Origin of the sequence: Pantoea sp. BAV 3049 (genome assembly GCF_009765445.1) — a bacterium.
In the GTDB taxonomy this organism is placed as follows: Bacteria; Pseudomonadota; Gammaproteobacteria; order Enterobacterales; family Enterobacteriaceae; genus Erwinia.
The window spans coordinates 1,755,644-1,868,642 of record NZ_WHOY01000031.1 but is presented as its reverse complement, the minus strand read 5'-3'; the positions used below and the strand labels follow the sequence as shown (position 1 = coordinate 1,868,642).

The following is a 112,999-nucleotide window of genomic DNA, read 5'->3' as shown; positions in this document are numbered from 1 at the left end:
AGGGAAAAGCAGATTCAGAACGATCGCAGTAATACCGCCCGCGGCAATACCGGAAGAGAGCAGCGTTTTCAGCCAGTCAGGGGCGAACTGCAGTATCATAGGCTGCTGAGAAATACCCAGACCCACGGCCAGTGACAGCGCGATAATCATAATCGCACGGCGGTTTAATGGTTCGCGCGAGACAATGCGTACGCCGGAAGCGGCAATGGTGCCGAACATCACGAGCGTGGCACCGCCGAGAACCGGCTCAGGGATATGCTGGACAAATCCGCTGACCGCCGGGAACAGGCCCAGCACAATCAGCATCAGCGCCACCACGAAGCCGACATAGCGGCTGGCCACGCCAGTCAGTTGGATCACGCCGTTGTTCTGGCCGAAGCAGGAGTTAGGGAAGGTGTTGAACAGGGCTGAAACACAGGAGTTAAGCCCGTTAGCGAGCACGCCGCCTTTCAGGCGCTTCATGTACAGCGGGCCGCTGACCGGTTGTTCAGAAACGTCAGAAGTGGCGGTAATATCCCCGATGGTTTCCAGTGAGGTGACCATAAAGACCAGCATCAGCGGGATCAGCAGATTCCAGTCAATGCCCAGACCGTAGTAGAACGGCATCGGCACCGTAATCAGTGCCTGATTAGATGGCGTGGTATTTTCCGGCAGCATGCCCAGAACCCAGGCGAGCAGATAGCCCACAGCCATTGCAATTACCAGCGAGGCAACGCGCAGATAAGGGTTGCGCTGCCGGTTGAGCAGGATAATTACCAGCAGCACCGCGCCTGCCAGCAGCAGATTTTTGGGTGCGCCAAAGGTGTGATCGCTCATCGCCGCAAAACCGCCGCCAATCGAGGTCAGCCCGACCTGAATCAGTGACAGACCGATAATCATCACCACAATCCCGGAAACCAGCGGCGTGATAATGCGCCGGGCCAGATGCAACACGCGGGAAAGCAGCATTTCAGTGCAGGAGGCCAGCATCAGCGTGCCGAATAAGGCAGCCATCATGGTCGGCACATCGGCACCGCCGTTTTTCAGCGCCATGCCGCCCATGATCAGCGGCGACACAAAGTTGAAGCTGGTGCCCTGAATCGACAGCAGGCCTGAGCCAACCGGTCCCCAGGTTTTAATCTGCAGAATAGAAGCCACTCCGGAGGCAAACAGCGACATGCTGATAATGTGCTGGGTATCCTGAGCAGGAAGCTCAAGCGCCTGGCAAATCAGCAGTGCGGGGGTAATAACCGCCACAAACATCGCCAGTAAGTGCTGGCAGGCGGCAAACAGGGTTTGCGGTAAAGGCGGGCGATCTTCCAGTCGGTAAATCAGCTCACTTTTGGCTACAGGAGCAGCGCTGCGGAGGGCATCGGCTTCAGGGGTATTCACGGACATTCTCAGGATTCCCGGACGAACAAAGTGGCGATTTTAATCTTATGTCGGGCAAAAGCAAACGATTGCTGTGTGGGAAAATCACCCCCGGACACACAGCCCGGTAGGAAAAGGGCTAAGCTGAAGTTTTGGTTTAACAGGCAGAGAATATAGAGAGGGCGCAGATGCGGGTATTTTTGATTGGTGCAACGGGTGGGGTGGGACGTCGGCTTCGCAAGCGTCTGGTGAGTGCGGGCCACCAGGTCACCGGCCTGCATCGCCGGGACAGCCAGAAAGAAGAGCTGGAAGCCGATGGCGTGGATCCGCTGAATATCGACCTGATGAACACCAGTAGCGAAAGGCTGGCAGAGGCGATGAAGGGCTGCGATGTGGTGGTTTTCTCTGCCGGAGCGGCGGGAGCTGGCGTTGATTTTACCGACGGCATTGATGGCCGGGGCGCAAGATTCGCGGCGGAAGGAGCAAGACTGGCCGGGGTCAACCGTTTTCTGCTGGTCTCCGCTTTCCCGGATGCCGGAAGAGGCAAGGAGCCGTCGCCGGACTTTGAACATTATATGCAGGTGAAGAAGCAGGCAGATGTGATGCTGACTGCGACAGAGCTGGACTGGGTCATCCTGCGTCCCGGCACGCTGGCGAATGAGGCGGGAAGCGGCAAAGTGCGCGTCGGGCTGGCAATACCTTATGGCACCGTACCGCGTGAGGATGTAGCTGCAGTGCTGCACAGCCTGATTGAGCAGCCGGAAGTGAAAAGAGTGATTATCGAACTGACCACGGGTGAGCAAGTGGTGGAAGAGGCTGTCGCCGGTATGGCGGCTTTCAGCGGCAGGTAAGAATGAGCTGGTCAGGTCAGTAGCTTAGTGAAGGGAAGCCGCCATCTGCAGCTTAGTGAACAGTGAAACGGCCATCTGCCGCTGTTCAGCTACGGCTAACAGCAGAGTCCGTCAGGCGTTGGTGTAGCGTTCTGTTTCAGGGAGCCAACGTTCAATCAGTGCCTGGGCCTGATCCGGATAGTGCTGGTGGATATGCCGGGCGATGCGCTGCACTTCCGGGATCATCGCACCGTCGCGCAGCAGATCGGCCACTTTGAATTCAGCGTTTCCCGTCTGGCGGGTGCCCAGCAGCTCGCCAGGACCGCGGATTTCAAGATCGCACTGGGCAATCACAAAGCCATCATTACTGTCGCGCAGTACCTGCAGACGCTTCTGCGCGGTCTTGCTCAGCGGCGCTTTATACAGCAGCACGCAGTGAGAGGCGACAGAGCCACGACCTACGCGGCCACGCAGCTGATGGAGCTGAGCCAGGCCCAGCCGCTCCGGGTTTTCAATAATCATCAGGCTGGCATTTGGCACGTCCACTCCAACTTCAATAACGGTAGTGGCAATCAGCAGATGAATGTCGCCCTGCTTGAAGGCCTGCATCACCGCCTGCTTCTCTGCTGGTTTCATCCGGCCATGCACCAGCCCGACCTGAAGCTCCGGCAGTGCCAGCTTAAGCTCTTCCCACGTGGCTTCCGCCGCCTGCGCTTCCAGCTGCTCAGACTCTTCAATCAGGGTGCAGACCCAGTAAGCCTGGCGTCCTTCGCTGCAGGCACTGCGCACGCGGGTAATGATATCCGTTCTGCGGGTATCCGGAATGGCGACGGTGGTGACTGGTGTCCTGCCCGGCGGCAGTTCATCAATGGTTGAGGTATCAAGATCGGCATAGGCGGTCATAGCCAGCGTACGTGGAATAGGGGTTGCGGTCATGATCAGCTGGTGGGGATGGAAGCCCTGCTCCTCGCCTTTTTCCCATAATGCCAGGCGCTGATGGACGCCAAAGCGGTGCTGCTCATCAATGATCACCAGCGCCAGACCGTTGAACTGTACCTGCTCCTGGAAGATGGCATGGGTGCCAACGATCATGGAAACCTGTCCGCTGGCTATCGCTTCCTGCTGGGCCAGACGCGCTTTACCTTTTTGCTTACCGGCCAGCCAGCCCACTTCAATTCCCAGCGGCGCAAACCACTGGCGGAAGTTACTGGCATGTTGTTCTGCCAGCAGCTCGGTTGGAGCCATCAGCGCGACCTGCTTGCCCCAGGCGATGACGTTGAGGGCGGTCAGGGCGGCAACCAGCGTTTTGCCGGAACCCACATCACCCTGCACCAGACGCATCATCGGGTAGTCATGGGCCAGGTCCTGTTCAATCTCGCGAACGACCCGCTGCTGGGCACCCGTTGGGCTGAAAGGCAGGGCAGCCAGCAGTTTATCGTAAAGCTCGTGACGGGCAGGCATTGGCAGAGCATGGTAACGCTGAGCCCCGGCGCGAACGGCCAGCATACTCAGGTTATGGGCCAGCAGCTCTTCCATAATCAGGCGACGTTGCGCCGGATGCGTGCCGCTGTCCAGATCGGCCAGCGCCATATCCGGCGGCGGGCGATGCAGCGTATGAATGGCTTCAGGCAGGCTGATCATCCCCTGACTCAGCTCAGGAGGCAGCAGCTCGGCAATCGCACCGGTTTCCAGCAGTTCAAGGGCCTGATCGGTGAGATTGCGCAGCGTTGCCTGGCGGATACCTTCGGTGGTTGAGTAAACCGGGGTCAGCGTTTCCTGCAGTTCCACTACGCTGTTGTCGCCCTGCACGCGGTATTCCGGATGGATAATCTCCGCGCCACGCTGGCCGCGTTTGATTTCGCCGTAGGCGGTCACGCGGCGGCCGGGTGCCAGACTGTTTTTCATGCCCGCATTGAAATTGAAAAAGCGCAGGGTGAGGATGCCAGTACCATCGCTGATCTGACAGGTCAGCATCCGGCGGCGGCCAAAGGTGATATCACTTTGCAGCACTTCACCTTCTACCGTGGCATAAATGTTGGGTAGCAGGTCATTGATTGCGTAGAGCTGGGTGCGGTCTTCGTAACGCAGCGGCAGGTGCAGCAGCAGATCCTGCACGGTTGCCAGCCCCAGCTTCGCCAGTTTGCCTGCCTGGCTTGCGCCAACGCCGGAAAGTGCACTCAGCGGCACGGCATCCAGCAGGCGGCCTTTCATTTTCTGCGTACCGAAGCTTGCATTGTTGCCCACCACTCCGGGTCTGCGACAACCTGGCCCTCGTTATCGATGACCGGGTAGGGCAGGCCTTTATGTTTGGCAACGCGGGCCAGCACGGGATAACCGCCTTCAAACAGCAGACGCTGCTGCTCGCTGTACTCCAGCGTGCTCTCCTGACGCTGATACATTCCGGCATTCTGCCGCTGACGCTGAGCTTCATACAGGATTAGAGCAGAGGCCACGGACACATTCAGCGACTGCACCATGCCAATCATCGGAATGATGATGTCCTGGTCGGCAAGATCCAACGCCTGCTGAGTGATGCCGGTTTTTTCCTGGCCCATCAGAATACAGGTCGGGCGGGTGTAATCGATTTCACGGAAATCCACCGCTTTATCAGACAGGTGCGTGGCAAGGATCTGCATCCCCTGACCTTTAAGATGGCCAACGGCATCAGCAATAGTGCGGTGTGTTTTAACCTGGACCCAGCTGTTGCTGCCTGCGGCGGAGGAGACCATAGTGCGCATCCGGCTACCTGGCCACACCGCGTGGACTTCGTGCACACCAACCGCATCCGCCGTGCGGATCACGGCGGAAACGTTATGGGGTTTATGCACCTGTTCCATGCAGACGGTCAGATCGTGCTGACGGGCGGCCAGCATTTCAAGGATGCGGGCATAGCGTTGAGCATTCATGCGCTAATTTCTGTTACGGTGAACTTTAATCACGTCCGGCATCACGCGGATTTTACGCATAATATTCGCCAGATGGACGCGGTCACGGGCCGTCAGACGGATAAAGGCGCTGTAAACGCGACCATCTTTTTCTTCCGTATTAAGGCTCTGAATGTTGGATCCGGCAGTGTTAATGGCCGCAGTCAGGTTCGCCAGCGCGCCCTGGTGGTTAAACATGTCCACTTTTATCTCCGCCACGAACTCCTGCTCGGTGACCTTATCCCACTCCACGGCCATAAATTTCTCAGGCTCTTTCTGGTAGCCACGGATATTCCGGCATGACTCATGGTGGACCACCAGGCCTTTGCCCGGACTGACATGAGCGACAATCGGGTCGCCGGGGATCGGGCGGCAGCATTTGGCAAAGGTGATCAGCACGCCATCGGCACCTTTAATCGGCAGCTTGCTGCGCGAAGAGCTGCCTGAAGGCGGCTGTGCAACCTGTGCGGTCTGCTCACTCTGCTGCAGATTTTTCGCCACCACCACACTCATTGCGTTGCCCAGGCCAATCTCAGCCAGCAGATCGTCCAGCGTGGCCAGCTTCATGCGTTCCAGCTCGTGCTGAAGGTTTTCCGCCGGGATTTCAGCCAGCTTGCGGCTGCCACCCAGCGCATGATTGAGCAGACGACGGCCAAGGCTGACGGAGTCGTCGCGCTTGAGGTTTTTCAGCAACTGGCGGATTTTGGCCCGTGCTTTCGAGCTGACTACAAAATTGAGCCAGGCAGCATTTGGCCGTGCGCCAGGCGCCGTAATGATTTCGACCGTTTGCCCGCTGGTCAGCGATTGTGACAGTGGGTAAGGCTGGCGGTCGACCCGCGCACCCACACAGGCATGACCGATATCGGTATGCACGGCATAGGCAAAGTCGACGGGCGTCGCACCGGCAGGCAGCTCGACAATGCGACCTTCCGGGGTGAAAACGTAAATCTCATCCGGGAACAGATCGGATTTCACGCTTTCAATGAATTCGAAAGAGCTACCGGCACTCTGCTGCAGCTCCAGCAGGCTCTGCAGCCAGCGTTGGGCGCGGATTTGCGCTGTGGTACTGCTTTCGCCCTGCTCTTTATAGGCCCAGTGGGCGGCCACCCCCATCTCTGCCATCTGATCCATATCTTCCGTGCGGATCTGCACCTCGACCGGCACGCCGTGGGGGCCAATCATCGAAGTGTGGAGGGATTGATAGCCGTTGGCCTTGGGGATTGCGATATAATCTTTTACCCTGCCCGGGCGTGGCTTGTAGAGGCTGTGCATCTGCCCCAGCACCCGGTAGCAAGTATCGACATCACTGACAATGACCCGAAAAGCATAGATATCCATAATCGAATGGAAGCGCTGCTCTTTCAGGTGCATTTTGCAGTAAATCGAATAGAGGTGTTTTTCCCTTCCGCTGACGCGGCAGGGGATCCCCGCTTCCTGCAGGCGACCGTCAATTTCCGAGAGGATTTTCTGGATCATCTCTTTACGGTTGCCGCGAGCCGCCTTAACCACTTCTTTAATCACGCGGTAGCGGTTGGGGTACAACGCCTCAAAGCCCAGCTCTTCCAGCTCGGTTTTCAGGTGATGGATACCCAGTCGGTGGGCCAGAGGGCTGTAGATTTCCAGCGTTTCAAGCGCAATGCGACGCTTCTTGTCCGGACGTAAGGCGCCCAGGGTTCGCATGTTGTGCGTGCGGTCAGCCAGCTTGATCAGAATGACGCGGATATCCTGCACCATCGCCATGATCATTTTGCGGAAGTTTTCGGCCTGCGCCTCTTTCTTGTCGCGGAATTTCAGCTTATCGAGTTTGGAAACCCCTTCAACCAGCTCGGCGACGGTCTGGCCAAACAGCTGTTCCATATCCTGATAGGTGGCGGGGGTGTCTTCGATAACGTCGTGCAAAAGCGCGGCCATGAGGGTTTCATGGTCGAGCTTCATTTCAGCCAGGATGCAGGTGACAGCAACCGGATGGGTAATGTAAGGCTCACCGCTGGAGCGCGTCTGTCCCTCGTGAGCATCACGTGCGACAAGGTATGCTTGCTTGAGGCGCTTAATCTGGTCCTCAGGCAAGTATTTTTCAATCAGTTGATTGAGGCTTTCAAACAGATACAAGGGCGAGCCTTCCGGCTGATGATTAACGACGACCTTCAGCGATAGCGGTAACGGCCTGTAACTCAGCGGCTTCCTGCTCTTGCTGTTCCTGACGATCACGCACATCCAGAATCTGGTTGGTGATCAGACCTTCTTCGATTTCGCGCAGCGCGATCACGGTTGATTTGTCGTTTTCTTCCGGAACCAGCGGATCTTTACCGCCAACCTGCATCTGACGGGCGCGACGAGCGGCGACCAGAACCAGGTCAAAACGGTTACCAATTTTTTCTACTGCGTCCTGTACGGTTACGCGTGCCATAAGTGTGATACTCCACGGGTGACGAAATGACTGGGCATCATACTGAGTTGTCCTCAGTCTGCCAACAGTTTGCTGATTAAAGCATCATGACGGGACTTTTGACGGCCCATTCGCAGACGCTCGGCGCGAATGATGGTTTTCAGATCGGACAGGGCCAGATCGAAATCATCGTTCACAATAAGGTAGTCATATTCTGCATAGTGACTCATCTCGGCGACGGCCTGGGCCATGCGCTTCGCAATCACCTCTTCGCTGTCCTGACCGCGGCCGCGCAGGCGGCGATCCAGCTCATCTTTCGACGGCGGCAGAACGAAAATACTGCGTGCCTGGGGCATTTTCTGGCGAATTTGCTGCGCGCCCTGCCAGTCGATATCTAAAAAGACATCCACACCGGTGGAGAGCACCTGCTCAATCGCAGTACGGGACGTGCCGTAGTAATTGCCAAACACTTCGGCGTGCTCAAGGAAGGCATCTTCCGAGATCATGCCGCGGAATTCGTCATGGGAAACAAAATAGTAGTGTTCGCCGTGATTCTCGCCCGGACGCATTCCCCTGGTAGTATGGGAAATGGAAACCTGGGTGTCGTACAGCGGCTGAGTTTTCAGCAGCGCATGAATCAGGCTGGATTTACCTGCCCCACTGGGCGCTGAAACAATAAAAAGTGTGCCTTGAGCCATGATTATTCTTGATATGCCAGTCGAAGTCTGATTCCTGCACAGTATACACGGCTGAACCGCATCATGCAGCGTTTCAGGCGCCCCGCGGCATTATTTCTCCGGAAATAGAAAGTGTCTCGCAGTACTGATGAGACGTTTCATGTTATGCGAAAATTCTTTTCGTCCCCTCTCTGAAACTCCTCCGTTATCCTTCGCGACTCCTGGTCCTTTGCGCTGTAATCCTGCCAGCAGGAAAACAGGGAGCAGGAAGATGCGCAACATAATGATTATTTTGATCCTCTGGTGTGCCGTGGCCCAGGGGCAGTGTCCGGTCTGGACGCCGGTCCGTGCAGAGCGGGAAATGACCATTCTGGCGAAGCAACTGAGTGACTGGGATCGCGCGTATTACCAACAGGGCATCAGTAAGGTTGAAGATGACCGTTATGACGCGCTGGAGAAAAAATATCAGGCCTGGCAGCGCTGCTTCCGGCCACAAAGCGGTATGCGCCAGCCGGAATGGAGCACCAGCGGCAAAGAGCTTCATCCGGTGGCGCATGTTGGCGTCAAAAAAGTGGCGGATAAGCAGGCCCTCGCCCGTTGGATGGCGGGGAAAACCTCTCTTTGGGTTCAGCCGAAAGTGGATGGTGTTGCCATTACGCTGCATTACCGGCAGGGCAAACTGCTCAGAGCGATCAGCCGGGGAGATGGGCTGCGGGGCGAGGACTGGACGGAGAAGGTCAGGCACATCCCGGCGATCCCGCAGCAGATCCCCCTCAACTCTGGCTCAGTGGTTTTGCAGGGCGAACTGTTTCTGATGATGAACGATCATCAGCAGGCGGTGGCGGGTGGAGTCAATGCCCGGGCGGTAGTGGCCGGGACTATGAGGCGCAGGGAGGCGACGGAGATGCTGCAGAGGCTGGGCATTTTTGTCTGGGCCTGGCCTGGAGGCCCGGAACAGATGACTCAGCGTCTGGCGCAGTTGAAGAATGCCGGTTTCAGCCTGACGACGGACTGGAGCAGGCAGGTGGCCAGTGCTGATGAAGTTGCCGACTGGCGTGAGCGCTGGTTTCACCAGCCGCTACCTTTCGTAACGGATGGGGTGGTAATCCACAGCCCGACATCGGCAGGTGTTTACTGGCAGCCCGGAGACAATGCCTGGTCCGTCGCCTGGAAATATTCTCCACCAACCGTCAGCACAGAGGTGCGATCCATCGACTTCCCAACGGGGCGTACGGGGAAAATCAGTGCCGTGCTGAATCTTGTCCCCGTGCAGCTGGATGACAAGAGAGTCAGTCGGGTCAGTCTCGGCTCCTTAAGGCGCTGGCAGGCCGCGGATATCGTGCCCGGCGATCAGGTCAGCATCAGCCTGGCCGGTCAGGGGATCCCACGGATGGATGAAGTGGTGTGGCGGGTAGCCGATCGCCAACTGCCCCTGATACCCGACGCGACAGAATTCAACACGCTGAGCTGCCTGACATATACGGCTGCCTGCCGTGAACAGTTCCTCTCCCGGCTGGTCTGGCTGAGCAGTAAGGCGGTACTGAGCATGTCAGGCATCAGCCGCGCACGCTGGCAACAGCTGATGCAGAGCGGACAACTGAGCCACCTCTTCTCCTGGTTGTCCCTAACACGTGAACAGATCGGGGGAATTAAAGGGATGACTGAGGTACGGGCGGAACAGCTTTATCATCAGTTTTCCCTCAGTCAGCAGCAGCCATTCAAACGCTGGGTGAAAGCCACCGGCGTGCCCGTTCCTGAGAGTGCGCTAAACGCCATGACCGATGATAACTGGCAGACGCTGCTGGCCCGAGATAAGGCAGCCTGGCAGAAGTTGCCCGGCATTGGTCAGAAGCTGGCCGGGCAGATTATCGCTTTTCTGCATCACCCTCAGGTTCAGGCGTTGATTGCCTGGTCAGAACATTATCAGGAGAACAAACTCAATGATCGGCATGCGGGTAATTAAAGACGGGCAGGCCCAGCTTGAAGCGCAGCGCCAGCAGCCGGGCAATAAAGCCGAACAGCAGGGTAATGATGATCACCAGCTCGTGGGAGAGGGGGGTTTTCAACAGCAGGATGTAAAGCCAGCCGGAGGCGAAGGCAATGCCCGCGTACAGCTCTTTCTGGAAGACCAGAGGAATGCGATTGCAGAACATATCGCGCAGCACGCCACCAAACACGCCGGTGATCACTGCGCAAATGGCTGCAATGATCGGGGCGTGCCCCATATCCAGCGCCACTTCGGCCCCGATAATCGAGAAGACCACCAGGCCCAGTGCATCCAGTACCAGGAAAACCTTGCGCAGATGGGGCATCAGAGGGGCCAGTTGGGTGGTCAGCACAGCGGCGACGGCGACGATGATGATGTAAACCGGGTGCTGCACCCAGCCGAGCGGATAGTGGCCCAGCAACATATCCCGCACCGATCCACCGCCGATGGCGGTGACGGAGGCAATAATGATCACGCCAAACATATCCATTTTGCGGCGACCTGCAGCCAGTGCGCCGGTCATGGCCTCTGCCGTAATACCGATGATGTAGAGAACAGTTAGTAACATAGCCCGCTCCAGGGGAAACCGGCCGCAAGCCTGAAGGATCGGCAGCAGGTTGACGACTGAGAATTTCTAACAGGTGGCGATGGGATTAAATTTTCTAATCCGGTAATGCCTGTAGATTACGCGAGTTGCAGCCAGACAGCGACAAAAGGACGAGAATATGAGGACAGATGAGCTATTCCGATTAATGGCACGTGGGATCCATCCTGAATCAGAAGAGGTTGCGGATTATGCCTGATGGCTGGATGACGGGTAATTAACCGGGCCGACGTTATGTTCCGGCCCGGAGAGAGAAGTTTATTCGGTGGCTTTAGCCAGCTGACGCTGACGCAGGATGCCGGGTAGCAGATAGCTGGCAAGTGCCAGGATACCCAGCGCAATACCCAGCCAGAGGAGGCCGCCCGCACCGCTGGATGCCAGCATAATGCCACCCGTCAGCGCACCGCCGCCAATACCGATGTTAAAGGTGGAGACATAAAGTGCCGAGGCGGCTTCCGGCTGCTCCGGTGCCAGCTGAATCACCCAGCTTTGCAGCCCGACTATCAGCATGGAAACGGACATGCCCCACAGCACCATCTCCACCCATCCCAGTACCGGCTGGGCGACACCAGGCAGCATCAGGATCTGCGCCATAACAATCCCGGCACTGGCAATCACTGCCAGGAGCATTGGCCGGTGGTCAAACCAGCCAGCCAGTACCGTACCGACGGCACCGGCCAGCCCGAAGGCCAGCAGCATCATCGGATGACCGGCGTCCGGAATATGCACCTTATTGCTCAGCAGGCTGGTGATATATGTGTAGCCATTGAAGTGCGCAGTGATGATCAGCAGGGTGGTAAAAGCGGCTGCATACAGCGGCGCATTGTTTTGTGGCAGACCGGCTTTACCTTCACCGCGTTCAGTTTTTATGGAAGGCAGCCAGAAGTAGCCGCCAATAAAGGTCAGCAGGCCCAGTAAACCGAACAGGCCAAAGCCTTTCTGCCAGCCAAATGCCAGCCCGACCGCGCTGGAAAGCGGGACACCGACAATAATAGCCACCGAGATCCCGGAGAAGACCCAGGCTGTCGCCCTACCCGGTGACATCTGTGGCAGGATACGAACCGCATAGGCGGCCAGTATCGACCAGAATACCCCGTGCCCCAGTGCGGCGATCAGGCGGATCGCCACCAGCATCCAGTAATTATGAGTCACCAGTGCCAGGCTGTTGGATAAGGTGATGGTGCCCAGCAGCGCCAGAAAAAGCGTGCGGCGGTCAATGTGCCGGGTCATCAGCGTAAAGGGAAGTGCGGTCAGCGTGATGATCCAGGCATAGCCGGTCACCAGCCAGCCGGTCGCCCCCAGAGAAACATGGAGGTCGCCGGCAATCTGCGGTAGCAGTCCGATGGGCAGGTATTCCGTGGTTTGCGACACAAAAGCGCCCAACATCAAAATGAGCAGTGCTTGCATACGGTTATCCTGTTCTTTTCATTCAGCGATAAAGCGTAGACAATTTTGGCAAATGCTCAAACGGGGCTAGTTTTTCTTCACAAACTCGGACTTCAGCTTCATCGGCCCAAAGCCGTCGATTTTGCAGTCAATATTGTGATCGCCTTCCACCAGACGAATGCTTTTTACCCGGGTGCCGATTTTCAGCGGTGTTGAGCTGCCTTTAACCTTCAGATCTTTAATCACCGTCACGCTGTCGCCATCGGCCAACAGGTTGCCGTTGGCGTCTTTCACCACCAGAACGTCCTCCGCTGAAGCTTCAGCACCTTCAGACCAGACGTGCCCACACTCGGGGCAGTTAAAGAGTACGCCGTCTTGCCAGGTATATTCAGACTGACATTTCGGGCATGGAGGAAGAGTTTGCATAAAAGGCCTCGAATTAATCCATAAATAAACAGGGGGCATTTTAGCCTGGTGACGCCCGTAAGCCTAACGTTAAGCGGCCTGAGTTATCGGAGAGGGATGAATTTTCTGTAAAACAATTGACAGCAACTGACATCGTTCATTATAAGGAACAAAGCCGGGCATTATAAAGAACGCCGGGTTCACCTCAGGAGAGAACGTTGTGGAAAATCCGATGTTGCTGTCGAGTGAAATACGCCAGTCAGTGTCACTGAGCCTTGCCAGGGTTCGTAAATCACGGGGGCTTTCGCTGTCAGGGCTGGCAGAAACCAGCGGCATTGGTAAAGCAACCCTTTCCGGCATTGAGGCGGGGCGAGGCAATCCCACCATTGAAACAGTCTGGCGGCTGGCGCATGCCCTCGGCGTTCCGTTTGGCGAACTGATCTCTCAGGAGCAGGATCAGTCAGTAGAATCCAGCTCCACCGGCGTCAGCGTCCGGTTAATCAATAAACAGTCTTCTCCTTTCGTCATTGAAACCTACGTGATGGATATGGCCCCTCATACCAAACGGATCGCTGAAGCTCACATGCCAGGAGTGGAGGAGAACGTGGTGGTGTTAAAGGGCCGGGCCCTGACCGGACCCCAGTCGGAACCCGTCTTCCTGACTGCAGGCAAAAGCTGCAGCTTTGCTGGTGACACTCCTCATCTTTATCAGAGCCTGGATGAACAGACCTCGATGATGGTCAGCGTGATCTACCCGACGCTGGCAGAGGCGGCCCCTGGGGAACACGATATCTATCGCGAATGGCCTGAAAGCGAAGATGACTGGTCTGGCTTGCAACAGCAATTCCGGCGTCTGGCGCTGGAAAGCCGCCAGGGAGTCAATGCCGTGCGGCTCAGCTTCACGGACTGCGAGGATACCCAGAGTGCAGAGGAACAGCTTCAGCAGAGGCTGCTGCCGGAAGCACCAGGGATGCAGACCTTTTATGTTTACGATCAGGGACCCAGGCTGATTTGTCTCTCACGTGAGGGAAGCCATGAGCGGCTGGATGAAACGCCGGTGGATAATCCGCGGTTACAGCAGGCTCTGGAGCTGAGTAATCTGGCGATTTCACCCTGGCGTCAGCTGGATGAAGCCAGCCATTCCCGGCTGCACATGCTGGCGCAATCTGACAGCATCTGCCTGTCGAGTCTGGCGGCAGAGATCCTGACCCGCAATGGATCACCTTGTGTACCGTTGCGTGCCGCTCCACGATATGAAGTGACGCCGGTAGTCCAGCGAGAAAGCGATAATGTGCTGTTTGAAGACCGGATCGATGTGGATGGTTATGCAGCCTGGGAGCTGGTCCATCCGGCCTATGCAAAGCAGTCAGTGGCGATTGCGCAACAGTTGATTCAACACCTTTCACCCGCAGCTATACGAATTATTGATATTGGCACCGGACCCGGACTGCCGCTGAAAATGCTGCTGGAGCTGCTGCTGGAGCTGCTGCCGGAGCTGCAGGTCACTACCGTGGATCCCAGCGAGACGGCCTTTAACCACCTGAAAAAACTGTTCAGGCATTCGTCGAACGTTCATCCCTGCAAGGCCAGTATTACCGACCTGCCTGCGCCTGAAAAGCCGTTCGATGCCGCTATCTCAGTTGGCGCTTCCCATCATCTGGATACGCTGGCGTTTTTAAGTTCTACCCGTGAGCAGCTGACAAGTGGCGGCATTTTTGTTGTTTCCGATGAAATGATCGGTCCGTTCTCCACCATCAGGCAGCGCAAAATCGGTCTGATGCAGCATCATCTGCAATATATAGCAGATACCCTGGTGCCGATGTCACTGACCGGCCTCTCGCTGGATGAACATCGCCTGGTACATATGCTGCGACAGGACGTGCCGCAGGCGTTGTTTGAAGCACGAGTAGGCGATGAAGGCCGTGCCGAGTACCGCTGCCGTCGGTTACTGGAGAGCCTGCACGCGCTGACATTGCCAGAGCAGCCAGCCGATCCGCTGCAGGTCTTCTATCGCTTCCATATTCTGGAACTGGAGGCGCTGGTGGCGGGGCTGGATTATGAGGTTGAGCAGAAAACTTCGCCGGACTGCTTCAGCGATCTGGCGCGCGCGGCGGGGTTCTCCGTTCAGCATCATCGTCGTTTATATGCCACCTGTGGACGAACTGACAGGGATGCGGGAACGCATTTGTTTGTATTACAAGCGTTGTGAGTGAGATGGAAAAAACGGTTAAACAGGCGCTGCTTGCCTCGTTACCCATTGTGACCGGATACCTGCCTATCGCGTTTGCTTTTGGTATGGCTGGGGTGGTGAACGGGCTGCCGGGGTCTCTGGTAGTGGCTATGTCAGTGTTGATTTTCGCCGGAGGCAGCCAGTTCGTGCTGCTGGCCGCGATACATGCCGGGACGGCCTGGTATCTGGTTCTGGGGCTGTGCGCACTGATGGATGTTCGCCATCTTCTCTATGGTGCGGTGATGGTAAGGCAACTGCCAGCGGGATTACGCAAACAGCTGATGGCAGCTTTCACGTTGACGGATGAAGTGTTCGCCACAGCGCTGATCAGAATGCCGGAGGTGATGATGGCCTCCCGCAGTAGCTGGCTCAGCTGGCTGGGCATATTCAGCTATCTCTCATGGGTATTCGGCACCATTTTGGGGGCGATTGCCGGGGTTCAGCTCAGCAAAGCCATTCCGCTACTGGCAGAGGCGATGCCGTTTGCTCTGCCCGCGCTGTTTGTGGTGCTGGTGCAGGAGAGCTTCAGTCCACGACACCGGATGCCGGTGATTGTGTCGATAGTCGTGGCAGGCGTGCTGTATCTGCAGGGACTGACGGCGCTGGCATTGATGGCGGGAGCGCTCTGTGGATGTTGCGCGGTGTTCGTAAGGGGGAAGCTGAATGACTATGCCTTATGACCAGGCGTGGCTGACCGTGGTCGCAATGGGAGTCGTCACCTGGCTGTTACGCTCACTCCCTTTCATGCTTAATAAACAAGGCAGAACTGATGACAAGGCGGAGCAGGGATCTCCGGTGTTCTCTGCGCTGGGCCCATCGTTGCTGTCTGCCATTATGATCGTCACCCTGATCCCTGGCATTCAGCAGGCAATGGCCGTCGGTTACGGCAGGGCGCTGTGTTACGGAGCAGGGATTTTAATGACGCTGGGCGCGCTCCGCGTGACGCGAAATCCTGGTGTGGCAGTGATTGTCGGTGTGGCGATTTATGCCGCAGGCCTGTGGTTCCTTACCACCTAGCTGCGGCCGGAGCAGTTTGCTGAAAAACGTAAAAACCTGGGGAGCAGAGAGAATGAATCAAAGCCAACAGATGTCCCGTATCGAGCCTGGCGCTACCTGTTTCAGTGAGGCCAGTAATATGTTGTGTCAGGGAGACTATGACCGCATCCGACTTGACTGGGAAGTCACCACCGATGAGTTCTTTCATCTGGTCTGGAACTGTGGGGATGTTCAGACAAAGGTTGTCCGGGAAAAAGACCGCTTTTATGTTGTAACTGGCCAGTGAGCTGACGAATAAAAAAGCCCGCGTGATGCGGGCTTTTAAAGGATGCTCATTTCAGTGTTCCGTACTAAATCTCTTATTCGATATTCTGGATCTGCTCGCGCATCTGCTCAATCAGTACCTTCAGCTCGATGGCGGAAGTGGTGACTTCAGAATTAATCGATTTCGAGGCCAGGGTGTTCGACTCGCGGTTGAACTCCTGCATCATAAAGTCGAGTCGACGGCCAACGGCCTCTTTCTTCTTCAGGATGTTGTAAGTCTCTTTCACGTGCGCTTCCAGACGGTCCAGCTCTTCCGCCACGTCCACGCGCTGCGCCAGCATGATCAGCTCCTGCTCAACGCGGTTGCTGTCCAGTTGCACCTGCGCTTCTTCCAGCCTGGTGACCAGACGTTCACGCTGCCATTTAAGCACATCCGGCATTTGCGCACGCACTTTGGTGACTTCAGTGCTGACGCCTTCCAGACGCTGCTCGATCAGTGACTTCAGTGCCGCACCTTCAGTTTCCCGCGAGGTGATAAAGTCATCCAGCGCGCTATCCAATGCTCGCAGCAGTTCGGCGGAAATGGCATCCAGATCCTGCTCTTCTGCTGACATCACGCCAGGCCAACGCAGGATATCGACCGGGTTTATTTCCCCCTCGTCGCTCTGCATTTTCACCCAGTTTGCCGCCTGAACCAGCTGGATTGCCAGCTTCTCATTCAGCACCAGCGCACTCTGCGCACGCGGGTCGGCGTCAAAGCGCAGGTTGCATTCGATTTTGCCGCGCGTCAGGCGGTTACGAATTCGTTCACGGATCACCGGCTCCAGGCCACGGAATTGCTCAGGCAGACGGATGTAGGTTTCTAAATAGCGTTGGTTGACGGAACGAAGCTCCCAGGCTGCGCTGCCCCATTCGCCTTTGGTTTCGCGCCGGGCGTAGGCGGTCATACTGCGGATCATTATGCGTACCCGTTTTCAGAGAAAGATGAGGGGATTATAGCGGTGCAGGCGATGGCTTAACAGGCGTCAGGGCAAACTCTGGCAAATCGGCTGGCGTATCCGGTGTTTTAAAGCCGGATGATTAAGATGTGCAAAGCCGTTCTGGCCACTGCCAGGCGAAATGATGACAGTGAAAGCAGACTGAAAAAAAGGAAGCTGATGAAAAATACCCCACTGATTGCCGCTCTGTTTGTAGTGACACTGGTCGCTTTACTGCCCGATCTGCTTCCTTTACCTGGACTGGCCGTGGTGGTGATGGGGATCGGACTGAAAAGCTACCGTAAAACTCTGGACTGAGACTACCGGCTGACGCCGGATGCTATAAGAATCACCGCAACCGACAGGCGGTCATAGGCATCCGGCGGTGAAATCCGTATAATGCGCAGCCAATACTGTTTTTACCAGCCGGAGATAAACCATGCGTCCAGCAGGCCGTAGCGCACAACAGGTGCGTCCCGTCACACTGACCCGCCACTACACCAAACATGCTGAAGGTTCAGTCCTGGTTGAATTCGGTGATACCAAAGTGCTGTGCACCGCCACCATTGAAGAGGGCGTGCCACGTTTCCTGAAAGGTCAGGGGCAGGGTTGGGTCACCGCCGAGTACGGCATGTTGCCACGTGCTACCCATAGCCGTAACGCGCGTGAAGCCGCCAAAGGCAAGCAGGGTGGTCGTACGCTGGAGATCCAACGCCTGATCGCCCGTTCGCTGCGTGCCGCGCTGGATTTGAAAGCGCTGGGTGAGTTTACCATCACGCTCGACTGCGATGTGCTGCAAGCGGATGGCGGTACCCGAACCGCCTCCATCACCGGTGCCTGTGTGGCGCTGGCCGATGCGCTGAACCATCTGGTGTCTGTCGGCAAGCTGAAGACCAATCCAATGAAGGGCATGGTTGCCGCGATTTCCGTTGGTATCGTTAACGGCGAAGCATTGTGTGACCTGGAATATGTGGAAGACTCCGCTGCAGAAACTGACATGAACGTGGTGATGACGGAAGATGGCCGCATGATTGAAGTTCAGGGCACGGCAGAGGGTGAACCCTTCAGCCATGATGAACTGCTGAAGCTGCTGGCGCTGGCGCGGGGTGGGATTGAGTCGCTGATTCAGGCGCAGAAAGCAGCATTACAGAACTGATTGTTAAGGCGACCCGAGAGTCGCCTTTTTTTACAATTAAACGAGGAAGAAGACATGAAAGCCTGGCAGCGCCAATTTATTGAATTCGCCATCAACAAGCAGGTGCTGAAATTTGGTGAGTTCACGCTGAAATCAGGGCGCAAAAGCCCTTATTTCTTCAACGCGGGTCTGTTTAACTCCGGTCGCGATCTGGCGCTCCTCGGGCGTTTTTACGCTCAGGCGCTGGTTGATTCGGGCATTGATTTCGACCTGGTGTTTGGTCCGGCTTACAAGGGTATCCCGATTGCCACTACCACCGCAGTTGCGCTGGCCGATCATCATGACCGCGACGTGCCTTATTGCTTTAACCGTAAAGAAGCGAAAGACCACGGCGAAGGTGGTTTGCTGGTAGGCAGCCCGCTGCAGGGCCGCATCATGCTGGTGGACGATGTGATCACTGCCGGAACGGCTATCCGTGAATCAATGGAAATCATCGCTGCTAACAAGGCAACGCTGGCAGGCGTACTGATCTCTCTCGATCGTCAGGAACGCGGACGTGGTCAGGCGTCTGCAATTCAGGAAGTGGAGCGGGATTACGGCTGCAAGGTGATTTCAATTATCACCCTGAACGAGCTGATTGCTTATCTGGAAGAGAAGCCCGAACTGGCAGACCACCTGGCCTCTGTTCGTGCTTACCGCAAAGAGTACGGTATCTGATGTGCTGCGGGCCAGTTTTCACTGGCCCACTTTCATTGTGCTGTCAGACCAGCTGGGTGGCCAGTAGTGGCCAGCGGGTGTCGAAATCCACCGTTGGACGATAGCGGAAACCAGAACGAACAAAGCGGGACAGCATCCCTTCACAAAACGCCAGCAGCTGACTTGCCAGCAGCGTTTCATCTGTCCTGAAGCCCTCCCCGTCACGCATTTTCTGCTCGCGCAGCACCTGACGAAGTTGAACCTCAATGCGTTCAAACAGCTGATTAATCCGTCCCTGCAAGCGATCCTGCTCAAACATCAGCGCATGACCGGTCAGAATTCGCGTTAAACCTGGATTACGCTCACCAAAGCCCAGGATTAACTGGATGATCAGACGAAGACGCGGCAGGGTTTCTTTCTCGTCTTTCAAAATCAGATTGATGCGCGTAATCAGGCTGTCTTCAATAAACTCGATCAGGCTGTCAAACATCCGGGTTTTGCTGGGAAAGTGCCGGTAAAGTGCCGCTTCCGAGACCCCAACGTTTGCCGCCAGCTTGGCGGTGGTGATCCGCTGGCTGCCATCGCTGGATTCCAGCATCTGTGCCAGAGCCTGCAATATTTCCTCGCGACGGTTCCTTTTCGCACTCTTTTTTTCTGCCATGTCCTGAAAGACCCCTGAAATATCACCTTGAACGGGCAATTGCCCACGCAACGTCCGTGAGCGAAATACTCACGGCGGAAATAGGAATTGGTAAATCGTCCCGGAGGGAGGCCGATTGCTACTGACGGCCTGAGTGACCGAAGCCACCTTCACCGCGATCGCTGGTGTCGAAATCGTTCACCAGATTAAATTCGGCCTGCACTACCGGCACAAAAACCATCTGGGCGATGCGCTCGCCGGGTTCAATGATGAACGCAGTCTGGCCGCGGTTCCAGACGGAAACCATCAGTTGTCCCTGATAGTCGGAATCAATCAAGCCCACCAGGTTGCCCAGAACCACGCCGTGCTTATGCCCCAGACCAGAGCGGGGAAGGATCACTGCTGCCAGCTGCGGGTCGCCGATGTGGATAGCCAGACCGGTTGGCACCAGTGTGGTGACGCCCGGTGCCAGATCGATGGCTTCATCGAGGCAGGCGCGCAGGTCAAGACCCGCAGAACCTGAAGTAGCGTAGGTGGGCAGAGGAAATTCTTTGCCCACGCGCGGGTCTAAAATCTTAACGTCGATTTTTTTCATCATAACGGCTGACTATCTCGTCTGTTAACTGTTGGCCAAGGAGCGACTTATCGCTGAGCGGTAAGACCTTATCTCCCTCCTGCCAAAAAAGATGCAGGGCATTGCTGTCACTGTTGAAGCCTTGCCCGGCTTTCGAAACATCGTTGGCGCAGATCAAATCCAGATTCTTTCGCACCCTTTTTTGTTGGGCGTATTCTTCCACATTCTGGGTTTCTGCCGCAAATCCCACCACGTAGGGGCGGCTCTCCTGCATCGCTGCTACGTTGGCCACGATGTCGGGGTTTTTTACCATCCGCAGGGTAATTTCATCACCCTGTTTTTTAATTTTTTCCGCAGAAACTTCCGCAGCGCGATAATCAGCAACGGCTGCGGTACCGATAAATATGTGCTGACGATGCGCATCAGCCATCACTGCCTGCTGCATTTCTGCCGCGGTGATGACATCTATACGCTTGACCCAGGCAGGGGTTGGCAGCGCCACCGGACCGGCAATCAGCGTCACATTCGCGCCCCGTTTTGCCGCCGCCGCCGCAATGGCGAAGCCCATCTTACCTGAGCTGTGGTTGGTAATGAACCGTACCGGATCAAGCGCTTCGCGGGTTGGACCGGCGGTAATCATAATGTTGAGATGTTTCAGGTCGTTGACGGGGGAAGCCCAGCAGACCGCCTCATCCACGATCGCCAAAGGATCCAGCATCCGGCCCGGACCGACATCGCCGCAGGCCTGGCTGCCGCTGTCAGGCCCCCAGATCATCACGTTGCGCTCTGCCAGTACCTGCAGATTGTGCTGAGTGACAGACGCACGATACATCTGCTGGTTCATTGCCGGAACCACAGCAATGGGGGCCGGTGTGGCAAGGCAAACAGTGGTCACCAGATCGTTAGCCATCCCCGCAGTGACGCGGGCAATCAGGTCTGCAGTGGCCGGGGCGAGGATCACCAGATCGGCCCATTTGCCCAGCTCAATATGACCCATTGCCGCTTCAGCAGCCGGATCCAGAAGGTCATCAGACACCGGATAACCCGATACGGCCTGCAGGCTCAGAGGTGTGATAAAAGCTTTTGCGGCTTCGGTCATGACCACCCGTACTTCAGCCCCCCGGTCGCGCAGGCGTCTGACCAGCTCAGGCGCTTTATAAGCTGCAATACCGCCGCTTACGCCTAAAACAATGTGTTTACCGGTTAATCCTGTCATACTGCTATCCGCCCCGTAGAATCAGACTGACGCACATACTGGCGTCACAATTCCGCTATTTTACCACATTCCCGCCTCTCCACCTTTTAGCACAATGTTGCCTTTGCGATGCCGATCGGGAAGCGGACTAAAACAGATGGAAAACTACTGTATATAATGCCATGCTTTTCGGGGCCGGAAAAGGAGTGCAAACAAATGGAAGAACAATGGCTGACAATCCCGCCACGAGAAAAGCTGCTGCAAAAAGGGGCGAGGGTACTGACGGACGAGGAGTTGCTGGCGATATTTTTACGCACGGGAGCGAAAGGCGTGCACGTGATGACGCTGGCCGCACAGCTGATCGAGCAATTTGGTTCGTTGTATCAACTGATGACAGCGGGCGAAACCGCGTTTAAACCTATCAAAGGAATGGGGGTTGCCAAATACGCGCAGCTGAATGCAATCGCGGAGCTGGGGCGACGCTTCTTTACCTGCAACGAGGTGCTGGAGCATCAGTGTGTGGAGAGTGTTGCGGATATGCTCAGTTTTTTAAGAAGCACGCTGGCGCATCGGGAGAGGGAGATCTTTATGGTGGTTTTCCTCGATAACCAGCACCAGATGCTTCACCACTGTGAGATGTTTGCCGGAACAATCAATAGCGTGGAAGTCCACCCGCGTGAAATTGTGCGTGAAGCGTTGAAGCATAATGCCGCTGCGCTAATCCTGGCGCATAATCATCCTTCCGGGCTTTCCCGGCCCAGCAAAGCAGATAAAGAGATCACCAGACAAATTATCGCGGCCTGCCAGCTGATGAAAATCCGCGTACTCGACCATCTGGTGATCGGACATGGCGAATATGTTTCGTTTGCCGAGCGGGGATGGCTCTGAAGGCGTAATTGTCTGACCGCAAGCCGGTTTCCGCTAATACACGGGGCGTTTTACTGTTCAAATGGAGCAATTTTGCACGATCCAAAGGGATCTTTATCTGTTCGGGACTTGAGCACCAGCGGCGCAGGGCGTATACTACGCCACCTTTGAGAATCTCGGGTTTGGCGTTTGGGCCTGCTCAGCGGGTTCACATAGAACTCGCCTGGATGGGCTACGAGCCTGACGAGGCGGCCAAAACCTTATTTTTAAAGCTCGAGCTGATTTGATTTTTGGAGAATAGACATGTCACGAGTCTGCCAAGTAACTGGCAAGCGTCCGGTAACGGGTAATAACCGTTCCCACGCAATGAACGCGACGAAACGCCGTTTCCTGCCGAACCTGCACTCTCACCGTTTTTGGGTTGAGAGCGAAAAGCGCTTCGTTACACTGCGCGTCACTGCCAAAGGCATGCGCGTAATTGATAAAAAGGGTATTGAGACGGTTCTGGCCGATCTGCGTACCCGCGGTGAGAAGTACTAAGGTAAGGAACTGAAACATGGCTAAAGGTATTCGTGAGAAGATCAAGCTGGTTTCTTCTGCTGGTACAGGTCACTTCTATACCACCACGAAGAACAAACGTACTAAGCCGGAAAAACTGGAACTGAAGAAATTCGATCCAGTTGTCCGCCAGCACGTGATCTATAAAGAAGCTAAAATCAAGTAATTGATTTTGGTGGATGAAAAACCTCGCTTCGGCGGGGTTTTTTCTTTTGTGGGCAAGTAAAACAGCAGGAGGCAGCTGAGTGCCAGAATTACCAGAGGTTGAAACCAGCCGGCGTGGGATTGAACCACATCTTGTCGGGGCCACTATTCTGCATGCGATTGTCCGCAACGGCCGCCTGCGCTGGCCGGTATCCCATGAAATCCACAGCCTGAGCGACCAGCCGGTGCTCAGCGTGCAGCGTCGCGCAAAATACCTGCTGCTGGAGCTGCCCGAAGGCTGGATCATTATTCATCTGGGGATGTCCGGCAGCCTGCGGATCCTGCCGGAAGAGCTGCCTCCTGACAAACATGACCACGTTGATCTGGTGATGAGCAACGGCAAAGTACTGCGTTATACCGATCCGCGCCGCTTTGGTGCCTGGCTGTGGAGCAGCGACCTTGCCGCCAGTAACGTACTGGCCCACCTGGGGCCTGAACCGCTCAGCGAGGCGTTCAGTGCGGACTATCTGTTTGAGAAGTCGCGTGGCAAGCGCACACCGGTGAAACCCTGGCTGATGGATAACAAACTGGTGGTCGGTGTGGGTAACATTTATGCCAGCGAATCGCTCTTTGCCGCCGGGATCCATCCCGATCGTATGGCGATGACGCTGAGCCATGAAGAAGGCGCGTTGCTGGTCAACACCATCAAGGCGGTTCTGCTGCGCTCAATTGAACAGGGTGGCACTACCCTGAAAGATTTTTTGCAGACGGACGGAAAACCGGGCTATTTTGCACAGGAATTGCAGGTGTATGGCCGTGCAGGTGAACCCTGTCGGGTATGCAATACGCCGATTGAGAGTGCCAGACACGCTCAGCGCAGCACCTTCTTCTGCCCAAATTGCCAGAAGTAACTTTTCAGGTGGCCGCGTGCCACCTGGGGATGAACGTTACAGCTTTGCCTGTAGCGCAGTGAAGACCGGTGCGGGTAAAAAGTCGCTGACATCACCCTGGTGGCGCGCCACTTCCTTCACCAGCGAGGAAGAGATAAATGAATACTTTTCCGACGGCATCAGAAATACGCTCTCAAGCGTGGGGAGCAGATGCCGGTTCATGTGCGCCAGCTGCATCTCATATTCGAAGTCAGATACTGCGCGCAGGCCACGCACCAGCACGTTTGCCTGCTGGTCGCGGGCAAAATTCGCCATTAAATCACTGAATCCCACCACTTCCACATTGGGCAGATGGGTCACGACCTGGCGGGCCAGCGCCACGCGCTCATCCAGCGAGAACATCGGCTTTTTGCCGGGACTGGCGGCGATAGCCAGTACAATCTGGTCGAACATCACTGCGGCGCGGGTGACAATGTCCAGGTGACCGTTAGTCATCGGATCGAAGGTTCCGGGATAAATCGCTTTGGTGCTCATAGGCCGCCCTTGCTGGAAGCGTGAGAGGAGTGATTCAGCGCCCAGAGCGCCGTATACTTGTTAAACGTGTACTGTGCGTTCACCACCGCCAGCAGCCAGCCCTGTTTGCCATCGAGAAAACCGGCGCGCAGGATCAGCGTTTTGAAAAATGCGCCGAGCGTGTGGCTAAACACCGAGAAGAAATTGCAGCGTTTCCCCTGATGATAGCGCTGTTTTGCCCAGGCTTCCGCATAGGCAAACTGTTTCCACTGGAAAGCGGAGAAGTCACGGCAGGTCAGATGCAGCAGGTCTCCTTTCAGCGCAGTGACCCCAGAACCGTTGGTTTCAAGTGATTCATGCACCTGGTGATCGTTATAGCTGAAATGGCGGGGATAGAGACGGGTCACCCGATCGGGATACCAGCCGCTGTGGCGCATAAAGCGACCCAGAAACAGGTTGCGGCGGCCAAGGCTGTAAACTTTATCTGCAGGAGGTTGTTCCAGCACTGCTTCGATGGCGTTTCTCAGCTGCGGCGTGACGCGCTCGTCGGTATCGATCATCAAAATCATCGGGTGACTGGCGTAACTCTGTGCCAGCTGACGCTGTTTACCGTAGCCGTGCCACTCTGTGGAGTGATACACCTTTGCGCCGTGGCGGGCCGCGATTTGAGGCGTCCCATCACTGCTGCCCGAGTCCAGCAGGATAATCTCATCAGCCCAGCTGACGGACTCAAGACATTCCGGCAGCAGGTCGGCTGCGTCTCTGGCAATCAGCACCACTGACAGAGGTTGGCGTGAAGACATTTAGTGATTCCGCTGTGGCAGATAGGGTTCGAGTAACTGTAGCAGACGCTGCAGCGCGCCCTGGTTCTGGTGCAGTACATCCACGGCATGACGGCCATAGTACAGCCGGTAATCTTCGTCCGTCACCAAGGTGCCGATCTCTTTATCCAGCGAACTGGCATCGGTGACGGTAATCAGTCCGTCGGCCTGCTGCAGTTTGGCGCAGATGTCTTTGAAGTTGAAGGTATGCGGTCCCATCAGTACCGGAATGGCGTGGGCCGCCGCTTCCAGTGGGTTATGACCGCCACGCTCAACCAGGCTGCCGCCAACAAACGCCAGGTCGGCAATGCCGTACAGCAGCATCAGCTCGCCCATCGTATCGCCAATCACCACCTGGGTGCTGCCGGACGGGATCTCGCCGCTGCTGCGCAGGATAAAGCTGAATCCAGCTTTTTGCGCCATTTCACGGGCGGTAGAGAAACGCTCCGGATGACGGGGGACCAGAATCAGCAGCAGGTTCGGGAAACGCGCCAGCAGTTTGCGGTGCGCATCCAGAATAATGCTCTCTTCCCCTTCGTGGGTACTGGTGGCAATCCATACCGGGCGGCGCGGTGCCCACTGGCGTCGCAACGTTATGGCACGGGCGGCCAGTTCCGGAGTGACGGAAATATCAAATTTCAGGCTGCCGGTAACTGCCAGTTGGGGACGCTTCAGCCCCAGGCTGATGAAACGTTCACCGTCTTCAGCATTCTGCGCCGCTATCAGGGTAATCTGCTGCAGCAACCGCTGCATAAATTTACCGAGCTTTTTGTAACCTCTGGCTGACCGTTCTGACAGGCGTGCATTGGCAATCACCAGCGGAATTTTGCGCGCGTGCAGCAGAGCAATCATATTTGGCCACAGCTCGGTTTCCATAATGATCACCAGGCGGGGATTGACGTTGTCCAGGAAGCGGTTCATAGAGCCAGGCAGATCGTACGGCAGATAGACGTGATGCACATCTTTGCCAAAGGCCGAGGCGGCCCGTTCGGAACCCGTTGGCGTCATCGTGGTGACGGTGATCGGCATTGAAGGGTAGCGGTGGCGCAAAGCCCGGACCAGCGGAACCGCAGCCAGCGTCTCACCAACCGAAACAGAGTGCAGCAGGATACCGTCCGGCTTTACTTTGCCTGCGCAGTAGCCATAGCGTTCCGCCCAGCGTTTACGGTAGGCAGGGGCTTTACGGCCTCGCAGCCAGAGCCGAAGCCAGATCAGGGGCTGAATGAGGTACAGCAGGACGGTATAAAGTGTTGTCATCACAGTCTTTAAAAAAGTGCGGAGAGACTCGCGCCAGAGAATGCCGAAAAAGAGAAACAATACGGCATGTTAGCAGATAAGTCTTCCCCGCTCACACTACTTATCAGGGCTGCTGTAACACTTGTTGATACAGCGCATGGAGTTGGCCTGCCAGCTGCTGCGGCGAATACGGCAGGATGCGTTCGCGGGCGGCATTGCCCATCCGACTGTCCAGGGTTCTCAGTGGAATGGCGGTTACGGCAGCTGTCAGGGAAGCGGTGTCCAGAGCATCGCAGACGAAGCCCTGTTTGCCATCAACAATGAACTCGGCTCCTCCGCAGGTAAAGCTGGTGATCACGGGCAGGCCACAGGCCATCGCTTCAAGGATTACGTTAGGAAATGGATCATACAGCGTCGGCAGAATCAGACCGTCGGCGGCATGATAAAACGGGATGACGTTGTTTTGCACGCCGCAGAAATGCACGCGGTTTTCACATCCCAGGCGACGGGCCAGACTGGCGTACTGTGACTGCTGCTTATCCTGCCCAACCACCAACAGATGCGCATCGGTGGCGGCCAGCGCTGAAATGCTGGCTTTCAGCCCCTTGCGCTCAAAGCCGGAACCCACGTAGATAAAGACTTTGGCCTTTGCAGGCAGTTGCAGCTTTTCGCGCGACTGTTGCCGTTGTTCCGCCGTGGCTGGCGTAAAGCGCTGCGAGTCGATGGCGTTATAAATGACGGCGAACTTCTCTTCCGGAACCTGGAAGCATCGCATGATGTCGTTTTTTACCATCAGCGAGTTACAGATGATTTTTTTCAGCGCAGGCGAGCGAAACATCTGCTCTTCCGCTGCCATTACGTAGCGGTGATAGCCGCTGAAGCGGGTTAACATGCGCTGGAAAGGGGAGATCACACGTGCCCGCTGCTGCAGCCAGACGCGATGCACGCCGTCTCCGGCACGGAAAATGTCACAGCCGGCAATGCGCTCGTGGCTCTGCACGATATCGAACTTTTCACGTTCCCAGCAGTGGCGTGCAGCAACGGCAAAGCCACGCTCACGGGAGATGCGGCCCCACTTTTTGGGGTTACAGATATGCAGATGCCAGTCCGGCTTCGGTTCGCCCTGCCAGCTGCGGGTGATGATATTCAGCTGCAGGCTGTCATCATCCAGCGCCTCCAGCGCCCGAGAGATAAAGCGCTCAGCGCCGCCATCAGGCCGGTATTTCTGCCGCACAATCGCCAGGCGAACTTTACTCATCCAGATATTTCCTTGCGGCATTCACCACCTTGTCCAGCGGGATCGCCGAAAGATAGCGGGTTTCAGTTTTGGTGTCGATGCTGTCCGGAGACGGTAAAGGCGCATAATCCCCCGCCCAGATAACCTGATTATTCTCTCCCCATGGTCGCCACTGTTTCAGTTTGGTCGGGCCAAACAATGCGATACAGGGCGTATTCAGCGCGGCGGCCATATGCATCGGAGCAGAGTCCACGCCGATAAACAGGCGGGCGTGGTCAATCAGCGCGGCCAGCTGAGGCAGCGTCAACTGACCGGCCAGGGAAATCGCCTGTGGGTTATGGCTGAGTGAAAGAATATTATCGATCATTGCCTGCTCTTTCTTATCAGGCGCGGCTGTCAGGATAATATCGCAACCGTAACCGGCGAGCGCATCGATCAGCCCGGCGACCCTGTCATCCTCCCAGCATTTAAACACCCAGCGAGAGGTTGGCTGGATAACGATATAAGACTTTGGCAAAGTTTGCCGTTTTGCCAGCGCGGCCTGCGTCTGCTGCCAGTCACTGTCACTGTAATGCATTGAAGCCGGGAAGCCGCTGTCAGGAATATTCAAGGGCCTGAGAGCCGCCAGATTTTGCTCAACCGTGTGCAGTTCGCTGTGATCTCTGGTGGAAACCCGGTGAGTATGGGCATGTCGCCACAGGGCGTTCTGTCGTTTGAGAAAATCAAAGCCGATTCTGATTTTCGCTCCGGAAAGCCCGGTGAGAATTGCACTGCGCCACTGGTCAGCCAGGTTAATCACCAGGTCATAATGCTGACCGCGGATGGCGCGCAGCAGTGCCACTTCATGGCGGATATGCTGCCAGCTTCCTTCTTTTTTCCAGTTGCGATCGATAACGTGCAGATGGCGAATGGCCGGATGCGCCTGCAGCATCGGACGGGTCTCTTTATACAGGAGTACGTCGATGCTGGCCGCGGGATACTGCTCACGCAGGGCGTTAATCACCGGTGTGGTCAGCAGCATATCACCATGATGACGCAGCTTGATCAGCAGGATGTTTTGCGGCGCAAACGTGGCGGGGATCGATTGAGGAGAGGCCATGCTCATTGGATCTCAAAGTGAAGTGGACCGATTGTAAGGGAAACCCCTTTTCGGGGAAAGGCCGCTTAGCGGCATGACTTCCTTCGCCACCGCCAGATACGACTCAGCCAGAGCAACAACTGATACCACTGACGGGCACCGCGCGCGTTGCGCAGCATTCTGCCGGGGGTTTTTGTTGCAAACATATCGGCAATCATTGCCTGGCGTGCTTCCTCATACGGCTCGCGGCGGATGGAGTGGCAAACCGTTAATGCCTCTTTCGTCACCTGACGGTATAGCGCTGCGGGAATATTAACTTTATGGCGGTAGCGCTGATTGATCTCATCCAGCATTCGGGCGATTTTCAGGTAATGACGCTGATATTCTGCATTGCGCATGCCGGTGCGCTTCTGATTACTGATTGACTGGTCATGAACATAGTAGCGATAAAGTATCTCTTCGGTGTAGCGCACCCGCCGGGCATTAAGCATCAGCTCGGTGGTCCACGGAATATCCTGATGATGTAAACCTGGCTCAAACAACAGGTTGAGTTGTTCAATCAGTGCCCGGCGGTAAATTCCCAGCCAGACCACGTGCAAATAGCGGTTGCTCGACAGCGCCTTACCCAGCCATTCTGCTCCGCTCAGCACGCCCGTTGATTGCAAACGGTCGATGGGGATCAGCGGTTTGGCATCTTTTCTCCCCCAGAACACCCGTTCAGCGTTGCATTGGGCTACGTCGAGATCGTCTTTGACCGCCATGTCGATCAGCTTGCTGTACATCTCCGGTGAAAGGGTGTCATCAGCGTCAGGGAAGGTGACGTAGCGCCCGCGCGCAACGGCAAGACCAGCGTTACGCGCCCGGGAAACACCGCCATTCGGCTGATCGATAACCTGAACATGGTCATACTGCGCAGCATAGCGATGAGCCATTTCTGCCGATTCATCAGTGGAGCCGTCGTTAACGATGATGATTTCAACAGATTGCAGCGTCTGCGCCAGTGCTGACCCGATAAAGGCCTGGAAACTTTTTCCGGCGTTGTACATCGGGACAATCACGCTCAGCTGGGGGGCGGAGGCTTCAGAATGCGGCTTCATACTCAGGATAGTATCTTCTTCTCTGCAACAAATTGCGGGCTGCGCACGCAAATAAAGTGATGGATGTCATCCAGTTTGCGCTGATCAAGGGCGAACAGTTGCTCAGCCGGATGATGAAATTTATATAACGCCTGGAACACATAAGACGTCGGGGCGATATGATCCGGGCCTATCAGCAGGACATCACCCAGTGGGCGTTGTTCTTCGACGCAGCAAGGGCCGTAAATTAAAATAGTCGGCACATTCTGTGAATCAGCGATATAAACGTTCCCCGAGTCAGACGCCACATAAAAATCCATCTGGCTGATGGCGCTGGGCAGTCCTTCCAGAGACACTTTGCCAATCATGTTCACAAGGTTATCGCGTTCACCGACCACTTTATTGAGCTCAATAAGGTGAGTAAGTTCATTTGGGGAACCAAAAACATAAAATAAGCAGGGCAGATCGCTGAGCCGATCGAAAAACGTCTTCCAGATTGCCGGTGGGATCGTTTTGGCCTGATTTCCGGCTGAGATACTGAGGCCGATTTTAATCCGGTCAGTTCTGAACAGTTCTTCAGGCGAGTTTTCAGGCTGCAGCAATGGATACGTAGCGTGCTTGGGATAACTCTCTTTGGTCAGTGACCGGTCGGCCAGCCTGAGATAGTTTTCCAGCGTCAGCGTGTTTCTTTTGTGCTCAACAATACCTGTTGCCGTGAGGTAGAAAATACCCTGATATCCTCTCCTTCGGTACATCGACAGGAACTGCTTATTGTCAGCGTTACAGCAGGCTGCATAAAACAGATTAATGTTGTTAGGGTGCAGCAGATAAACATTTTCATACCGGTTCATCAGCTTAAAAGCGAGCTTAAGCTTGGTCACCAGGCTGGTTTTGTAATCTTCCACATAGAAGATCTCTTCAAGCATCGCGTCGTGCTTTGCTAACGGCGCAACGGCGCGGCTCAGCAGGGCATCGCTGTGCTTAAGGTGGGCCAGCAAAGGGGTTATATTGATGAAATCACCGATCTTTGCCGTCTGGATCACCAGATTGCGCTTCTGCTTTTTACGTCCCAGCTTCATCAGCAGCTTAACCGGCAGCAGAAGCAGGAATATCAACACATAATTCACGCTCTTTTCTCCCTGAGCGAAGTTGTCAATCCATTGCCACGATCTGAACCGGTTGGCATAGGTACTCTGCAAATAGTTGTCACTGAGCTCTGATATCCGTTCCTGTTTATGAGCGTTATCATGGGCTAAAACCTTAAATGATGAAGAAAGAAAAGTGCGCTCTGCACCCCAATCCGAAACGATGAGTGAGGCTTCCGGGCTATCTTAATCATCTTTATTGACGGAATGTGCCGGGAAAACGTTAACTTTCATTAATTAAATCAATATATTGTTGGCATATCGCCTCAATACTGTAAGCCTTGAGGTCGAGTTCCTCCACGGCAGTAGGATGTTGCCAGACATCCCGCATGGTGGCCGCCAGCGAGTCTTCATCCATGCCTGCAAGGCCGCGAGCCAGGTCGCCGGTCATAATGCTGGTTGGGCCGCCCGGACAGCGGGTACTGACGACCGGCGTATGGCAAATCAGAGCTTCAACCAGCACGTTTCCAAATCCTTCACTGTCGGAGCTGACAATCAGCTGTTTTGCATTGCGGATCCAGGGATAAGGATTGCTGGTAAAACCCTCAAAGAAAACTCTGTCGACGATCCCCAACTCCTTCGCCAGCCCTTTCAGGGTGGCGGTGGCCTCAGGGCTCCCCTGGCCTATCAGGACCAGCGGCGCGGTCAGGCCGCTTTTCGCGTAGGCGCGAAGCAGGCGATCGTGGCGTTTTGTCTGATGGAAGCGGCCGACGTGGATCAGGTAATCCTGACCGGCCATTTTACAAGGCTTCATCGACTGACTGAGGATGGCATCAACATCAAAAGGATTGAAAATGACGGCTTCCCGGGCCGGTTGAACCTGGAAGGTTTGCTTAAGATCCTCCAGCACGTACTCTGATACAGCCAACACGTTACGGTTCTGGTAGACCTTGCGGGTTTTCGTTTTCTTCAGCCACAGTGAAAAGCCCTTCCTGTGTGCCAGATAAGAAGCTGAAAAGACGCCGTGCAGGCAGTACCAGGTTTTCTCCGGTTGAAGGCAGGGACAACGGCTGACGATGCGGTCGGTTTTATGCAGATGAGAAACCACCAGATCAAAAGAGCCAGCTTCTTCTTCTGTCGTCGCTATCGCCCGATCGAGTAAAGCCGCTCGCCTGTTCAGTTCAGTCAGTTTTCGCCAGGGCGATCGGCAGCGATCCTGAATGACCTGATAATGCAAACCAGCCGGGATGGGGTATTCGCACACCGCACGCAGTGAAAACAGCGAGACCCGATGCCCACGCTCAATCAGCCCTTTCGCCAGTGTTAGCACGACTTTCTCCGCGCCACCGCCGGGCAGGCCATCAATGATCATCAAAATACGCTTGGACAATTTTTTATCCTTAAACAGAGAAAGTCTGCTGAGAGAAGATGCTCCTTCCTCTCTGCCGCATAAAGAGTGCTTACCTTTTTATTATCGATTCAGGCAATCCCTCTGCCTTCGCCCGGTACACCTGTGGTATTGAGCAGGTGCGGCTGTTGAACGCGGTCAACATAATCTATTGAGGTTATCTTAGAAAAATAAAAAAGATAGCGCTACCGCGAATCGGGCATTGTCCCTGAGTGTCAGCAAATCTTTTTGCGTCACCGGGGACAGCTGCGTAACATACCGGCAGGGTCATAACGGAGCCGCATGTGGCATGAACACACCAGCATTTTTAATCACTATTGATACCGAAGGTGATAACCTTTGGCGCAACCGTTCAGGGAATGTGACGACCGAAAACTCGGCATTTCTCTCCCGTTTCCAGCAACTTTGCGAAAAGTACGCCTTTAAACCCACCTGGCTGACCAACTATGAAATGGCTGTCGATCCGGTTTATATCGATTTTGCCCGCGACGTTATTGCCCGTAATACTGGCGAAGTGGGAATGCACCTGCATGCCTGGAACAGCCCTCCGGACTATCAACTGACCGAAAATGACTGGCAGTTCCAGCCCTATCTGATTGAGTATCCGCGTGAGGAAATACGCAAAAAAGTGGCGTATATGACTCAGCTGCTGGAAGAGACGTTTAAAACAAAAATGGTGAGCCATCGGGCCGGACGCTGGGCATTTGATGAATATTATGCACAGTTGCTGATCGAATTCGGTTATCAGGTTGACTGTTCGGTCACGCCGGGGGTGAACTGGCAATATTCTCCCGGAGCACCGCAGGGCAAAGGTGGAACAAACTACACTCGTTTCCCGCGGACTGCCTACTATCTTGATACTGAAGATATTTCCCGCCCAGGCAGCTCTGCGCTGCTGGAAGTGCCGATGAGCATTCAGTACAAACATTCAGGACTGATGAATACTCTCAAACAGGGGTACGACGCGCTTCGCGGCAAAAAGCGCAGCCCTTCCGTTCACTGGCTTCGTCCGACCGGGGGAAATGTTCAACAGATGATCAATGTGGCGGAAAAAACGCTGGCTTCCGGGGCCGACTATGTCGAATTTATGCTGCATTCATCCGAGTTTATGCCTGATGGCAGCCCGACATTTAAAAACGAAGCCGATATCGACAGGCTTTATGACGACCTCGACAGGTTATTCAGCTGGCTACATAACCGGACCCAGGGAATGACGCTGGCGGAGTATGCTGCGATGAAGTCAGAAAAGGGTGTATCTGCCGCATAATCAGCAAAAGCGCGGGGTCTTCAGAGGCCCCGTTTACGCACTGCCAACATCTTCCTTTTGTAACTCACCCTGATTTTTCCGCTAAGCAAAAAACGGCTCAGGCTGACGCGCGCGATTCGCTCTCTGACCTGTTGCCCCTGCGACGTCCCGCGTAGCGAAAGGTGATAGCGATTGGCAATATCAAGCCAGTGACAGGTGATCAGGTGCTCAAATTGTGGTGGCAGTACTTCATCCATATTCTGGGTTGCTGCAATCAGACAGGCGATCTTGTGCTCATCAATAACTGTCGACAGGCTGTGCTCGTGCTTGCGGTAGAGATAAAAACCACTCTGCGTGAACAACGTTTTCTTACTGCGTGTCAGCAGAAGCGGGAACAGCCAGGTATCTTCGTAACAGATGAACTCCGGGAAAGCATGCTGTTGCAGCAACTGTCTGGAGAAGAACTGCCCGATAAAATGAGCCTGATAGTCACGATGTATCAGGAAGCGTTCGATGGCGTCGTTGCGGGCGAGTAATTCAGGCTCAGCGGGTTGCCATTGAAGCTGCGGCGTTTCCTGCCTGACTTCGATAATCTTACTGAGCAGGATATCCGGGGTATGTTTATGCAGTGTATGCAGCCGATCGTGCAAAGCGCCAGGCAGCAGTTGGTCATCACCATCTACCATCAGAATATAGTCCCCTGTGGCCTGCTGAACGGCATGATTACGCACCTTACCTACATTGCGGTAATCGGTGCGTCCTGGGCGAAGCTGGGGGATACGTCGCGCGTAATCATCAATGATTGCCTGAGTAGTGTCCGTAGAGGCGTCGTTAATCACCACAATTTCTGCTCGTGACAGCGACTCACCCAATGAGGCGACTATGCTTTCTAAAGTTCCGGCAAGATAATCGCCGCAGTTATGTGCAGCAATCAGGATGCTCAGGCTGGGTGTTTTCATCTGCGTTTAATCAGCCACTGGCGTGATAAGGGGATGGAGCAGCTCTGCAACATTTTGTGCAGAGATATCCGCCATATTATTGCCCTGAACCGGACGCAGGACGAACTGATTTTTACCGTAGCCACCAATCAGTCCCGGATCGGTCGGGCCATACAGGGTGATATTGGGGCGATCCAGCGCGGCGGTTAAATGGCTGAGCCCGGTATCGACGGAGACCACCGCCTTTGCGCCGGCCAATGTTCTGGCGACCTGTTCCAGGCTCAACTTTGGCAACACTTCAACATAGTCAAAGCCTTCTGCCAGCCTTTGTGCCCGCTGATGTTCATGCTCCGCGCCCCAGGGCAGTTTAATCTTCAACCCGCCGGGCTGCAGCAGACCGACCAGCTCGCGCCAGTGGCTTTCAGGCCAGTGTTTCGCATCTCGCGTGGTGGCGTGCAGGAACACCAGATACTGGCCAGCATCGGCTGGTGGTTCCGCCAGGAAATGTTCTGCAATGGCATAGTCGCCTTGGGTTTCGGGCAGAGGATAGCCAAGGCTTTTGGCAAACAGTTCTCGAGTGCGCTGCACCGCATGTTGCTTCTTACTGATTTCATGACGTTTGTCATACCACCAGCTGGCAAATGGCTCACGGGCGCTACGGCTATCCTGTCCGTGTTTGATTCCTTTAGCAATGCGGGTCACCAGCGCGGCACTTTTAATCAGGCCCTGGGCATCAATCACCAGATCGTACTGACGCGACTGAACCTCACGTTTGAAAAGAAAGCGCTCTTCACGCACTTCACTGCCAAACCAGTGCTTACGCCAGCGGCGGATCGCCACCGGGATGACGCGGTCTACCGCCGGATGCCAGGCGGGGATCTGGGCAAAACCTTCTTCCACTACCCAGTCAAAACGGATCCCCGGGATCGCCTGCATGGCGTCGGTCAGGGCTGGCAAGGTATGGAGCACGTCGCCCATTGAGGAGGTTTTAACTATCAGGACGTGCATTCATTCTCCTGGCTTTCACCCAGCAGGCTGGCCAGTTCGGCACGGACACGCTCGGGTTGAATATCGATCAGACTCTGATGGTAACCTTCTTCCGCTTCGCCTTTGCGCACCTTGTGGTAGCCGGTGATCAGGCGGATAACGCGCGCTTTGTCCGACAGTGGCGGCGTAAAGTCCGGACTGCTTGGGCCGTACAGCGCCACCAGCGGACGATCCAGCGCGGCGGCGATATGCATCAGACCTGAATCGTTACTGACCACCGCACGGCAGTGAGCCAGCAGGATAACCGCCTGCTCCAGCTTCGTTTCGCCAGCCAGGTTACGGCAGTGCTGGCGGGACTCTTCCTGAAGGTTTTGCAGGATCTGTTCGCCGGTCTCTTTATCTTTCGCCGAGCCAAACAGCACAATCTGGTAGCCATCATCGATCAGCTTCTGAGCCAGAGCGGCGTAGTGATAATGCGGCCAGCGCTTGGCTGGGCCAAATTCAGCACCGGGACAGAAGCCAATCGCGGGTCTTGCTGCCGAAAGAGTAAACTCTGCCGCAGTGGCCAGCTTTTCTTCCGCGCTGACGACCAGTGCAGGCCACAACAGCGGCTGAGGCAGATCTTTCGCACTGCCGATCCGCTGTTTGTCATAAGCCAGCGCGACGTAGCGCTCAACCATCAGCGGGAAAGCCGCCTTGTCCAGCACCCGGACATCGTTCAACAGGCAATAGCGCATTTCACCGCGCCAGCCGGTACGGGTTTTGATGTCGGCAAAAAAGGGTACCAGGGCAGACTTGAAGGAGTTCGGCAGGACATAAGCGCGGTCATAACCTTTGCCGCGCAACGCTTTTCCCAGACGACGACGTTCGCCCAGCTCCAGCGCGCCGTGGCCGAGCGGCATTGCCAGCGCCTCGTTGACTTCCGGCATGCGTGACAGCAGTGGACGGCACCACGCGGGTGCCATCACGTCGATGACGGCTTCAGGATGTTCAGCCTTCAGCGTGCGATAGAGACTTTGCGACATCATCATATCGCCAACCCACGAAGGGCCGATAACCAGAATTTTCATTACCGGAAGTGCCCTGTTACACGTTGCGGTTCAGCCAGGCCATGTATTCTGTCACGCCTTCGGCCACGGTTTTGAACGGCTTATCGTAGCCCGCCGCGCGCAATTTGGTCTGATCCGCCAGAGTATAAGCCTGGTAACGACCTTTCAGTTTATCCGGGAACGGGATGTATTCGATTTCACCCTTCTGATGGTAATTCAGTGCCGCATCGGCCACTTCCTGGAAGGATTCCGCGCGGCCGGTTCCGCAGTTAAAAATGCCGGACACGCCGTTCTGCCAGAACCACAGGTTCACTGAAGCCACGTCTTCCACGTAGATGAAGTCGCGCTTGAAGTTATCGCTACCTTCGAACAGTTTTGGGTTTTCGCCATTATTCAGTTGGGTGTTCAGGTGGAATGCAACGCTGGCCATACTGCCTTTATGACCTTCACGCGGGCCATATACGTTGAAGTAGCGGAACCCGCACACCTGCGAATCAGCCTCTGGCAAAATGTCGCGCACGTAGTGGTCAAACAGCATTTTGGAGTAGCCGTAAACGTTTAACGGCTGTTCATACTGACGCTCTTCAATAAAGTTTTCATTGCGGCCGCCATAGGTAGCAGCAGAAGAGGCGTACAGGAACGGGATCCGGCGTTCCAGGCAGTAGTGCAGCAGCTCCTTGGAGTACTGATAGTTATTATCCATCATATACTTGCCATCCCACTCGGTGGTGGATGAGCAGGCGCCTTCGTGGAATACCGCTTCGATGTCACCGAGCTCTTCATCGGCCAGAATGGCGATCAGGAAATCTTCCTTATCCATATAATCGGCGATATTCAGATCCGCGAGGTTGGTAAATTTTGTGCCGTCTTTCAGGTTGTCGACCACCAGAATATCGGTGTGGCCTTGGTCATTCAGCGCTTTGATGATGTTGCTTCCGATAAATCCCGCGCCGCCAGTGACGATGATCATGAGCTTTAACCTTTAAAGAGAGTGGGTGAAACGGGAGGTTTCACACGCTAATGCCTATTATCATAACATCTCATCACGCGGCAGGCAGCCAGATGACTCCGTAAGCGAATGTAATTGTCATCCGGCACCGTGATTTATGCTGCAAAACTCACACTCTGCAACTGACAATCTCGTTTATTTAGCTTTCAATCAGTAAGATGTTCCGCTAATCAGCCCACTGGTGGAGAATGAAAATGCCGTTATCGTTTTATCAGCAAATTTCGCAGCAGCTCACTGATTTAGAACAGGAAGGACTGTTCAAGGCCGAACGCCCGCTGACTTCCGCGCAGCAGGCTGAAGTCGGGCTGGAGGGAGGAGCACGCGCTGTTAATTTCTGCGCCAATAATTACCTTGGGCTGGCGAATCATCCGGCGCTGATTGCGGCTGCCAGAGAAGGCATGGAGAGCCACGGGTTTGGCATGGCTTCAGTGCGATTTATCTGCGGCACTCAGGACACACATAAACAGCTGGAAAAACGGCTGGCAGAGTTTCTGGGCATGGAGGATTCAATCCTCTATTCCTCCTGCTTTGACGCCAATGGCGGCCTGTTCGAAACGTTACTGGATGTGGAAGATGCCGTTATTTCCGATGCGCTGAACCATGCCTCCATCATCGATGGCGTCCGCCTGTGCAAGGCTAAACGTTACCGCTATGCCAACAACGATATGGCCGAGCTGGAGCAGCGCCTGCAGGAAGCTCAGGCAGCCGGTGCCCGTCATATCATGATCGCTACCGATGGCGTGTTTTCTATGGATGGGGTGATTGCGAATTTGCAGGGGATCTGCGATCTGGCCGAACGTTATCACGCGCTGGTGATGGTGGATGACTCGCATGCAGTAGGTTTTGTGGGCGCGGGTGGGCGTGGCACGCCGGAATACTGCGAAGTGATGGGGCGCGTTGATATCATTACCGGCACGCTTGGTAAAGCGCTCGGCGGCGCTTCTGGTGGTTACACCGCTGCCAGGAAAGAGGTGGTGGAATGGTTGCGCCAGCGCTCACGTCCCTACCTTTTCTCTAACTCTCTCGCCCCGGCAATTGTCGCGGCCTCTCTGCGCGTGCTGGATATGCTCACTGAAGGTGACGGCCTGCGTCGGCGCCTTTGGGAAAACGTGAAGTTCTTCCGCGAAGAGATGTCCAGAGCCGGTTTCACTCTGGCGGGAGCGGATCACGCCATCATTCCGGTGATGCTGGGCGAAGCGAAGGTGGCGCAGGAGTTTTCCCGCCTTCTGCAGAAAGAGGGGATCTATGTCTCCGGGTTCTTCTACCCGGTAGTGCCCAAGGGCCAGGCGCGTATCCGCACGCAAATTTCTGCCGGTCACACTCATGAGCAACTGATGCATGCAGTGGAAGCTTTTACCCGTATCGGAAAGCAACTGGGCGTGATTGCCTGAGATGAGAGGAGCGGTGACGATGAAAGCATTAGCCAAACTGCGGGCAGAAGAGGGGATCTGGATGGTCAGCGATGCGCCGATCCCCGAGCCGGGTCATAATGACCTGTTGATTAAAATCCGTAAAACCGCCATCTGCGGTACGGATGTGCATATCTACAATTGGGACGAATGGTCGCAAAAGACCATTCCGGTGCCGATGATAGTCGGCCATGAATATGTCGGCGAAGTGGTGGCAATCGGCCAGGAAGTGAAGGGGTTTACCATTGGCGATCGTGTTTCGGGTGAAGGGCATATCACCTGCGGCCACTGCCGTAACTGTCGCGCAGGCCGGACCCATCTTTGCCGTAATGCAATTGGCGTGGGGGTGAACAGGCAGGGCTGCTTCGCCGAGTATCTGGTGATCCCGGCGTTTAATGCCTTCCGCATCCCGGACAATATTCCCGATGAGCTCGCCGCCATTTTCGACCCCTTTGGCAATGCCGTCCATACCGCGCTCTCTTTCGATCTGGTGGGTGAAGACGTGCTGATTTCCGGTGCCGGGCCGATAGGCATTATGGCCGCAGCGATTTGTCGCCATGTGGGGGCCCGTCATGTCGTGATCACTGATGTGAATGATTACCGGCTCGGGTTGGCGCACAGCATGGGGGTAACGCGGGCAGTGAACGTTGGCAGGGAAAAGCTGACAGAAGTGATGCACGAACTTGGGATGACGGAGGGGTTTGACGTCGGGCTGGAGATGTCCGGTGCGCCTGCCGCCTTCCGCAGTATGCTGAGCGTGATGAACCACGGCGGCCGGATTGCGCTGCTGGGTATTCCACCGTCGGAGATGTCGATTGACTGGAATCAGGTTATTTTCAAGGGGCTGTTTATCAAGGGAATCTATGGTCGGGAGATGTTTGAAACCTGGTACAAGATGGCCGCACTGATCCAGTCCGGGCTGGATCTGACGCCGGTGATCACCCACCGCTTCAGTATTGATGAGTTCCGGCAGGGATTTGACCAGATGCGCTCCGGCCAGTCAGGAAAGGTCATTCTCGACTGGCAATAAATGATCAGGGCCGGTAAAAGCGGCAAAACCCTCTTTTACCGGTCTTTCGCTCTTGTTACTGCTGTTTTTCTGCGTCAGTCAGGTAGCGCACTTTGCGCGTATAGTCCTGGCCTTTGAACGTCAGCGGTGTGGCAGGGGATTCAAGGTATTTCTGCCATTCAGACAGCGGGAAGCCGCCATGTGCGCCCACCACCTCTTGCGGAATAACGGCCGTGTTGCCGCCGATTTTCTTCGACACCGGCCAGTTCATCCAGTCGCCCAGATTGACGGATTTCAGATCCAGCAAATCCAGCAATGCCGCCAGCGGCAGCTGATCGGTTGGCGGCTGGGAATCGTCCATCAGCTCCCAGGTATCCTGGAACAGCGTCAGCCACAGCGGGCAGATCCGCTGCCAGGTCTGGCGGGTGGCGGCAAGAAATGCCCCGTTAACATGATCGACAATATACGGGCGGATACTGTTGCGATAGTAAGCCGGGCGGTTTTCTTCTGGTGCCTTCATCAGCTTGGCAATCATTTTGCCCTGGCGGAAGCTGGAGTAGATATGCCCTTCCAGCATGCTGATTTCCGGCATCTGCAGCAGGTTCAGATCGGAATCGATCATTAAAATCCCTTCAGTCCGCGCCTGTAGCGGAGCCTGCAGCTTGATCAGGCGGCTGCGGTAAATCTGTTTGTAGCGGTAGCTCTCTTCACGAAAAGGCACCTCCAGCGTGACCACTCTGGTTTTAGGGGGAAGTTCGCCAAACTGTCCTGCTGGCTGATCGGTCACAATAACAATCTCTTCCGCTGCCGGAGCGAAACGGGAGGCAAAAAGTGCGCTGAGCAGGGCCTCTTCGACAAAGTCCGCGCCGGTACAGGGGATCACAATCGAGGTGACTGTCACCGTGCCCTGCACCTCTTTTTGTTGATAAGAAAGGTTGTGACGGGCGCGAACGTGACGATACTGAGGATTCAAAAATTCAAACATGCTATGAGTTTCCGTGAGCCGCATTTTGCAAAATGGTTTCCACACCTGAGACGTACTTCTCAATGGCATAGTGTTCTTTCACGCTGGTGTTCGCCTGCAGCAATAACTGCTGGCGCTTTGCGGCATCAAGCCACAGCGTTTTCATCTGTTCATACAGGGCCTGAATATCACCGTAGTCATACAGCAACCCGGTTTTATCATGCTCGATCAGCTCGGCGGTTCCCGTCACGCGGGAACCAATCACCGCTGTTTTCAGCAGCATCGCTTCCAGCACCACGCGGGGAAGCCCTTCACTTTTCGAGGCCAGAATAAACACGTCGAAAGCGGCGAGGTATTCCAGCGCATTGCTGCGAAAACCGGTGAACTGAACGCGATCGGCAATGCCTGATTGCTGAGCCAGGCGCTGCAGAGCTTCGTGCTCCGGTCCTTCACCGAGGATCACCATTCGCCAGTCAGCTTCGGGAAAGGTGGCTGCGAATTTCGCCAGCGCCTGCAGGCTGTGCTGATTGGACTTTCTGGCAATTAACGAGCCGATGCTGCCAAAAACGAGTGTCTCCGGCTGCACGTTCAGCAGCTGGCGGCGCATCTCTTCGCGATCTGGCAGCTGCTGCCGGATATCAATGGCATTAAAGACGGTGAAACATTTTTCAGCCGCCACGCCGTGCGCCAGTAATACACCATGCACGCCTGTGGAGACAGCAATCACAGCGTCGGCACGCTTGTTCACCAGCTCTACCAGTTCAGGGGTCAGGACGGGTTCAATCCGGCAGTGCTGCACCACGATCACGGGCAGTCCCGCAGCGGCAAGGTAGCCTTCGGCGTTCGATCCCGGCTGGTTGTTCATATACAGCATGGCAAAATTCTGTTGCACCAGCAGTTGCCGGATTCTGCAGGCATTCGGGTTGATGCGCCACAGGCTATCCACCAGGCGGGTCACTTTCTGACGCAGGCCACGATGGAAAAACACCAGTGAGCGCAGCAGCTCTTTGCTGACTTTTGCCCAGCCAGGCTGGCGGCGTTGAGGCAGAAAAATGACAGGGATGTCGAGCGATTCGAGGACCTGCTTAATCGACTCGCCTTTGCCACGGGAGTAGTTGTGATAGAAGCAGCAGTGAATATCAAACCGGGTGCGGTCAATGCGCTTCAGTAGCTCAAGCATGCTATTGGTGCCGCCGCCCCATTCGTTGCCGGTATCCAGCAGCAGGATCTTCTTACGCTGTTGTTCCATCACGCCGCTTCCGTATCCATGTATCCTGCGTCCCGCGTCAGGGGGCGGGACGCAACAGTAAGATTATGGGGTCTTTTCCAGGCCAAACTTCAACCCGGAAAAGTTAGTTTTAATATAGCGAACACCCGCGCTGTCGGAAATGCTGTCTGCCACTACGCCCAATGCCCGGGTTGCTGGTACCGGTAGCGCTTTAACCGGACAGCTCTGCGCACCCCGGAACGGATTACGCGGCGTGGCCGGTTTGTTTTCCACTGGCAGCGGCTTATGGCGGGTGTTTTGTGGCTCATTCAGCAGCTGGCTTGGGCGAACCAGCGTAATGTCTGCAGGTAACGTTGGCAACATCTGCTGCAGCACTTTTACCGTGGTCGGATGGGGATGACCAATAGCAATAGCAGAGCCATCCCGCTGAGCGAGGTGAACCGCTCGCATAAACTGTTTGCGGATATCCGCTTCGTTCTGCGTATCATCGAGGAACACCCGGCGTTTGATCACTTTAACGCTGGTTCCCTGAGCAGCACGGGTGGACTGGCTGTTACCGATAGTCATGCTGTCGAGGAAGTAAAAATTATAGTGATTCAGCACCTGCATCACTTTCTGCATTCCTGACAGGCTGGAGGTCATTGCACTGCCCATATGGTTATTCAGCCCGACGGCATAAGGCACTTTGGCTACGGCTTCGCGGATAATGCGTTCCACTTCGGCGCTGGACATATCCGGCCTCAGCGTATCCTTTTCCAGCGGCTGTTTGCTGAGCGGGGCCATCGGCAGGTGGATCAGCACTTCATGACCGCTCTGATGCGCTTTAACCGCCATCTCACGGGCGTGAGTGGCGTTGGGCAGTACCGCGACGGAAACGGCCTTTGGCATCTGTAATACCTGATTTTCCTGCGCCGGGCGGTAGCCAAAATCATCGATAACAATGGAGAGTTTGCCGGCATGTGCCGAGCAGGCCATCAGCAGACCTGTCAGCACGCCGCTGATTTTACGGAGATGTGACAAAAGTTATTTTCCCAACCACGGTAGTGGATTGACGGCCTGTCCCTGGCGTCGGATTTCGAAATACAGTGAAGGCGTGCCCCGGCCGCCGCTGGTCCCCACCAGGGCGATTGGCTGTCCTGCCTTAACCTGGGTTCCCACGCTCACCAGCGCACTCTGATTATAGCCGTAAAGGCTCATATCCCCTTTGCCGTGTTCAACCACCACCACCAGGCCGTAGCCCTGCAACCAGTCGGCCATCAGTACGCGACCGTCGGCAATGGCTTTCACTTCGGTGCCTTCAGGAGCATCAATCACCAGACCTTTGTAGCGTAGCTCGCCCTGCAGCTGCTCGCCGAAGCGATGTTCAATGGCTCCGCGGACCGGCCAGATCGCCTGACCAGAGGGACGACCCAGACCGCCGGTACGCGCCATCAGTGAACGCTCACCTTCAGTGGGTTTGTAAGTGGTGCCTTTGCTCTTTGCCTGCGCTTCGCGGTCACGAACACGCTGTGCATCTCTTGCCTCTTTTTCAGCACGCGCGCGGGCTTCTCGCTCGGCTTTGGCAATTTTGTCCTGCAGGCGGCTTTCGTTCTGGCGCATCTCGACCAACTGGGCCTGATCTTTCTCCAATGAGGATTCAAGCGTGGTCAGCGTCTTCTTACGGGCGGCGCGGGCACCTTCCAGCTTCTGCTGCTGGCCCTGTTGCGTCATCAGCAGGGATTTCTGCTGCGTCTGTTTGTCCACCAGAGTGGCTTTTTGCGCCGACAGATCGCTGCGGGTCTTTTTCAGATCGTCTATAGATTTCTGGCGAGCGTCATTGAGGTAGCCAAAATAGGCCAGAATGCGTTCACTACGCTGGCTCTCCTCTCCGCTGAGGATCAGCTGCAATCCGCTGTGCTGGCCCTGACGAAAAGCGGCATCCAGCTGTTCGGCCAGTAATTTCTCCTGGGCGTCCTGCCGGGCCTGCAATTTGCTGATTGAAGCGGTCAGTGCCGCAATGTCTTTATTCAGACCGGTGAGGGAAATTTGCGTTTCGCGTAGCTGTCGGCTGGCCTGGGCAATGATTTTTTCCTGGCTTTGCAGCTGATCGAGCAGTTTGCTGCGCTGCTGTTTCTGCTGCTGCACGCTCTTCTCTTTAGCAGCGATGTTTTGCTGAATGCTCTTCAGCTCAGACTTGTTATCGTCGGCAGCCAGGCTGGCTGCAGGCAACAGCAGAAGGCCAGCGCAGAGCACGCTGGCAGAGAGGCTGAACACGGCAGATCGTAACGGAACGTCTGTGGCCGCTCCATTACCCTGGGTTCGTTGAATTGAAACTGTCGCTTTTTCCCTCATAGGACGAGGATTATTCCACGATGAACAGCAGCTTACCAGTCATCTGTGGGGGCATTTGCGTTTCCAGTGGTGACAGACCGCTGGTTCAGGTGAGGCGGGGGAGAGTCAAAAAGCTCACCGGAAGGGATTAAGTAGTACAACATTTCGCCGCTTAATAATGAGGCTGTCGCAAGTCGACTGCAGGTTTTACACTTAACGCAATTTTTTTTGAGGATCTGCCCCAGAAAACGTAACTCTGACCGCATCACGACTGTACATGAGAACACTGGCAGGTATACTCAGAAGCCTTGTTTTAGCTTATTAACCCTTTCGGGAGTTGTTACCCCTCATGCAAGATATTATGCAGTTCGCAGGCAGCCACACCATTCTCAGTCTGGCGTGGGTTGTTCTGCTGGTTCTGGTGATCGTGACCACCGTTAAGGGCATGTTCTCCAAGATAAAAACGATTAGCCGCGGTGAAGCTACCCGTTTAATCAATAAAGAAGAAGCCGTGGTAGTCGATGTGCGTTCCCGCGATGACTTCCGTAAGGGCCATATTTCGAATTCGATCAACGTACTGGCTGCAGACATCAAAAAAGGCAGCTTTGGCGAGCTGGATAAACACAAAGCGCAGCCGCTAATTGTTGTCTGTGCTAACGGCACTTCCGCAGCCGATCCTGCTGCACAGCTGAATGCTGCCGGTTTCGAGCAGGTTTACGTCCTGAAAGATGGTGTTTCCGGCTGGAGCGGTGAGAACCTGCCGCTGGTACGCGGTAAATAATATTTGGAGGTACGGCATGGCAAACGTTGAGGTCTATACCAAAGCAACCTGTCCTTTCTGCCATCGCGCCAAGGCGCTACTGAGCCAAAAAGGGGTGAATTATCAGGAAATTGCCATTGATGGCGATGCCGGTAAGCGTGAAGAGATGATCAAACGCAGCGGCCGTACCACTGTCCCACAGATTTTTATCGATGCACAGCATATTGGCGGCTGTGACGACCTGTACGCGCTCGACAGCCGACAAGGTCTCGACCCGCTCTTAAAATAAAACGGGCGAGCAGCGCAATAACGGATTATTAAACCTATAGGATTACGTAACATGTCAGAACAAAACAACACCGAGATGTCTTTCCAGATCCAGCGTATCTATACTAAAGATATCTCCTTTGAAGCACCTAACGCGCCTGCGGTTTTCCAGAAAGAGTGGGAACCAGAAGTGAAACTGGATCTGGATACGGCTTCCAGCCAGCTTGCAGATGATGTGTTTGAAGTGGTTCTGCGTGTCACCGTAACCGCAACCGTCGGAGAAGACACCGCGTTCCTGTGCGAAGTGCAGCAGGCTGGCATCTTCTCTGTCTCCGGTATCGAAGGCAACCAGATGGCGCATTGCCTGGGTGCATACTGCCCGAACATTCTTTTCCCGTATGCACGTGAATGCATCACCAGCCTGGTTTCCCGCGGTACCTTCCCGCAACTGAACCTGGCCCCGGTTAACTTTGACGCGCTGTTCATGAACTATCTTCAGCAGTCAAACGAAGGCGCCGCACCTCAACAGGATGCCTGATGCCACAAGCTAATGCTTCAATGAGCGTCATCGGTGCCGGTTCTTACGGCACCGCTTTAGCTATCACGCTGGCCCGCAACGGCCATAACGTCGTGCTATGGGGTCATAACCCACACCATCAGGCACAGCTTCAGGCTGACCGCTGTAATACGGCTTTCCTGCCCGATGTTCCCTTTCCTGATTCGCTAAGCCTTGAAACCGACCTGGCGACCGCTATTGCGGCCAGTCGCGATCTGCTGGTGGTTGTCCCCAGCCACGTATTCGGCGATGTGTTACAGCAAATCAAACCACATTTGCGGGCCGATTCCCGCATTGTCTGGGCCACCAAAGGCCTGGAGAAAGAGACCGGGCGGCTGCTACAGGAAGTGGCGCGCGAGATCCTCGGTGGTCAAATTCCACTGGCGGTGATTTCCGGGCCGACGTTTGCCAAAGAGTTGGCGGCAGGTATGCCAACAGCCATTGCTCTGGCAGCAACTGATGCCGTTTTCGCGGAAGATCTGCAAACTCTGTTGCACTGTGGCAAAAGTTTCCGCGTGTATAACAATCCGGATTTCACCGGCGTTCAGCTCGGGGGAGCGGTAAAAAACGTTATCGCTATTGGTGCCGGTATTTCTGACGGTATTGGCTTTGGGGCCAATGCGCGTACGGCGCTGATCACCCGCGGCCTGGCGGAAATGACCCGTCTGGGCATTGCGCTGGGTGCCGATCCCACAACATTTATGGGCATGGCCGGACTGGGCGATCTGGTGCTGACCTGTACCGACAACCAGTCGCGTAACCGCCGCTTCGGCATGATGTTGGGGCAGGGATCGGACGTTGAAACGGCACAAACCACCATCGGCCAGGTGGTGGAAGGTTTCCGAAATACTAAAGAGGTTAAGGCTCTGGCCGCGCGCTGTGGCGTGGAGATGCCAATAACCGAGCAAATTTATCAGGTATTGTATTGCGAAAAGAGTGCGCGGGAGGCAGCATTGAGCTTGCTTGGACGCACCAGAAAAGATGAGAACAGCGCCAGCTGAGACAGGGCGCTGTAGCGAACCGGCGTCGACCGGACGCGCTATTTGATGGGGAGAGAGTAATGCCGTGTGTAGAGCCTGAACTGGTCTGGGATTATATTAAAGCGGAAGCGCGGGCCCTGGCGGACTGCGAGCCAATGCTGGCCAGTTTTTACCACGCCACGCTGTTGAAGCATGAAGACCTGGGTAGCGCGCTGAGTTACATGCTGGCCAACAAGCTGGCGAACCCCATCATGCCTGCCATTGCCATCCGTGAGATCGTGCAGGAAGCGTACAGGCAGGATCCGTCGATGATCCAGTCGGCCGCCTGCGATATCCAGGCGGTGCGCCAGCGCGATCCTGCCATTGATAAATACTCCACGCCATTGCTCTATCTGAAAGGTTTTCACGCCCTGCAGGCTTACCGTATTGGTCACTGGCTGTGGAATGAGGGACGTCGGGCACTGGCGGTCTATTTGCAGAATGAGGTGTCAGTTTCCTTCGCCGTGGATATCCATCCGGCGGCCAGAATTGGCCGGGGTATCATGCTCGACCACGCTACCGGCATCGTCGTGGGTGAAACGGCGGTGATTGAGGATGACGTGTCGATTCTGCAGTCGGTAACGCTGGGCGGAACTGGCAAAACCTCCGGCGATCGTCACCCAAAAATCCGCGAAGGGGTGATGATTGGCGCAGGCGCCAAAATTCTTGGCAATATCGAAGTGGGCCGCGGGGCGAAGATTGGCGCGGGTTCAGTCGTGCTGCAGCCTGTTCCTCCGCATACCACCGCTGCTGGCGTACCGGCGCGTATCGTCGGTAAACCGAACAGCGAGAAACCGTCGATGGATATGGATCAACACTTCAACGGCATGGTTCCGGGCTTTGAGTTCGGCGACGGTATTTAACTACTCTTTGATCAGCGCGCCAGCATAATCCAGCTGGCGCCACGCTTCGTACACTACCACTGAAACCGCATTCGACAGATTCATACTGCGGCTGTCTGGCTGCATCGGAATGCGGATCTTCTGCTCAGCAGGCAATGCGTTCAGTATCTCTGCTGGCAGTCCCCGTGTTTCCGGTCCGAACAGCAAATAATCCCCGGCCTGATAGCTTACCGCGCTGTGTGCAGGCGTGCCTTTAGTCGTCAGCGCAAACAACCGCTGAGGAGCTTCCGCAGCCAGAAAAGCGGCATAGTCAGCATGGTGCTGAATGGCCGTGAATTCGTGGTAATCCAGCCCGGCACGGCGCAGGCGTTTATCATCCCAGGCAAAGCCGAGCGGCTCAATCAGGTGCAGACGGAAGCCGGTGTTGGCGCACAGGCGGATGATATTGCCGGTATTGGGGGGAATTTCAGGTTCAAATAATACGATATTCAGCATCGACAGCGGCCCTCATGAACGAGGGCCGAAGCATAGCAAAGATCAGTTGTTGCTGGTATAGAGCGGCAGCCAGATCGTCAGACGCAGACCTCCTAACGGGCTGTCATCAGCCTTCACCCAGCCACGGTGTTGCTGGATAGCAGTCTCCACAATTGCCAGCCCTAACCCGGTCCCTCCTGACTCACGGTCACGGGCTTCGTCGGTACGGTAGAACGGACGGAAAATTTGTTCGCGATCTTCCGCGCTGACGCCCGGACCATCGTCATCCACGTGAATGGTGATGCCCTGCTTATCAACCGAGAAGCTGACCATAATTTTCGACCAGGAGTAGCGCAGCGCATTACGGACAATGTTTTCCAGCGCGCTGTCCAGCGCACTCGGGTTGCCATACAGCGGCCATGGGCCAGGCGGATAGGGGACTTCCAGCGTTTTCCCCATCTGCTCGGCCTCAAAGCGTGCGTCATCCAGCACGCCTGACCACAGGTGGTTGGCTTTCATTGCCTCACTGACCAGCGCGTTCTTGTGCTGCGTGCGGGAGAGGACCAGCAGGTCATTGATCATGCCGTCCAGACGCTGGGCTTCCATCTCAATACGCTGCAGCTCTTTCCCTTCGCCCTGGCGGCGACGCATCAGCGCGGTCGCCAGTTGCAGACGGGTCAGCGGAGTGCGCAATTCGTGGGAAATGTCCGACAGCAAACGCTGCTGAGCGGTCATCATCCTTTCCAGCGCGCTGACCATCTGGTTAAAACTGGAACCCGCAGCCAGAAACTCCTGCGGACCGGATTCCAGTTCCGGGCGCTGGCGCAGGTTCCCTGCGGCCACATCATCCGCCGCATGTTTCAGCTTACGCGCCGGTTTTGCCAGGCTCCATGCCAGCCACAGCAGCAGCGGAGAGCTGATCAGCATGGTGACAATCAGCAGCAGCAGCGGGCGGTCGAACAGCAGGTTAATAAAGTCGAGCTGCGAGCTGCCAGCTGGACGAATAAGATAAAGTTGGTAGTTATCCTCGCCGTCCTGTACCGAAAAGGGGCCAATCATCTCAACCCGGCCATATTTCTTTTTCTGCGGGTGATCGGCGTTATCGGACTGGCCGATAAAGTTACGGATCACCTGCATTTCGCTATGCTGTGCGCCAATAACGCGCCCTTCACTGGTGACCAGCAAAAGGCGCTGTCCAGGAGGAGCCCATTTATCAATGGCGCGGAATAACCTGCGCCACCACATCAGGTCGTTTGGCGGATCCTGCATCAGCTCCGCCTCAACGTGTTGCTCAATCATGATGCCCTGACGCTGCTCGTTATCCAGCAGCGGCGTCATCTGGCGAGTATCCAGCTTGGGCACCATCAAAACCAGCATCAGCACCAGTGCCAGGGTCAGCCAGAAAATGGCGAAGATGCGGGTGGTCAGACTTGAAATCATGTAGCGGAAACCATCAGATAGCCCCGACCACGCAGCGTTTTAAACCACGGGTGACCGTCTTTGCGATCTGGCAGTTTGCGGCGCAGGTTTGAAATATGCATATCGATGGCGCGGTCAAACGGTGTCAGGCGTTTGCCCAGTACTTCCTGGCTCAGATGCTCACGGGAGACGACCTGCCCCAGATGCTGAGCCAGCAAATACAACAGGGTAAACTCCGTGCCGGTCAAATCCAGCGCCAGGTCGTCAAAACTCGCTTCCTGACGGCCCGGATTCAGGCGCAGATTGTCCACTTCCAGTGTCGGAGAGCTGTTGTCGTGCAATTGTTGCTGCTCGCTCCAGTTTGACCGGCGTAAAATAGCGCGAATACGGGCTACCAACTCACGATCGTTAAACGGCTTCGGCAGATAGTCATCGGCACCCAGTTCCAGCCCCAGAACGCGATCCAGCTCGCTTCCTCGGGCGGTCAGCATAATGACCGGCGTCTGGTGCTGCTGGCGCAGTTCCTTAAGGGTATCAATGCCGTTTTTCTTCGGCATCATCACGTCAAGTAGCAGAAGATCTATTGAGCTGTCCAGCAGGGCCAGTGCCTGTTCGCCGTCACCGGCAACCGTCACGTCAAACCCTTCCATTTCAAGTAATTCTTTCAGTAGCGAAGTCAATTCGCGGTCATCGTCAACCAACAGGATTTTATTCATTTTTATTGCCCTCCGCAGGCAAAATACCGTGAACGAATGCTGTCATTCCATGACTTTACGTAGTTTTACACCGCCTGACGCATGTTTGCAGCTGGTTCCGTAGACTCACTCTCGTTGAATCGAAATATGGAAACCAACCTGGGAGTTAACGATGCGCAAAGTTACCGCCGTCGTTGTGGTACCGGCGCTGATACTGAGTTTTTCCGCCGCGTGGGCCACAGAAGTGACGACGACTGACGAGATGCATCACGACAATGCGGCGCCACGCAGTATGACGCAAATCCCGCAGAGTCACATGTTTGATGGCATCAATCTCACTGAACAGCAGCGTCAACAGATGCGGGATCTGATGCAGCAGGCGCGTCATGAACGTTCTCCCATAAGTATTAGCGATTTAGAACAACTGCACGACATGATTATCGCAGATAAATTTGACGAAGCGGCCTATAAAGCCCGGTTGGATCAAATAGCACAGGCGGAAGTTGCCCGGCAGGTCGAGATGGCCCGCGTTCGCAACCAGATGTACCACCTGTTAACACCAACCCAGCAGGACGTTTTGAACCAGAAACACCAGCAGCGCATGAGCGAAATGCGCAAGCTAACGAACATGCAGCAGGCTTCATCGCTGCAGGCAGTGAGTAGTACCGGCAGTAACCAGTAACATAGTATCCCTGTTTTTCCTTGCCATAGACACTATCCCTGTCTTCCCCGCCATGATGGCGGGGTTTTTTTTGCCCCAAATCCAGTATACTTAGCGCACTGAACTGAACGGAGTGTGGCATGGAACAACACTACGCGCGCCTGGTGAACCGTGCTGCGCTGGCGGCAACGACCCTGGCTTCGCTACTGCTGTTGGTGAAAATTTTTGCCTGGTGGTATACCGGTTCGGTCAGCCTGCTGGCGGCTTTAGTGGATTCCCTGGTGGATATCGCTGCCTCTCTGACCAACCTTTTTGTGGTGCGCTACTCCCTTCAACCCGCCGATGAAGAACACACTTTTGGCCACGGTAAAGCTGAATCCCTCGCCGCGCTGGCGCAAAGTATGTTTATTTCCGGTTCTGCATTGTTCCTCTTCCTGACTGGCTTGCAGCACATGGCCACGCCCAATGAAATGCGGGCGCCACTGGTCGGTATTGTGGTGACTTTAATTGCGCTGTTTTCAACGATGGTGTTGGTGACTTTTCAACGCTGGGTGGTGCGGCGGACGCGCAGCCAGGCCGTGCGGGCCGATATGCTGCATTACCAGTCCGACGTGATCATGAACGGCGCGATTTTACTGGCCCTGGCGCTGAGCTGGTATGGCTTTAAACGTGCCGATGCGTTGTTTGCGTTGGGTATTGGCGTTTATATTCTCTACAGCGCATTGCGGATGGGCTACGATGCGGTGCAGTCGCTGCTGGACAGAGCGCTGCCGGAAGAGGATCAGCAGGAAATCATGACTATCGTCTCCAGCTGGCCGGGTGTGCAGGGTGCCCATGATATTCGTACACGCCAGTCTGGTCCTACGCGCTTTATTCAGTTGCATCTGGAACTGGACGATCATCTGCCTTTGTTCAAGGCTCATCAGATTGCTGAAGAGGTGGAGCAGGCTCTGTTAAAAGGTTTTCCTGGCGCGGATATCACCATCCACCAGGACCCCTGTTCGGTGGTTCCCGAACAGCGTCCGCATGAGCTATGATTTCCAGTAAAATAAATGGCTTACCATTACAGTGTAAAAAACGTGACGTAGCGCAAATAATTTAGGCGAATGATCACTGACCTGAATCAATTCAGCTCACAGGCTTTGATATACTATTGCCATTATCAGTCCGTAAGATCGAGCGTGCGTCGATCCCCCCAACGGCGTTCAGAATTTATAATTTGCATCAACAAGTTCAGAGGTTGTCATGATAAAAAAAATCGGTGTACTGACAAGTGGCGGTGACGCTCCAGGCATGAACGCTGCCATCAGGGGAGTGGTTCGCGCAGCGCTGAGTGAGAATCTGGAAGTTTTTGGTATCTATGATGGCTATCTGGGGCTGTACGAAGATCGTATGGTGAATCTGGACCGCTACAGCGTGTCCGATATGATCAACCGTGGCGGCACTTTCCTTGGCTCAGCCCGCTTCCCTGAATTCCGTGAAGAATCCGTGCGTACCGTTGCCATTGAGAACATGAAAAAGCGCGGCATTGATGCGCTGGTGGTTATTGGCGGCGACGGTTCCTACATGGGCGCCAAGCGCCTGACCGAGATGGGCTTCCCGTGCATCGGCCTGCCTGGCACCATTGATAACGACGTGGCGGGGACTGACTACACCATTGGTTACTTCACCGCGCTGGAAACCGTGGTGGAAGCTATCGACCGCCTGCGTGACACCTCCTCTTCGCACCAGCGTATTTCCATCGTGGAAGTGATGGGCCGCTACTGTGGCGACCTGACGCTGGCGGCAGCCATTGCCGGTGGCTGTGAGTTTATCGTGTTGCCGGAAATCCCTTACACCCGCGAAGAACTGGTGCAGGAGATCAAAGCGGGTATCGCTAAAGGGAAAAAACACGCCATCGTGGCGATTACCGAGCACATCTGCGATATCGACGAGCTGGCGAAATACATCGAAGCCGAAACGAAACGTGAAACACGTTCCACCGTACTGGGCCATATCCAGCGCGGCGGCGCACCGGTAGCCTATGACCGTATCCTGGCTTCCCGCATGGGCGCTTACTCTATTGAGCTGCTGCTGCAGGGCTATGGCGGCCGTTGCGTGGGTATTCAGAATGAGAAGATGGTCCACCACGACATCATCGACGCGATTGAAAACATGAAACGTCCGTTTAAAGGTGACTGGCTGGATACTGCCAAGAAACTTTACTGATAAAAATCAGGGCGCTGGCTGTCAGCGCCTTTTTTATGCAAATCGTTATTCCATTAAGTTATTACAGCTATTTTTTAATTCTTTAAATCGTGAAAGACTTTGTGTCACGCTCTCTTACAGCAAAAAAACCTTTGGGAGCGCGTGTGATGAAGAAGTGGAGTGTGGGCATAACCCTGTTACTGGCCTCAACCAGTGTGCTGGCAAAAGATATTCAGCTGTTGAACGTCTCTTACGATCCAACCCGTGAACTGTACGAACAGTACAACAAGGCGTTCAGTGCGCATTACAAGCAGGAAACCGGTGACAATGTCGTGATCCGTCAGTCACATGGCGGCTCTGGCAAACAGGCCACTTCCGTTATCAACGGCATCCGTGCCGATGTTGTCACGCTGGCACTGCAGTCCGACGTGGATGCGATTGCCGATCGCGGCCGTATCGACAAGAACTGGATCAAGCGCTTGCCGGATAACTCTGCTCCCTATACTTCCACTATCGTGTTCCTGGTCCGCAAGGGGAATCCCAAACAGATCCATGACTGGCAGGATTTAACCAAGCCTGGCGTGTCCGTGATCACCCCGAACCCAAAGACTTCCGGTGGCGCACGCTGGAACTATCTGGCGGCATGGGGCTGGGCGCTGGACCACAACAATGGCGATCAGGCTAAAGCTCAGGCTTACGTCAAAGCGCTGTTCAAAAACGTTGAAGTGCAGGATTCAGGCGCACGTGGCGCAACCAATACCTTCGTCGAAAGAGGGTTAGGCGATGTGTTGATTGCATGGGAAAACGAAGCTTATCTGGCCAACAAGCTGGGTAAAGATAAATATGAAATCATCACCCCAAGTGAGTCTATCCTTGCCGAGCCAACCGTCTCCGTAGTGGATAAGGTTGTCGATGAGCGCGGCACCCGCAAAGTTGCCGATGAGTATCTGAAATACCTTTACTCGCCAGAAGGGCAAACCATCGCCGCACAGAACTTCTATCGCCCGCGCGATCCAGAAGTGGCGAAGAAGTTTGCCAGTACCTTCGCGCCAGTGAAGCTGTTCACCATTGATAATAAATTTGGTGGCTGGACCAAAGCTCAGAAAGACCACTTCTCTGATGGCGGCACTTACGACCAGGTGATGAAGCCGGAATAATAGAACCAGGGTAGCGGAGCAGCGCCTGTACCCGGTAAAATTGAAAGCATTTTAAATGGTCACCGCGATTGATTATTTGACATGATCTTCATCACCTGTTCGTTTACATTATGAGCAGGTGATGACCAGAGGTTTCGATCATGCAGGGACGAAAGCGTGTCCTGATTGTAGTGGCACTAATTGCGATAGCCCTGACGGCCGGTTGTGCCTCGGTGGCATACAATCATAAAAATAATTCCGATGCCCTGTGGCGGATTGTCAGCCAGAAGTGTGTCCCTAATCAGCAGCAGAATAACGATCCCACCCCGTGCCGTCTGGTAGACCTTCACAATAGCTACGTGGTACTGAAAGATCGCGTGGGTCCACTGCAATTTTTACTGATGCCGGTGGAGAAAATAACCGGTATTGAAAGCCCGAAAGTGCTCAATCCCTCGACGCCCAACTTCTTTGCCGAAGCCTGGCGTTCCCGTCACTATATGGAAGAGAAACGCGGCCAGCCTGTTGATGACAGCGCGGTGGCACTCGCCATCAATTCACTTCGCGGCAGAACGCAGAATCAGCTGCATATTCATATCTCCTGCCTGCGTCCGGATATTCGCCAGCGACTGGACAGCCTGAATGCTTCACTGAGCAGCAAGTGGCAATCCGAGCAGTTGGGCAGTCATGAGTATCAGGTAAGGACGCTGACCAGCGATGAACTGATCAAGACCAGCCCGTTTATCCGGGTGGCTAATGAACTGCCCGGCGCGCGGGATGAGATGTATAAATACGGCATTGCGATGGCTTCATTACAGGATGGTCGCCGGGTGCTGATGGTGATCAAACGTAATCTGCTGCTGCTCAACCGGGGTTCTGCTGAAGAGTTGCAGGATCACAGTTGCAGCATTCTGAAATCGTAAGGGGCTGTCGCCAGCCCCGGATTGGTCTTAATGCCTTAATGCTTAACGGCAGGTGACTCAACCGGCTTGTCATCGGCATATTTTGCCGTGGCAATCCAGGCCGCACAGAACAGCGTTAAGCGGGCGAAGAAGTAGAAGAACGCCATCAATCCCAGTACCGAACCAAAAGCCGCGCCGGAAGGCGAAGAGGCCAGTTTCGGTAACGTCAGCGTCATAATAAATTTAATCACTTCAAAGCCTATCGCCGCCAGCAGCGTGCCGCGTAACAGTGCCCGCTTGCGTGGCTTATGACGTGGCAGGATCCAGAAAATCCACAGGAACAGCAGATAGTTAGCCGTAATTGAAATCGACAGCGCAATTAACGTCATCGCCGGGCGCAGCCACTCGATACCGTCCAGTCCCAACGCCCGGACAATGGCCGCCTGCGCTGCACCGGCAATGGAGGTGAGAGACAGGGTGATGATCAGTGCCAGTACCAGCCCGATTAACGAGATAAAATCGCGGGAATACTTTATCCAGATCTTCTCTTTATCCTGCTCGTTACGCTCCCAGACGTCACGTGACTGGGCACGGATCGCCTCACGCAAATTACCCATCCAGCTGATGCCTGAGTACAACGCAATCAGCAGCCCGGTCAGGCCGACGGTGGTGCGCTGCTGCACGGCGGTATTCACCGTATTTTTCAGCGTGGAGGCCAGCGTTGGATCGCTGATGTTATTGACGATCTTGTTGATCAGCTCCGTCAACAAATCCTGATTGGATGCCAGCACAAAGCCCACGGCTGCGAAAGAGACCATCAGGATCGGGATCAGCGAAAGAAAAGAGAAATAGGTAATCGCTGCACCAAACTGGCTGCCCAGGCGATCGTTAAAGCGCTCCCCTGCGCGAATAAAATGCGCCACAGCCGGAATGGCCTGGAACCAGGTCACCAGCTTTGAGACCCGGGTGATGGATTTATCAACGGTCTGGTTGCCAGTTTTAATCGCGATAAGCGGCTTCTCGTCGTGCTGCTGAACTTCTTTTAAATTATTTTCCGTCATGAAACCTTCTTCGTATCCTTCAATATTGTAGCCAAAGTCAAATTATAGCCAGGCGGTCAGGCTACGTAACGTTTTGTCGCCTGAGTCAGCCATTCCATAAACACATGAACCCGCCTCGCCAGGTTGCGGCGGTGGGGATAAATCAGCGAGAGGGGCAGGGGCTCTGCGCGAAAATGTGGCAGGATTTCAATGAGTCTTTTGTCTTTTATCGCCTGACGCATGCCGCACTCAGGGGCCTGAATAATGCCCAGGCCGGACAGACAGGCAACGCGATAAGCTTCGGTGCTGTTAACGGTGACGGTGCCGCCGGTCTTGATAAAGTGGCGGGTTTTGCCGTCAAAAAACTCAAACCCCTGTGGCTGGCTGCCAAGCTGCTGGCTGTAATGCACCACGGCGTGGGTGGCGAGGTCTTCCAGCGTGACGGGGATTCCGAAACGCTCCAGATAGTCCGGGCTGGCGCAGTTAATCTGGGTCAGCATACCCAGCGGACGGGCAATCAGCCCGGAGTCGTCCAGCGCGCCGCCACGGATCACGCAGTCAAAACCTTCCCTGATCACGTCCACGCGCCGGTCGCTGCTGCTCAGTTCCAGCTCAATGCCGGGATACTGCTGCAGAAAGTCCGGCAGCAGCGGCAGGATATAGTCACAGGCGAGGCTGACCGGCATATCCACCCGCAGGCGGCCGCTGATTGAGGCGGGATCGTGCTGAAACAGCGAATCCATCTCTTCCAGCGTGGCCAGTACATCGCGGCAGCGCTCGTAATAAACCAGCCCATCCTGAGTCAGCTGTACCCGCCGCGTGGTGCGGTGCAGCAGCCGGGTGCCCATCTCATTTTCCAGCGCCTGCAGCTGCCGCGACAGGCTGCCTTTAGGCAATCCAAGGCTTTCGGCCGCGCGGGTGAAACTTTGTAATTCAGCTACCCTGACAAAGACCTGCATTGCGTGAATTTTATCCATTGCGAGCGCCTGTTGTTGTTTAAAATGGAACAGTGATGCGTCCCTGAAGACATTTATAGATCAGAACGGAGGTAATATCCTCTATTTTGTCCACAGCGAAACTACCGGAGTACAAGATGAGCCATAAAATTGCATTGATCACCGGCGGAAGCCGCGGTTTAGGTAAGAATGCGGCCCTTAAACTGGCCGCGAAGGGTGTTGACATCATTCTGACCTGGCGCAGTAAAGAGCAGGAAGCGCAGGAGGTGGTGGAGCAGATAAACGCGCTCGGTGCCCATGGCGTGGCCCTTCAACTGGATACAGGCAACAGTAAAACCTTCTCTGCCTTTGCCAGCGAAGTTGAGAAACAGCTGAAAGCCGTCTGGCAGCGCGATACTTTTGACTATTTATTAAACAACGCAGGCACTGCGCTGCACGAAGATTTTGCCACCACCAGTGAAGAGCAGTTTGACGAGATGGTGAACGTCCATTTCAAAGGGCCTTTTTTCCTGACGCAGAAGCTGCTGCCGCTGATGGTCAACGGTGGTCGTATCCTGAATGTTTCCAGCGGCCTGGCCCGATTCAGCGTGCCGGGTTCCAGCGCTTACGCTTCGGTGAAAGGTGCAATGGAAGTGTTGACCCGCTATCAGGCGAAGGAGCTGGGTGCGCGGGGGATCACCGCCAACGTGCTGGCTCCCGGCGCAATTGAAACTGATTTCAGCGGCGGAATGGTGCGGGATAATCCGCAGGTGAATGCTTTTGTGGCCTCCATGACTGCGCTTGGCCGTCCTGGCCTGCCGGATGATATTGGCGATGCCGTTGCTCTGCTGCTTAGCGACGAAAGTGGCTGGATTAACGGCCAGCGTATCGAAGCTTCCGGCGGCATGGCGCTCTGATCGAGCGCCTTACACCGCAGATCATACGCTGATGGTGCCGTTGAGTACCGTCACCGTCTGGCCGCCAATCCACACGCCGTCAGCCGCGTAAGTCACGCTCAGGCGGCCAGCACGCTGCAGAGCAGTACCCTGACGCACGCGGTAGTCCAGCTCAACGCCCTGTGCCTGCAGATAGCGGGCCAGACAGGCGTTGGCGCTGCCGGTGACCGGATCTTCGACCAGCGAGCCATTTTCAATAAACAGGCCGCGTACTTCATACTGCTCCGCTACGCCATCAAGCGGCCCAAATAACATCACGCCATTCACGCGCGCTTTTTTTGTCAGCCGCTCAAATTCCACCACGTTGGGCTGACTCGCCAGCACCGCGTCGGCTGAAGTCATCGGGATCAGCAGCCAGCGAATGCCCATATCAGCCGCCATCACCGGCAGCCTGGCTTCAATGGCTTCGCTGTTCAGCGCGCTGCTGAGTGGGGCATCAGTGAATTCTGTCAGCGTGGCTTCCGGTGCTGCAAAAGCCAGAGCATTATCCGCGCCAATTTTAATCGTTACCAGGCCGATGCCGCACTCCTGCACAATCTTGCCCGGCGTATGCAGCGCGATGCCTGATTCCAGCAGAGCATGAGCTGTTCCCAGAGTGGGATGCCCGGCGAAAGGCAGCTCGTGGGCGGGAGTGAAAATCCGCACCCGATAGTCCGCCGCCGGATCAACGGGCGGCAGCACAAAGGTGGTTTCCGACAGATTAGTCCAGCGGGCAATGGCGCTCATCTGCTCATCGCTCAGATCGCTGGCTTCGATAATCACCGCCAGCGGATTGCCATTCAGCGGTGAGGAAGTGAAAACATCAACCTGCTTAAAAGCGCGTAACTGCGTCATCGTGATTCTCCTTTCCGGTAGCGTTCTCTGATAGTACCAGGAATTGTCTTTATCGTGGGGCCAAAGCTCACAATGTTTTGTTCCCGCAGGAAAAGCCATTGTCAGCCCGCACCGGGTTGCGTATTAATAGCCTGAGCCTGAACAACTAAGTGACGGAATTATGCTGAAGATATTAGGACGAGCCTCGTCCATCAATGTCAGAAAAGTACTGTGGGTTTGTGAAGAGCTGGATATCGTTTACCGGCGTGATGACTGGGGTGATGGCTTTAAGTCACCTCAGGAAGCTTCTTTCAAAGCGATGAACCCTAATGCGCTGGTGCCGGTGATCCAGGAAGGGGATTTTATTCTGTGGGAATCCAACGCTATTATTCGCTATCTGGCCAATGCTTACGGCGGTGGCTGGCTCTATCCGGACGATCCCCGTGCCCGTGCGCCGGTCGACCAGTGGATTGACTGGCAGGCCACCGAGCTGAACACCTCCTGGCGCTATGCCTTTATGTCACTGGTGCGGCACTCTCCGGCCCATCAGGATCCGCGCCTGCTGGCTGCAGCCTGTAAAGGCTGGTCGCACACCATGGGTATCCTGAACCAGCAGCTGGAGCGCACCGGCGCTTATGTTGCCGGGAGTGCCTTTTCCCTGGCGGATGTTCCGGTCGGGTTGTCGGTCAACCGCTGGTATGAAACGCCGCTGGATCACCCTAATCTTCCAGCCGTACGGGCTTATTACGAGCGCCTGACGGAACGTAAAGGCTATGCCACCTGGGGCCGCAACGGGACGCCGTAGTCGTCAGTCGACGCCCGCCGCAATGCCACTCATTTCGCAGGCCAGCGCGCCGGTTCGCTGCAACGCCCAGGTATAGCGCTCATCAATCGGGTAACAGCAGCTCAGGCGCATTGCGCTATTGCCGCGATCGCTCAGCGTATACAACGCGCCCGGCGTCAGGCAGATTTTCTCCTGCAACAGGCGGTGGAAAAGCTCAACGCAGTCGACGTCTCCCGGCAATTCAACCCAGAACACAAAACCGGCGCTGGGCTGCGTAGCCCGTGTGCCTTTCGGGAAGTGGCGGGCAATCAGGCCGCGAACCTCATCCAGCTGTGCGGCATAGCGTCGGCGCAGGGTGCGCAGGTGGTGATCGTAACCGCCTGACTCCAGAAAATAGCCGAGCGTTTCACAAAGCAGCCGTGATTCGGCCAGTGAGGAGACCGACTTCAGCCGCGCAAGCTCTTCTGTAAAGCGACCCGCCGCAATCCAGCCAACGTGGAAATCCGGTGCGACCGTTTTGGTGAAGCTGGTGCAGTGGAGCACCCAGCCGTCGTTATCGAAGGCTTTGACTGCCGGAGAGAGGGGCCAGCAGAACTGCAGCTCACAATACAAACCATCCTCAATCAGCGGGATCTGGTAGTGATTCACCAGCTTTGCCAGCCGCTTTTTATCTTCCAGCTTCATGGTATAGCCCAGCGGATTTTGCCCGACAGGCATGGCGACCAGCGCCTGAATTCTTTTCTCCTGCAGCACCAGCTCCAGCGCGTCCAGCGATAAGCCCTGCTGCGGATCGGTAGGGATTTCCAGCACGTTCAGCCCCAGACTGGCGAGCAACGGGAAAAGGTAGAAATAGGTCGGTGTCTCAACCCCCACGCAATCGCCGGGTCTGGTCACGGCTCGCAGAGCGAGCTGCAACGCTTCCATACAGCCGTGGGTGATGGTCACATCTTCCACGGTCAGCGTCATACCCAGATCCATCGCCCGTCGTGCGATTTCCCGCCGCAACCGCTGGCTGCCGGGCGGCAGGGCATAGCGGCCAATCAGGTCCGGTTCGCGGCGCAGTAAAGAGGCCATGATGCGGCTGATTTTAGCCGTGGGGAAAAAGTCGCTGTTCTGCGGGCAGGCCAGAGAGATATTGGTGTAGTCAGGATGGTTTTGCGCGGCAAAGACCGCTTCAATCAAATCCAGCTTCTCACTGCTCGGCGAGCGGACTGTGGTGCGATGGCGGCTCCCCGCTTTCACCGAAGGAAGCATGCCACGCACGTAGTAACCGGACTGAGGTCGGGCCTCGATCAGCCCCCGATCTTCGAGGATCCGGTAAGCGGACAGCACGGTGTTGACGCTGACCTGATGATGGCTGGCGCAGCGGCGGATGGCGGGCAGGCGGCTACCGGGCAGATAGGTGCCGCCGTGGATAGCTTCCGCCAGCGTTTCGGCCAGCTGATGATAGAGCGTGGTTTCCTGCGGTTCGATGATGGACACAGTTGTGCCTCCGGCAGACGGGTACAGTGATGTATTAAGGGTAATTGTACTCATAACAATAGTGTATTTCTGAGTCTGTTACCTTCTGCCGCCGGGGAGTATTTTGGTGTTCTTAATCACCAGCAGGAAACAGACCATGCTCGATCCCTCTTTCTTCAGCTACGTAACCGTTATGTCCATTACGCCTGGCCCGAATAACCTGATGCTGGCCACTTCCGGCGTCAATTTTGGCATGCGTCGTACCCTGCCGATGGTGTTGGGGATCATGATTGGCTGTGCGATCCAGACCGCGATGGCCGGTCTGCTGCTGGATGTCCTGCTGCAGTGGATGAGCGCCATCCGGGTGCCGCTGACGCTGATGGGTTGCGCCTATCTGCTGTGGCTTTCGTGGAAAATTTTCCGTTCCGGTGCGCCGGAAATGCAGGAAAAAGCCCGACCGATGACCTTGCTGGGCGGCGCGCTTTTCCAGGGAGTGAACCCGAAAGCCTGGTTGATGGCGATTAACGTGGCGCTGATGTACACCACAACCAGCGGCATCCTGGCCGTGGCGGTGGGCTTTATGGTGCTGAATTTTCCCTGCATCATGATCTGGGCGATGATGGGTGACCGGATGGGCCGCCATTTGCAGGTGCCGTGGAAACTGCGCCTGTTCAACACCGTGATGGCGTTGTCGCTGGTCGCCACCACTTTGTGGATGCTGGCGGAAGTTATTTATCCTTAAGCCGCGTAGTGGCCACCCCGTTTTACTCCTGACGTGACGGCCACTTCCAGTTTCGAACCTCCGGAATGTCCTCGCCATACTGCCGGACATACGCATGGTGGGCTGCCAGCTTTTCCTGCAGCGCATCCATCACATTGGCCGCTTTTTCCTGTAAGCCCGGTACCCGGATTATCGCTTCCAGCGCCAGGTGATAACGATCCAGCTCATTGAGCACCGTCATATCAAACGGCGTGGTGGTGGTGCCTTCTTCTATAAACCCGTGAACGTGCATGTTGCGGTGGTTATTACGCTGATAAGTCAGCCGGTGGATCAGTGCCGGGTAGCCGTGAAAGGCGAAGATTACCGGTTTATCCTGGGTGAAAATGTCATCAAAGGCCTGCTCTTCCAGTCCGTGGGGATGCTGTTCTCTGGTCTGCAGGGCCAGTAAGTCCACTACATTAACCACCCTGACGCGCAGTTCGGGTAAATAATGACGCAGCAAATCTACCGCCGCCAGCGTTTCCATGGTGGGCACATCACCAGCACACGCCATCACCACGTCCGGTGAGGTTCCGGGCTGCTCATTGCCCGCCCACGGCCAAATCCCCATTCCTTTCTCACAGTGTGCCACGGCTTCCTCCATACTCAGCCACTGAGGTTCTGGCTGTTTACCGGCGATAATCACGTTGATACGATTCCACGTGCGCAGGCAGTGATCGCCAACCCACAGCAGGGTATTGGCGTCCGGCGGCAGGTAAATTCGTACAATGTCGGCTTTTTTGTTGGCAACATGATCGATAAACCCAGGATCCTGATGGCTGTAACCATTATGGTCCTGACGCCACACATGGGAAGAGAGCAGATAGTTCAGGGAGGAAATTGGTTTACGCCAGGCCAGCTTTCGGCTCACCTTCAGCCATTTGGCGTGCTGATTAAACATCGAATCGACAATATGGATAAAGGCTTCATAACAGTTGAACAGGCCGTGTCGGCCAGAGAGAAGGTAGCCTTCCAGCCAGCCCTGGCACTGGTGTTCGCTGAGGATTTCCATCACCCGGCCGTCGGGTGCGAGCTGCTCATCGTACTCCCTGACTTCTTCCATCCAGCTGCGACTGGTGACGTCAAACACCTTGCTCAGCCGGTTTGACGCCGTTTCATCCGGGCCAAACATACGGAAATTATCCGGATTGTCGCGGAAGATGGCACTAAGATAACCCGCCAACACTGCTGTTGACTGTTCCTGAGTCTGACCGGGATGGCTGACCGGTACAGCAAACTCGCGGATGTCCGGGACGTTCAGCTCCTTACGCAGGCGGCCACCGTTGGCATACGGGCTGGATCCCATGCGTTTATCACCTTGAGGCGCGAGTGCCTGCAGTTCAGGTTTAAGGCGGCCAGCCTGGTCGAACAGATCTTCAGGCTGATAACTTTGCAACCACTCCTGCAAAATCTGGCGGTGCTCTTCATTCTCGCGACATCCGGAAACGGGAACCTGATGCGCGCGCCAGAAACCTTCCACTTTTTTGCCATCGACTGTTTTGGGGCCAGTCCAGCCCTTTGGGCTGCGCAGAATAATCATTGGCCACGCCGGAATACTGTTCTGCGCTTTGCCTGCACGGGCTGCCTGCTGAAACTCACGAATAGTAGCGAATGCCTTATCCAGCGTGGCAGCCATCTGCTGGTGCATTTTCAGCGGGTCGTCGCCCTCAACAAACAGCGGCTGATAACCATAGCCCCGGAACAGCTGTTGCAAGTCTTCATCGCTGGCGCGGCCCAGCAGCGTCGGGTTGGCAATTTTATAACCATTGAGATGCAGAATGGGCAGTACCGCGCCGTCGCGTGCGGCATTGAGGAATTTGATACCATGCCAGCTGGCGGCCAGTGGACCGGTCTCTGCCTCGCCATCCCCAATCACACAAGGGACGATCAGATCCGGGTGATCGAAGGCGGCCCCAAAAGCATGCACCAGCGAATAACCCAGTTCACCCCCTTCATTGATGGAACCCGGGGTTTCCGGTGCAGCGTGGCTGGGGATGCCACCGGGGAAAGAGAATTGTTTAAACAGCTTACGCATCCCTTCTCCGTCCGCGGTAATGGCAGGATAAATTTCGCTGTAGGTTCCTTCCAGCCAGGTATTGGCCACCATGCCCGGCCCGCCATGGCCGGGTCCGCAGAGATACAACAGGTCAGGATTGTGCTGCCGAATAATACGGTTCAGGTGAACATAAATAAAGTTGAGGCCCGGCGTGGTGCCCCAGTGGCCCAGCAGGCGAGGCTTGATATGCTCTGGCTTCAGCGGCTTGCGCAGCAGGGGGTTATCCATCAGATAAATCTGTCCGACCGAAAGATAGTTGGCGGCTCGCCAGTAGCGGTTCAGTAGCTGCAACTCAGCATTGCTAAGCGGGGTGGATAAAGGGTTGTCCATCGGCTTCTCCTGTTATTCCGGTCAGCTAAAAGCATAGACCCCTGAAAAAGTCGTGCAGGAAAAGGGCGAAACGTTGGATGGAGAATGCAAAAGGGCGAAGTCTGAGCCGCATCTCAAAATGTCAGATTACCGTCCAACATTTGTCATGCGGCAGTTCAGATTACGCCCCGGGGACAATGTCAGCAGTAGATTATTTACCGATTACCGCATCATGCGCCTCAGCGGCTTCATCGTTAGCGGCTGAAGATGGGGTGTAATCAAGCTGCAGAATGCGGCTGGTTTCCGCCAGCTCATGCTCGGTTGCCGCCACGTTGCCGTTCAGCTTCTGGCCATAGGACGGGATGATTGCCTTAATCTTCGCCTGCCATCCGGCGCTGTGGAATCTCTCCTGGAAGACTCTGTTCATCAGGTCGAGCATGATAGGGGCCGCGGTTGACGCTCCCGGAGAAGCGCCAAGCAGGGCGGAAATAGTGCCATCTTCTGAGGTGACCACTTCGGTACCCAGCTTCAGCACGCCGCCTTTTTTCTCATCTTTCTTGATAATCTGTACGCGCTGTCCGGCTTTAACGCGCCGCCACTCTTCCAGTCTTGCTTCCGGGAAGTAATCCTGTAGCGCTTTCAGGCGCGAATCATCAGTCAGCATCACCTGGCCGACCAGGTATTTCACCAGATCGAAGTTATCCAGCCCCACATGCACCATCGGCATAAAGTTAGCTGGGGTCATTGAGCCGAACATATCCCACAGCGAGCCCTGTTTAAGGAACTTGGTGGAGAAGGTGGCAAACGGCCCGAACAGCAGTACCTGTTTGCCATCCAGCATGCGGGTATCAAGATGTGGCACGGACATCGGCGGCGCGCCGACCGAGGCTTTACCGTAAACCTTCGCCAGATGGCGCTGCACCACTTCCTGATTTTCAGTGACCAGGAACTCGCCGCCAACCGGGAAGCCCGCATAATCTTTTGCTTCCGGAATACCGGTTCCCTGCAGCAGCGTCAGGGCTGCGCCGCCCGCGCCAATAAAGATGTATTTCGCGCGGAGGGTTTTCTCTTTGCTGCCATTGTTCAGGTCGGCAACGGTGACGGTCCAGCTGTCATCTTCATTGCGTTTGAAACGGCGGACTTCATGCCTGGTCTGCAGGGAAAAACGCTGACTTCTCTGCAGGGAAGCGATCATCTGGCGGGTAAGTTCGCCAAAGTTAACGTCAGTTCCGACGGAGATGCGGGTTGCGGCAACGCGCTGCTCAACGTCGCGGCCTTCCATCATCAGCGGGACCCACTGGCGGATCAGCTCCGGATCTTCTGAATATTCCATCCCGCGGAACAGGGTGCTTTTTTGCAGCGCACTGAAACGTTTCTTCAGAAAGTCGACGTTATCGTCGCCCCAGACAAAGCTCATGTGCGGCACGCTGCTGATAAAGCTGCGCGGGTTGTTCAGCACGCCGCGCTGCACCTGCCAGGCCCAGAACTGACGGGACATCTGGAAGGATTCGTTGATGTTAACGGCTTTGCTGATGTCGACTGAACCGTCAGCTTTTTGCGGGGTGTAGTTCATTTCTGCCAGCGCGGAGTGACCCGTGCCCGCATTGTTCCAGCCGTTTGAACTCTCTTCGGCGACACCATCGAGACGTTCAATCATGCCGATCTGCCACGTTGGCTCCAGCTCCTGAAGCCAGGTGCCGAGCGTGGCGCTCATAATACCGCCGCCGATGAGCAGGACATCAACGTCGGTTTTCAATTCATGTACGGAGGCCGGGGTAAGGCTTTCGGCTGATTTTCGCATGGGGCGACATCTCCATATGTTGACGAGTCAACATGTTAAGCAGGTGAAACAGTCCCGGTTTCTAAGGAATCGGTTAGGCTGTCTCGCTGAATACAGGGGGTAGCTGGAAGGGTTTCGCTGCCTGAGGCAGGGAGGAAATACAACCCGTCTGGCCAGCAGAAAATATACCATTGTTATGAGTAAATTAAAAAATTGTTTAAAGATTAAAAATGAGAATGAAGAATGAAAAGAAATTAGCAACAGTGATAGTTGGCATTGAAAAGGAGACTTTATAGTGATTAAGTTATTGATAATAAAGTTTTTATATTGAAGGTGAGTCGGCGTTCAGAAAATGTATTATTGGGAAATGTGGGAGCTGAATCGAGCCTGCCACCGCTTTTTTCGCTGCCGCCGGTGCAGCAAACGGTGAGGCCGCCGCTGTATGATGTGATCCATGACTTTGACGCACCGCCGCTAATCTTCCAGATGGGCGTGCCCGCTGATGATGCTTTAACGGGTAAAGTCTGGTCACGCCTTCTCAACCGCCTTACCCGCGAAATGGCCAGCAGACCGGCAAGCTATCCCGATCCCCTGGCAGCTTGCGTCTGCGCGAGCAGCTGGTCAGCCATCTGGCGATGACGCGCGGGATAAGCTGCCAGGCTTCGCAAATCATCATCACCAGCGGCTATGCCGGTGCGCTGGAGCTGATTTCTCTGGCGCTGGGTTGGCGCGGGCAGAAAGTCTGGATCATGGCCCCAACGCCGCTTTCGGGCTGGTATCTGGATGCAGAAAAGCGTCGCTACGGATTAGTGCTGAGCGTGACTAATATGCCGACAGGCGGATTTGAAAACAGTGCGGGAAGGTTAAAAGCACTGATGGAACAGTGTGGGTAAATGGAGAGATCCTGCACCGTTACCGGTGCAGGGAGAACACATTAAGCGTTTTTAGCTGCCGCAGCGGCTTTAACGATCACCGCGAAAGCGTCTGCTTTCAGTGATGCGCCGCCAACCAGTGCGCCGTCGATATCCGGCTGAGCAAACAGTTCTGCAGCGTTCTTGTCGTTAACAGAACCACCGTACTGGATGATCACCTGAGCGGCCACGGTCGCATCTTTCTTTGCGATGTGGTCACGGATAAATTTATGCACCGCCTGCGCCTGGGCAGGAGTGGCTGATTTGCCGGTGCCAATCGCCCAGACTGGCTCATAGGCAATGACCACGCCATTGAACGCTTCAGCGCCCTGGGTGTTCAGCACGGCGTCGATCTGACGGGCGCAAACTTCTTCCGTTTTACCGGCTTCGTTTTCTGCTTCGGTTTCACCGATGCACAGCACCGGGATCAGGCCCGCTGCTTTCAGCACGGCGAATTTATTGGCGATCAGCTCGTCGCTTTCTTTGTGGTAGGTGCGGCGCTCAGAGTGGCCAATGATGATGTATTTCGCACCGATATCTTTCAGCATGTCAGCGGAAACTTCACCGGTGAAAGCACCAGACAGGTTAACGTCAACGTTCTGTGCGCCAAGTACGATGTGGCTGCCTGCAGCGGCGTGTTTCGCCAGGTCCAGATACATCACTGGTGGGGCAATGGCTACGCCGCAGCCGTCAACGCTGCTCAGCTCGGTGCGCAGACCGGCGATCAGCTCGTTGACCATATGTTTGCTGCCGTTCAGTTTCCAGTTACCCATTACTAACGGATGTCGCATTCTATCCTCCACGCTTAGCGCGATACGGTTAAATTACCCTGCCTGGGCAGGGTTGTCTGCCAGACAGTATAGAGATCAAAACCTTTAAAGGCTTTGCTTTTCGTCATTTTTGCCCGGGGTCAGGGGTGTTCATCGCAAGCTTGATCGGCTCAATGGCAAAGGTCAGCCCTTTGTCGCCGTTGTCGGCAATGACGTAGCGGACCGCGCCCTCGGTCTGGGCAAAATAACGCGATCCTTTACCTTTGCTCAGCAGCTCATCCAGCCGTTTCAGGCTCTGTTCTTCGTTCAGCGTTGGCTCAAAAAAACGTTCCAGTGCAGCCATGTAAGCGCGGGCTTTATCACGCGCGCTCTCCTCTTCCGGGCCCGGCACGGGCAGCCAGGTTATCTGTAAGGTTCTGATCTTTCCGGTGCCCTGTTCCAGAGCAGTTGAGGCATAGAGATTTTCATTGATCTTGCTGGCAGCTCGCGTCAAATTACTTTTGTCGCCACGGTTGTCGATTGCCCGGTATTCGGGGATCGTCAACGTTGGGTTACTGGCATTATACTTTTCGCGAAACTGGCCGATAGTCATATCAAAGGTGGGAGCCCCCGCCAGAAGATAGGGCGCAGTGGGCATATGTTCAGCACGATCCTGAGGACCCGCATCGGCCTGAGCCGGCGCAGTCGCCAGCGTGACCAGTAACATGATGCCCGTGAAGATCGCTTTATTCATTGTCGTCTGCCCTAACCTGTACATTCAGCTGAAGATTAGAACGGACAATGACCGGCAAAGTCAAAGCCTGACGCTGTTCTGAGGGATAAAAAATGACCTTACAAGCGTGGTGTTTTTCGTACCGTGGCAGACTGGGACGGCGCGATCTGTGGATCTGGCTGACGCTCTGGCTGGCGCTGCTGATTCTGTTGTTTACGCTGGCCGCACGCGGATGGATGAGTACCCAGACGGCAGCCTTCTGCGTGGTCAGCCTGCTGTGGCCGACCAGTGCGGTGGTAGTCAAGCGTCTGCATGACCGGAATAAAGCAGGATACTGGGCGCTGTTGCTGCCGGCTGCCTGGATGCTGATGGCCGGTGACTGGGCGTCGCTGCCTGCCAGCTGGCAGTGGGCGCTGGGCCGCTTTATCCCCACGTTGATACTGGTGACCATGTCCCTGGAGCTGGGCGTGTTCCGCGGTACCCCGCGCGAAAACCGTTTTGGTAAAACGGCTTGCCCGGTGAATTATCTCGGCCGCAGAATGCCTGATTACCAGTAATGTTCGCTGGTCATATGGCCCGGCTTGCGTTTCAGGTGTTTACGCATTTCGCGGGTCTCTTTCAGCAATTGCTGAGTATCGCGGACCATCTGCGGATTTCCGCACAGCATGATGTGGCTATGCTCCGCTTCCATCGGCAGGCCAACCGCCGCTTCCAGCTCGCCACTTCCGATCAGGGCAGGAACGCGGCCGGTCAGCGATCCGGCAATCTCTTCCCGGCTGACCACCGTCTGAATGCGTAGCTTGCCGTTATAACGCTGTTGCAACTGCTGCATCAGCGGCAGATAGCTCAGGTCCTGGGCGTAGCGGGCGGCATGCACCAGCACAATATTCTCAAAGCGTTCCAGCCCTTCACCTTCCTGTAAAATCGACAGATAAGGCCCGATGGCCGTGCCGGTGGCCAGCATCCACAGCGTTTTACACTGAGGGATTTCATCGAGCACGAAGAAACCGGCGGCCTCTTTGGTGATCATCACCTGCTGGCCGGGCTGCAGTGCATGCAGACGGGGGCTGAGTTTCCCTTCGGGTACGGTGACCAGATAGAATTCCAGGTTCTCATCGCTGGGGGCGTTCACGTAGGAGTAGGCGCGCTGTACGCGCTCGCCATCTATTTCCAGCGCCAGCTTGGCAAACTGCCCGGCGGTAAAAGGGTCGATGGGGGCTGTCACGGTGATGCTGAATAAGCTGTCCGTCCAGTCATTCACCTGTTTAATCGTGGCGTTAACCCATTCGGCCATAAACGGCTCCTTAGTCGGTGTGAGGCAGGTAAGTCACGGTATCTTCGCTATTGAAGCGGCATTTTTCCAGTGGCGGCCAGTCACAAAGCTCATATCGACAAATTACGACACGGGCATTATGACTATAACGTACAGAATGATTTACGGCGCTGCCTGCTTTTGCTGACAGTCTGTGGACGGTCATTTTTCCCCTTTTACTCGCTTTGTCATTTATTCCTGATATTTTCCCCGCCATAAAGTTCCTTATCCTGGCTTATCTTCCTTTTATGGTGGTTAAAGCCGACAAATATACTGATGAAAATGAGAAAAATAGCTAACGGACATCTGCTGGTGATGCTGATTGCGCTGGTGGCCGTCGGGCAGATGGCGCAGACGATTTATGTGCCTGCCATGGCAACTATTGCTGAGGCTTTCAACGTGCGGGATGGTGCAGTGCAGCGGGTGATGGCTGCCTATCTGATGACCTACGGTGGTTCGCAGCTACTGTACGGTCCGCTGTCAGACAATATTGGTCGTCGGCCGGTGATCCTGGCCGGGCTGACTATTTTTATTGTCGGCACGCTGGTAGCGCTCAGCGCACCTGGTTTCGACCTGCTGGTGCTGGGCAGTGCTATACAGGGTCTCGGAACCGGTGTGGCGGGCGTGATGGCGCGAACCATGCCACGCGATTTGTATGCTGGCAGTGCGTTAAGGCAGGCCAACAGCCTGCTGAATATGGGTATCCTGATCAGCCCGCTGGTCGCGCCGGTCATTGGGGCGTTGTTGGCCCATCTGTTTGGCTGGCATGCCTGCTTTGCGTTTTTGCTGTTGCTGTGTCTGGCGGTGGGTGCCGCAATGCTGCGCTGGTTGCCGGAAACCCGCCCGGCTCCGGTTGAGAAACGGGCGCTGTTCTCCCGCTATCGTCCGCTGCTGGCCGACGGCACCTTTGTCCGTTATCTGGTGATGCTGATGGGCGCGTTAGGGGGCATCGCGGTGTTCGAAGCGAGCTGTGGCGTACTGATGGGCGGCGTACTGGGCCTGAACAGTATTACCGTCAGCCTGCTGTTTATTCTGCCAATCCCGGCCGCCTTCTTCGGGGCCTGGTTCGCCGGACGGGAAAACAAGCCTTTCCCACAGATGATGTGGTGGTCGGTAAACAGCTGCCTGCTGGCGGGGGCGCTGATGTGGATCCCGGCCTGGTTTGGCGTGATGACTATCTGGACGCTGATTGTGCCTGCCGCGCTATTCTTCTTTGGTGCCGGAATGCTGTTTCCGCTGGCCACGACGGGGGCGATGGAGCCGTGGCCTTATATCGCCGGGACGGCAGGGGCACTGCTGGGAGGATTGCAGAATCTGGGGTCTGGCCTGGCCGCATGGCTTTCGGCACTGCTTCCACAAAATGGCCAGTTCAGCCTGGGAATGCTGATGTTCGCGATGGCACTGCTGATCCTGCTGTGCTGGCTGCCGCTGTCAAAAAGGCCGGAGCCGCAAACCGTCTAAGTTGCAGGTATGCCTGGCGGGCCGGATAAATCCGGCCGCTGCGGGATGCCGCATTATAGTATACAAAATCGCAGGGGTTGCCTGCATGGCAGCCGGGTGACAGACGACAGGGCTGAATCTGATCAGCCCACCGATCACAGAATATAGGGATGCAGGCTCTCGTCTTTACGGTCGAGATAGTGGATTGACTGAATGCGGCGGATGGTGCGGGACTTGCCGCGGATCAGCAGCGTTTCCGTGGTCGCCATATTGCCCTGGCGGGTGATGCCTTTCAGTAATTCCCCGGTGGTGATGCCGGTGGCGGAAAAGATTACGTTATCGTTGCGTGCCATCTCATCCAGCTTCAGCACTTTTCCGGCTTCAATGCCCATCGCCGCGCAGCGCTTCAGCTCCTGCTCACCCATCGCCCGGTTTTCCGGCGTGTCACCTTTTACAATATGACGGGCCAGCAGGCGTGCCTGCATATCACCGTCCAGAGCGCGGATCACCGCAGCGGAAACCACGCCTTCAGGTGCGCCGCCAATTCCGTACAGCACGTCCACTTCACTGTCCGGCATGCAGGTCAGGATAGAGGCCGCCACGTCGCCATCCGGGAAAGCGAAAATACGCACGCCCAGCATCTTCAGCTGCTCGATCACCGCGTCATGGCGGGGCTTTGCCAGCAGGGTGATGGTAAGCTCAGACAGCGGTTTCTGCAGAGCCTGGGCGATACGCTTCAGGTTCTCTTCCAGCGGTAGCGCCAGATCGATCACGCCTTTAGCTCCCGGCCCGACAATCAGCTTTTCCATGTACATATCCGGGGCGTTGAGGAAGGTGCCCTTGTCGCCCACAGCCAGCACAGCCAGAGCGTTCGCCTGGCCCATGGCGGTCATCCGCGTGCCTTCAATCGGATCCACGGCAATGTCCACCGCGTCCCCTTCACCGCTACCGACCTTTTCGCCGATATACAGCATCGGGGCTTCATCAATCTCGCCCTCGCCAATGACGATCTGGCCGTCAATATTCACTTTGTTAAGCATAATGCGCATGGCGTGAACGGCTGCGCCGTCAGCAGCGTTTTTGTCGCCGCGTCCCAGCCACTTATAGCCAGCCAGCGCGGCCGCTTCCGTTACACGTGAAAATTCAATGGCGAGTTCTCGTTTCATGATTTGCCTCGGGGAAGTGATGAGGCGGGAAGTTTATCACGGCAGGGGAGAAAAATGCCCGCGATCGGCTGACCGCAGGCAGAAGTGCAGATTACGAGTTGTCCTGGTCTTCCCATGCCTGCGCACGGGCAACCGCTTTTTTCCAGCCAGCGTAGCGATAGTTGCGCTCGGTGGTTTCGATGCTTGGACGGAATTCACGTTCGATAACCGCCTTCGAACGCACTTCATCCAGATCTTTCCAGAAGCCCACGGCCAGGCCCGCCAGATAAGCGGAACCCAGTGCAGTCACTTCCAGCACTTCAGGACGCTCAACGCGGGCACCCAGAATGTCAGACTGGAACTGCATCAGGAAGTTGTTGGCGACCGCACCACCATCCACACGCAGCGACTGCAGGCGGGTGTTGGCGTCGATCTGCATGGCTTCCAGCACGTCACGGGTCTGATAAGCAATCGACTCCAGCGTGGCGCGGATGATGTGGTTAGCGTTAGCACCGCGAGTCAGGCCGAAGATCGCGCCACGGGCATATGGGTCCCAATATGGCGCGCCCAGGCCGGTAAAGGCTGGCACCATATACACGCCGTTGCTGTCTTTCACTTTCATCGCGAAGTATTCAGAGTCGGTTGCATCGCCGATCAGCTTCATCTCATCGCGCAGCCACTGAATAGAGGCGCCACCGATAAACACCGCACCTTCCAGCGCGTAGTTCACTTCGCCACGCGGGCCGCAGGCGATAGTGGTCAGCAGGCCGTTGTTGGAGGTCACGGCCTCAGTCCCGGTGTTCATCAGCATAAAGCAACCGGTGCCGTAGGTGTTCTTCGCCATACCCGGCTGAACGCAGAGCTGGCCGTACAGTGCTGCCTGCTGGTCACCTGCGATACCGGCGATTGGAATACGTGTACCGCCTTTACCCCCGATGTTGGTCTGGCCGTAAACTTCAGAAGAAGACTTCACTTCCGGCAGCATTTCACGCGGGATATCGAGGATATCCAGCATGCGCTGGTCCCACTCCAGCTTGTGGATGTTGAACATCATGGTACGTGAGGCGTTGGTGTAATCGGTGATGTGCACCCGTCCCTGAGTCATCTTCCACACCAGCCAGGAATCAACGGTGCCGAACAGCAATTCACCGCGTTTGGCGCGCTCGCGAGAGCCTTCAACGTGGTCGAGGATCCACTTCACTTTGGTACCGGAGAAGTAGGGGTTAATCACCAGACCGGTGGTGTGCTGGATATACTCTTCCAGACCCTCTTTTTTCAGCTTCGCACAGTAGTCTGCGGTGCGCGGATCCTGCCAGACAATAGCGTTGTAAATTGGCTTGCCGGACTCTTTATCCCAGACGATGGTGGTTTCACGCTGGTTGGTGATACCGATGGCGGCAATCTCATCCGAGCGGATATCGGCATGGGCCAGCACTTCGACCAGCGTTGAGCTCTGCGAGGCCCAGATGTCCATTGGGTCATGCTCAACCCAGCCTGGCTTAGGATAAAGCTGCTGAAATTCACGCTGTGAGACCGCCACAATGTTAGAGTCATGATCCAGGATAACAGCTCGGGAGCTGGTCGTGCCCTGATCAAGCGCGACAATATATTTTTTTTCTACGGTCATAAATCCTTCCTGATGGTGTAAAGGGTTAGCACTTACGCTTTACGCTGCTCAGCACGCGCTATCGTCTTCTCTTCTTTCTTTACCACAACTGCACCCGGCAGGTTACGGGCGATCAGGTTGCGGTAGCCAAACGCACCAACACTGGCGCCAACAATCGGGCCAAGAATCGGCACGAGGAAATAAGGGATATCACGGGCACCGGTGAAGGCGACGTTACCCCAGCCAGCCAGCCAGGCAAACAGTTTCGGTCCGAAATCACGCGCCGGATTCAGGGCGAAGCCGGTCAGCGGGCCCATTGCGCCGCCGATCACCGCAATCAGCAGACCAATCAGCAAAGGCGCCATCGGTCCGCGTGGCAAACCGTTGCCGTCGTCGGTCAGCGCCATAATCAGGCCCATCATCACCGCAGTGATCACGGCTTCGACCAGGAAGGCCTGGCCCACGCTGATATGCGGGTTTGGATAGGTTGAGAAGATGCCTGCCAGATCCAGACTTTCCACGCTGCCACGCACCATATGATGAGTGGCTTCATAATCTAAGAATAAATTGTAGTAGAGTCCGTAAACCAGTGCGGCGGAACAGAAGGCTCCGGCAATTTGTGCCAGGATATACGGCACGACTTTACGGCCTTCAAAATTTGCAAACAGACAGAGCGCGATAGTCACGGCCGGGTTCAGGTGCGCACCGGAGATGGCGGCACTGAGATAGACAGCCATCGCTACGGCGATACCCCAGATAATACTGATTTCCCACTGTCCAAAACTGGCACCAGCCAGCTTCATTGCGGCGACACAGCCAGCACCAAAGAAAATAATGGTGCCGACTCCCAAGAATTCTGCGATGCACTGCCCTTTGAGCGTGCTGGTTGATTGACTCATGTTGGCATTTCCTGAAGGCGAGGTTAAATGTTGTACTGCGTTTTGTTCTCACTCCCTGAGCCACCCTCATCTTATGTAGGGCTGTTGTAAATTTATCGTTAACGAGCATAAACGAGAAATAGCGAAATCAAAAGTTGTGCTCTGCGTCAAATAAATGAGCGTTTTCGCGTCTTTTTACGTTCTTAAAACATCATTCCAACTTTCGTTTCCGGATTTTTTTCTCAATTTGTTAACTTTATCCTTACTTTAAATGTGGTTAAATGTTGCGCATTCCAGGTCTTGACTGAAAATTGTCACAGACTGTACGTCGTGCGGGTTCGCTGCTGGACTTGAAGGACTGCTCTACTTACAATCGTGTCATCGTTGTTATCCGCGGAATCCGGCTTATCCCCTCATGATCTGCGGGTGGCAGCATCAACGCCTTGCGATTAGGAGAGGTTTATAACCATGTCATTTGAAGTGTTCGAAAAACTGGAAGCGAAAGTACAGCAGGCGATTGATACCATCACTCTGCTGCAGATGGAAATCGAAGAGCTGAAAGAGCAGAACAACAACCTGAACCAGCAGGTTCAGCAGGCTGCAGGCAACAGTGATTCTCTGGTGCGTGAAAATCAGCATCTGAAAGAAGAGCAGCATGTCTGGCAGGAGCGCCTGCGCGCGCTGCTGGGGAAAATGGAAGAGGTCTGAGTTATTCAGGCTGAAAAAGAGACGGGTGCCAGTGGCACCCGTTTTTATTTATTCGATATCGAGCGGGTCTTCGGAGAGGATGATGCCGGTATTATCAGCGTACAGATGGTCGCCTGAAAAGAAAGTCACGCCGCCAAAGTTAACGCGGATATCACTTTCCCCAATGCCTTCACCTGTAGCACCTACCGGAATGGCGGCAATGGCCTGAATGCCAATATCCAGCTCTTCCAGATCGTCAACCTGACGGACGGAACCGTATACCACGATGCCTTCCCACTCGTTTTGCAGGGCCAGCCGTGCCAGTGCCGCATCGACCAGCGCGCGACGGACTGAACCGCCACCATCGACCAGCAGCACACGCCCACGCCCGTTTTCCTCCAGCAGATCGTAGAGAAGCCCGTTGTCTTCGAAACATTTTACCGTGATGATTTGCCCGCCAAACGAGGTGCGGCCACCGAAGTTTGAAAAGAGCGGTTCAACGACGTTCACATCTTCATGATAGATGTCGCAGAGTTCAGAAGTATCATATTTCATAAGGGTTTCGTCTGTTTGCCACAGGAAACTCAAGTATATCGCTTTCTGCGGGTTGTTGGCAAAATCATCAGCCGCTAAAAATTGCGATGGGTCAAGCACATCGTGATTAATTGATGATCAGGCCCATGGCAAAAAGCAGGTTAACCAGCAGCGCCGTTTTGACCGTTTTCACCAGTAATGGCCGCATGGCCATCGCCGAATTTTCGCGCAATACGTATTGACCCTGCCGGTACAGCAGAGGAGCGGCCAGCAGGAATAACCAGCCAAAAACACTCAGCGAATTCAGCACGGCAAACAGGGCAAAGCACAGCAGCGAGCCTGCCAGCAGCAGCAGATGATAGTGGCGGGCTTTGGTCGCGCCCAGACGTACTGCCAGGGTGAATTTGCTGTTTTGCCGGTCGCTGTCTATATCGCGCATGTTGTTGGCATTTAACACAGCGACCGCAAGCAGCCCACAACCGCTGGCAGGCAACAACATCACCGGATGGAAGCTGTGAGCCTGCAGATAATAACTGCCCAGCACGCCCAGCCAGCCAAAGAAAATTAGCACCGAGGCATCTCCAAGGCCGAGATAGCCATAAGGCTTTTTCCCCACGGTATAGGCAATAGCAGCGACGATAGCCAGCGCACCCAGCGCGAGAAACCCGAGTATGTCGCTGAAGGAGTGGCAGGAGCGGATAACCAGCGCCACCCCCGAAAGCATGGTCAAAAATACGGTGACACCCAGCGCAAAGCACATTTGCTTCTGAGTGATCGCGCCTTTCTGCATCCCCCTCAGCGGTCCGATACGGTCTGGCGTATCGCTGCCTTTGACCGCATCACCGTAGTCGTTGGCCAGATTGGACAGGATTTGCAGCAGGGCGGTGGTCAGCAGGGCCAGAGCGGCAATGGAAAGGCTGAAGTGCCCCTGCCACCAGGCAAGTGCTGAACCGGTGATCACCGAGGCGCAGGCCAGCGGCAGCGTACGCAGGCGCAGACTTTCCAGCCAGGCACGCAGGGAGGAGATAGCCGGGATTGGGTGGATATTTTCCGTCATGAGGCTGTAGCCTTTGCTGGGGAGAAGAGGAGATTCTGAATAGCCACCAGTCTACTGCCCACCAGAAGTGAAAGACTTAATCCACGTCAATGATGCTCGAAACGCCTGCCGTCAGGGCAATAAGGGCGAAAAAAAGGAGGCCGAAGCCTCCTGATACTTTTTCTGACGCTTACAGAATGAAGCGGCTGAGATCTTCGTCGGCCACCAGCTCATCCAGATGCTGACCCACATAATCGGCATCGATGGTGATGGACTCGCCATTACGGTCGCTGGCGTCGTAGGAAATCTCTTCCATCAGACGCTCAAGAACCGTGTGCAGTCGACGGGCACCGATGTTTTCAGCGGTTTCGTTAACCTGCCACGCGGCCGCGGCGATCTTGCTGATACCGTCGTCAGTGAAGTGAATATCCACTCCTTCTGTTTTCATCAGTGCTTTGTACTGAACGGTCACGGATGCGCTTGGCTCAGTCAGAATACGCTCGAAGTCGTGGGTGGTCAGCGCCTGCAGCTCAACGCGGATCGGCAGGCGGCCCTGCAGCTCCGGGATCAGATCGGAAGGGCTGGCAACCTGGAACGCACCGGAGGCGATAAACAGGATGTGATCGGTTTTCACCATGCCGTGCTTGGTTGAGACGGTGCAGCCTTCCACCAGTGGCAGCAGGTCGCGCTGCACGCCTTCGCGGGAGACGTCCGGGCCGGAGCTTTCGCCACGCTTACAGACTTTATCGATCTCGTCGATAAACACGATACCATGCTGCTCAACGGCATCGATGGCTTCCTGCTTCAGCTCTTCCGGATTCACCAGCTTGGCGGCTTCTTCTTCCACCAGCATTTTCATCGCGTCTTTGATTTTCAGCTTACGGGGCTTCTGCTTCTGACCACCGATGTTCTGGAACATTGACTGCAGCTGGCTGGTCATCTCTTCCATGCCAGGAGGAGCCATGATTTCCACGCCCATTGGCGCGGCGGCCAGATCGATTTCAATCTCTTTATCGTCCAGTTCGCCTTCACGCAGCTTCTTGCGGAAGGACTGGCGGGCAGCAGAAGGCTCAGGTGCTGTCTCGGACTGGCCCCAGTTGTTTTTTGCCGGTGGAATCAGCACGTCGAGAATGCGCTCTTCGGCCATTTCTTCGGCACGATAGCGGTTTTTCTCAATCGCCTGAGAGCGAACCATTTTAATCGCAGAATCGGTCAGATCGCGGATAATAGAGTCTACTTCTTTACCCACATAGCCCACTTCGGTGAACTTGGTCGCTTCGACCTTGATAAACGGCGCATTGGCTAATTTTGCCAGACGGCGGGCGATTTCGGTTTTACCCACCCCGGTCGGGCCGATCATCAGAATGTTTTTTGGCGTGACTTCATGGCGCAGCTCTTCATCGAGCTGCATGCGGCGCCAGCGGTTACGCAAGGCGATAGCCACAGCGCGCTTGGCGCCGTCCTGGCCGATGATAAATCTGTTCAGTTCGCTGACGATTTCGCGCGGGGTCATTTCAGACATAGGTAAGGTCCTTACGCTTTAGACGGTAATTCTTCGATGGTGAGATTGTGGTTGGTGTATATGCAGATGTCGCCTGCAATACCCAGCGCTTTTTCCACGATATCGCGCGCGCCGATTTCGGTATTTTCCAGCAGCGCACGGGCGGCTGCCTGTGCGTAAGGACCACCAGAACCAATGGCAATTAAATCGTTTTCAGGCTGAATGACGTCGCCGTTGCCGGTAATGATCAGCGAGGCGTTTTCGTCGGCCACGGCCAGCAGGGCTTCCAGCTTGCGCAGCATGCGGTCAGTACGCCAGTCTTTCGCCAGTTCAACGGCGGCCTTCACCAGGTGTCCCTGATGCATTTCCAGCTTACGTTCGAACAGTTCAAACAGGGTGAAGGCATCTGCGGTACCGCCAGCAAAACCGGCAATGACTTTGTCATTATAGAGACGACGCACTTTTTTGACGTTGCCTTTCATTACGGTGTTGCCGAGGGTAGCCTGGCCATCACCGCCAATTACTACCTGGCCGTTGCGTCGTACACTTACAATTGTTGTCACGGGCAGACCCCTTGTTGCAGTCGGAAGATAGCCCTGCCGCCAGGCAGCAGGGCATTGATGCAATCAGATATGGGGCGGGATTAGGGGGTTTCAACCCCCAACGGCGAGAGGAATACAATTTGAGTGGCCGGAGCCGCGCAGGCTTTTCAGCGTGCTGTCCGCGCCGGCGCGATTGCTGAACGGCCCAATCACCACGCGGTTCCAGCCCCCCCCGGTAGTGATCCGGCTCTCAAAGCCTTCAAAGGCCAGCTGGGCACGAATGGACTCAGCCTGATCGGTGCCTTTAAAGGAGCCGCACTGCACCATCCAGCGCTGGGACTTCTCTTTCTGCACTTCTTTCGGCTTCACTTCAGCCTTCGGCTGCGTGGTCTGTGCCGGTGCTGTTGGGGCCGGAGCCTGGCGAGCAGGTTCGCGCGTGACCGGCGCTGCCGGTTGGGTACGGTTTTGCGGCAGCATATGAGGCTGTTGCTGAGGCTGTGTCTGGGGGCGCGTCTGCGGCGCTGGCTGCTGCTGTGGCATGCGTGACTGCTGTTGCAACTGGCTTTGCTGCTGCTGACGCTGCAGCGTTTGCTGGCGCTGGGCAGGCGTCTGCTCATTCCACGGCACTTCATTCAACTGGGTCGGCTGCTGGCGCATATCCGCCTGCATCTGCTCAAGCAGCTGGCGCTGCTCATCCGTCAGCTGAGTCTGGGAATGCACTTCGCCACCGGCAGTAGGTTCTGTAGGCTGAGGGACGGTAATCTGGCGGTTTTCCAGCTCTTTAATATAGCGCCAGCGCTCTTCGGGCTTGGGCGGCAGGCCATTTCCTGGCGCTTTATGATCCGGAATGACGGGCGCATCTTCTTTTTTATGATGGGCAATGAACCACAGTCCACCGACAAAGGTCACCAGCACCGCAACGGCGAGGACCACCATTATCTTCGATACCCCTGAACCACTGCTGCGCTTCTTGCTGCGACTGTTGGTCTTCTTGCGACGCGTCCCTGTCGAACGCCCGCGGCCTACGTAATCTTTTTGTGCCACTATCGTTCCGCTAATAATCAGTGAAAAAAGGTGAGGTCGGGCAATAAATGAGCTGGTGCGCCCGGCTATCAGCTCGCCATGTTACTCAAGGGCCGGAAGTTTGACCAGCAGGGATGCTATTAAGAATCTGCTGAATCTCGATTTTGCGGCCACAGTTGCCCTTTTTTCCGGCGGTCAGACCTTCTCGCGAAGGGAGGGGGCGGTACTGCCGCGGATTTTCAGTTCGAAGTCCAGCAGGCGTGAACCGCTGTTGACCGGTCTGCCCTGTAGCTGCTCCAGCAGCAGGTTCATTGCCTCACGGCCGATGTTAAATCTCGGCTGGGCCACGGTGGTCAGCTGCGGATCGCTATAGCGCGACAGCTCGATATCATCAAAGCCAATCAGCGATAAATCCTGCGGAATGCGCAGACCCATATTTTTTGCCTGCGACATTGCGCCCAGCGCCATAATGTCGCTGTGGCAGAACAGCGCATCGGGCGGAGTGGGCAGCGCCATCAGCTGCTTCATCGCCCGGGCACCGGCGTCAAACGTGAAGTCGCCCCGCACAATATAGTGGGGATCCAGCGCAATGCCATTGCGCCTCAGCGCCTGAATGTAGCCCTGCAGACGATACTGACACAGCGGCATATCATGCGGCCCGGCGATACAGGCAATGCGGCTGTGGCCGAGCTTCAGCAGATGGTTGACTGCTTCAAAGGCGGCCGTCAGGTTATCAATGTGGACGGTCGGTAGCTCCAGCTCAGGCGCAAACTCATTTGCCATCACCATGGGTGGCAGGTTGCGCTGCTCTTCCAGGCCAGTCTCGAAAGGCACCTGAGAACCCAGCAGCACCATGCCGTCAATCTGGCGAGTCATCATCAGATTAAGGAAAGATTGCTCCTGACGGTTCTGGTGCGCGCAGTCGCCAATCAGCACCAGATAGCCCTGATCGGCCGCGACCACCTCAATACCGCGGATCATCTCGCTGAAAAAGGGATCGCAGATGTCCGGAACGATCACCAGGATCGTCCTTGATTCATTGCGTTTGGCGTTGCGAGCCATGGAGTGGGGGGAATACCCCACGGCAATCACCGCATCTTCCACTTTTTGTCGCGTTACGGCAGAGACTTTTTCCGGGTTCGTCAGGGCGCGCGATACTGTCGCCGTGGATACGCCAGCTTTTATCGCCACATCCTTCATGGTGGTTCCCGTTGTCTCTTGATTCTGCTCCAACGCTTTTCTCCTCACGCCAGCCTCAGCTGACCTGACTTTTCAGGGGGGTGTTCTGGTGACTTTCAGTGCTGTTACACGTGCATTACTGACCACCCTCACATAAATAACCGATGTGCGTGAAGGGCGTTACTTAATTTGCATAAAAAACGTGACTTGTGCGACTTTTTTCGATGTTGCCCGCAGTGCCCTGGTGCAATGTCGGGACATTTCAGCCTTCGGTGGGATCGACATCCAAAGTCCACTTTACTTTTCTGGCCTGTGGCAGGGTGCTAATCAGCGGAAGCGTGGCTTTAATCAGGCGTTGTAAATGTCCGCGGGAGGGATGCTGGAGCAGCAGTTGCCAGCGATAACGTCCGCCACGTTTGGGCTGCAGTGCCGGAACCGGCCCCATCACCCAAAACGCTTCGTCCTTCAGCGGGCTGGCTTCCAGCAGGTTGCGCAGCTGCTGCAGGAACAGTGCCGACTGTTGGTTATCATGATCGTCCGATCGGAACAGGGCATGGCTGGTGAAAGGCGGCAGGAAGACGGTTTTACGCTCGCTCAGGGCCTGCCTGGCGAAGTCATCATAGCCTTTGTGCAGCAGTGTTTGCAGCAGGGGATGATCGGGGTGGTGCGTTTGCAGCATCACTTCACCCTGTTTACCGGCCCTGCCAGCACGTCCGGCAACCTGGGTATAGAGCTGGGCAAAGCGTTCTGCCGAGCGGAAGTCTGCAGAAAACAGTGCGCCATCAACGTCCAGCAGTGACACCAGGGTGACATCGGGAAAATGATGCCCCTTCGCCAGCATTTGTGTCCCTACCAGAATACGGGCACCGCCACGATGCACGTCTGCCAGGTGCTGTTCAAGCGCTCCTTTACGGCTGGTGGTATCACGATCGATACGTGACAGCGGGACGTCCGGGAACAGCTCGCTCAGGTTGTGCTCAAGCTGTTCCGTACCCAGCCCCACCGGCACCAGATGCGTTGATCCACACTGCGGACACTGATGAGGAATGGGCCGCTGACTGTCACAGTGGTGGCAGCGCAGCTGGCGATGATGCTGGTGCAGCGTGTAGTAGCGGTCGCAGCGCTGGCACTCCGCAATCCAGCCGCATTCATGACACAACATGGCGGGAGAGAACCCGCGACGGTTCAGAAACAGCAGAACCTGGTTGTCGGCCTTCAGGTGCTGACCAATCTTTTTAATCAGCATCGGCGACAGTCCACCCTGCAGCTTCACGCCTTTCAGGTCAATCAGCTGCTGCGTGGCCTGACGTGCATTTCCTGCGCGCTTACTGAGATTCAACTGGCGATATTTACCCATCTGCACGTTGTGCAGGGTTTCCAGCGCAGGCGTGGCCGTGCCCATCACGATGGGAATATCTTCCTGACGCGCCCGGAATACGGCCAGGTCGCGGGCCTGATAGCGCCAGCCTTCCTGCTGCTTGTACGAGCTGTCGTGTTCTTCATCGATGATAATCAGCCCCAACCGCGCGAAAGGGGTGAACAACGCCGAGCGGGTGCCAATAACGATTGCTGTTTCCCCACTTCTGGCGCGGAGCCAGACGGCGAGCCGCTCGCTGTCATTCAGCGCGGAGTGAAGCACATCCACCGGCGCGTTAAAACGTTCCCGAAAGCGGGCGATAGTTTGTGGTGTCAGGCCAATTTCTGGCACCAGCACCAACGCCTGGCGGCCGCTGACCAGCACGTTTTCCAGCACGCTGAGATAAACTTCGGTTTTACCTGAGCCGGTGATACCCGCCAGCAACCAGGCAGCAAAGTGGTCGTCCTCGCTGCGAATGGCACCCACGGCGGTTGCCTGCTCGGTGTTCAGCTTCAGCCGCTCACCCTTTACCGGGTAGTTGCTGCGCCAGTCCTGCTGTGCCCGCTGCCGTGCCTGAAGGTCGCACAGGCCTTTTGCCCGCAATGCCTGCAGCGTGGCATCGGTGATGTCGTGCTGACTGATTTCGTGTCGGTAGAGGTTGCCCTGGCGCAGAGCGGCTATCGCCTGCTGCTGCTTCGGCGCGCGTTTCAGCGTTTCCGGCGCGGTTTCCCGGCCCGATTCGGTGATTGTCCATTGCAGCAGCGGCGCTTCCTGAGCCGGTTTGCCCTGGCGTAGCAGCACCGGCATGGCGTGGAACAGCACTTCGCCGAGGGGATAGTGATAGTAATCCGCCGCCCATAACAGGATACGCCACAGTGAAGGCGGATAAAGAGACTCGCTGTCCAGCACCTCATGCACTGCTTTCAGTTGTTCCAGGGGAAAGCCGCTGGTCTCAGAGATCCCGACCACCACACCAATGGCTTTACGCTTGCCGAAAGGCACGCTGACACGAGCACCGACCCCTGCCGCAGGCAGATGGGGCGGCAACAGATAGTCAAAGTTGCGGGCAAGAGGGACGGGCAGCGCGACCTGAACAACGGGCATGAAATCATCCGGATGAAATTATGAGCGGGATAGTGTACACTGTGTCATCCTGAATGTGCGGATTCGATTGCAGCGGACGGTTAATATCTGTATAGTTCGCCGCCGTTGATACGGCATTTTGGTATCACAATACACCTGAATTTTTAATCTTCGTGTGGTGCCGGTGCAGGATTTTCCTGGCACGGGAGAGCGACACGGCCTTAACTGAGGTTTCCCATGAAAAAAGGTATTCACCCAAATTACGCTGAAGTTACTGCTAAATGTTCTTGCGGTAACGAAATCAAAACCCGCTCAACCGTGGGTCACGACCTGAACCTGGACGTGTGCGGCAATTGCCACCCGTTCTACACCGGTAAGCAGCGTGACGTTGCCAGCGGTGGTCGTGTTGACCGCTTCAACAAGCGTTTCAGCATCCCAGGCAGCAAATAAGCGACCTGACAGAGACGGTTTACGTTTCGGATGTAATGAAAAAACCCAGCTTCGGCTGGGTTTTTTTATGTCTGTCATCTGCTCAGTCGCAGGCATGAGGAGAAGCCCGGCCTTCTGCCAGTGGCCTCAGTATTCCCAGGTATCGGGATCGACGCCCATCTCTCTCATAATGGCTTTTGCCTCTTCCGGGATCTCATCGCTGCGCTCTTTACGCAGGTCGACATCATCTGGCAGTGGCTGACCGGTGAAAGCATGCAGAAATGCTTCACACAGCAGTTCACTGTTAGTGGCATGGCGGAGGTTATTAACCTGACGGCGGGTGCGCTCATCGGTCAAAATTTTCAATACTTTTAACGGGATGGATACCGTAATTTTTTTTACCTGCTCGCTCTTCTTGCCGTGTTCAGCATAAGGGCTGATATATTCGCCGTTCCATTCAGCCATGGGGTACCTTAGTCATCATTAATTTTCACAATGCCGAAATTCGGCTAATTATGCCCGAAGTTGGTGCCCATCACACGTGACGGAACAACTTTCTGTCGGCTATAGCGCCATAATCTTAACGGTTATTGCCGGATTGCTCAATCTATACGCAAAGACATTTAGATGTCCAGATGTATTGACGTCTGTTTCTGCCCTGTTATGCTGGGAGCCTTCTTTACTCTCGTTTCAGGAATTTATGCACCATGACGCGCAAACAGGCAACTATCGCAGTCCGCAGCGGTTTGAATGATGACGAGCAATATGGCTGCGTTGTCCCGCCGATCCATCTCTCCAGCACCTATAACTTTATCGATTTCAACGAGCCTCGTGCCCACGACTATTCACGTCGCGGCAACCCGACTCGTGATGTTGTGCAGCGCGCATTAGCCGAGCTGGAAGGCGGGGCCGGTGCAGTGTTGACCAATACCGGGATGTCGGCGATCCATCTGGTGTGTACGGTATTCCTGAAACCTGGCGATCTGCTGGTCGCTCCCCATGACTGCTATGGCGGAAGCTATCGCCTGTTCGACAGTCTGAGCAAACGTGGCGCTTACCGCGTGAAGTTTGTCGATCAGGGCGATGAAGCGGCTCTGAAAGCGGCACTGGCTGAGAAGCCAAAACTGGTGCTGGTGGAAAGTCCAAGCAACCCGCTGCTGCGCGTGGTGGATATTGCTGCCATCTGTAAAGCCGCCGGTGAAGCCGGTGCAATCAGCGTGGTGGATAACACCTTCCTCAGCCCGGCGCTGCAAAATCCTCTGGCACTGGGAGCGGATCTGGTGCTTCACTCCTGCACCAAATACCTGAATGGTCACTCCGATGTGGTGGCGGGTGTGGTTATTGCCAAAGATCCGGCGCTGGTCACCGAGCTGGCCTGGTGGGCTAACAATATTGGCGTGACGGGAGCTGCTTTCGACAGCTATCTGCTGCTGCGTGGCCTGCGTACCCTTGCCCCGCGTATGGCGGCAGCTCAGCGCAATGCGCTGGCAATAGTTGAATACCTATCGCGACAACCGTTGGTCAAAAAGTTGTATCATCCTTCCCTGCCGGAAAACGCCGGTCACCAGTTTGCAGTACGTCAGCAAAAAGGTTTTGGCGCGATGTTAAGTTTCGAGCTGGATGGGGATGAGCAGACGCTGCGTCGTTTCCTGAAAGCGCTTGAATTGTTCACCCTGGCGGAATCGTTAGGGGGAGTTGAGAGCCTGATTTCTCACACCGCCACGATGACTCACGCAGGAATGTCAGCAGAGGCACGAGCCGCGGCTGGTATTTCAGAAACGTTGCTGCGGGTTTCAGTGGGAATTGAAGATCACGAAGATTTAATCGCCGATCTGGATAATGCATTCCGGATAGCGGCCGAGAGGTAAGCATGAGTCAGTCAGCAGTGGCAGCAGGAACACGTCAGTTGCATAAATTTGGTGGCAGCAGCCTTGCCGACGCCAAATGTTATCTGCGGGTGGCCGGGATTATGGCTGAGTATAGCCACCCCGGCGACATGATGGTGGTTTCCGCTGCCGGGAGCACCACTAACCAGTTGATAAGCTGGCTTAAACTGAGCCAGAGCGACCGGTTATCTGCCCATCAGGTTCAGCAGGCGCTGCGGCGCTACCAGAGCGATCTGATCGGCAGCTTGCTGCCTGCTGAAGCGGCGGAGGTGCTGATTGCCAGCTTTATCCAGGATCTGGAAAGGCTCGCCGCGCTGCTGGATGGCAAAATCACCGAAGCCGTGTATGCCGAAGTCGTGGGCCACGGTGAGATCTGGTCGGCGCGTCTGATGTCTGCCGTACTGAACATGCGTGATATTTCTGCCAGCTGGCTGGATGCCCGTACCTTCCTCCGTGCTGAAAGGGCGGCGCAGCCACAGGTTGATGAAGGGAAATCCTGGCCGCTGCTGCAACAGCTGCTGGCGCAGCATCCCCATCAGCGGCTGGTGGTGACCGGTTTTATCAGCGGCAACGAGCAGGGCGAAACCGTGCTGCTGGGTCGCAACGGCAGCGACTACTCGGCAACGCAGATTGGTGCGCTGGCGGGGGTATCGCGCGTAACCATCTGGAGCGATGTGGCCGGGGTTTACAGTGCTGACCCGCGTAAAGTGAAAGATGCCTGCCTGCTGCCGCTGCTGCGCCTGGATGAAGCCAGCGAGCTGGCCCGCCTGGCTGCGCCGGTTCTGCATACCCGCACATTACAGCCTGTCTCAGGCAGCGACATCGATCTGCAGTTGCGCTGTAGCTATCAGCCGGAGCAGGGCTCTACCCGTATTGAGCGGGTGCTGGCCTCAGGAACCGGTGCAAGGATTGTCACCAGCCATGACGACGTCTGCCTGATTGAGTTTCAGGTTCCGCCACAGCATGATTTCGCGACATTGCATAAAGAGATCGATCAGTTGCTGAAGCGCGCGCAGCTGCGCCCACTGGCTACTGGCGTACATCCCGATCGTAATCTGTTGCAGCTCTGCTACACCTCTGAAGTGGTCAGCAGTGCGCTGACGCTGCTGCAGGATGCGGGGATCCCTGGCCGCTTACAGCTGCGTGAGGGCATGGCGCTGGTGGCGCTGGTCGGTGCGGGCGTTTGCCGCAATCCCCTGCACAGCCACCGTTTCTGGCAGCAGCTGAAAGATCAGCCGGTCGAGTTTATCTGGCAGTCGGAAGAGGGCATCAGCCTGGTGGCGGTGCTGCGTGTCGGCCCGACTGAGCATCTGATCCGTGGCCTGCACCAGTCGCTGTTCCGCGCTGAAAAGCGGATTGGCCTGGTGTTGTTTGGTAAGGGAAACATCGGTTCGCGCTGGCTGGAACTGTTTGGCCGTGAGCAGGAAACGATTTCGGCCCGTACCGGATTTGAATTTATTCTGGCAGGCGTGGTGGACAGCCGCCGCAGCCTGCTGAGCTACGAAGGACTTGATGCCAGCCGCGCGCTGGCCTTCTTTGAAGATGAAGCCGTGGAGCAGGATGAAGAGTCGCTGTTCCTGTGGATGCGGGCGCACCCGTTTGACGACCTGGTGGTGCTGGATGTCACCGCCAGCGAGCAGCTGGCCGCGCAGTATCTGGATTTTGCCAGTTATGGTTTCCACGTAATCGGTGCCAACAAGCTCGCTGGTGCTGCCAGTGGAGACCGATACCGCCAGATCCGGGATGCCTTTGCCAAAACAGGCCGTCAGTGGCTATATAACGCTACGGTTGGGGCTGGATTGCCGGTTAACCATACCGTGCGCGATCTGCGTGAAAGTGGCGACAGTATTCTGGCAATCAGCGGGATTTTCTCCGGTACGCTTTCATGGCTGTTCCTGCAGTATGACGGCACTGTGCCGTTTACTGAGCTGGTGGATCAGGCCTGGCAGCAGGGGCTTACGGAACCCGATCCGCGCGTCGATCTGTCCGGTCAGGACGTAATGCGCAAGCTGGTGATCCTGGCGCGTGAAGCGGGTTATGACATCGAACCTGACCAGGTGCGCGTGGAGTCGCTGGTGCCGAAAAGTTGCGAAGGTGAATCAGTGGATCACTTCTTCGAAAACGGCGAGGCGCTTAACGAGCAGATGCAGCAGCGCTTTGAGGCCGCGCAGGATATGGGCCTGGTGCTGCGCTATGTGGCGCGTTTTGATGCCAACGGTAAAGCCCGTGTCGGCGTTGAAGCGGTGCGTGATGACCATCCGCTGGCTTCATTACTGCCCTGCGATAACGTCTTTGCGATTGAAAGCCGCTGGTACCGTGATAACCCGCTGGTGATCCGTGGACCGGGTGCGGGGCGTGATGTGACCGCCGGTGCGATTCAGTCCGATCTCAACCGCCTGGCACAACTGCTGTAGTCTTCCTCAGGGCCGGTTTCTCCGGCCCTTTGTTTTCTCTCAGGATCTTTTCTGCTGCATGAATTTCCTTCAGCTTCGCTGAGAATTTGTCACGCATGTTTATCATTTAACTGTTGACTGAACGGCTTAAATCCTTCATTTTGAATGTCTGGACGTCTAAACGTATGGATGTTCAACTCGGACAAATCTATTTTTGAGCGATCGATGAGGGAAGCAGGTATGAGTTTTTTCCACGCCAATCAGCGCGAAGCGCTGAACCAGAGTCTGGCTGAACTGAACGGACAAATTAACGTCTCTTTCGAGTTTTTCCCGCCACGCACCAGCGAAATGGAACAGACCCTGTGGAGCTCCATCGATCGTCTCAGCAGCCTGAAACCGACATTTGTTTCCGTTACTTATGGAGCCAACTCTGGCGAGCGCGACCGCACTCACAGCATTATCAAAGGGATCAAAGATCGTACCGGGCTGGAAGCTGCGCCGCATCTGACCTGTATTGATGCCACCCGCGATGAACTGCGCACTATTGCTCAGGATTACTGGAATAACGGTATTCGCCATATTGTAGCCTTGCGCGGCGACTTACCACCAGGCGGCGGTAAACCAGAAATGTATGGTGCAGACCTGGTGGCGTTGCTGAAGGAAGTGGGAGAGTTTGATATTTCCGTCGCTGCCTATCCGGAAGTGCATCCGGAGGCGAAAAGCGCCCAGTCAGACCTGATCAACCTGAAACGTAAAATTGATGCAGGTGCCAACCGTGCCATCACGCAGTTCTTCTTTGATGTGGAGAGCTACCTGCGCTTTCGCGATCGCTGCGTAGCTGCCGGTATCGACGTGGAAATCGTTCCGGGCATTCTGCCGGTGTCGAACTTCAGGCAGCTGCAGCGTTTCGCCACCATGACTAACGTGCGCGTACCGGGCTGGATGACCAGCATGTTTGAAGGGCTGGATGAAGATCCGGAAACCCGCAAAATGGTCGGCGCTAACGTGGCAATGGATATGGTGAAAATCCTCAGTCGTGAAGGCGTTAAGGACTTCCACTTCTACACGCTGAACCGCGCGGAAATGAGCTATGCCATCTGCCATACTCTTGGCGTTCGCCCGGCGGTCTGATAACGGTTAGCTGAACTCCTCATCCCGGGCGGCATTCTTGTCGCCCTTTCTGCTTTGTTTCCACTCTGTTCATTTTCTCCCCTGCCTTTTTACTGCTTTCACATCTCTTCACGGTGCCATGTGAAACGGTGTGAATTTGAAAAATTAGATAATTTCAATTAGTTAGAATTTTAAGTTGTGTTAAATCAAGGTTAATCTTTGTGACAGACATCATCGGAATGTGAACGAATGTCGTTCAAAATATACCATAATTTCACAAAGCGAAGGCAGATACTAAAGCCATGACTATCAAATTGGGGATCGTTGCTGACGACTTTACTGGCGCAACCGATATTGCCAGTTTTATTGCCCGGGCCGGCTGGCGAGTGATACAGCTGAATGGGACTCCCGCAACTCCGGTGGTGCTGGAGGCAGCCGATGCCCTGGTTATCTCACTGAAAAGCCGTTCGTGTCCTGCTGAACAGGCAATGGCCCTGACCCGGCAGGCTTGCGAATGGCTGCATGCTCAGGGCTGCGAGCGACTCTATTTTAAATACTGTTCCACTTTTGACTCCACTCCCGCAGGCAATATCGGTCCGGTGACCGATTTTATGCTGGGTTATACCGGCGTGGCGCTGGCTGTTCTGTGTCCCGCGCTACCGGTTAATGGCCGTACGGTGGTGCAGGGGAATCTCTACGTCAACGGAGAGCTGCTTAACGAATCCGGGATGCAGAATCATCCGCTGACGCCAATGACTGATGCCTTTTTGCCGCGGGTGATGGAGCAGCAGTCTGCCGGAAAATGCGGGCTGGTTTCGTTAGAGGTGCTGCGTTCTGGTAAAGAAGCTGTTCAGCGCCACCTGGGGCAGATGCAGTCAGAGGGAAAAAGTTACGCGGTGATGGACGCAGAAAACGATGAAGATTTATCTTTGCTGGCCGCAGCGTTGCCGGATGATGTCCTGCTGACCGGTGGTTCCGGGCTGGCGGGCGCACTGGCAGCGCTGACGCCCCTGCCAGAATCTTCAACGGCAGACGTGATGCCTTCAGCGCAGGGAGAGAGCCTGGTAATGGCAGGCAGTTGCTCAGTGATGACCAATCGGCAGGTTGCGGCCTACCGTGAGATTGCTCCTTCACAGGCGATAGATATCGGGCGTTGCCTGCACGATCGGTCTGGCTACCTCGCAGAATTGATTGACTGGGTGAGAGGGCAGTCAGCCGGTAAAGCGCCAATGCTGTATGCCACCCGTCCGGCGGCAGAAGTGAAAGCCATTCAGCAGCGCTACGGTGTTGAAGAGGCCGGCAATGCGATAGAGCAGCTGTTTGCCTCGCTGGCAGTGACGCTTTATGACCAGGGCGTGAACAAATTTATTATTGCCGGAGGTGAAACCTCCAGCCTGATAGTACAGCAGCTGAAGGTACAGGGATTCTCGATTGGCCGTTCTGTTGCTCCCGGTGTTCCCTGGGTAAAGGATCTTCATCGCCCGCTGTGGCTGACGCTGAAATCAGGTAATTTTGGCGAAGAACAATTTTTTAACCAGGCCCAGGAGTTTTATCATGCATGATATCGCGTTACGTGAGCAGATGGTGTCGCTGGCTCACTCAATGTTTATGCGTGGCTATTGCAGCGGTGGGGCAGGTAATCTGAGTTGTCGCCTGCCGGGTGGTGGATTTCTGCTGACCCCAACCAATTCCAGTTTTGGTTCACTGAGTGTGGAAACGTTGAGCGAGCTGGATGCCGGGGGAAACTGGGTTTCCGGCGATAAGCCCTCCAAGGAGTCGGTTATGCATCTGGCGTTTTATCGCCAGCGTCCGGATGTGGGGGGCGTGGTGCATTTACACTCCCCCTCGCTGACCGCGCTTTCCTGCCTGCCAGGTCTGGACCCGAAGGACTGCCTGCCACCCATCACTCCCTATTTTGTGATGCGGGTGGGTAAGCTGCCGGTCATTCCTTACCACCGACCGGGCCATCCGGGTCTGGCCGATGCGGTTGCCACGTTGGCACCTGATCATAACGCCATGCTGTTGGCGAACCACGGGCCGGTAATAGGCGGTGCAAACCTGCGCGATGCGGTTTTCAATGCGGAGGAGCTTGAAGATACGGCCCGCCTTTACTTTACATTGCTCCCGCATGGCATGGTTACGCTGAATGAAGAACAGGTGACCGAGCTGCATACAGTTTTTGGCCGTAAACAGTGATGTTATGTTGCTGAAAGACCAGGAGAGCATCCACCATGTTGCCTGATGAACGCCGTACGTTTATTTACAGCCACCTGCACCAACATGCCCATGTTGCTATTGGTGAGCTGGTCAGGCTGCTGGGTGTTTCCCACATGACCATCCGACGCGATCTTAAAGAGATGGAAAATGAGGGAAAAGTCACGCTCATAAGCGGGGGGGCGAAATTAAATGAGATGCTGGTTCAGGAATTGCCTTATGTTGAAAAAGCGATGCTTCATCATAAGGTAAAAAGGAAAATCGGCCAGGTTGCAGAAACATTTGTGGATTCAGGTAAGGTTATTTACCTTGATGCTGGCACCACTACCTATGAAATCGCCCGCTGCGTGGCGAATAAGTTTAAAAAGGTGGTGATTATTACCAATGATTTCACCATCGCTGATTTTTTAATGACTATGCCCCATGTGGATATTTTCCATACTGGCGGAAAAATTGATATTCGCAACCGATCTTGTGTAGGTCACAGCGCCGCGCAATTTATTCGTGAATACATGATTGATATCGCGTTTATCAGCTCCAGTTCCTGGGACGTGGTTCATGGCGTGACTACGCCAGATGAGGGGAAAATGTTAGTGAAAAAGGCCGTTCTGACCTCTTCCCGACGTAATGTTCTGGTTTCTGACAGCAGCAAATACGGTAAGCATGGCATGTTCCACATCTGCCCACTCGGGCAAATGGACGATATCATCTGTGATGACCAATTGCCGCCGGAAATATTACAGAGCTTAAGTAAAATAAATATCCGGTTGCACCAGGTTGACGCATTTTCTGAAGATAAGGATAAAAAATAATGTGAATGAAAAACACTTCTGAACCCTGATGTATTAACGTTAAATTTTATGCTGAATTATATAAACAATGAGGTATGTAAAAAACATACCCGGAGGCCCTATGCATTTTGACCTCAGTCAGTTTATCGCGCTGATCAGTGCGATTGCTATTCTCATTATTCTGATTACGAAATTTAAATTCCATCCGTTTCTGGCATTAATTATTTCAGCAGGTTTTCTGGGTGTGGCAGCAGGTCTGACGCCAACGCAAACTATTAAAAGCTTTGAGAAGGGATTTGGCGGTGTACTGGGTTCCACCGGACTGGTGGTTGGCCTGGGGACCATGCTGGGTGGGCTGCTGCTGGAGTCTGGCGGCGCAGACAAAATTGCCACAACCTTTATTCGTCTGGGATCGGTACGCCTGATCCCGCTGACTATCTGCATAGCGGCGTTAATTATTGGGCTGCCGCATCTGTTTGATGTCAGCTTTGTGATGCTGGTGCCACTGGTTTATGCCATCGCCCGCAGTACGCGCAGCCAGTTAATGCGAATTGGTATCCCGATGGCTGCCGGGCTGTACGTGGCGCATGGGCTGCTGCTGCCCCATCCTGCCCCCACGCTGGCAATGACCACCTACGGCGCAGATGCAGGTAAATCGATGTTTTATGGTCTGCTGCTTGCCGTGCCGATGGTACTGCTCTCCGGCCCGGTATTTACCTGGTTTGTGATGAAATACTTCCCTGATTTGCGCCGTCAGGATTTCAGCGTCTCGCAGGAGGACAGTTCGCAACCGAAAAAGGAGGCAAAACGCAGTCCATCTTTTACTCTGGCTATGTTGACCATTCTGCTGCCGCCGATCCTGATGATGTGTCGGACGCTGGCAAAAAATCTGGTGGAACCGCACAGCATGTTTGCAGAGTTGCTGAATACCATCGGTGACCCGATCGTTTCTCTGCTGATCGCCGTGCTGTTTGCTCTCTATGCGCTGGGCGTTCGCTGCGGCTACACCATGCAACAGCTGCAAAAAATGTTGGGCAAATGCCTGGGACCTTGTGCAGCCATCATCCTGATCCTCGGTGCCGGTGGCGGCCTGAAAGAGATGCTGCTGGCGACCCACGTCAGTACGCTGATTGCCGATTCCGCCATGCACTGGAATATTTCACCGCTGGTGCTGGCATGGCTGGTCGCGGCCCTGATCCGTATTGCGATTGGTTCCGCAACGGTTGCTGTGGTGACCACCGCAGGGATTGTGGCTCCACTGGCGGCCCACAGCGGCGTCAACCTGGAATTGCTGGTACTGGCAACCAGTACTGGCGGCCTGATGCTGTCCCACGTTAACGACTCCGGCTTCTGGCTGTTCAAAGAGTATTTTCAACTGACCGTGGCTGAAACGTTAAAGAGCTGGACACTGCTGGTGTCGTTTCTGTCCATTCTGGGTCTGATTTTTGTTCTTATGCTGAATGCGATCGTAGGTTAAGCGACGTATATTTGAGGAATTATCATGAATTATGAACTGCTGTTTGATGCCCTGAAAAGCCGTCGCATTCGTATTGCGATTACCGGAGCCAGTGGTGGGTTTGGTCGTTCGTTTCTGGTGCAATGCCGGGAGATCCCGTCGCTGGAAGTGGTGGCGCTGTGTGATATCAACACTGCGGGTACTCAGGCGCTGCTGAAGGAGCTGAATTTCTGCCAGGATGCCGAGATTTGTCAGTCAGCAAATGAAGCTGCAACTGCCCGGTCTGCCGGCAAGCCGGTAATTATTGATGATTTTACCCATCTTGATGCGCTGTCACTGGATATGGTGATTGAGGCGACCGGTAAACCGGAAATTAGCGTACAGATTGCCGTTAACGCCCTGAAAAGGGGCGTACATGTGGGAATGGTCAGTAAAGAAACTGACTCCGTTGCCGGCCCGTGGCTGAACAAGCTGGCACTGCAACATAACGCCGTGTACACCACCGTCGATGGCGATCAGCCTGCTAATCTGCTGGGCCTGATCACTTGGGCGAAGGTGCTGGGCTTTGACATTGTGGCTGCCGGTAAATCCAGCGAATATGACTATGTCTGGTCAACGCAAAGCGGCGTGCTGGACTACAGCGGTAAAATCCTGAATGTGCCTGAACTGGCTGAACACTGGGCGCTGGGCGACGATGTCAAGGCCACGTTGCAGCATCGTAAAAGCCTGCTGTCATCATTGCCGCTGAGTGCCACACCGGATTACTGTGAAATGAACGTGGTGGCTAACTCGTCTGGCTTTATCCCTGCCTGTGATGCGCTCAGCTATCCGCTTTGCCATATCAGCGAGCTGGCCGATATTTTCATCCCTGAATCAGACGGCGGCATTCTGAAACGTACCGGCGTTGTGGATGTTTTTAACTGCCTGCGCCGCGATGATGAAGTGAGTTTTGGCGGCGGTGTATTTGTGATTGTTCGCTGCAAGGATGATGAAACCTGGGAGATGCTGGCCGGGAAAGGACACGTGGTCAGCCGCAGCCGCAAGTATGCCTGTATCTATCTGCCTTATCACATCATGGGCCTGGAGTCGCCGCACAGCATCTTCTCGGCCGTGTTACATCAGCGTGCTTCCGGCGCGGTCGATCAGGCCATTCACGCCGTGATGACCGGCTATGCCGAACGGGATCTGAAAAAAGGGGAGCTGCTGGAGATGGGAGGGCATCACCACACCATTGAAGCGGTAAGTGCCCGTTTACTGCCGAAAGCGGATGCCGCAGGGTTAGCGCCTTATTATTTGTTGTCTAATAAAGTGCTGACGCACGATGTGGCGAAAGGAGAGATGATCCCGATGGATGCGTTGCAGCTGGATAATTCCCTGCTGTATACCGCGTGGCAAGAGAGTTTTTAATGCCCGATGAGCAGTGAAAATCAGCCCGGCTGCCAGTGTGGCAGACCGGGCTTTTTCATGATTAACCCGTATTACGCATACCCGCTGCGACACCGGCGATGGTGACCATCAGCGCCTGCTCAACGCGGCCATCCGGTTCGCCGCCGATGGCTTCCTGCTGGCGGGAGCGATGCAGCAATTCGGCCTGCAGCACGTTCAGCGGGTCGGTGTAGACGTTACGCAGGGCGATAGACTCCGCGATCCACGGCTGATCGGCCATCAGGTGTGCATCGTTCGCAATGGTCAGAATAGCTTTGATGTCGGAATCCAGCTGATCGCGCAGCTTCTTGCCCAGCGGCCACAGCGACTGATCCACCAGGCGCTGGTCGTAATACTCCGCCAGCCACAGGTCAGCCTTTGAGAACACCATCTCCAGCATCCCCAGACGGGTGGAGAAGAACGGCCAGTCGCGGCACATCGCTTCCAGCTGATCCTGATGTCCTGCCGCCATCGCGCTCTGCAGCGCCGCGCCTGCGCCCAGCCAGGCGGGCAGCATCAGGCGGTTCTGCGTCCAGGCAAAGATCCACGGGATGGCACGAAGCGACTCAACGCCACCTGTTGGGCGACGCTTGGCCGGACGGGAACCCAGCGGCAGTTTGCCCAGCTCCTGTTCTGGCGTGGCCAAACGGAAGTAAGGCACGAAGTCAGCGTTTTCGCGCACGTAGCCGCGATACATGTCGCAGGAGTCTTTCGACAGCTGATCCATAATGCCGCACCACTCTGGCTTCGGCTCTGGCGGTGGCAGCAGGTTGGCTTCGAGAATGGCTCCGGTATACAGCGACAGGCTGGCGATGGTCACTTCCGGCAGGCCGTATTTGAAGCGGATCATCTCACCCTGCTCGGTCACACGCAGGCCGCCCTTCAGGCTGCCTGGCGGCTGTGACAACAGCGCAGCATGCGCAGGCGCACCGCCACGACCAATGGTGCCGCCACGCCCGTGGAACAGCGTCAGCGCGATACCCGCTTTCTCACAGGTTTTGATCAGCGCATCCTGAGCCTGATACTGCGCCCAGCTGGCGGCCATCACCCCGGCATCTTTCGCCGAGTCAGAATAGCCAATCATCACCATCTGTTTGCCCTGGATAAAGCCGCGATACCAGTCAATGCTCAGCAGCTGGCTCATCACGTCGTTGGCGTTGTTCAGGTCATCCAGCGTCTCAAACAGCGGTGCGACCGGCATGGCAAACGGAATGCCCGCTTCTTTCAGCAGCAGATGCACGGCCAGCACGTCAGAAGGCGTTTTCGCCATGGAGATCACGTAGGCGGCAATTGAGCCTTTCGGCACTTCGGCGGCTACGCGGCAGGTATCCAGCACTTCCTGCGTCTCCGGACCCGGCTCCCAGTTGCGCGGCAGCAGGGGGCGCTTGGAATTCAGCTCGCGGATAAGAAAGGCTTGTTTGTCAGCCTCAGACCAGCGTTCATAGTCGCCCAGGCCCAGATAGCGGGTGATCTCAGCAATGGCCTCGGTGTGGCGGGTGCTTTCCTGACGGATATCGATACGCACCAGCGGCACGCCAAAGCACTTCACGCGGCGCAACGTATCCAGCAGCTGACCGTTAGCGATGATGCCCATGCCACAGGCCTGCAGTGACTGATAGCAGGCATACAGCGGATCCCACAGCTGGTCATTGGAGATCAGAAGGTCGGCCGGGCGCGGCAGGCGTTCACCTTTCAGACGCTGCTCAAGATAGGTCTGAGTGCTCATCAGCTGGCTGCGCAGCTTTTTCATGATCTCACGATAGGGTTCCAGCGCTTCCGGATTGCCGCACAGCTCGCGGACTTCCGGCGTGCATTCCGACATAGAAAGTTCGGAAACCAGCACGGCAATATCACGCAGGAACAGGTCTGTCGCTTTCCAGCGGCTCAGCTGTAAAACATGGCGGGTGATTTTCGCGGTAACGTTTGGGTTGCCATCGCGGTCGCCGCCCATCCAGGAAGTGAACTGCACCGGAACGAAATCCACCGGCAGCTTCACGCCAAAAGAGGCTTCTACCTGCTCGTTCAGCTCACGCAGGAAGTTCGGCACGCCTTCCCACAGGCTGTTTTCCACCACCGCAAAGCCCCATTTCGCTTCGTCGATCGGGGAAGGGCGGTATTTACGGATTTCATCAGTGTGCCAGGCCTGAGCAACCAGCTGGCGAAGGCGGCGCATAATCTGCGAACGGTCATAGTCAGACAGATCGTTGTGGTCGAGCTGCTTCAGGCAGTTATTCACCTCGACCAGCTTGTGGATCAGCGTGCGGCGGGTAATTTCGGTCGGGTGAGCCGTCAGCACCAGCTCCAGGGAGAGCGACTCTATCGCATCACGGATTTTCTCTTCCGTCAGTTCGGGCTGCTGCTTCAGACGCTCGAAGGTTCTGGCCAGCATTTCCGGCTGGTTAGCGCCTTCGCCTTTCGGTGAAATGGTGTGGTACTGCTCGGCGACATTCGTCAGATTAAGAAACTGGCTGAAGGCGCGGGCAACGGGCAAAAGCTCATCATTGGAGAGATTTTGCAGCGTTGACAGCAATTCTTTACGGTGGGCGTCATTTCCCGCACGTGATGACTTCGAGAGTTTACGGATGGTTTCCACCCGATCGAGGATGTTCTCTCCAAGCGCATCCTTAATCGTATCCCCGAGCAGTTTGCCGAGCATACTGACATTACTTCGCATTGCGGAATATTGTTCGTTCATATGACCCCTGACACCCTTCTTGTTTTGTCATTATTTCACCGTCGCCGGCATAACTTCGCCTTTTATCTAGCCACGTATACTCCCGTTCGTCAATTGCCTTGAATTTGCCTTATCCTGTGGCTAACTAACGGGAATTTATGAAATTTAATAACAGCGAAGCGAGATAAGTTATTCTTATCATCAAAGACGGAATAATGCCGGGGCAAGCTGCTGTTTTCACAGCCGAATGCCCCGAATGTCATTCAGTGGTGACAAAAATGATGCACGACCTGAGCAATCAGCTCGCGGGTAGGTTTTATAAAGGCGGTATCAATATATTCATCCGGCTGGTGGGCCTGATTGATTGAACCTGGACCCAAAACCAGTGTTGGACACAGTTCCTGAATAAACGGCGCCTCAGTACAGTAGTTCACCACTTCCGTCTCGGTTCCCAGAAGTTTCTCCACCACTTTCACCAGTTGATGATCCGGCGGGCATTCGTAACCCGGGATCGGCGGATGCAGTTCACCCACCGTCAGGCGGCCAGGCCAGCGTTCGCTGACTGGCGCTAATGCGCTGTTCAGTAACCCTTCCAGATCGTTCAGTGAAAGGCCCGGCAGCGGGCGGATATCCATATACAGCTCACAGCAGGCACAGATACGGTTTGGCGCATCACCACCGTTGATATGACCAAAGTTCATGGTCGGATAGGGGATGGCGAAGCCCTCGTGGTGATAGCGCTCTTTCAGCGTATTGCGCAGGCCCATCAATTGGGTAATAGACTCGTGCATCAGCTCGATGGCATTCACGCCGCGTGCCGGATCGCTGGAGTGGCCGGACTGGCCCTGAATACGGATTGACTGGGAAAGATGCCCTTTATGAGCGCGAACCGGCTTCAGAGAAGTTGGCTCGCCAATGATGGCGCAGTCAGGGCGGATAGCGGTACTTTCCGAGAAATATTTCGCACCGGCCATCGTCGTCTCTTCATCTGCGGTAGCCAGGATATAAAGCGGTTTTTCCAGTTTTGCCACGTCAACATCACGCAGGGTATCTAAGATAAAAGCAAAGAAACCTTTCATGTCGGCCGTGCCCAGCCCGTATAGCTTGTTCTCGTGCTCGGTCAGCGTGAAGGGGTCGCGCGTCCAGCGACCGTCGTCATACGGTACGGTATCGGTATGACCGGCCAGCAGCAGGCCGCCAGCACCGCTGCCGGTTTTGGCGAGCATATTGAATTTATGGCGCGTGCCGGGTACTGGCTGCACTTCAACGGTGAAGCCCAGGTCGCGAAACCAGCCAGCCAGCAAATTGATTAAAGTTTCATTACTCTGGTCGATGGCGGCATCGGTTGCGCTGATCGACGGTGTGGCAATCAACTCACGGTAAAGCTCGATAAAAGGCGGTAATTTTGTCTTCACTGTTGACAGTCCTTGGGTTAGGATAGTATCAATATTCATGCATTAATAGTGAATAAAAATACATTAACGGCGTGCGGATGGAAACCGTAAATTTCCGGCAAATCCAGCGCCAATGCGTGGGAGCACAGCTTTGTAGCTGCAACCCGAATTCTTTAGACCGTAAAAAGGTAGTCAGTCTGATGTTGAATACGCTGATTGTTGGTGCCAGTGGCTATGCTGGCGTAGAGCTCGCTACGATCCTGAATCGCCATCCACAGGTGAACATAACCGCTTTAGCGGTTTCAGCGCAAAGCCCTGACGCAGGAAAATTACTTTCTGACCTCCATCCGCAGCTGAAAGGTATTGTCGATATGCCGCTGCAGCCATTGAGCCGCGCGGCTCAGTTTGCGGAGCAAGTTGACGTGGTCTTTCTGGCAACGGCCCATGAGGTGAGCCACGATCTGGCGCCGGAGTTCCTGGCCGCTGGCTGCGTGGTGTTCGATCTCTCCGCTGCCTTCCGCGTCAACGAACAGAGCTTCTTCACCGACAATTACGGTTTTCCCCATCAGCATCAGGACTGGCTGGACAAAGCCGTTTACGGCCTGGCCGAATGGCAGCAGGATAAAATCAAAGAAGCGCAGCTGATTGCCGTGCCGGGCTGCTACCCGACTGCCGCGCAGCTGGCACTGAAGCCGCTGATTGAAGCAAACCTGCTGAACGATAGCCAGTGGCCGGTGATCAACGCCACCAGTGGCGTGAGTGGAGCAGGGCGTAAAGCGGCAATGGGCACCAGCTTCTGTGAAGTGAGCCTGCAGCCTTATGGCATCTTCACTCACCGTCACCAGCCTGAAATTTCCGCGCATCTGGGTATTCCGGTGATCTTCACTCCGCACCTGGGCAATTTTCCTCGCGGCATTCTGGCGACCACCACCTGCCGCCTCAAAGCGGGTGTTACCCACGATGACGTGGCAGAAGCGTTCCATAACGCCTACCACGACAAACCGCTGGTGCGCGTCTATGACAAAGGCGTGCCGTCAATCAAAGGTGTGGTGGGCCTGCCGTTCTGTGATATCGGTTTTGCGGTGAAGGGCGAGCATCTGATCGTCGTCTCTGCGGAAGATAACCTTCTGAAGGGTGCTTCCTCGCAGGCCGTTCAGTGCCTGAATATTCGTTTCGGTTTCCCGGAAACCCAGTCACTTATTTAATCAGCGAGTAATCAAATGACCAATCCCTTAATCATCAAACTTGGCGGCGTGCTGCTGGACAGTGAAGAGGCGCTGGAGCGCCTGTTCTCAGCGCTGGTCACTTATCGTGAATCCCATCAGCGCCCGCTGTTGATCGTGCACGGCGGTGGCTGCCTGGTTGATGAGCTGATGAAGAAGCTCGCACTGCCGGTGAAAAAGAAAAACGGTCTGCGCGTGACGCCTGCCGATCAGATTGACATCATCACTGGTGCGCTGGCAGGTACGGCGAACAAAACGCTGCTGGCCTGGTCGAAAAAGCACGGTATTGATGCCGTTGGCCTGTGCCTCGGCGATGGCGGCAGCGTCAACGTTGAGTCGTTTGACGAAGAGCTGGGCCACGTTGGTCTGGCGACTCCGGGTTCCCCGGTACTGCTCAATACCCTGCTGACGGCCGGCTTCCTGCCGGTCATCAGCTCCATCGGCATCACTCAGGACGGTAAGTTAATGAACGTCAACGCCGACCAGGCCGCGACGGCGCTGGCATCCACCCTGGGCGCTGACCTGATCCTGCTGTCAGACGTCAGCGGAATTCTGGACGGTAAAGGCCAGCGCATTGAAGAGATGACTGCGGCGAAAGCCGAGCAGCTGATCGCTCAGGGTATTATTACCGACGGTATGATTGTTAAAGTGAATGCTGCTCTGGACGCTGCCCGTACGCTGGGCCGTCCGGTAGATATCGCCAGCTGGCGTCATGCCGAACAGCTGCCAACCCTTTTTAATGGCGTGTCGATTGGCACCCGGATCCTCGCTTAACCGGTTCAAGGAAAAGACAATGCAAGACAAAAGCATCAAAAAAATCGTTCTCGCCTACTCCGGCGGTCTGGATACTTCAGCCATCATTCCATGGCTGAAAGAGAATTACGGCGGCTGTGAAGTGGTCGCTTTCGTGGCGGATATCGGCCAGGAGCGTGGCGATCTGGAAGGCGTTGAGCAGAAAGCTCTGCAGTCCGGCGCATCTGAATGCCACGTTGTCGACCTGCGCGAAGAGTTTATCAGCGAATATGTCTATCCGGTGCTGCAGACTGGCGCACTCTATGAAGGGACCTACCTGCTGGGCACCTCAATGGCGCGTCCTATTATCGCTAAAGCCCAGGTTGAACTGGCGCTGAAAGTGGGCGCGGATGCGCTGTGCCACGGTGCGACCGGTAAAGGTAACGATCAGGTGCGTTTCGAAACCACCTACACCGCACTGGCTCCACAGCTGAAAGTGGTCGCGCCATGGCGTGAGTGGAACCTGCGTTCGCGTGAAGCGCTGCTGGACTATCTGAAAGAGCGCAACATTCCTACCACTGCCTCGCTGGAAAAAATTTACAGCCGTGACGAAAACGCCTGGCATATCTCCACCGAAGGTGGCGTGCTGGAAAGCCCATCGAATGCCCCGAACAAAGATTGCTGGGTGTGGACCGTTGACCCGCTGGAAGCACCGGACCAGCCAGAGCAGGTGACCGTTTCCGTAGAGAAAGGCCGCGTGGTGGCAGTGAACGGCGAGAAGCTCAGCCCGTACCAGTGTCTGGAAAAACTGAACGCGATTGGTGCGAAACACGGCGTGGGCCGTATCGATATCGTGGAAAACCGTCTGGTGGGCATCAAGTCCCGTGGCTGCTACGAGACCCCTGGTGGCACCATCATGGTTAACGCACTGCGTGCCGTTGAGCAGCTCGTGCTGGACCGCGACAGCTTCAAATGGCGTGAGCAGTTGGGCCATGAAATGTCCTACGTGGTTTACGATGGTCGCTGGTTTGCGCCGCTGCGTAAGTCCATTCAGGCTGCTGCCGAGTCTCTGGCCGCAGAAGTGAACGGCGAAGTGGTGCTGCAGCTGTATAAAGGCCAGGCCACGGCAATCCAGAAAAAATCAGCCAACAGCCTGTACTCTGAAGAGTTCGCCACCTTCGGCGAAGACGAAGTGTACGATCATCGTCACGCGGGTGGCTTTATCCGCCTGTTCTCTCTTTCTTCACGCATTCGCGCGCTGAACGAAAAGAAATAAGTCCGGTTCGAAAATCTGCAGAGGCGGAATTCATTCCGCCTTTTTTACAGACATGATTCACTAAACGAATAAATGGAGCACTGACATGGCACTTTGGGGTGGACGGTTTACTCAGGCAGCAGATCAACGTTTCAAACAATTTAACGACTCGCTGCGCTTCGACTATCGTCTGGCAGAGCAGGATATCGTCGGATCCGTTGCCTGGTCCAAAGCGCTGGTGACGGTCAATGTTCTGACAGATGGAGAGCAGCAGCAGCTGGAAGGCGCGCTGAACGTATTGCTGGAGGAAGTGCGCGCTAATCCGCAGCAGATCCTTGAAAGCGATGCGGAAGATATTCACAGTTATGTTGAAGGGCGCCTGATTGAGAAAGTCGGCGCCCTGGGTAAAAAGCTGCACACCGGTCGCAGCCGTAACGATCAGGTCGCTACCGATCTGAAGCTCTGGTGTAAGGCGCAGGTCAGTGAATTGCTGATTGCCACCCGCCAGTTGCAGCAGGCGCTGGTGGCTACTGCGGAAGCGAACCAGGATGCCGTGATGCCGGGTTATACCCACCTGCAGCGTGCTCAGCCGGTGACGTTTGCACACTGGTGCCTGGCTTATGTTGAGATGCTGGCGCGTGATGAGAGCCGCCTGCAGGATACGTTGAAGCGTCTGGACGTCAGCCCGCTGGGATGTGGCGCGCTGGCCGGTACAGCCTATGAGATTGACCGTGAGCAGCTGGCGGACTGGTTAGGTTTCGCCTCAGCAACCCGTAACAGCCTGGACACCGTTTCCGATCGTGACCACGTGCTGGAGCTGCTGTCCGATGCTTCCATCGGCATGGTTCATCTGTCCCGTTTCGCAGAAGACCTGATTTTCTTTAACACCGGTGAGGCTGGTTTTGTTGAGCTGTCCGACCGCGTGACTTCCGGTTCCTCGCTGATGCCGCAGAAGAAAAATCCGGATGCGCTGGAGCTGATCCGCGGCAAGTGTGGCCGCGTGCAGGGTGCGTTGACCGGCATGATGATGACGCTGAAAGGTTTGCCGCTGGCGTACAACAAGGACATGCAGGAAGACAAAGAAGGGCTGTTTGACGCGCTGGATACCTGGTCCGACTGCCTGCATATGGCGGCGCTGGTGCTGGACGGCATTCAGGTGAAGCGGCCGCGCTGCCAGGAAGCGGCAGAGCAGGGCTACGCGAACTCTACCGAGCTGGCCGATTATCTGGTGGCGAAGGGCGTTCCGTTCCGTGAAGCTCACCATATCGTGGGTGAAGTGGTGGTCGCGGCGATTAACAAAGGCGCGGCGCTGGAAGCGCTGAAGCTGGAAGAGCTGCAAGCCTTCAGCAGCGTGATTGCGGAAGATGTTTATCCGATCCTGTCTCTGCAGTCCTGCCTCGACAAACGTAATGCCAAAGGTGGCGTATCGCCTCACCAGGTGTCATTGGCGATCACTGACGCGAAAAACCGTCTGGCCTGATCAAAAAAAGGCGGCCTTCAGGGCCGCCAGTAAGTTTCGATTTTATTATATTTAGCAGGTAAATAACGAGGCAGGTGTTTTCCCCACTTGTCTCACAGCTTAAGCTGTAAAGAATTTTTCTAAATCGTCGCTACCACCAATGTGGCGCCCGCCGATAAAGACCTGAGGCACGGTGGCACGACCGGTAACCGCACGCAGGCTGACGGTGGTGGCATCCTGACCCAGCACAATCTCTTCATACTGAATACCGCGATCCAGCAGCATCTGTTTGGCTTTGGCGCAGAACGAACAGCCAGGCTTGGTAAACAGCGAGACCGACTCCTGCACTTTAAATTCCGGTGCCAGATAACGCAGCATGGTGTCGGCATCAGACACTTCAAACGGGTCGCCCGGCTTATTCGGCTCTGCAAACATTTTTTCCACCACGCCATTACGAACCAGCATGGAGTAACGCCATGAACGTGGACCAAAGCCCAGCTCGGCTTTCTCAACCAGCATCTCCATGCCACGGGTAAAGTCGCCGTTGCCATCAGGGATAAAGGTGATGTTGTTGGCGTGCTGATCGGCTTTCCAGGCATTCATGACGAAAGTGTCGTTCACCGATATGCACAGAATATTATCCACGCCGTGTGTTTTGAAAACGTCAGACAGCTCGTTGTAACGCGGCAGATGGCTTGATGAACATGTTGGGGTGAAAGCGCCCGGCAAAGAAAACACGATGACAGTTTTGTCTTTAAACAGCTCATCAGTCGTAATGTCTACCCAGCTGTCGCCCTGGCGGGTATGAAAAGTGACCTGTGGAACGGACTTACCTTCCTGACTTGCAAACATAAAATACCTCTTAATCAGGGGAAAAAAGTGATTCATTTCCCGAACGTTGGACATTATTGCCATCCGGGCTTGATAGGGCTAATCGTTGATTGCTATCCTATCTATCGCCACGAACTATCGTGGCTCGGAGGAATAAGATGAACATTCGTGATCTTGAGTATCTGGTTTCGCTGGCTGAGCACCGTCATTTTCGGCGAGCAGCGGATGCATGTCATGTCAGTCAGCCCACCTTAAGTGGCCAGATCCGCAAACTGGAAGACGAACTCGGCGTGATGCTGCTGGAGCGTACCAGCCGTAAGGTGCTGTTTACTCAGGCTGGCTTGCTGCTGGTCGATCAGGCCCGCACCGTCCTGCGGGAAGTGAAAGTGCTGAAGGAGATGGCCAGCCAGCAGGGCGAAGCGATGTCCGGACCGCTGCACATTGGGCTGATCCCAACGGTCGGGCCGTACCTGCTGCCGCAGATTGTCCCGTCGCTGCACAAGACGTTCCCGAAACTGGAAATGTACCTGCATGAAGCGCAGACGCAGCAGCTGCTGGCCCAGCTGGACAGCGGCAAGCTGGACTGTGCCATTCTGGCGCTGGTGAAAGAGTCTGAGGCCTTTATCGAAGTGCCGCTGTTTGACGAGCCGATGAAGCTGGCGATTTATCAGGATCACCCATGGCATGACCGCGACCGTGTGCCGATGTCCGATCTGGCCGGTGAAAAGCTGCTGATGCTTGAAGATGGTCACTGCCTGCGCGATCAGGCAATGGGCTTCTGTTTTCAGGCGGGCGCTGAAGAAGATACGCATTTCCGCGCCACCAGTCTGGAGACGCTGCGTAACATGGTTGCTGCAGGAAGTGGTATCACGCTGTTACCTGCTCTGGCGGTGCCGAAAGAGCGGGTGCGTGATGGCGTCTGCTATCTGCCCTGCTACAAGCCAGAGCCACAGAGAACCATCGCGCTGGTTTATCGTCCGGGATCGCCGCTGCGTAGCCGCTATGAGCAGCTGGCAGAGGCAATTCGTATCCACATGCAGGCCTATATGGGCACCGGATTAAAACAGGCGGTTTAAGCCGTTCAACGCCGCCACGCGGTAGGCTTCGGCCATCGTCGGGTAGTTAAAGGTGGTATTCACGAAGTACTCAATCGTGTTGCCGCCGTTTTTCTGCTCCATGATGGCCTGACCGATATGGATAATCTCCGCAGCACGCTCACCAAAGCAGTGAATCCCCAGGATCTCTTTCGTTTCACGGTGGAAGAGGATCTTCAGGCTGCCCACATTCATCCCGACAATCTGCGCACGCGCCAGATGTTTGAACTGCGCGCGACCCACTTCATAAGGCACTTTCATCGCCGTCAGCTGCTGTTCGGTTTTGCCGACAGAACTGATTTCCGGAATGGTATAAATCCCGGTCGGAATGTCCTCAATCAGATGCGCGTTCGCTTCACCTTTAATCAGCGCCTGCGCAGCAATGCGCCCCTGATCGTAGGCGGCTGAGGCCAGGCTTGGATAGCCAATCACGTCACCCACCGCATAGATATGCGGCTGTGCGGTCTGATACATGCTGTTGACCTTCAGCAGGCCACGGCCGTCAGCTTCCAGCCCGACATTTTGCAGCGACAGAGAATCGGTATTCCCGGTACGGCCGTTGGCGTACAGCAGACAGTCTGCTTTTACCTTTTTGCCGGATTTCAGGTGCATGATCACGCCATCGCTGACGCCTTCAATCTTCTCAAACTCTTCGTTGTGGCGGATAACCACGCCGCTATTCCAGAAGTGGTAAGAGAGCGAGTCCGAAATCTCCTGATCGAGGAACGCCAGCAGGTGATCGCGGGTGTTGATCAGGTCGACCTTGACGTTCAGACCACGGAAGATGGAAGCATACTCACAGCCGATAACCCCGGCACCATAGATAATGACATGGCCCGGTTCATGGTGCAGGTTAAGGATTGAGTCGCTGTCGTAAATGCGCGGATGAGTAAAGTCCACATCGGCAGGGTGATAAGGGCGCGAGCCACAGGCAATAACAAATTTCTCAGCGGTCAGACGCTCAACCGTGCCGTCATGCGATTCAATTTCAATGGTATTCGCATCGACGAAGCGCGCATCACCCTGATACAGCTCACAGCGGTTACGCTCGTAAAAGCCCTGACGCATGCGCGTCTGCTGGCTGATCACGTTTTCTGTGTGGTTAAGGATATCCGCGAAGGAAGAGCGCAGAAGGCGCGTGTGGTCACTGTAAAGAGGGTTCTGATTAAACTCGATAATACGGCTGACTGCGTGACGTAGTGCTTTCGATGGGATGGTTCCCCAATGTGTACAACCGCCGCCGATGTTGTGATAGCGCTCAATAACCGCAATGCGGGCACCTTGTTTGACCAAACCCATGGCCGCACCTTCACCGCCAGGGCCTGATCCAATCACAATGGCGTCGTAATCATAAGACTGTTGCATACTAATACGCCCTATTTCTAATACAATTTTTCAACGAGATTCTAACATCTTGCTGACCACTTCCCAATTCTATCAGGCTTTTTTGCCATCATTTGACAAAGCGTGAGGTTAACAGGCCGTCACAAAGTTGATGCAACTGTACGCTGAAATTTTTGTTATAGTGCCTTTCTGGCAGGTAAAACAGGCACAAACATGGGCGTCAGAGCGCAGCAAAAAGAACGGACACGGCGTTCGCTGATTGAAGCGGCATTTAGTCAGCTAAGTGCCGAGCGGAGTTTTGCCAGCCTCAGCCTGAGAGAAGTTGCCCGGGAAGCCGGGATCGCGCCAACGTCATTCTACCGTCATTTTCGTGATGTAGATGAATTAGGGCTGACCATGGTGGATGAAAGTGGTCTGATGCTGCGTCAGTTGATGCGCCAGGCTCGTCAGCGTATCGCCAAAGGCGGCAGCGTGATCAAGACTTCGGTCTCCACCTTTATGGAATTCATTGGTAACAACCCTAACGCTTTCCGCCTGTTGCTGCGGGAACGTTCCGGGACATCGGCTGCGTTTCGTGCTGCTGTCGCCCGCGAGATCCAACATTTTATCGCCGAACTGGCGGATTACCTCGAGATTGAAAACCGTATGCCGCGCAGCTTTACCGAAGCTCAAGCGGAAGCGATGGTGATTATCGTCTTTAACGCCGGTGCAGAAGCGCTGGATATCGATGCCGATCAGCGTCGCCAGCTGGAAGAGCGCCTGGTGCTGCAGTTGCGGATGATTTCTAAAGGGGCTTATTACTGGTATCGACGTGAACAGGAGAGGCTGGCGGTTACGCTGGAATCCCAGGATTAAAGGTGATCAAACATGAGTTTAGCTACTGGCCGGGACAAAGGTACACTGTTGCTGGCATTTCTCACCGGGTTATCGATTAACGGATCGTTTTCGGTGTTGTTCAGTTCTCTTGTGCCGTTTTCTGTGTTCCCCCTTATCGCGCTTGGACTGTCGGCCTGGTGTCTGCATCAGCGCTATCTGAACCGTTCAATGCCTGACGGGATGCCTTCAATTGCCGCCGCGTTTTTCCTGCTGGGCATCCTGCTTTACAGCGCCATTGTGCGGGCGGAATATCCGGATATAGGCTCTAATTTCGTGCCGACAATTCTGATGGTGGCGCTGGTGTTCTGGATTGCTCTGAAGCTGCGTTCCCGCAAAAGCGAGTAGGGCGGGGCGACCGGGTGTCGCCCCTTTTAATCAACGCCGCGTCAGTAATACGCCGCATTCCATATGATGGGTATAGGGGAACTGGTCAAACAGCGCCAGGCGGGTTACGTCATGAGTCTCTGACAGAGTAGCCAGGTTCTCGCACAGCGTCTGCGGGTTGCAGGAGATATAGAGGATGCACGGGTAAGCCTGCACCATCTTCACCGTTTCGGCATCCAGGCCACTGCGCGGCGGATCGACAAAAATTGTCTCGCACTCATAGGTCGTCAGGTCAATTCCTTCCAGCCGGTTAAAGGTGCGCTCGCCGTTCATCGCCTGAGTAAATTCCTCCGCCGCCATGCGGATGATTTGCACATTATCGATATTGTTTACGGCAATATTGTACTGCGCCGAGGCGACGGAGGGCTTGGCGATTTCGGTCGCCAGCACGCGCCTGAAGTTACGCGCCAGTGCTAATGAGAAGTTGCCGTTGCCGCAGTAGAGTTCCAGCAAATCCCCACTGGCGTTTTTCGTCACTTCCAGCGCCCACTCCAGCATCTGAATATTCATCGCCGCATTGGGCTGGGTGAAGCTGTTTTCCACCTGGCGATAGATGATCTCTTTTCCGGCAACCGGCAGACATTCATCAACAAAATCACGATCCAGGCAGATTTTGGTTTTGGTGGCGCGGCCGATCAGATGCAGGTCAAACCCTTCCGCACGCAGCTCATCCCGCAGGGCTGCTGCAGCCTGCTGCCATTCATCGGTCAGGGCACGATGATAGAGCAGTGAAACCACAACCTGATTGCTCATCGTTGAGAGATAGTCAATCTGGAACAGCTTATGGCGCAGGGCGCGGTTGTCGTGTAGGGCGTTGATCAGACGGGGCATCAGCTGATTGATCAGTGGGCTTGCAGCAGGGAAGCTGTCCACACGAATACGCTGGCGCGTCTGCTGGTCGAAAATGATGTGGTAAAGGTCATCGCCATCGTGCCAGATCCGGAATTCTGCCCGCATACGGTAATGGCTGACCGGGGAACGGAACACCTCAACCTCTGGCGCGGCAAAAGGCGTCATCAGCGTCTCAAGACGGGCGACTTTCTCCCCGAGTTGGGCATCGTATTGTTCGGTCGGCAGCTGTTCGGGCGTCATGGTCTTTCCTCAGGTTGAAGGCCTTCAATGCCCGGCGATTGTAGGGATTCGGCACTCAATGTCCAGCGTTGTCCGGCGCAGGATGGTTTTGGACATTCAGATGTCTGGATTTCTGTCAGTTTTGAACATAAGATGCGCTTTCCGGCCTTTCAGTAAGTTAAAAGGGAATCCAGTGTAAAGCTGGAGCTGACGCGCAGCGGTGTGGAATGTCATGGTGAGTGCTTACAGACACTGTCTCCAGATGGGAAGTCTTTCACCATTTAATGATTCCGAGCCCGAAGACCTGCCGGTTTTACGTCGCACTTCGTACGATCATCGCGTGCTATCGATTGTATGCCTGCGGCATCCTGCATGACTTTTTGGATGCTTGTTCATGATAACCAATAAAACGAAGCTGGTGGCGTTTAGCGCAACGGCGATCTCCCTCTGGGCGCAAAATGGCTTCGCACAGGACGCAGATAACACTCTGGTCACCACCGCTAACCGTTTCGCTCAACCTGTTTCTTCCGTTCTGGCACCCACCACTGTTGTTACCCGTGAAGAGATTGACCGCTGGCAGTCCAAAAGCGTGGCGGATGTTATGCGCCGCTTGCCGGGTGTGGACATCGCACAAAACGGTGGATTAGGGCAGCAAAGCTCGCTGTTTATTCGGGGCACCAACTCCAGCCACGTGCTGATCCTGATTGATGGTATCCGGCTGAATCAGGCCGGGATCAGTGGATCGTCCGATTTGAGCCAGATCCCAATCTCTCTGGTGCAGCGCATCGAATATGTGCGGGGCGCGCGTTCGGCTGTTTATGGTTCGGATGCGATTGGCGGCGTGGTTAACATCATTACCGGCCGGAATAAGCCAGGCACCACGCTGACGGCGGGCGCAGGCTCTAATGGCTATCAGTCCTATGATGGTTCCAGCCAGCAGATGATTGGCAAAAACACTCGTGTAACCCTGGCCGGTAACTATACCTACACCAAAGGGTACGATGTGGTGGCGAATCTGCCGGATGTTTATGGCGATCCGGCGCAGAAAGACCGCGACGGCTTTATGAGTAAATCGCTGTATGGCTCCGTCGAACACCAGTTCGATGAAGAGTTAAGCGGTTTTGTGCGCGGCTATGGTTATGACAACCGCACGGCCTATGACGGTACATTAAGCTACACCGTGCCCGGCGCGCTGGTGGATACCCGCCAGTTGTACAGCCAGACCTGGGATACCGGCCTGCGCTTCAATCGTGACATCTGGTCAACGCAGCTGATCGCCAGCTACAGTCATACCAAAGATTACAACTACGATCCGCGGCTGGGCCGCTATGCCGATCCGGCCACGCTGGATGATGTGGAGCAGTACAACCTGCAATGGGGCAATACCGTAGCGGTCGGCAACGGCACGGTCAGCGCCGGGGTTGACTGGCAGAAGCAAACCTCTGAACCCAACACTAATTACGTCAGTGAAGGCCAGGAGCAGCGCAACACCGGTGTGTATGCCACCGCGCAGCAGAAGCTGGGTAGCGTGACGCTGGAAGGTGCAGTGCGTGGTGACGACAACAACACCTTCGGTTGGCATAACACCTGGCAGACCAGTGCATCATGGGAATTCGTTGATGGTTACAGCGTCTTTGCATCTTACGGGACAGCATTCAAAGCCCCTAACCTGAGCCAGGTATACAGTGCGACTTACGGTAACCGCGACCTCGATCCGGAGAAAAGTAAGCAGTGGGAAGGCGGCTTCGAGGGCCTGACCGGGCCGGTTAACTGGCGGTTGTCTGGTTATCGTAACGATATTGATGATCTTATCGATAGCGATCCCACCACTTTCCGCTATTACAATATCGACAAAGCGACCATTAAGGGCGTGGAAGCGACAGCATCATTCGATACCGGTCCGCTCAGTCATACCGTTTCTTATGACTACGTTGACCCGCGTGATGGCAATAGCAATGAGATCCTTCTGCGTCGTGCTAAACAGCAGGTGAAATACCAGCTGGATTACACGATTTATGATTTCGACTGGTCTGTCAGCTATCAGTACCTGGGCGATCGTTATGATAAGGATTACAACTCCTCCTACACGACCCGCACCGTTAAATTGGGCGGTGTGAGCCTGTGGGATCTTGCCGTTTCGTATCCGGTCACATCCCAGCTGACCGTTCGTGGTAGAATAGCCAACCTGTTTGATAAAGATTACGAGACAGTTTATGGCTATCAAACTCCAGGAAGGGAGTATTACCTCAGCGGCAGTTACACCTTCTGAGGAACGTCCCACCGTACTGGTCTTTGACTCTGGTGTCGGTGGGCTTTCTGTCTATGACGAAATCCGGCAGTTGCTGCCGGATCTTCATTATATCTACGCCTTCGATAACGTTGCTTTTCCTTACGGGGAGAAAAGTGAAGAGTTTATCGTTGATCGCGTGGTCGAGATTGTTACTGCTGTTACCCACCATTATCCGCTGGCGCTGGTGGTTATCGCCTGCAACTCTGCCAGCACGGTTACGCTTCCAGCTCTGCGTGAGCGCTTCGACTTCCCGGTCGTGGGCGTTGTCCCTGCGATCAAACCTGCTGCCCGCCTGACTCGTAACGGCGTTGTTGGCCTGCTGGCCACCCGCGGCACGGTGAAGCGTCCTTATACTCATGAGCTGGTGGCGCGTTTTGCCAGTGAATGCAAAACCGAAATGTTAGGTTCGGCCGAGTTGGTTGAGCTGGCGGAAGCGAAATTGCAGGGTAAATCGGTGCCGCTGGATGAGGTAAGGCGTATATTGCAGCCGTGGTTGCGGATGAAGGAGCCGCCAGACACGGTAATCCTGGGCTGCACGCATTTTCCTTTGTTGAATGAAGAGCTGCAGCAGGTTTTACCGCCGGGTACCCGTTTAGTGGATTCCGGTGCAGCGATTGCCCGGCGTACCGCCTGGTTGTTAGAAAATGAGTCGCCGAAAGCCATGTCCGCCGACAGTAATCTTGCTTTTTGTATGGATATTACTGAGCAGGCAGTACAATTAATGCCCGTTTTACAGCGTTATGGCTTCGAAAGGCTCGAAAAACTGGCTCTTTCAGCCCCTGGTGGGTAAAAAAACACCGGTTGAAAAATTTTTTGCATTTAGCG

The 112,999-nt window shown here is 55.4% G+C and carries 109 protein-coding genes and 1 riboswitch (1 of these 110 only partly in view); of the genes, 52 read left to right on the top strand and 57 right to left on the bottom strand.

Annotated elements, in window-relative coordinates; translation table 11 throughout:
• Positions 1-1,377, bottom strand: the 5' portion of a protein-coding gene (locus GSQ70_RS09520) for an NCS2 family protein (protein WP_158782306.1). Its footprint begins 12 nt before the window's first position; 1,377 of the gene's 1,389 nt are visible here — the first part of the coding sequence; its start codon is at positions 1,375-1,377; its stop codon lies beyond the left edge, outside the window.
• Positions 1,378-1,538: 161 nt separating this feature from the next.
• On the opposite strand from GSQ70_RS09520, the gene GSQ70_RS09515 reads away from it, so the two are divergent.
• On the top strand, positions 1,539-2,201 hold the full coding sequence (locus tag GSQ70_RS09515) for an SDR family oxidoreductase (protein ID WP_158782305.1): 663 nt from the start codon (positions 1,539-1,541) through the stop codon (positions 2,199-2,201).
• Positions 2,202-2,312: 111 nt separating this feature from the next.
• On the opposite strand, the gene recG is transcribed toward GSQ70_RS09515, so the two are convergent.
• From recG to gmk, 5 genes are read right to left on the bottom strand one after another with little or no spacing between them, the layout of a single operon-like run.
• Positions 2,313-4,391, bottom strand: a complete 2,079-nt coding sequence (recG, locus tag GSQ70_RS09510; RefSeq protein WP_158785271.1) for an ATP-dependent DNA helicase RecG — start codon at positions 4,389-4,391, stop codon at positions 2,313-2,315.
• Entirely contained in the window at positions 4,388-5,086 is a 699-nt protein-coding gene (gene trmH, locus GSQ70_RS09505; protein ID WP_158782304.1) for a tRNA (guanosine(18)-2'-O)-methyltransferase TrmH, read from the bottom strand. The genes recG and trmH overlap by 4 nt, the downstream gene beginning before the upstream one ends.
• 3 nt (positions 5,087-5,089) lie before the next feature.
• Complete coding sequence (spoT, locus tag GSQ70_RS09500; protein WP_158782303.1) at positions 5,090-7,213, bottom strand: bifunctional GTP diphosphokinase/guanosine-3',5'-bis pyrophosphate 3'-pyrophosphohydrolase; 2,124 nt, start codon at positions 7,211-7,213, stop codon at positions 5,090-5,092.
• A gap of 22 nt (positions 7,214-7,235) precedes the next feature.
• On the bottom strand, positions 7,236-7,511 hold the full coding sequence (gene rpoZ / locus GSQ70_RS09495; RefSeq protein ID WP_016191359.1) for a DNA-directed RNA polymerase subunit omega: 276 nt from the start codon (positions 7,509-7,511) through the stop codon (positions 7,236-7,238).
• Positions 7,512-7,564: 53 nt separating this feature from the next.
• Positions 7,565-8,188 carry a guanylate kinase gene (gmk, locus tag GSQ70_RS09490; protein ID WP_158782302.1) on the bottom strand — a complete coding sequence of 208 codons (624 nt, stop codon included), beginning with the start codon at positions 8,186-8,188 and terminating at the stop codon, positions 7,565-7,567.
• A gap of 250 nt (positions 8,189-8,438) precedes the next feature.
• Here gmk and ligB point away from each other — a divergent pair, with 250 nt between their 5' ends.
• Positions 8,439-10,130 (top strand): NAD-dependent DNA ligase LigB, encoded by a 1,692-nt coding sequence (gene ligB, locus GSQ70_RS09485; protein WP_158782301.1) that lies wholly within the window; start codon positions 8,439-8,441, stop codon positions 10,128-10,130.
• Here the strand turns inward: ligB and GSQ70_RS09480 are convergent.
• The 3 genes from GSQ70_RS09480 to GSQ70_RS09470 all read right to left on the bottom strand — a co-directional run bounded on the left by GSQ70_RS09480 (position 10,105) and on the right by GSQ70_RS09470 (position 12,570).
• Positions 10,105-10,722, bottom strand: a complete 618-nt coding sequence (locus GSQ70_RS09480; protein WP_158782300.1) for a trimeric intracellular cation channel family protein — start codon at positions 10,720-10,722, stop codon at positions 10,105-10,107. The two genes, ligB and GSQ70_RS09480, sit on opposite strands and share 26 nt — an antisense overlap.
• Positions 10,723-11,016: 294 nt before the next feature.
• The gene (locus GSQ70_RS09475; protein WP_158782299.1) at positions 11,017-12,165 is read right to left on the bottom strand and encodes an MFS transporter; all 1,149 of its coding nucleotides are present in this window, start codon (positions 12,163-12,165) and stop codon (positions 11,017-11,019) included.
• Positions 12,166-12,231: 66 nt separating this feature from the next.
• On the bottom strand, positions 12,232-12,570 hold the full coding sequence (locus tag GSQ70_RS09470; protein WP_158782298.1) for a zinc ribbon domain-containing protein YjdM: 339 nt from the start codon (positions 12,568-12,570) through the stop codon (positions 12,232-12,234).
• A gap of 199 nt (positions 12,571-12,769) precedes the next feature.
• Here GSQ70_RS09470 and GSQ70_RS09465 point away from each other — a divergent pair, with 199 nt between their 5' ends.
• From GSQ70_RS09465 to GSQ70_RS09450, 4 genes are read left to right on the top strand one after another with little or no spacing between them, the layout of a single operon-like run.
• Positions 12,770-14,758, top strand: a complete 1,989-nt coding sequence (locus GSQ70_RS09465) for a helix-turn-helix domain-containing protein (RefSeq protein ID WP_158782297.1) — start codon at positions 12,770-12,772, stop codon at positions 14,756-14,758.
• 5 nt (positions 14,759-14,763) lie between these two features.
• Complete coding sequence (locus GSQ70_RS09460; protein ID WP_158782296.1) at positions 14,764-15,459, top strand: AzlC family ABC transporter permease; 696 nt, start codon at positions 14,764-14,766, stop codon at positions 15,457-15,459.
• Positions 15,443-15,796 carry an AzlD domain-containing protein gene (locus GSQ70_RS09455; RefSeq protein ID WP_158782295.1) on the top strand — a complete coding sequence of 118 codons (354 nt, stop codon included), beginning with the start codon at positions 15,443-15,445 and terminating at the stop codon, positions 15,794-15,796. Before GSQ70_RS09460 ends, GSQ70_RS09455 begins: the two co-directional genes overlap by 17 nt.
• 52 nt (positions 15,797-15,848) lie before the next feature.
• Positions 15,849-16,061 (top strand): hypothetical protein, encoded by a 213-nt coding sequence (locus tag GSQ70_RS09450; RefSeq protein WP_158782294.1) that lies wholly within the window; start codon positions 15,849-15,851, stop codon positions 16,059-16,061.
• Between the two features lie 73 nt (positions 16,062-16,134).
• Here GSQ70_RS09450 and GSQ70_RS09445 read toward each other — a convergent pair whose 3' ends face one another.
• Positions 16,135-16,998, bottom strand: a complete 864-nt coding sequence (locus tag GSQ70_RS09445; RefSeq protein ID WP_158782293.1) for a YicC/YloC family endoribonuclease — start codon at positions 16,996-16,998, stop codon at positions 16,135-16,137.
• Between the two features lie 198 nt (positions 16,999-17,196).
• Here GSQ70_RS09445 and GSQ70_RS25740 point away from each other — a divergent pair, with 198 nt between their 5' ends.
• The 3 genes from GSQ70_RS25740 (at position 17,197) to pyrE (ending at position 18,868) form a co-directional block, all read left to right on the top strand.
• The gene (locus GSQ70_RS25740) at positions 17,197-17,334 is read left to right on the top strand and encodes a hypothetical protein (RefSeq protein ID WP_199257242.1); all 138 of its coding nucleotides are present in this window, start codon (positions 17,197-17,199) and stop codon (positions 17,332-17,334) included.
• 121 nt (positions 17,335-17,455) lie between these two features.
• Positions 17,456-18,172 (top strand): ribonuclease PH, encoded by a 717-nt coding sequence (gene rph, locus GSQ70_RS09440; RefSeq protein WP_158782292.1) that lies wholly within the window; start codon positions 17,456-17,458, stop codon positions 18,170-18,172.
• Positions 18,173-18,226: 54 nt separating this feature from the next.
• Positions 18,227-18,868, top strand: coding sequence for an orotate phosphoribosyltransferase (gene pyrE / locus GSQ70_RS09435; protein ID WP_158782291.1), 642 nt, complete (start codon positions 18,227-18,229; stop codon positions 18,866-18,868).
• Between the two features lie 43 nt (positions 18,869-18,911).
• Here the strand turns inward: pyrE and slmA are convergent, their stop codons facing one another.
• The 3 genes from slmA to coaBC all read right to left on the bottom strand — a co-directional run bounded on the left by slmA (position 18,912) and on the right by coaBC (position 21,277).
• Positions 18,912-19,508: a nucleoid occlusion factor SlmA gene (gene slmA, locus GSQ70_RS09430; RefSeq protein WP_158782290.1), complete on the bottom strand. Its 597-nt coding sequence runs from the start codon at positions 19,506-19,508 to the stop codon at positions 18,912-18,914.
• A 118-nt stretch (positions 19,509-19,626) separates the two neighbouring features.
• On the bottom strand, positions 19,627-20,085 hold the full coding sequence (gene dut, locus GSQ70_RS09425) for a dUTP diphosphatase (RefSeq protein ID WP_158782289.1): 459 nt from the start codon (positions 20,083-20,085) through the stop codon (positions 19,627-19,629).
• Positions 20,063-21,277 carry a bifunctional phosphopantothenoylcysteine decarboxylase/phosphopantothenate--cysteine ligase CoaBC gene (gene coaBC, locus GSQ70_RS09420; protein WP_158782288.1) on the bottom strand — a complete coding sequence of 405 codons (1,215 nt, stop codon included), beginning with the start codon at positions 21,275-21,277 and terminating at the stop codon, positions 20,063-20,065. Before coaBC ends, dut begins: the two co-directional genes overlap by 23 nt.
• A 195-nt stretch (positions 21,278-21,472) precedes the next feature.
• Between coaBC and radC the strand changes: the two genes are divergently transcribed.
• From radC to mutM, 4 genes are all read left to right on the top strand, one after another.
• The gene (radC, locus tag GSQ70_RS09415) at positions 21,473-22,144 is read left to right on the top strand and encodes a DNA repair protein RadC (protein ID WP_158782287.1); all 672 of its coding nucleotides are present in this window, start codon (positions 21,473-21,475) and stop codon (positions 22,142-22,144) included.
• Between the two features lie 282 nt (positions 22,145-22,426).
• Entirely contained in the window at positions 22,427-22,663 is a 237-nt protein-coding gene (gene rpmB, locus GSQ70_RS09410) for a 50S ribosomal protein L28 (RefSeq protein WP_034888493.1), read from the top strand.
• A gap of 16 nt (positions 22,664-22,679) precedes the next feature.
• Positions 22,680-22,847, top strand: coding sequence for a 50S ribosomal protein L33 (gene rpmG, locus GSQ70_RS09405; RefSeq protein WP_001051798.1), 168 nt, complete (start codon positions 22,680-22,682; stop codon positions 22,845-22,847).
• A 79-nt stretch (positions 22,848-22,926) separates the two neighbouring features.
• On the top strand, positions 22,927-23,736 hold the full coding sequence (mutM, locus tag GSQ70_RS09400; protein ID WP_158782286.1) for a bifunctional DNA-formamidopyrimidine glycosylase/DNA-(apurinic or apyrimidinic site) lyase: 810 nt from the start codon (positions 22,927-22,929) through the stop codon (positions 23,734-23,736).
• Between the two features lie 36 nt (positions 23,737-23,772).
• Here the strand turns inward: mutM and coaD are convergent, their stop codons facing one another.
• From coaD to GSQ70_RS09360, 8 genes are all read right to left on the bottom strand, one after another.
• Positions 23,773-24,249 carry a pantetheine-phosphate adenylyltransferase gene (coaD, locus tag GSQ70_RS09395; RefSeq protein ID WP_158782285.1) on the bottom strand — a complete coding sequence of 159 codons (477 nt, stop codon included), beginning with the start codon at positions 24,247-24,249 and terminating at the stop codon, positions 23,773-23,775.
• Positions 24,246-25,031, bottom strand: coding sequence for a glycosyltransferase family 2 protein (locus GSQ70_RS09390; RefSeq protein ID WP_158782284.1), 786 nt, complete (start codon positions 25,029-25,031; stop codon positions 24,246-24,248). The genes coaD and GSQ70_RS09390 overlap by 4 nt, the downstream gene beginning before the upstream one ends.
• Complete coding sequence (gene waaA, locus GSQ70_RS09385) at positions 25,032-26,306, bottom strand: lipid IV(A) 3-deoxy-D-manno-octulosonic acid transferase (protein ID WP_158782283.1); 1,275 nt, start codon at positions 26,304-26,306, stop codon at positions 25,032-25,034.
• A 103-nt stretch (positions 26,307-26,409) separates the two neighbouring features.
• A complete protein-coding gene (locus GSQ70_RS09380) occupies positions 26,410-27,543 on the bottom strand; it encodes a glycosyltransferase family 4 protein (protein WP_158782282.1) in 1,134 nt (377 codons plus the stop codon).
• A complete protein-coding gene (gene rfaQ, locus GSQ70_RS09375; protein ID WP_158785270.1) occupies positions 27,536-28,621 on the bottom strand; it encodes a putative lipopolysaccharide heptosyltransferase III in 1,086 nt (361 codons plus the stop codon). Before rfaQ ends, GSQ70_RS09380 begins: the two co-directional genes overlap by 8 nt.
• 65 nt (positions 28,622-28,686) lie before the next feature.
• On the bottom strand, positions 28,687-29,697 hold the full coding sequence (locus GSQ70_RS09370) for a glycosyltransferase (RefSeq protein WP_158782281.1): 1,011 nt from the start codon (positions 29,695-29,697) through the stop codon (positions 28,687-28,689).
• Positions 29,698-29,699: 2 nt separating this feature from the next.
• Positions 29,700-30,803 (bottom strand): glycosyltransferase family 9 protein, encoded by a 1,104-nt coding sequence (locus GSQ70_RS09365; protein WP_158782280.1) that lies wholly within the window; start codon positions 30,801-30,803, stop codon positions 29,700-29,702.
• A gap of 241 nt (positions 30,804-31,044) precedes the next feature.
• Positions 31,045-32,133: a glycosyltransferase gene (locus GSQ70_RS09360; protein WP_158785269.1), complete on the bottom strand. Its 1,089-nt coding sequence runs from the start codon at positions 32,131-32,133 to the stop codon at positions 31,045-31,047.
• 325 nt (positions 32,134-32,458) lie between these two features.
• On the opposite strand from GSQ70_RS09360, the gene GSQ70_RS09355 reads away from it, so the two are divergent.
• Positions 32,459-33,436 (top strand): deacetylase, encoded by a 978-nt coding sequence (locus tag GSQ70_RS09355; RefSeq protein ID WP_158782279.1) that lies wholly within the window; start codon positions 32,459-32,461, stop codon positions 33,434-33,436.
• Positions 33,437-33,456: 20 nt separating this feature from the next.
• On the opposite strand, the gene GSQ70_RS09350 is transcribed toward GSQ70_RS09355, so the two are convergent.
• The 4 genes from GSQ70_RS09350 to rfaD are packed head-to-tail and all read right to left on the bottom strand — an operon-like array spanning position 33,457 to position 37,359.
• Positions 33,457-34,374, bottom strand: coding sequence for a glycosyltransferase family 2 protein (locus tag GSQ70_RS09350; RefSeq protein ID WP_158782278.1), 918 nt, complete (start codon positions 34,372-34,374; stop codon positions 33,457-33,459).
• 6 nt (positions 34,375-34,380) lie between these two features.
• Positions 34,381-35,361, bottom strand: coding sequence for a lipopolysaccharide heptosyltransferase RfaC (rfaC, locus tag GSQ70_RS09345; RefSeq protein WP_158782277.1), 981 nt, complete (start codon positions 35,359-35,361; stop codon positions 34,381-34,383).
• Complete coding sequence (rfaF, locus tag GSQ70_RS09340) at positions 35,349-36,410, bottom strand: ADP-heptose--LPS heptosyltransferase RfaF (RefSeq protein ID WP_158782276.1); 1,062 nt, start codon at positions 36,408-36,410, stop codon at positions 35,349-35,351. The genes rfaC and rfaF overlap by 13 nt, the downstream gene beginning before the upstream one ends.
• 16 nt (positions 36,411-36,426) lie before the next feature.
• Positions 36,427-37,359 carry an ADP-glyceromanno-heptose 6-epimerase gene (gene rfaD, locus GSQ70_RS09335; RefSeq protein WP_158782275.1) on the bottom strand — a complete coding sequence of 311 codons (933 nt, stop codon included), beginning with the start codon at positions 37,357-37,359 and terminating at the stop codon, positions 36,427-36,429.
• Between the two features lie 233 nt (positions 37,360-37,592).
• Here rfaD and GSQ70_RS09330 point away from each other — a divergent pair, with 233 nt between their 5' ends.
• Complete coding sequence (locus GSQ70_RS09330; RefSeq protein WP_158782274.1) at positions 37,593-38,789, top strand: glycine C-acetyltransferase; 1,197 nt, start codon at positions 37,593-37,595, stop codon at positions 38,787-38,789.
• Positions 38,790-38,808: 19 nt separating this feature from the next.
• Positions 38,809-39,837 (top strand): L-threonine 3-dehydrogenase, encoded by a 1,029-nt coding sequence (tdh, locus tag GSQ70_RS09325; protein WP_158782273.1) that lies wholly within the window; start codon positions 38,809-38,811, stop codon positions 39,835-39,837.
• A gap of 55 nt (positions 39,838-39,892) precedes the next feature.
• Here tdh and GSQ70_RS09320 read toward each other — a convergent pair whose 3' ends face one another.
• The 4 genes from GSQ70_RS09320 to envC form a co-directional block, all read right to left on the bottom strand.
• Positions 39,893-40,801: a hypothetical protein gene (locus GSQ70_RS09320; RefSeq protein WP_158782272.1), complete on the bottom strand. Its 909-nt coding sequence runs from the start codon at positions 40,799-40,801 to the stop codon at positions 39,893-39,895.
• 1 nt (position 40,802) lies between these two features.
• Positions 40,803-42,029, bottom strand: coding sequence for a glycosyltransferase (locus tag GSQ70_RS09315; protein WP_158785268.1), 1,227 nt, complete (start codon positions 42,027-42,029; stop codon positions 40,803-40,805).
• Between the two features lie 63 nt (positions 42,030-42,092).
• Complete coding sequence (locus tag GSQ70_RS09310; RefSeq protein ID WP_158782271.1) at positions 42,093-43,028, bottom strand: divergent polysaccharide deacetylase family protein; 936 nt, start codon at positions 43,026-43,028, stop codon at positions 42,093-42,095.
• A 3-nt stretch (positions 43,029-43,031) separates the two neighbouring features.
• On the bottom strand, positions 43,032-44,339 hold the full coding sequence (gene envC, locus GSQ70_RS09305; RefSeq protein ID WP_158782270.1) for a murein hydrolase activator EnvC: 1,308 nt from the start codon (positions 44,337-44,339) through the stop codon (positions 43,032-43,034).
• Between the two features lie 328 nt (positions 44,340-44,667).
• Here envC and GSQ70_RS09300 point away from each other — a divergent pair, with 328 nt between their 5' ends.
• Genes GSQ70_RS09300 through cysE form a run of 5 tightly spaced genes read left to right on the top strand, consistent with a single transcriptional unit; the run spans position 44,668 to position 47,783 of the window.
• Positions 44,668-45,099: a rhodanese-like domain-containing protein gene (locus GSQ70_RS09300; protein WP_158782269.1), complete on the top strand. Its 432-nt coding sequence runs from the start codon at positions 44,668-44,670 to the stop codon at positions 45,097-45,099.
• 16 nt (positions 45,100-45,115) lie between these two features.
• Positions 45,116-45,367, top strand: coding sequence for a glutaredoxin 3 (gene grxC, locus GSQ70_RS09295; protein WP_158782268.1), 252 nt, complete (start codon positions 45,116-45,118; stop codon positions 45,365-45,367).
• 51 nt (positions 45,368-45,418) lie between these two features.
• Positions 45,419-45,883 carry a protein-export chaperone SecB gene (gene secB, locus GSQ70_RS09290; RefSeq protein ID WP_158782267.1) on the top strand — a complete coding sequence of 155 codons (465 nt, stop codon included), beginning with the start codon at positions 45,419-45,421 and terminating at the stop codon, positions 45,881-45,883.
• Positions 45,883-46,902 carry an NAD(P)H-dependent glycerol-3-phosphate dehydrogenase gene (gpsA, locus tag GSQ70_RS09285; RefSeq protein WP_158782266.1) on the top strand — a complete coding sequence of 340 codons (1,020 nt, stop codon included), beginning with the start codon at positions 45,883-45,885 and terminating at the stop codon, positions 46,900-46,902. The genes secB and gpsA overlap by 1 nt, the downstream gene beginning before the upstream one ends.
• Before the next feature lie 59 nt (positions 46,903-46,961).
• Positions 46,962-47,783 carry a serine O-acetyltransferase gene (gene cysE / locus GSQ70_RS09280; RefSeq protein WP_158782265.1) on the top strand — a complete coding sequence of 274 codons (822 nt, stop codon included), beginning with the start codon at positions 46,962-46,964 and terminating at the stop codon, positions 47,781-47,783.
• On the opposite strand, the gene trmL is transcribed toward cysE, so the two are convergent.
• From trmL to cpxR, 3 genes are read right to left on the bottom strand one after another with little or no spacing between them, the layout of a single operon-like run.
• Positions 47,784-48,257, bottom strand: a complete 474-nt coding sequence (trmL, locus tag GSQ70_RS09275; protein ID WP_158782264.1) for a tRNA (uridine(34)/cytosine(34)/5-carboxymethylaminomethyluridine(34)-2'-O)-methyltransferase TrmL — start codon at positions 48,255-48,257, stop codon at positions 47,784-47,786. It abuts the gene before it with no gap.
• A gap of 42 nt (positions 48,258-48,299) precedes the next feature.
• Positions 48,300-49,676 carry an envelope stress sensor histidine kinase CpxA gene (cpxA, locus tag GSQ70_RS09270; protein WP_158782263.1) on the bottom strand — a complete coding sequence of 459 codons (1,377 nt, stop codon included), beginning with the start codon at positions 49,674-49,676 and terminating at the stop codon, positions 48,300-48,302.
• Positions 49,673-50,371 carry an envelope stress response regulator transcription factor CpxR gene (cpxR, locus tag GSQ70_RS09265; protein ID WP_158782262.1) on the bottom strand — a complete coding sequence of 233 codons (699 nt, stop codon included), beginning with the start codon at positions 50,369-50,371 and terminating at the stop codon, positions 49,673-49,675. Before cpxR ends, cpxA begins: the two co-directional genes overlap by 4 nt.
• Before the next feature lie 151 nt (positions 50,372-50,522).
• Here cpxR and cpxP point away from each other — a divergent pair, with 151 nt between their 5' ends.
• The 5 genes from cpxP to GSQ70_RS09240 all read left to right on the top strand — a co-directional run bounded on the left by cpxP (position 50,523) and on the right by GSQ70_RS09240 (position 55,254).
• Positions 50,523-51,032, top strand: a complete 510-nt coding sequence (cpxP, locus tag GSQ70_RS09260; protein ID WP_158782261.1) for a cell-envelope stress modulator CpxP — start codon at positions 50,523-50,525, stop codon at positions 51,030-51,032.
• Positions 51,033-51,151: 119 nt separating this feature from the next.
• Positions 51,152-52,048, top strand: a complete 897-nt coding sequence (gene fieF, locus GSQ70_RS09255) for a CDF family cation-efflux transporter FieF (protein WP_158782260.1) — start codon at positions 51,152-51,154, stop codon at positions 52,046-52,048.
• 208 nt (positions 52,049-52,256) lie between these two features.
• Complete coding sequence (gene pfkA, locus GSQ70_RS09250) at positions 52,257-53,219, top strand: 6-phosphofructokinase (RefSeq protein WP_158782259.1); 963 nt, start codon at positions 52,257-52,259, stop codon at positions 53,217-53,219.
• 146 nt (positions 53,220-53,365) lie between these two features.
• The gene (locus tag GSQ70_RS09245; RefSeq protein WP_158782258.1) at positions 53,366-54,355 is read left to right on the top strand and encodes a sulfate ABC transporter substrate-binding protein; all 990 of its coding nucleotides are present in this window, start codon (positions 53,366-53,368) and stop codon (positions 54,353-54,355) included.
• Between the two features lie 140 nt (positions 54,356-54,495).
• Positions 54,496-55,254 (top strand): CDP-diacylglycerol diphosphatase, encoded by a 759-nt coding sequence (locus GSQ70_RS09240; RefSeq protein ID WP_158782257.1) that lies wholly within the window; start codon positions 54,496-54,498, stop codon positions 55,252-55,254.
• 35 nt (positions 55,255-55,289) lie between these two features.
• On the opposite strand, the gene yhjD is transcribed toward GSQ70_RS09240, so the two are convergent.
• The gene (yhjD, locus tag GSQ70_RS09235; protein ID WP_158782256.1) at positions 55,290-56,294 is read right to left on the bottom strand and encodes an inner membrane protein YhjD; all 1,005 of its coding nucleotides are present in this window, start codon (positions 56,292-56,294) and stop codon (positions 55,290-55,292) included.
• A 56-nt stretch (positions 56,295-56,350) separates the two neighbouring features.
• Entirely contained in the window at positions 56,351-57,250 is a 900-nt protein-coding gene (locus GSQ70_RS09230) for a LysR family transcriptional regulator (RefSeq protein ID WP_158782255.1), read from the bottom strand.
• 116 nt (positions 57,251-57,366) lie between these two features.
• Here GSQ70_RS09230 and GSQ70_RS09225 point away from each other — a divergent pair, with 116 nt between their 5' ends.
• Positions 57,367-58,125, top strand: a complete 759-nt coding sequence (locus GSQ70_RS09225; RefSeq protein ID WP_158782254.1) for an SDR family NAD(P)-dependent oxidoreductase — start codon at positions 57,367-57,369, stop codon at positions 58,123-58,125.
• Positions 58,126-58,146: 21 nt separating this feature from the next.
• On the opposite strand, the gene GSQ70_RS09220 is transcribed toward GSQ70_RS09225, so the two are convergent.
• Positions 58,147-58,998 (bottom strand): PhzF family phenazine biosynthesis protein, encoded by an 852-nt coding sequence (locus GSQ70_RS09220; RefSeq protein ID WP_158782253.1) that lies wholly within the window; start codon positions 58,996-58,998, stop codon positions 58,147-58,149.
• 160 nt (positions 58,999-59,158) lie between these two features.
• Between GSQ70_RS09220 and GSQ70_RS09215 the strand changes: the two genes are divergently transcribed.
• Positions 59,159-59,782: a glutathione S-transferase family protein gene (locus tag GSQ70_RS09215; RefSeq protein WP_158782252.1), complete on the top strand. Its 624-nt coding sequence runs from the start codon at positions 59,159-59,161 to the stop codon at positions 59,780-59,782.
• Between the two features lie 3 nt (positions 59,783-59,785).
• Here GSQ70_RS09215 and GSQ70_RS09210 read toward each other — a convergent pair whose 3' ends face one another.
• Positions 59,786-61,243, bottom strand: a complete 1,458-nt coding sequence (locus GSQ70_RS09210) for a PLP-dependent aminotransferase family protein (RefSeq protein ID WP_158782251.1) — start codon at positions 61,241-61,243, stop codon at positions 59,786-59,788.
• Between the two features lie 136 nt (positions 61,244-61,379).
• Between GSQ70_RS09210 and GSQ70_RS09205 the strand changes: the two genes are divergently transcribed.
• A complete protein-coding gene (locus GSQ70_RS09205) occupies positions 61,380-61,964 on the top strand; it encodes a LysE family translocator (RefSeq protein WP_158782250.1) in 585 nt (194 codons plus the stop codon).
• 22 nt (positions 61,965-61,986) lie between these two features.
• On the opposite strand, the gene GSQ70_RS09200 is transcribed toward GSQ70_RS09205, so the two are convergent.
• On the bottom strand, positions 61,987-64,368 hold the full coding sequence (locus GSQ70_RS09200) for a phosphoketolase (protein WP_158782249.1): 2,382 nt from the start codon (positions 64,366-64,368) through the stop codon (positions 61,987-61,989).
• Between the two features lie 190 nt (positions 64,369-64,558).
• A complete protein-coding gene (gene mqo / locus GSQ70_RS09195; RefSeq protein ID WP_158782248.1) occupies positions 64,559-66,148 on the bottom strand; it encodes a malate dehydrogenase (quinone) in 1,590 nt (529 codons plus the stop codon).
• 339 nt (positions 66,149-66,487) lie between these two features.
• On the opposite strand from mqo, the gene GSQ70_RS09190 reads away from it, so the two are divergent.
• Positions 66,488-66,766 (top strand): hypothetical protein, encoded by a 279-nt coding sequence (locus tag GSQ70_RS09190; RefSeq protein ID WP_199257241.1) that lies wholly within the window; start codon positions 66,488-66,490, stop codon positions 66,764-66,766.
• Positions 66,727-67,020 carry a hypothetical protein gene (locus tag GSQ70_RS25735; RefSeq protein WP_199257240.1) on the top strand — a complete coding sequence of 98 codons (294 nt, stop codon included), beginning with the start codon at positions 66,727-66,729 and terminating at the stop codon, positions 67,018-67,020. Before GSQ70_RS09190 ends, GSQ70_RS25735 begins: the two co-directional genes overlap by 40 nt.
• Positions 67,021-67,061: 41 nt before the next feature.
• On the opposite strand, the gene tpiA is transcribed toward GSQ70_RS25735, so the two are convergent.
• Both tpiA and GSQ70_RS09180 read right to left on the bottom strand, forming a co-directional pair.
• Positions 67,062-67,829, bottom strand: coding sequence for a triose-phosphate isomerase (gene tpiA / locus GSQ70_RS09185; protein WP_158782247.1), 768 nt, complete (start codon positions 67,827-67,829; stop codon positions 67,062-67,064).
• A 103-nt stretch (positions 67,830-67,932) separates the two neighbouring features.
• A complete protein-coding gene (locus tag GSQ70_RS09180) occupies positions 67,933-68,541 on the bottom strand; it encodes a YiiQ family protein (protein ID WP_158782246.1) in 609 nt (202 codons plus the stop codon).
• A 92-nt stretch (positions 68,542-68,633) separates the two neighbouring features.
• Between GSQ70_RS09180 and GSQ70_RS09175 the strand changes: the two genes are divergently transcribed.
• Positions 68,634-69,077: a DUF805 domain-containing protein gene (locus GSQ70_RS09175; protein WP_158782245.1), complete on the top strand. Its 444-nt coding sequence runs from the start codon at positions 68,634-68,636 to the stop codon at positions 69,075-69,077.
• On the opposite strand, the gene fpr is transcribed toward GSQ70_RS09175, so the two are convergent.
• A complete protein-coding gene (gene fpr / locus GSQ70_RS09170; protein ID WP_158782244.1) occupies positions 69,068-69,814 on the bottom strand; it encodes a ferredoxin--NADP(+) reductase in 747 nt (248 codons plus the stop codon). The genes GSQ70_RS09175 and fpr overlap by 10 nt on opposite strands.
• Before the next feature lie 300 nt (positions 69,815-70,114).
• Here fpr and emrD point away from each other — a divergent pair, with 300 nt between their 5' ends.
• Entirely contained in the window at positions 70,115-71,293 is a 1,179-nt protein-coding gene (gene emrD / locus GSQ70_RS09165; RefSeq protein ID WP_158782243.1) for a multidrug efflux MFS transporter EmrD, read from the top strand.
• Between the two features lie 134 nt (positions 71,294-71,427).
• Here the strand turns inward: emrD and glpX are convergent, their stop codons facing one another.
• The 3 genes from glpX to GSQ70_RS09150 form a co-directional block, all read right to left on the bottom strand.
• Complete coding sequence (glpX, locus tag GSQ70_RS09160) at positions 71,428-72,438, bottom strand: class II fructose-bisphosphatase (protein ID WP_158782242.1); 1,011 nt, start codon at positions 72,436-72,438, stop codon at positions 71,428-71,430.
• 91 nt (positions 72,439-72,529) lie between these two features.
• Positions 72,530-74,044: a glycerol kinase GlpK gene (gene glpK, locus GSQ70_RS09155; protein WP_158782241.1), complete on the bottom strand. Its 1,515-nt coding sequence runs from the start codon at positions 74,042-74,044 to the stop codon at positions 72,530-72,532.
• 32 nt (positions 74,045-74,076) lie between these two features.
• The gene (locus GSQ70_RS09150) at positions 74,077-74,922 is read right to left on the bottom strand and encodes an MIP/aquaporin family protein (RefSeq protein ID WP_158782240.1); all 846 of its coding nucleotides are present in this window, start codon (positions 74,920-74,922) and stop codon (positions 74,077-74,079) included.
• Between the two features lie 447 nt (positions 74,923-75,369).
• Between GSQ70_RS09150 and zapB the strand changes: the two genes are divergently transcribed.
• Positions 75,370-75,609 carry a cell division protein ZapB gene (gene zapB / locus GSQ70_RS09145; RefSeq protein WP_158782239.1) on the top strand — a complete coding sequence of 80 codons (240 nt, stop codon included), beginning with the start codon at positions 75,370-75,372 and terminating at the stop codon, positions 75,607-75,609.
• A gap of 48 nt (positions 75,610-75,657) precedes the next feature.
• On the opposite strand, the gene rraA is transcribed toward zapB, so the two are convergent.
• The 7 genes from rraA to priA all read right to left on the bottom strand — a co-directional run bounded on the left by rraA (position 75,658) and on the right by priA (position 83,864).
• Complete coding sequence (rraA, locus tag GSQ70_RS09140; RefSeq protein WP_158782238.1) at positions 75,658-76,143, bottom strand: ribonuclease E activity regulator RraA; 486 nt, start codon at positions 76,141-76,143, stop codon at positions 75,658-75,660.
• A gap of 106 nt (positions 76,144-76,249) precedes the next feature.
• Positions 76,250-77,179 (bottom strand): 1,4-dihydroxy-2-naphthoate polyprenyltransferase, encoded by a 930-nt coding sequence (locus tag GSQ70_RS09135; protein ID WP_158782237.1) that lies wholly within the window; start codon positions 77,177-77,179, stop codon positions 76,250-76,252.
• A 169-nt stretch (positions 77,180-77,348) separates the two neighbouring features.
• Complete coding sequence (gene hslU / locus GSQ70_RS09130) at positions 77,349-78,680, bottom strand: HslU--HslV peptidase ATPase subunit (RefSeq protein WP_158782236.1); 1,332 nt, start codon at positions 78,678-78,680, stop codon at positions 77,349-77,351.
• 11 nt (positions 78,681-78,691) lie between these two features.
• Positions 78,692-79,222, bottom strand: a complete 531-nt coding sequence (hslV, locus tag GSQ70_RS09125) for an ATP-dependent protease subunit HslV (protein ID WP_147200319.1) — start codon at positions 79,220-79,222, stop codon at positions 78,692-78,694.
• 90 nt (positions 79,223-79,312) lie between these two features.
• On the bottom strand, positions 79,313-80,245 hold the full coding sequence (gene ftsN, locus GSQ70_RS09120; protein WP_158782235.1) for a cell division protein FtsN: 933 nt from the start codon (positions 80,243-80,245) through the stop codon (positions 79,313-79,315).
• 174 nt (positions 80,246-80,419) lie between these two features.
• A complete protein-coding gene (cytR, locus tag GSQ70_RS09115; protein ID WP_158782234.1) occupies positions 80,420-81,457 on the bottom strand; it encodes a DNA-binding transcriptional regulator CytR in 1,038 nt (345 codons plus the stop codon).
• Between the two features lie 208 nt (positions 81,458-81,665).
• Positions 81,666-83,864 carry a primosomal protein N' gene (priA, locus tag GSQ70_RS09110; RefSeq protein ID WP_158782233.1) on the bottom strand — a complete coding sequence of 733 codons (2,199 nt, stop codon included), beginning with the start codon at positions 83,862-83,864 and terminating at the stop codon, positions 81,666-81,668.
• A gap of 216 nt (positions 83,865-84,080) precedes the next feature.
• Here priA and rpmE point away from each other — a divergent pair, with 216 nt between their 5' ends.
• The gene (rpmE, locus tag GSQ70_RS09105; RefSeq protein WP_012439895.1) at positions 84,081-84,293 is read left to right on the top strand and encodes a 50S ribosomal protein L31; all 213 of its coding nucleotides are present in this window, start codon (positions 84,081-84,083) and stop codon (positions 84,291-84,293) included.
• 126 nt (positions 84,294-84,419) lie between these two features.
• On the opposite strand, the gene metJ is transcribed toward rpmE, so the two are convergent.
• Positions 84,420-84,737: a met regulon transcriptional regulator MetJ gene (gene metJ, locus GSQ70_RS09100; RefSeq protein WP_013200201.1), complete on the bottom strand. Its 318-nt coding sequence runs from the start codon at positions 84,735-84,737 to the stop codon at positions 84,420-84,422.
• Positions 84,738-84,979: 242 nt separating this feature from the next.
• On the opposite strand from metJ, the gene metB reads away from it, so the two are divergent.
• From metB to GSQ70_RS09060, 8 genes are all read left to right on the top strand, one after another.
• Positions 84,980-86,140, top strand: a complete 1,161-nt coding sequence (gene metB, locus GSQ70_RS09095; RefSeq protein ID WP_158782232.1) for a cystathionine gamma-synthase — start codon at positions 84,980-84,982, stop codon at positions 86,138-86,140.
• Positions 86,141-86,142: 2 nt separating this feature from the next.
• On the top strand, positions 86,143-88,572 hold the full coding sequence (locus GSQ70_RS09090; RefSeq protein WP_158782231.1) for a bifunctional aspartate kinase/homoserine dehydrogenase II: 2,430 nt from the start codon (positions 86,143-86,145) through the stop codon (positions 88,570-88,572).
• 219 nt (positions 88,573-88,791) lie between these two features.
• Positions 88,792-89,682 (top strand): methylenetetrahydrofolate reductase, encoded by an 891-nt coding sequence (metF, locus tag GSQ70_RS09085; protein ID WP_158782230.1) that lies wholly within the window; start codon positions 88,792-88,794, stop codon positions 89,680-89,682.
• 281 nt (positions 89,683-89,963) lie between these two features.
• On the top strand, positions 89,964-91,223 hold the full coding sequence (gene otnK, locus GSQ70_RS09080; protein WP_158782229.1) for a 3-oxo-tetronate kinase: 1,260 nt from the start codon (positions 89,964-89,966) through the stop codon (positions 91,221-91,223).
• A complete protein-coding gene (locus GSQ70_RS09075) occupies positions 91,216-91,857 on the top strand; it encodes an aldolase (protein WP_158782228.1) in 642 nt (213 codons plus the stop codon). Before otnK ends, GSQ70_RS09075 begins: the two co-directional genes overlap by 8 nt.
• 35 nt (positions 91,858-91,892) lie before the next feature.
• Positions 91,893-92,687 carry a DeoR/GlpR family DNA-binding transcription regulator gene (locus tag GSQ70_RS09070; protein WP_158782227.1) on the top strand — a complete coding sequence of 265 codons (795 nt, stop codon included), beginning with the start codon at positions 91,893-91,895 and terminating at the stop codon, positions 92,685-92,687.
• Between the two features lie 100 nt (positions 92,688-92,787).
• On the top strand, positions 92,788-94,143 hold the full coding sequence (locus tag GSQ70_RS09065) for a gluconate:H+ symporter (RefSeq protein WP_158782226.1): 1,356 nt from the start codon (positions 92,788-92,790) through the stop codon (positions 94,141-94,143).
• A 24-nt stretch (positions 94,144-94,167) separates the two neighbouring features.
• Positions 94,168-95,529, top strand: coding sequence for a homoserine dehydrogenase (locus GSQ70_RS09060; protein ID WP_158782225.1), 1,362 nt, complete (start codon positions 94,168-94,170; stop codon positions 95,527-95,529).
• 61 nt (positions 95,530-95,590) lie between these two features.
• Here the strand turns inward: GSQ70_RS09060 and ppc are convergent, their stop codons facing one another.
• Entirely contained in the window at positions 95,591-98,242 is a 2,652-nt protein-coding gene (gene ppc / locus GSQ70_RS09055; protein WP_158782224.1) for a phosphoenolpyruvate carboxylase, read from the bottom strand.
• Between the two features lie 242 nt (positions 98,243-98,484).
• Positions 98,485-99,636 (bottom strand): acetylornithine deacetylase, encoded by a 1,152-nt coding sequence (argE, locus tag GSQ70_RS09050; RefSeq protein ID WP_158782223.1) that lies wholly within the window; start codon positions 99,634-99,636, stop codon positions 98,485-98,487.
• A gap of 179 nt (positions 99,637-99,815) precedes the next feature.
• On the opposite strand from argE, the gene argC reads away from it, so the two are divergent.
• The 4 genes from argC to argH all read left to right on the top strand — a co-directional run bounded on the left by argC (position 99,816) and on the right by argH (position 104,305).
• A complete protein-coding gene (gene argC, locus GSQ70_RS09045) occupies positions 99,816-100,820 on the top strand; it encodes an N-acetyl-gamma-glutamyl-phosphate reductase (RefSeq protein ID WP_158782222.1) in 1,005 nt (334 codons plus the stop codon).
• Between the two features lie 15 nt (positions 100,821-100,835).
• Positions 100,836-101,612 (top strand): acetylglutamate kinase, encoded by a 777-nt coding sequence (argB, locus tag GSQ70_RS09040; protein WP_158782221.1) that lies wholly within the window; start codon positions 100,836-100,838, stop codon positions 101,610-101,612.
• A gap of 19 nt (positions 101,613-101,631) precedes the next feature.
• On the top strand, positions 101,632-102,846 hold the full coding sequence (locus GSQ70_RS09035; protein ID WP_158782220.1) for an argininosuccinate synthase: 1,215 nt from the start codon (positions 101,632-101,634) through the stop codon (positions 102,844-102,846).
• Positions 102,847-102,931: 85 nt separating this feature from the next.
• Positions 102,932-104,305 carry an argininosuccinate lyase gene (gene argH, locus GSQ70_RS09030; protein WP_158782219.1) on the top strand — a complete coding sequence of 458 codons (1,374 nt, stop codon included), beginning with the start codon at positions 102,932-102,934 and terminating at the stop codon, positions 104,303-104,305.
• A 99-nt stretch (positions 104,306-104,404) separates the two neighbouring features.
• Here the strand turns inward: argH and GSQ70_RS09025 are convergent, their stop codons facing one another.
• Positions 104,405-105,136: a glutathione peroxidase gene (locus tag GSQ70_RS09025; RefSeq protein WP_158782218.1), complete on the bottom strand. Its 732-nt coding sequence runs from the start codon at positions 105,134-105,136 to the stop codon at positions 104,405-104,407.
• A 137-nt stretch (positions 105,137-105,273) separates the two neighbouring features.
• On the opposite strand from GSQ70_RS09025, the gene oxyR reads away from it, so the two are divergent.
• Positions 105,274-106,191 (top strand): DNA-binding transcriptional regulator OxyR, encoded by a 918-nt coding sequence (gene oxyR, locus GSQ70_RS09020; protein ID WP_158782217.1) that lies wholly within the window; start codon positions 105,274-105,276, stop codon positions 106,189-106,191.
• Here oxyR and sthA read toward each other — a convergent pair.
• Positions 106,174-107,574, bottom strand: a complete 1,401-nt coding sequence (sthA, locus tag GSQ70_RS09015) for a Si-specific NAD(P)(+) transhydrogenase (protein WP_158782216.1) — start codon at positions 107,572-107,574, stop codon at positions 106,174-106,176. The two genes, oxyR and sthA, sit on opposite strands and share 18 nt — an antisense overlap.
• A gap of 192 nt (positions 107,575-107,766) precedes the next feature.
• Between sthA and fabR the strand changes: the two genes are divergently transcribed.
• Together fabR and GSQ70_RS09005 are read left to right on the top strand one after the other, a co-directional pair.
• Positions 107,767-108,408, top strand: coding sequence for an HTH-type transcriptional repressor FabR (gene fabR, locus GSQ70_RS09010; protein WP_158782215.1), 642 nt, complete (start codon positions 107,767-107,769; stop codon positions 108,406-108,408).
• A gap of 12 nt (positions 108,409-108,420) precedes the next feature.
• Positions 108,421-108,774, top strand: a complete 354-nt coding sequence (locus GSQ70_RS09005; protein ID WP_158782214.1) for a YijD family membrane protein — start codon at positions 108,421-108,423, stop codon at positions 108,772-108,774.
• 30 nt (positions 108,775-108,804) lie between these two features.
• On the opposite strand, the gene trmA is transcribed toward GSQ70_RS09005, so the two are convergent.
• Positions 108,805-109,905, bottom strand: a complete 1,101-nt coding sequence (gene trmA, locus GSQ70_RS09000; RefSeq protein WP_158782213.1) for a tRNA (uridine(54)-C5)-methyltransferase TrmA — start codon at positions 109,903-109,905, stop codon at positions 108,805-108,807.
• A 125-nt stretch (positions 109,906-110,030) separates the two neighbouring features.
• A riboswitch (cobalamin riboswitch) is annotated at positions 110,031-110,211 on the top strand.
• 67 nt (positions 110,212-110,278) lie between these two features.
• Here trmA and btuB point away from each other — a divergent pair.
• Positions 110,279-112,153 carry a TonB-dependent vitamin B12 receptor BtuB gene (gene btuB / locus GSQ70_RS08995; RefSeq protein WP_158782212.1) on the top strand — a complete coding sequence of 625 codons (1,875 nt, stop codon included), beginning with the start codon at positions 110,279-110,281 and terminating at the stop codon, positions 112,151-112,153.
• Positions 112,098-112,964 (top strand): glutamate racemase, encoded by an 867-nt coding sequence (gene murI / locus GSQ70_RS08990; protein ID WP_158782211.1) that lies wholly within the window; start codon positions 112,098-112,100, stop codon positions 112,962-112,964. The genes btuB and murI overlap by 56 nt, the downstream gene beginning before the upstream one ends.
• Positions 112,965-112,999 lie beyond the last annotated feature (35 nt).

What these genes read in the sequence shown, in the direction of transcription:
- GSQ70_RS09515 (WP_158782305.1), top strand. Translation starts at nt 1,539, where the DNA reads ATGCGGGTATTTTTGATTGGTGCAACGGGTGGGGTGGGACGTCGGCTT.
- recG (WP_158785271.1), bottom strand. Translation starts at nt 4,391, where the DNA reads ATGAAAGGCCGCCTGCTGGATGCCGTGCCGCTGAGTGCACTTTCCGGC.
- trmH (WP_158782304.1), bottom strand. Translation starts at nt 5,086, where the DNA reads ATGAATGCTCAACGCTATGCCCGCATCCTTGAAATGCTGGCCGCCCGT.
- rpoZ (WP_016191359.1), bottom strand. Translation starts at nt 7,511, where the DNA reads ATGGCACGCGTAACCGTACAGGACGCAGTAGAAAAAATTGGTAACCGT.
- gmk (WP_158782302.1), bottom strand. Translation starts at nt 8,188, where the DNA reads ATGGCTCAAGGCACACTTTTTATTGTTTCAGCGCCCAGTGGGGCAGGT.
- ligB (WP_158782301.1), top strand. Translation starts at nt 8,439, where the DNA reads ATGCGCAACATAATGATTATTTTGATCCTCTGGTGTGCCGTGGCCCAG.
- GSQ70_RS09480 (WP_158782300.1), bottom strand. Translation starts at nt 10,722, where the DNA reads ATGTTACTAACTGTTCTCTACATCATCGGTATTACGGCAGAGGCCATG.
- GSQ70_RS09475 (WP_158782299.1), bottom strand. Translation starts at nt 12,165, where the DNA reads ATGCAAGCACTGCTCATTTTGATGTTGGGCGCTTTTGTGTCGCAAACC.
- GSQ70_RS09470 (WP_158782298.1), bottom strand. Translation starts at nt 12,570, where the DNA reads ATGCAAACTCTTCCTCCATGCCCGAAATGTCAGTCTGAATATACCTGG.
- GSQ70_RS09460 (WP_158782296.1), top strand. Translation starts at nt 14,764, where the DNA reads ATGGAAAAAACGGTTAAACAGGCGCTGCTTGCCTCGTTACCCATTGTG.
- GSQ70_RS09455 (WP_158782295.1), top strand. Translation starts at nt 15,443, where the DNA reads ATGACTATGCCTTATGACCAGGCGTGGCTGACCGTGGTCGCAATGGGA.
- GSQ70_RS09450 (WP_158782294.1), top strand. Translation starts at nt 15,849, where the DNA reads ATGAATCAAAGCCAACAGATGTCCCGTATCGAGCCTGGCGCTACCTGT.
- GSQ70_RS09445 (WP_158782293.1), bottom strand. Translation starts at nt 16,998, where the DNA reads ATGATCCGCAGTATGACCGCCTACGCCCGGCGCGAAACCAAAGGCGAA.
- GSQ70_RS25740 (WP_199257242.1), top strand. Translation starts at nt 17,197, where the DNA reads ATGAAAAATACCCCACTGATTGCCGCTCTGTTTGTAGTGACACTGGTC.
- rph (WP_158782292.1), top strand. Translation starts at nt 17,456, where the DNA reads ATGCGTCCAGCAGGCCGTAGCGCACAACAGGTGCGTCCCGTCACACTG.
- pyrE (WP_158782291.1), top strand. Translation starts at nt 18,227, where the DNA reads ATGAAAGCCTGGCAGCGCCAATTTATTGAATTCGCCATCAACAAGCAG.
- slmA (WP_158782290.1), bottom strand. Translation starts at nt 19,508, where the DNA reads ATGGCAGAAAAAAAGAGTGCGAAAAGGAACCGTCGCGAGGAAATATTG.
- dut (WP_158782289.1), bottom strand. Translation starts at nt 20,085, where the DNA reads ATGATGAAAAAAATCGACGTTAAGATTTTAGACCCGCGCGTGGGCAAA.
- coaBC (WP_158782288.1), bottom strand. Translation starts at nt 21,277, where the DNA reads ATGACAGGATTAACCGGTAAACACATTGTTTTAGGCGTAAGCGGCGGT.
- radC (WP_158782287.1), top strand. Translation starts at nt 21,473, where the DNA reads ATGGAAGAACAATGGCTGACAATCCCGCCACGAGAAAAGCTGCTGCAA.
- rpmB (WP_034888493.1), top strand. Translation starts at nt 22,427, where the DNA reads ATGTCACGAGTCTGCCAAGTAACTGGCAAGCGTCCGGTAACGGGTAAT.
- rpmG (WP_001051798.1), top strand. Translation starts at nt 22,680, where the DNA reads ATGGCTAAAGGTATTCGTGAGAAGATCAAGCTGGTTTCTTCTGCTGGT.
- coaD (WP_158782285.1), bottom strand. Translation starts at nt 24,249, where the DNA reads ATGAGCACCAAAGCGATTTATCCCGGAACCTTCGATCCGATGACTAAC.
- GSQ70_RS09390 (WP_158782284.1), bottom strand. Translation starts at nt 25,031, where the DNA reads ATGTCTTCACGCCAACCTCTGTCAGTGGTGCTGATTGCCAGAGACGCA.
- waaA (WP_158782283.1), bottom strand. Translation starts at nt 26,306, where the DNA reads ATGACAACACTTTATACCGTCCTGCTGTACCTCATTCAGCCCCTGATC.
- GSQ70_RS09380 (WP_158782282.1), bottom strand. Translation starts at nt 27,543, where the DNA reads ATGAGTAAAGTTCGCCTGGCGATTGTGCGGCAGAAATACCGGCCTGAT.
- rfaQ (WP_158785270.1), bottom strand. Translation starts at nt 28,621, where the DNA reads ATGGCCTCTCCTCAATCGATCCCCGCCACGTTTGCGCCGCAAAACATC.
- GSQ70_RS09370 (WP_158782281.1), bottom strand. Translation starts at nt 29,697, where the DNA reads ATGAAGCCGCATTCTGAAGCCTCCGCCCCCCAGCTGAGCGTGATTGTC.
- GSQ70_RS09360 (WP_158785269.1), bottom strand. Translation starts at nt 32,133, where the DNA reads ATGATCATTGATGGCCTGCCCGGCGGTGGCGCGGAGAAAGTCGTGCTA.
- GSQ70_RS09355 (WP_158782279.1), top strand. Translation starts at nt 32,459, where the DNA reads ATGAACACACCAGCATTTTTAATCACTATTGATACCGAAGGTGATAAC.
- GSQ70_RS09350 (WP_158782278.1), bottom strand. Translation starts at nt 34,374, where the DNA reads ATGAAAACACCCAGCCTGAGCATCCTGATTGCTGCACATAACTGCGGC.
- rfaC (WP_158782277.1), bottom strand. Translation starts at nt 35,361, where the DNA reads ATGCACGTCCTGATAGTTAAAACCTCCTCAATGGGCGACGTGCTCCAT.
- rfaF (WP_158782276.1), bottom strand. Translation starts at nt 36,410, where the DNA reads ATGAAAATTCTGGTTATCGGCCCTTCGTGGGTTGGCGATATGATGATG.
- rfaD (WP_158782275.1), bottom strand. Translation starts at nt 37,359, where the DNA reads ATGATCATCGTCACTGGCGGCGCGGGATTTATCGGAAGCAACATCATC.
- GSQ70_RS09330 (WP_158782274.1), top strand. Translation starts at nt 37,593, where the DNA reads ATGCCGTTATCGTTTTATCAGCAAATTTCGCAGCAGCTCACTGATTTA.
- tdh (WP_158782273.1), top strand. Translation starts at nt 38,809, where the DNA reads ATGAAAGCATTAGCCAAACTGCGGGCAGAAGAGGGGATCTGGATGGTC.
- GSQ70_RS09320 (WP_158782272.1), bottom strand. Translation starts at nt 40,801, where the DNA reads ATGTTTGAATTTTTGAATCCTCAGTATCGTCACGTTCGCGCCCGTCAC.
- GSQ70_RS09315 (WP_158785268.1), bottom strand. Translation starts at nt 42,029, where the DNA reads ATGGAACAACAGCGTAAGAAGATCCTGCTGCTGGATACCGGCAACGAA.
- envC (WP_158782270.1), bottom strand. Translation starts at nt 44,339, where the DNA reads ATGAGGGAAAAAGCGACAGTTTCAATTCAACGAACCCAGGGTAATGGA.
- GSQ70_RS09300 (WP_158782269.1), top strand. Translation starts at nt 44,668, where the DNA reads ATGCAAGATATTATGCAGTTCGCAGGCAGCCACACCATTCTCAGTCTG.
- grxC (WP_158782268.1), top strand. Translation starts at nt 45,116, where the DNA reads ATGGCAAACGTTGAGGTCTATACCAAAGCAACCTGTCCTTTCTGCCAT.
- secB (WP_158782267.1), top strand. Translation starts at nt 45,419, where the DNA reads ATGTCAGAACAAAACAACACCGAGATGTCTTTCCAGATCCAGCGTATC.
- gpsA (WP_158782266.1), top strand. Translation starts at nt 45,883, where the DNA reads ATGCCACAAGCTAATGCTTCAATGAGCGTCATCGGTGCCGGTTCTTAC.
- cysE (WP_158782265.1), top strand. Translation starts at nt 46,962, where the DNA reads ATGCCGTGTGTAGAGCCTGAACTGGTCTGGGATTATATTAAAGCGGAA.
- trmL (WP_158782264.1), bottom strand. Translation starts at nt 48,257, where the DNA reads ATGCTGAATATCGTATTATTTGAACCTGAAATTCCCCCCAATACCGGC.
- cpxA (WP_158782263.1), bottom strand. Translation starts at nt 49,676, where the DNA reads ATGATTTCAAGTCTGACCACCCGCATCTTCGCCATTTTCTGGCTGACC.
- cpxR (WP_158782262.1), bottom strand. Translation starts at nt 50,371, where the DNA reads ATGAATAAAATCCTGTTGGTTGACGATGACCGCGAATTGACTTCGCTA.
- cpxP (WP_158782261.1), top strand. Translation starts at nt 50,523, where the DNA reads ATGCGCAAAGTTACCGCCGTCGTTGTGGTACCGGCGCTGATACTGAGT.
- fieF (WP_158782260.1), top strand. Translation starts at nt 51,152, where the DNA reads ATGGAACAACACTACGCGCGCCTGGTGAACCGTGCTGCGCTGGCGGCA.
- pfkA (WP_158782259.1), top strand. Translation starts at nt 52,257, where the DNA reads ATGATAAAAAAAATCGGTGTACTGACAAGTGGCGGTGACGCTCCAGGC.
- GSQ70_RS09245 (WP_158782258.1), top strand. Translation starts at nt 53,366, where the DNA reads ATGAAGAAGTGGAGTGTGGGCATAACCCTGTTACTGGCCTCAACCAGT.
- GSQ70_RS09240 (WP_158782257.1), top strand. Translation starts at nt 54,496, where the DNA reads ATGCAGGGACGAAAGCGTGTCCTGATTGTAGTGGCACTAATTGCGATA.
- yhjD (WP_158782256.1), bottom strand. Translation starts at nt 56,294, where the DNA reads ATGACGGAAAATAATTTAAAAGAAGTTCAGCAGCACGACGAGAAGCCG.
- GSQ70_RS09230 (WP_158782255.1), bottom strand. Translation starts at nt 57,250, where the DNA reads ATGGATAAAATTCACGCAATGCAGGTCTTTGTCAGGGTAGCTGAATTA.
- GSQ70_RS09225 (WP_158782254.1), top strand. Translation starts at nt 57,367, where the DNA reads ATGAGCCATAAAATTGCATTGATCACCGGCGGAAGCCGCGGTTTAGGT.
- GSQ70_RS09220 (WP_158782253.1), bottom strand. Translation starts at nt 58,998, where the DNA reads ATGACGCAGTTACGCGCTTTTAAGCAGGTTGATGTTTTCACTTCCTCA.
- GSQ70_RS09215 (WP_158782252.1), top strand. Translation starts at nt 59,159, where the DNA reads ATGCTGAAGATATTAGGACGAGCCTCGTCCATCAATGTCAGAAAAGTA.
- GSQ70_RS09205 (WP_158782250.1), top strand. Translation starts at nt 61,380, where the DNA reads ATGCTCGATCCCTCTTTCTTCAGCTACGTAACCGTTATGTCCATTACG.
- GSQ70_RS09200 (WP_158782249.1), bottom strand. Translation starts at nt 64,368, where the DNA reads ATGGACAACCCTTTATCCACCCCGCTTAGCAATGCTGAGTTGCAGCTA.
- mqo (WP_158782248.1), bottom strand. Translation starts at nt 66,148, where the DNA reads ATGCGAAAATCAGCCGAAAGCCTTACCCCGGCCTCCGTACATGAATTG.
- tpiA (WP_158782247.1), bottom strand. Translation starts at nt 67,829, where the DNA reads ATGCGACATCCGTTAGTAATGGGTAACTGGAAACTGAACGGCAGCAAA.
- GSQ70_RS09180 (WP_158782246.1), bottom strand. Translation starts at nt 68,541, where the DNA reads ATGAATAAAGCGATCTTCACGGGCATCATGTTACTGGTCACGCTGGCG.
- GSQ70_RS09175 (WP_158782245.1), top strand. Translation starts at nt 68,634, where the DNA reads ATGACCTTACAAGCGTGGTGTTTTTCGTACCGTGGCAGACTGGGACGG.
- fpr (WP_158782244.1), bottom strand. Translation starts at nt 69,814, where the DNA reads ATGGCCGAATGGGTTAACGCCACGATTAAACAGGTGAATGACTGGACG.
- emrD (WP_158782243.1), top strand. Translation starts at nt 70,115, where the DNA reads ATGAGAAAAATAGCTAACGGACATCTGCTGGTGATGCTGATTGCGCTG.
- glpX (WP_158782242.1), bottom strand. Translation starts at nt 72,438, where the DNA reads ATGAAACGAGAACTCGCCATTGAATTTTCACGTGTAACGGAAGCGGCC.
- glpK (WP_158782241.1), bottom strand. Translation starts at nt 74,044, where the DNA reads ATGACCGTAGAAAAAAAATATATTGTCGCGCTTGATCAGGGCACGACC.
- GSQ70_RS09150 (WP_158782240.1), bottom strand. Translation starts at nt 74,922, where the DNA reads ATGAGTCAATCAACCAGCACGCTCAAAGGGCAGTGCATCGCAGAATTC.
- zapB (WP_158782239.1), top strand. Translation starts at nt 75,370, where the DNA reads ATGTCATTTGAAGTGTTCGAAAAACTGGAAGCGAAAGTACAGCAGGCG.
- rraA (WP_158782238.1), bottom strand. Translation starts at nt 76,143, where the DNA reads ATGAAATATGATACTTCTGAACTCTGCGACATCTATCATGAAGATGTG.
- GSQ70_RS09135 (WP_158782237.1), bottom strand. Translation starts at nt 77,179, where the DNA reads ATGACGGAAAATATCCACCCAATCCCGGCTATCTCCTCCCTGCGTGCC.
- hslU (WP_158782236.1), bottom strand. Translation starts at nt 78,680, where the DNA reads ATGTCTGAAATGACCCCGCGCGAAATCGTCAGCGAACTGAACAGATTT.
- priA (WP_158782233.1), bottom strand. Translation starts at nt 83,864, where the DNA reads ATGCCCGTTGTTCAGGTCGCGCTGCCCGTCCCTCTTGCCCGCAACTTT.
- rpmE (WP_012439895.1), top strand. Translation starts at nt 84,081, where the DNA reads ATGAAAAAAGGTATTCACCCAAATTACGCTGAAGTTACTGCTAAATGT.
- metJ (WP_013200201.1), bottom strand. Translation starts at nt 84,737, where the DNA reads ATGGCTGAATGGAACGGCGAATATATCAGCCCTTATGCTGAACACGGC.
- metB (WP_158782232.1), top strand. Translation starts at nt 84,980, where the DNA reads ATGACGCGCAAACAGGCAACTATCGCAGTCCGCAGCGGTTTGAATGAT.
- GSQ70_RS09090 (WP_158782231.1), top strand. Translation starts at nt 86,143, where the DNA reads ATGAGTCAGTCAGCAGTGGCAGCAGGAACACGTCAGTTGCATAAATTT.
- metF (WP_158782230.1), top strand. Translation starts at nt 88,792, where the DNA reads ATGAGTTTTTTCCACGCCAATCAGCGCGAAGCGCTGAACCAGAGTCTG.
- otnK (WP_158782229.1), top strand. Translation starts at nt 89,964, where the DNA reads ATGACTATCAAATTGGGGATCGTTGCTGACGACTTTACTGGCGCAACC.
- GSQ70_RS09075 (WP_158782228.1), top strand. Translation starts at nt 91,216, where the DNA reads ATGCATGATATCGCGTTACGTGAGCAGATGGTGTCGCTGGCTCACTCA.
- GSQ70_RS09070 (WP_158782227.1), top strand. Translation starts at nt 91,893, where the DNA reads ATGTTGCCTGATGAACGCCGTACGTTTATTTACAGCCACCTGCACCAA.
- GSQ70_RS09065 (WP_158782226.1), top strand. Translation starts at nt 92,788, where the DNA reads ATGCATTTTGACCTCAGTCAGTTTATCGCGCTGATCAGTGCGATTGCT.
- GSQ70_RS09060 (WP_158782225.1), top strand. Translation starts at nt 94,168, where the DNA reads ATGAATTATGAACTGCTGTTTGATGCCCTGAAAAGCCGTCGCATTCGT.
- ppc (WP_158782224.1), bottom strand. Translation starts at nt 98,242, where the DNA reads ATGAACGAACAATATTCCGCAATGCGAAGTAATGTCAGTATGCTCGGC.
- argC (WP_158782222.1), top strand. Translation starts at nt 99,816, where the DNA reads ATGTTGAATACGCTGATTGTTGGTGCCAGTGGCTATGCTGGCGTAGAG.
- argB (WP_158782221.1), top strand. Translation starts at nt 100,836, where the DNA reads ATGACCAATCCCTTAATCATCAAACTTGGCGGCGTGCTGCTGGACAGT.
- GSQ70_RS09035 (WP_158782220.1), top strand. Translation starts at nt 101,632, where the DNA reads ATGCAAGACAAAAGCATCAAAAAAATCGTTCTCGCCTACTCCGGCGGT.
- argH (WP_158782219.1), top strand. Translation starts at nt 102,932, where the DNA reads ATGGCACTTTGGGGTGGACGGTTTACTCAGGCAGCAGATCAACGTTTC.
- GSQ70_RS09025 (WP_158782218.1), bottom strand. Translation starts at nt 105,136, where the DNA reads ATGTTTGCAAGTCAGGAAGGTAAGTCCGTTCCACAGGTCACTTTTCAT.
- oxyR (WP_158782217.1), top strand. Translation starts at nt 105,274, where the DNA reads ATGAACATTCGTGATCTTGAGTATCTGGTTTCGCTGGCTGAGCACCGT.
- sthA (WP_158782216.1), bottom strand. Translation starts at nt 107,574, where the DNA reads ATGCAACAGTCTTATGATTACGACGCCATTGTGATTGGATCAGGCCCT.
- fabR (WP_158782215.1), top strand. Translation starts at nt 107,767, where the DNA reads ATGGGCGTCAGAGCGCAGCAAAAAGAACGGACACGGCGTTCGCTGATT.
- GSQ70_RS09005 (WP_158782214.1), top strand. Translation starts at nt 108,421, where the DNA reads ATGAGTTTAGCTACTGGCCGGGACAAAGGTACACTGTTGCTGGCATTT.
- trmA (WP_158782213.1), bottom strand. Translation starts at nt 109,905, where the DNA reads ATGACGCCCGAACAGCTGCCGACCGAACAATACGATGCCCAACTCGGG.
- btuB (WP_158782212.1), top strand. Translation starts at nt 110,279, where the DNA reads ATGATAACCAATAAAACGAAGCTGGTGGCGTTTAGCGCAACGGCGATC.
- murI (WP_158782211.1), top strand. Translation starts at nt 112,098, where the DNA reads ATGGCTATCAAACTCCAGGAAGGGAGTATTACCTCAGCGGCAGTTACA.